Genomic DNA, 115343 nt, shown 5'->3' with positions numbered 1-115343 from the left:
AGAGTCCACTGTTGACTACGCCCTGGGTCTGCAGAAGAACGATCCAGGCGGTAGTGCGCACCAGCACCGATGTCCAGAATGGCAGCAGCACCAGCATCAGCAAAACATTCGACAGCCTTTGCTGCACGGACGCTATGACCAGCGCCACAGGAAACCCAAGGACCAGCGTGCACAGGCAGACAAGCGCCGCCACGCCTAACGTCCTGGCGAGAATGGGAAGGTGGATATCGCGACCGGGCAGCGCTCGCGTCACCTCCCCGGCGACCGTCATTCGCAGATCGACGGCAGCCAGAACATTGCGCAACGTATAAGGACGAGCGGCGCGCTTAAGCGCCGACCATGTGTCTGTGTCCAGCCACTTTCGGTCTATCCCGCCAAGCCGTTCACGCGCCGATGCACCGGCGGCGGACGAAAGCCGGTTGCCGGTGGTCACGATCAGCTTGCGAAAGCCCGGCACCTCGTAATCGAGAAACTTGCCCAGCAGCGCGGTCTTGCGTTGTACGCCCGACGCAACCAGATCCGATTCCATGGCTGCGAATGCATCGTCGCCAGGCAGTTGCCGGCCGTTCCAGGACGCCAGTGCAGTTCTGGTCTCAGGCAGTTGCTGGTAGATCGTCGAGTTGTCGACCGATCGGAGCAGCATTGCTCCGATCGGCAAAGCAAAGCCAATACTGATAAACAGAACCAGCGGCAGCGATAGGAGAAAGAGCCTCGATTGTCGCTTGCGCCTTGCCCTGTTCAGCAATTTGCCCAGACCAAGGTCAGCGACGGGCATGGTTGGTGCCAGTTGCATCGTCGTCATGTGTCACCTGCCCTGACATTGATTGGCAGTCGATGGCGTCACCCGGCGTTCAGCCAGGAGATGAACCGCTGCTCGAGTTCCTCGCCGTTATCGGCCCAGAACTGAGCGTCGTTCGGGATTGCGGTTTTCAGGTTCTCCGGCGAGGTCGGCAAGTCCTTCAGCTTGTCCGCCGACAGCAGTCCGGTGGTGGCCAGCAAGGTCGGGCCGTAGGATATGTACTTCTGCTGCTCGGCCTGAAGCTGCGGCTGCATGGCCGTTTCGATAAACTTGTAGGCAAGGTCCTTGTGCGGAGCACCCTTGACGATCGCAAAGAAGTCGCCGTCATAGTTCTGACCATCCCAAATGATCACGAAGTTCTTGCCGTCCTGCTGCCTTGCGTTGGTTATCCGCCCGTTCCAGCCCGTCGACATGGTAACCTCGCCCGAGCCCAGCAACTGCGGCGCGGAAGAGGACGACTCCCACCAGACTATGTCCTTCTTGATCTGATCGAGTTTGGCAAAGGCGCGCGCAACCCCCTCCTCGGTGCGCAGCACCTTGTAGATTTCGCCCGGCGCGACGCCATCGGCATATAGCGCGAATTCGAGCGTCGTAATCGCCTTCCGGCGCATCCCGCGCTTGCCGGGGAAAGTCTTCACATCCCAGAAATCGGCGACCGTGGCCGGCCTCTTGCCGGGGAAACGATCGGCATCATAGGCGATGATCGACGCTGAAATGATGGTGCCGACGCCACACTCCTGGACGGCCAGCGGAATGAACTTCGACTTGTCGAGCTTGTTCCAATCGAAAGGCTCCAGATTGCCGTTGTTGCAATTGTCGATGATGACCGACGTTTCGCCCTGAATGATATCCCAGGTGACGGCATTGGCCTCGACCATCGCCTTCAGTTTTGGAGCGGCATCGTCGGCGGATTCGACCACCGGCGTCACGCCCGTCGCCTTGGCGAAAGCGTTGAAATAGACATCCTGGCTTTTCTGATAGGCGCCGCCATATGCCATGACATTGAGCGCGTCGGTGGCCCGTGCTGGCGATCCAAAGCATAGGATCGCTACAGCCGAAGCCATCGCAGTCGACATTGCAGTTGTTATTTTCACATCTCTCCCCTTTGCTACCTAAGCGTTCATCTCGTGTAGTCAATGTATTGCTTTAAATGCACCAAACATAACTTATATACTACTTCTTCGAGCGGCAACGGCAAATTCACGCAGGGCGTAATACATAGATCAGCTTTCGCATCGCCTACATCCGATACCGTTAGATCTGTCGAGTCTTGGCGTGGAATATGCGCCCGATGAAGTTCATTAGGATCTGTGCTGCCAGGATGGCTGTTGTGCCGGTGTGGTCGTAATCCGGGGCGACCTCGACGAGGTCGATGCCAACCACCTCGCCACGCTTGGCCAGACCGGCAAGCAATTCGAGCACCTCGTAGTAGATGAAGCCGCCATGCGAGGGCGTGCCGGTGCCCGGCGCGATCGACGGATCGAACCCGTCAATGTCGATGGTGACATAGTAGCGCTTGCTGGCCGGGATGCGATCGAGAACGCCTTCGACGCCGAGTTTGCGAAACTGGCGCACCGACAGGATGTCGGACCCCATGCCGCGCGCCGCCTCATAGCCTTCCCTGGCCGTCGACGAAACATTGCGAATGCCGATCTGCGACAGGCCGGTGACATAGGACTTTTCAGCCGCCCGGCGCATCGGGTTGCCGTGGCCGTAGCGCACGCCGTGGCGCTCGTCGACGAAATCGAGATGCGCGTCGATCTGCACCAGGTGGATGTCGCTATGGCCGTCGAAGGCGTTGATGCAGGGAATATTGATCGAGTGGTCGCCGCCCAGCACCACCGGCAGCGCGCCGGCTTCAAGGCATTTGCGCACGCCATATTCGATGTTGGCGTGGCTATTGATGGTGTCGGTGTGGATGATGTCGGCATCGCCGAGATCGACCATGCGCACGCTCGCCGGCAGGTAGGTGACGTCGTCCTCATGATCGTAGGCGCCGCCATGACCGAAGGAGAACAGCGTCGACGCCTCGCGGATGGCGCGCGGCCCGAGTCGCGCGCCGGCACGCCATTGCGTGCCGAAATCGTAAGGCGCGCCGAGAATGGCGACATCGGCGTTTATCGCATCCCAGTCGGCGATGTAGGGTGACTTGGCAAAGGTGCAGATACCGACAAATGGCAAGTTGAGGCGGCCGCTCTCATAGCCGTGACCGGCATTCTTGGCGGTGGTGTCGGTGTCTGTCATGGCATGCTCCAGGTCTGCTCGGTTCGGCAATTCTGTGTGAACGCGCGCGGCGTCGGCGGCGAAGGCTGCTGGTCGGCAGCCCGTTGGACATTCAGATCTTGGTTTCGCGCCGGTACGGCAGGCCGACGGCGGCCGGTGGCTTGACGCGGCCGTATAGACCGACAAGCGCCAGGATCGAGGCGACGTAGGGCAGTGCGATGAAGATCTGATAGGGCACGGTCGGGTTGGCAAATTGCAGCCGCAACTGCAGCGCGTCGCAGAAGCCGAAAAACAGCGAGGCGACGACCGCCCACAGCGGATCCCAGCGGCCGAGGATCACCGCCGCAAGCGCGATGAAACCCTTGCCCGCGCTCATATGCTCGGTAAAGACGAAGACTTGCGACAGCACGATGTAAGCGCCGCCAAGCCCGGCGAGGCCGCCGCTGGCCAACACACAGCAGAAACGCACCCAGTAGACCGGCACGCCGGCCGAATCCGCGGCCGCAGGGTTCTCGCCGGTGGCCCGGATCTCCAGCCCCCAGGCGCTGCGGTACAGCAGCCAGTAGACCAGCGGCACGATCAGATAGAGGGCGTAGACCAGCGGATCCTGGTCGAAGAACACCGGGCCGATCAGCGGGATTGACGACAGGCCGGGAATGGCGATGGGGGAAAACCCGGGCAGCGCCTTGGTGGTACCGTCCATGCCAAAGGCCAGCCGCGCCAGGAACGCCGTCAGGCCGCCGGCGACCAGATTGATGGCGATGCCGCAGACGATCTGGTTGACGTTGAGGCGGATCGACAAGAAGGCCAGCACCGCGCCGCCTGACGCGCCAAAGGCAATGCCCAGCAGCACGCCGGCCATCGGGTTGCCGGTGAGGAAGGAGCCGAGTGCGCCACCGAAGGCGCCGGACAGCATCATGCCTTCGAGCCCGACGTTGTAGATGCCGCCGCGCTCGGCGATGACGCCGCCAAGGGCCGAGAAGGCGATGGGCACCGTTAGACGCGGGCTGGTCTGCAAGAGGTCGGTCGACGAGGCGATATCCAGCCACTCAGGCATTCTGCTTCTCCCCATTCTGCTTGCCGCGCGCCGGGAGAAGGTCTTCCATCGAGCGGCGCTGCGCCAACATCCGTCCCCAGCGCGAGTCGGAGAAACGGATCGACAGGCTGGCGGCGACGAACATCACGATCAGCCCCTGAATCGCGTCGACCACCGTGCTGTCGACGCCGACCGCGCGCTGCATGAACTGGGCGCCGGAGCGAAGACCGGCGAAGAACAGCGCGGCGACGACGACAAGGATGGGGTTGGCGGCCGCCATGAAGGCGACGACGATGCCGTCGAAGCCGTAGCCAGGGCTGAAGCTCTGGAACAGGCGGTATTTGACGCCCACAACTTCCAGCCCGCCGGCCAGGCCGGCCAGCGCCCCGCCCAGCATCATCGATACGACGATCTGTCGTCGCACATTGATGCCGGCATAGCGCGCCGCCTGCGGATTGTGGCCAACCGTGACCAAGGCAAAGCCGAACGTCGTGTATTTCAGGCAGAACGCCAAGATCAGGGCGAGGCCAATGCCGAACAACGCGCCGGCATGGGCATCGGTCGGCGGCATGATCGACGGCATGAACAGGCTGAATGGAATTTCCGGCGAATAGGGGTAAGGCGCGCCCTCCTCCATCATCGGCCCGCTCGCGGCGTAGCTGACGATGTTCATGCCGACATAGTTGAGCAGCAAGGTGACGATGACCTCGTTGATGCCGCGATAGGCCTTGAGCAAGCCGGCGATCGCCGCCCATAGGGCGCCGCCGAGCATGGCCGCAGCGATGCAGACGGCCATGTGCAGTGGCCAATAGAATTCGGGCAGATAAAGCGCCGCCATAGTGCAGAACAGCGCGCCAAGGTAGATCTGACCTTCGGCGCCGACATTGAACAGCCCGGCGCGCAGCGGGATCGCCACGGCCAATCCCGCAAGCACGATGGGAGAGAATTTCACCAGTGTCGCACCGAACCCGAAATAGTCGAGGAACGCCTCGCCGAACAGCGCGCGGTAGGCCAGCAGCGGATTGGCCCCGGCGATAAGAAACAGTACCGATCCGACCAGCAATGCCAGCACCACCGCCCAGAGCGTTCTTGTCGCGAAGACGACACCCATGACATTGTCCACTACGCCGCGCTCCTCACACCCGCCATCAGTTCCCCCAGCCGCTCGGATGTCGCCTCATCGGGGGCCAGCACGCCGGTGATGGCGCCGGCGCACATCACGGCGACGCGGTCGGAGACGTCGAGCACATGTTCGAGCTCCGTCGAAACATAGAGGACGCCGACGCCGGTCTTCCTCAGGTCGAAGATCATGTTCTGCACGAACTCGATAGCGCCGACATCGAGGCCCTTACAGGCCTGCATGATGATGAGTATGCGCGGCCGCGCCTCGATTTCGCGGGCCAGGATGACCTTTTGCTGGTTGCCGCCCGAAAGGAAGCGGGCCGGCTGTTGCGGCGAGCGCAGACGCACGTCGTAGCGCTTGACCAGATCGGCGGCGTTGCGGGCGATATGGCTGAGGTCAAGGATGCCGTTATGCGAGGCCGGCGGTCGGTCGTAGTCGCGCAGGATGAGGTTAGTCGCCACCGGATAGTCGAGAACAAGGCCTGTGTGCTGCCGGTCCTCTGGGATGAAGCCGATGCCGGCTTGGTTCTTGCGCGCGCGGACATCGAGCGTGGCGATATCCTTGCCCTCGACCGTGATGGCACCAGCTTCGAGCGGCCGCATTCCGGCGATCACCTCGCCTAGCTCGCGCTGACCGTTGCCGTCAACGCCGGTCACGCCGAGCACCTCGCCGGACCGCAGCGTCAGGCTGAGGCGGTCCAGCGCCCGCGTTCCCTGGTCATTGCGCGCGACCAGGTCCTTCGCCTCAAGCACGACTTCGCCGGGCGGCGATTTCACCCGCTTGAGGTTGAGCACGACATCGCGACCGACCATCCGACGCGCGAGGTCACGCGGTGTCGTCTCGGCGGAATCGCTTTCATGGGTTACCTTGCCGTGGCGCATGACCGTGACACGGTCGGCGACATGCATGACTTCGTCGAGCTTGTGGGTGATCAGCAGGATAGTGTGGTTGGCGGCGCGCAACGCTCGCAGCGAATCCAGAAACGAGGCGATCTCGGTCGGCGCCAGCACGCTGGTGGGTTCGTCGAGGATCAGCACTTCGGCTTTCCGGTACAGGGCCTTGAGGATTTCGACGCGCTGGCGTGTGCCCATCGGCAGCGACCGGATCGGGGCCTTCGCGTCGATGTCGAAGGCGAGCTTGCGACTGAGCGCACGAATGTTGGCTTCGTGCGCCCGCAAGGGGATGGTGTGCGGGCCGCGTTCAAGGCCCAGCACGATGTTCTCAGCCACCGACAGCGAATCCACCAGCATGAAGTGCTGGTGGATCATGCCGATGCCGTTGGCGATGGCGTCGCGCGGCGAGGCCATGCGCAACGGCTTGCCGTCGAGCACGATCCGCCCCGCATCCGGGCGGTAGAGCCCATAAAGAACGTTCATCAGCGTCGTCTTGCCGGCGCCATTCTCGCCCAGGATGGCATGGATGGCGCCCCTGGCGATGCGGATGCCGACATTGTCGAGAGCCTTGAAGCCGGCGAACGACTTCGAAATCCCGTCTATATGGATATGATCCATCGCGGTGCATCACCATGTTGAAGAGAGGGGATGAAGAGGTTGCGGCGTCTGACGCCGCTCAGACCTTCAGTTCACCGGACTTCATCTTCTCGGACAGCGCCAGGACTTCGCTCTTAATGGCGTCGGGCACGGCGGCATGGAAGGTGCCTATGCGGCAGGCTTCCGGCGCCTTCAGGTCGAAATGGTAGTTCTTGCCCTCGAGCTTGCTGCCCTTGCCGTAGCCGACATAGTCGAGCATCGCGCCCCTGATGTCGAAGATCGCCGATTGCAGCACCGTGTCCGGCCAGTCGGCAATCGCGTCGTAATAGATGCCCATGCCCCAGACGCCCTTTTCCTTGCACGCCTGCAAGCTGCCGATGACGGCGTTGTCCATGGTTGGGAAGACGAAATCGGCGCCTTGCGCAATCTGGTTCAGCGCGGCTTCCTTGCCCTTGGCGATGTCATCCCAGTCGTTGGTGTAGGCGGTGAACACCTGCTTGCCGCCGGCAGCCTTGAAACCGGCTTCAAAGCTCGAATTCAAATCCAGTGAAAGCTTGATCTTCTGGCCGCCGATGAAGCCGGCCTTGCCGGTCTTCGACATCTTGCCGGCGGTGTAGCCAAGCAGATAGCCCGGCTGGGCATAGTAGAAATCGGCGGAGGCTAGATTGCGGCTGCCTTGCTGGCCGTTGTTCACCAGGAAGATGGTGTCGGGATATTTGGAGGCGACGCGTTTGGCAGCATCCTGGAATTCGCCGCCATGGCCGATGACCAGTTGATAGCCGCGCCGCGCATAGTCGGCCATCGCCTCGGCCTGGTCGGCCTGCGCCACCTTCTCGCTGTAGGCGATCTCGACGCCGAGCTTTTCCTTGACCTGCTGGATGCCTTCGTAGCCCGACTGGCTCCACGATTTGTCGGTGATGTTGCCGGGCATGACGATGGCGACCTTGTAGCCTTGCGCCCATGCCGGGCGCAGCGCCGACAAGGCAAGGACAGTGCCGCTCAGCGCAATGAAATTCCTTCTGTGCAATGTCATGCCCGTTCCCCTTTTTCGCGGCCGTTCTTGTGAGCCGTCTCTTCGCTTTTCGCGCCGATCCAGAGCCTTTGGCCGTGTTTGCGCAGGGGGTATCCTCGACCAGGAATTGCTTCAGATCGATCTAAAATAAATGAACTTCATTTTAGATTTTCTTTCGCTAAAGCGGACTGCGCCGACGTAGTTCAGCGCGGATCGGAGCCAGGCGCATTGCGCAGCAATTCGCCGAGGAATGCCTTGGTCAGGCGCTCGTTCATGCGGTCGCGCTTCACCGCCACTTCGAAATGCGAGACATGGCGAATGCGGCTGGGCAGCAGCGGCCGGATCTGGTCGGCAGCGGTCCAGAAACGGGCGAAATGCATGGGCAGGAAACCGACGAAGCGGCCCGACAGGATGAGATGCATCATCGCTTCCATGTCGATGACGGAGGCCGAGTCGACGACGCGTTCCGAAGCCAGTTCGATGTTGGCCGGGACATGGCCGCGAATGACGTATTTGCTGCGCGCCATCGCCTCGATGTCGACGTTGTCGGGTGCCTGCTCGAACAGCGGGTGACCGCGGCCGCAATGCAGCAAGTGCACCTCGTCGACGAAGGGCTCGTAGTGCAATCCAGGGACACGGTGGTAGAACGGCGCGATCGCCACATGCAGGCTGCCTTCCAGCAGGCCTCGTTCGAGTTGCGCCGGTTCCATGATCTGCATGGCCAGATAGACGTCGCTGTACTTGTCGTGAAAGCGCGCCACCGCCGAGGAAAGCGGCATTTTCGGATTGGTCACTGTGGTGTCGACGACACCAATGTCGAGCCGGCCGGTCAGCTTCTTGCGCAGCTCGCCGACATCGCGCACGAAGGCATTGTGTCCCTGGAACATCGCGACGGCAGCTTCATAGACGCTCTGGCCCTCGGCCGTCAGCCTGAAGCCGGCGCGACCGCGCCGGCAGAGCTTTAGCCCCAGCCGCGATTCCAGCGCCGACATCTTGTTGCTGATCGAGGCGGCGCTGATGTTTGTGCGGGCTTGTGCAGCCGAAAAACCGTTGCATTCGACGATGATGCAGAACAGCCGCAGGAGATTGATGTCGAGACCATCAAGCGGGAATTTCGAGTTCTTGCCAACACTGCCCGCCAAGCTGAACCCCCGATCGTCAGTTCGAGAATGCTCGGCCGCGGCGCTCTGTCCAATGTACGGCCCTAATCAGGCCGCGACGAGCGTCACATCGGCCACCTTGAAATCGCACGATATGGCGCGGCCAAGCACAGGATCGCGCAGCGCAATGGCAAAATCGAGCATGCAGGGCTCGATCGGTTGTAGCATCGGCACCGTTCCGGAAAACAGCATGCCTCGCTCGCGGCGAAAGCCGCGCTGCCTTTGCGCCTGTACAATCAGGCTGTCCGGCGCCAGAATGCTGTCGACGGCACCGGCCTGCAGCAGCGTCTGGCCGCTGCGCAATTCCAGGATCAGTCGATCCCAGTGATCGCGCACCTCGCTGAATGGCCAAGCCGTTCGGGCGATGACCTTCTGGCACAGGCTTTTCGATTTCTCGGCCGAATAGTGCTGCTCGGTGGCAAGGTCGAACTGGTCGTTGCCGACAGTGACATAATCTGTGCCTTCGAACGAAAACAGCACGAACTCGACCTCGGGCCGCGTATCCGGGCCGATCGCCTCGACCCGCCCGCCTTGCATCAAAAGGCACGTCATGGCCGGGTGGAAAACCGGGACGTTTGGTGGCACCGAGACGCCCAGAGCGCGCATCTCAGCCAGATGCGCGGCGACATCGATTTCGCTGCGGCCGGAATAGCCGGCAAGCAGCAGCTGCTCGACGACTGGAAAAATTGCCCCGCCGTCGGGGGTCATGAAACGCAACTGTGTCAAACTCGGCCCCTGTGGCTGTTTGTGCGGACGCGGCTCATCCGGAACAGAGCATGATCCCGCAAGATGGCATCCGGATTTTGGAAAAGGTCATGTTCAAAAAACAAGATCGAGTTGCATCCCGATCCCATCGGGATGCAACTGGCTCTAGCGTCGGGGCAGCACCCGACCGACCGGCTTTTCATATTGCGGGATCGGCTCGACCATCGGCTGGTGGCGGCCGGCGGCGATCTCGGCGCGGACATGAGCGGCGATCTCCTCCATCGGAGCAAACCAGACGTCGCCCTGCGCCACCACCTTTTCGAGGAACTCGTTGAAGACGTGCCAACGCGACAGGCGGCCGGTGACGAAGGGATGCAGAACCGGCACCCACAGCGCGCCATAGGCATAGGCCGCCTCGAATTCACGCAGATACAGGTCGAAGCCGTTGCGGGCGCTGCGCACTGGCATCATGTAGTGCAGGTCGAACGACTGGACATATTGCGGCCAGTCGTCGAGGCCCCAATGGCTGGGCAGTTCGATCAGTTCGCCCCCGCTCTTGCGGCTCTTGATGACGTAGGGAATGTCGGCGCCCATCAGCGAGGCGTCATACTGGAAGCCCCGGTCGAGCAGCAGGTCGAGCGACTTGTTGGAGAAATTGTAGAGCGGCGCGCGCCAGCCGCGCGGCGCCTTGCCGGTGACGCGCTTGATCACCTCGATGCCGACATCGAGCCAGTGCGCCTCGTCGGCTTCGGTCTGCTCCAGCGGGTTCTCGTGGATGTAGCTGTGATGGGCGATCTCGTGGCCGCCCTCGAGGATAGCCTCGACCGCCTGCGGGTATTGCTCGATGCACCAGGCCGGAATGAAGAAGGTCTGGGTGATACCGAGTTGGCGATAGGTCTCGACAATGCGCGGTACCGCCACTTGCGGCCCGTAGCGCAACATCGAGATGGCCGAGACGCGGCGGTCGCCATCATTGGGATAGTCGACATGGATCAGGCTGTCGGCGTCCATGTCGAAAGTCAGGCAGGCCGCGCACCTGGTACCGTTCGGCCACTGGATCGGGTTGGCAATCATGGTCGTTCCCATTCTGCTGGTGATGATGAAACGGGCGGCATGCCGCCGAAATCGAGCTGGATGCCACCGGGCAGCGGCACCTCTTCATAGTCCTGGTCAAAAGCGTCAGGGCTCAGGCCCGGGCGGGGGCCGGCGCGGTCGACGACGAGGAAGTCGCCGGCGTCGAGCGCGATCAGCGGATGATGCCAGGTCGCCTTGCGATAGTTGACGCCTTGCCGGCCGTTGCTGGCGAAGGCGCGGAGGTCGCCGGGCGCGGCTATTGTGTCTGCGGCGGCGACGACCACGATCATCCGCAGCGAGCCGAGCGGCACGAAGGCCTGGCTGGACAGCGGATGCCGCTCCATCAGGTGCAGGCCGGTCGGCAGCGATGGTTGCGCCATCCGGAACAGGCTGAGCAGAGTCTTGCCGCCCTCGGCGTTGCAGTCGGCGACGCCCAGCGCATGGATGCGCAAGGCGGCGCCGCCATTGGTGGCGAAGGATACGTCGCCGGTGTCGTCGATGACGTCGCCGAACGGCGCGAACGCCCCGCGCGTCAACGGCTCGATCTTGATCCGCCTGGCCATCGCCGCCTCAATACTCGTTGGTCCGCAGCCACTCGACATAACCCGCCAGCCCCTCCTCCAGCCGGTATTTCGGCGCGTAGCCGAATTCGCGGATCGCCGCCGACTGGTCCCACGGCCCTTGCCGGTCGAGGTGGCAATAGCCGGGACCGATCGAGATCGCCGCCTCGGGCAAAAGCGTGCGCAACAGGGAGGCCGCCTGCGCCAGCGTCCAGGCACGGTCGCCGAAGACGTTGAACACCGAGCCCTCGACGCTCTCGGCCTGGCTGGCCAGGATGGCGGCGCGGGCGACATCCTCCATGTGAATGAAATGGAACAGATGGTCGGAACCGGTGTCCATGCTGAAAGCCGCGCCGCGCAACACCGTCTTGACGATGTCGCGCAGGATCTGCGGCATGCGGTTGCCGGGGCCGTAGACCTCGGAGAAGCGCAGCGACATCGCCTGCAGGCCATAGAGCTCGTCATAGACGCGGCAGAAATGCTCGACCGCCACCTTCGAGACGCCATAGGGCGTCGTCGGCATCGTCGCCGAGGTCTCGTCGATGGGGCCGTGATGATTGCCGTAGACGGTTTCGGACGAGAAGCTGACCAGCCGCTTGATGCCGGCCAGCCGCATCGCCTCCATGACGTTGACGGTGCCGTCGATGTTGGCGACCACCGTGGTCAGCGGCAGCTCGATCGACAGGTCGGGATGCGACATCGCCGCCGTGTGGATGATGCGATCGACCTGGTATTTCTCGATGGTGCGCACCAGCCGCGGGATGTCGTAGAGTTCGCCTTGCACCGAGATGATGAAATCCGTCGCCAGTTCGGCGTAGTCGCGATTGTAGCTGACGATGCGGGTGCCGCTTTCGGCGAGCTGGCGAACGATGGCGCGGCCGGTATAGCCCATGCCGCCGGTGACGAGAGTGGAAGCCATGCTTGGTACGCTCCGTAACGGAAAAGTTTGTTTTGACGTTCAGTCGGCCAGTTGCGGGCCGGGGCTGGCCTTCAGCGCCTGCGATATCTTCCTGGCCTGGGCGACGATGACGGCGCCGAGCCGTTCCGGCGTCGGGTTGAGGATGCGCGTCGTCGGGCCGGGAACGCTGATCGCCGCCACTGCCATGCCGTTGCGGCCGAGAATGGGAGCGGCAATGCAGCTGACTCCATCCTCGACCTCCTCGCGCTCGATGGCGTAGCCGCGCTCGCGCGTGCTCTGCAGGTCGGCGCGGAACAGTTCGGCATCGACGATGGTGCGCCTGGTGTAGCGCTTGGCCTGGCCGAAGATCAGCCGCAAGGCGTCGTCGGGATTCTGGAAGGCGAGGATGGCCTTGGCCGATGCCGAGGTGTTGGCGGGAAAGGTGCTGCCGACGCGGATGGTCATGCGCAGCACGCGGGTGCCCTCGGCCTGGTCGATATAAACGGAACTGCGGCCGTTCAGTGCCACCAGATAGGCGCTTTCGCCGCTTTCCTGCGCCACGGCCTCCAGATAGGGCCGCGCCAGCACCCGCAGATGCGCGGTGCGCTGCTGCACCGAGGCGGCGACCGCGATGATGCGATGGCCCAGCACATAGGTGCTGCGGTCGCGGCCGCGCGTCACATAGTCGGCCTCAACGAAGGTGGCGAGCAGCCGGTGCGCGGTGCTCGGCGACAGGCCGGTGCGTTGCGCGATCTCGTGCAGCGTGGCGCCGCGAACATCGAACGCGGCCAGCGCCTCGAGGATCGACAGGCCGCGCAGCAGCGACTGCACCTCATTGGCGACGCGCGGGCGCTTTTCTTGCTGATCGGCTGACATTTTATATTGCCGTCCCGCCGTTCGGGCTGATGATCTGGCCGACCATGTAGCTGCCGCCGGGGCCGGCCAGGAAATGCACGGCGGCGGCGATCTCGTCGGGCTGGCCGAAACGGCGCAACGGGATCTGCTCGCGCGTCGCGTCGTTGAACTCGATGGTGTCGTATTTCAGCATGTCGGTCTCGATCGGCCCTGGCGCCACCGAGTTGACCAGGATGCCCTTGGGCGCAACTTCCTTGGCCACCGCCTTGGTCAGCGCGATCACCCCGCCCTTGGAGGCGCAGTAGGCGGCGTAGGTCGGGAAGCCTATGAGGCCGAGTTCGGAAGAGACATTGATGATGCGGCCGGCGCCCCGGGCGATCATGCCGGGCAGCACGGCATGAAGACAGTTCCAGGTTCCCGTCAGGTTGATGGCGATGACGCGCGTCCAGTCCTCGAACGTCGTCTCGACCGTTGCCTTGGACAACAGCACCCCGGCATTGTTAACGAGGATATCGACCCGGCCATGGTGCGAGATGGCGGCGGCGATCAGTGCCGCCGCATCTTGCGGCCTCGACACGTCACCCTCGATCAGTGTCAGCGCGCCACCCCCGGCGGTTTCCGCCAGGGACCTTGCCTCGTCGCCGAAGCGCAGATCAAGCGCGACGACCGCATCGCCATCCGCCAGGAAGCGTCTGGTGACGGCAAGGCCGATACCCCGCCCTGCCCCTGTGACAACAACTATCTTCCGCATCGCTTCACCTGTTTTTAGACATGCTGCCTTTGGTACACATGCTGCCCTGGGCAGGCCCGGATTAGCGGGTCCGCGCCGACCAGAGTTTCGAAAGCGCGAACAGGACAATGCCGCCGGCCACCACCACGCCCTCGCCGATCAAGTACTGGGTCTCCTGCTGCCACAGCGCAAAGCCGGTGAACACGGTGACGATGATGGCCGGCAGCGGCCACAGCGGCATGCGGAACGGCCGCGGGCTGGTGCGATCTTTGATGCGGCTCCAGAATGCCGCCAGACCGACGCAGAAGTAGACGGCGGTGATCATCGTTCCCGAGAAGATGATCAGCCAATCGAGCTGGCTGAGGAACAGCAGCGGAATGGCTGGCACGACCAGCACGAGGACGCCCCAGCCGGGCACGCCCTTGCTGTTGAGCGAGCCGAGCCGCTGGTTGACGGCGCGCGGCCACAGACTGTCGCGGCCGGTGGCGAAGACGCCGCGGGCAAAGTACATGAGGAGCGACAGGGCGCCGTTGAACAGGGCGATGATGACGCCGATGTCGACGACGGCCTTGGCGATGGGCCCAAGCGCCTGCTCGACGGAATAGACCACCGGCGTCGGGCTGGACAGGAAGGTTTGCAGATCGGGCGCTGCCACCACGGCCGCCGCGAATGGAATGGTGATGAGCAGGCTGGCGAGGATAGCCGCGATGACCACCGCCTTGCCGATCTGGCGCGCGCCGTCATGCATCTCCTCGGAGAAGCCGAGGGCCGCGTCATAACCATTGATGATGTTGAAGGCAGGCGCCAGCGCGGTGATCGCCACGGCGAAGGTGACGGGGATGAGATTGCCGTCTACAAGGTGAACGGGGTTCAAGGTGACCGCCGTCAGATCCTGACTCCAGTTGAGCACCGCCGCGATGGTGATCAGGCCAAGAACCGAAACCTCGACGATGACCATGATGGCGGTGGTCCAGGCGCCGACCTCGACCTTGGTCAGCGCGATCGCCGCCGCGGCGAACAGGGCGACAAGCGCGATGGCGCCATTGGCGAGGGGGATGCCCGGAAACAGGTCTTTCAGGAAGATGGCGATGCCCAGCGCCAGGCTGCCCGGAATAACCACGCCCTGCAGCAGATAGTTGAGCAGCGTGATCCAGGCGACCGGCGCCGGCAGCACGTCCTTGACGATCGAATACATGCCACCCGCCGATGGATTGCGCGACGACAATTCGCCGAGGCACAGCGCGATCAGCACGACGATCACGCTCAGGATCAGGCAGGCGCCGATGGTGAAGGTGCCGCTGATCGAGACGACGCCGGCGGTGAGTAGCAGCACCGCCATGGTCGGCGAGACGTCGGCCATGGCCAGCCCGACGACGTGCCAGACGCCAAGCGATTTGCGGAAACTGTGGATGTGCGGATCGTCGATCAACCCCTCCACGCGGCTGATGGCATCATCGCTGCTCAGCGACTGGTTTGCGCTTGTCGACATCATATCCTCCCTGAAAACTCGATGCGGGAAGTTTCTGCCTAAAGTTTGCTATTTCAAGATGTAGATTCCGTATCGTGGAAAGTGCCTGCTCTTTTTATCGGCACAAACGGCGGGAGACATCAGAAACGGCCCCCAAGCCTTGGTCGGAAACGGGAGATGGGTTTGTGAGTTTGGAAGTGTCGTGGCCAAAGGCATCGAGATGATTTTCGCGTGCTTTGGTCCTGAGTGAGGTTGAGCGAGATGCCAAGATGACGCTTCATTGCGCAGCTGGGATGTACTCGGCAAGTCTGTTGGGGACAGGTACGGGCTGACCTGCCTATGCTGCCAGGAAAAGCGGCTCCGCTGTGACGCCAGTCATTTCGCGGCGACCAGAGGCCTCGATGGAGGTGGAAGATCGTCTCGTCGCTTTCTTGCAAGAGGCACGCGATAGAAACGCTCTAAGTGACGACGCCACCGATTAGCGCTCCGAAGCGTTGTTGCGCTGCTTTCCATTCACTTCCAGATCGCGTGACGTCAAATGCTCGCCACAGGCGCGGCAATGCACCTGTGCCACGACTTCGTGGTCACACTGTCGGTGGATCAGGCGAACCGAGTCCGGCTGTCCGCTCCGGACATGGTCCTGGCCCCACTGCTTTAACGTGAGCAGTACGGGCAGAAGGGCGCGCCCTGCGGCGGTAAGCCGATATGTGTAGCGCAATGGATGATCGCTATATGGCTCACGGTCCAGGACACCGTGCTCTTCCAACTTGCGAAGCCGGACGGCGAGAATATCCCGCGCCGCTCCGGTGTTGTTGACGATCTCATTGAATTTCTGCTGACCGTAAAGCAGCTCCCGAACAACCAGAAGACTCCAGCGATCGCCCACGACCTCAAGGGCGGCTGCGATATTGCACAGGCGTGGGGTTGCGTCGGTGACCTTCGATTGCATTCCAAACCTCATACCAAGAGAAAGTTGGAAAATCAAACCATAGTGGGTTGTGATATCCAACTGAGTGTGCAAGTTTCAGAGTTGGAATATCCAACTGATCGGTTGCGCGATGGAAAACGCTCTAACGCTCGTCGTTGACGTCGCTTTCACAACACGCGCCCCCGGGCGGAAAATATCAACCGGATGCGATCAACAGCGGGCTGCCGCCCGTGTTGAATCGCCAAGAAGGTAGATGGCAACAATGGACACACAAACGCGCGTTGCATCCTCTAGTGACATCTCAGATCAGAGATCGCTGCTGACAACTTTCGTCTTATGTGGGGCGGCATTCATGGCCATGATTGACGTATTCATCGTCAATGTCGCCTTCCGTCGAATAGGCGCTGAATTTCCCCAAGCCAGCTTTGCCGATCTCAGCTGGATTCTGAACGGCTACACCATAGTTTATGCGGCCTTGTTGATTCCGTTCGGCGGGCTCGCCGACAGGTGGGGACGCAAGCGTGCGTTCCTTGCAGGCCTGACGATATTCACGCTGGCCAGCGTTGGCTGTGCGCTTTCGGGCGCGATGTGGTCGCTCATACTCTCCCGCGTGTTGCAAGCAGCGGGAGCCGCGATGCTCACTCCGAGCAGCCTTGGCCTTATATTGACGGTCCTTCCTGCGCAAAAACGGGCGGGGGCGGTCAAGATCTGGGCGACGACATCCGCGCTTGCAGCGGCCGTTGGTCCGGCCCTTGGCGGGGTCCTTGCAGAATATTCATGGCGATGGGTTTTCATCATAAATCTGCCGGTCGGAATTATTGCCGGCATAGCAGCCGCATTGCTGCTACCAACAATACAGCCAGCCAGTGTCTCGACCAGAAATCTTGATCTGTTTGGCGCCGTGCTTGCCGCAATCGCTGTCGGATCACTGTCCCTGGCGGTCGTTGGGCATGAACAATCGACGACATCGCAGATTATTGCATATTACGTTTTGGCAATTCTGACCGCAGCCTGGCTCGTAAGGCGAATCCTGTTTCACCAGGCGCCGATCGTGGATCCGGACCTCTTCAGGGTTTCGACATTTACCTGGGCGAACATCACCATCATTCTGTTCTGCACGGCCTTTGCCGCTATGTTTCTGAGCGTCGCAATTTGGTTGCAAACAGGTGCCGGCCTTTCCTTGATTGAAACCGGATTTGCGATCGTCCCTGGCCCTGTTTGCGTGCCCATAGCCGCTTATTTCGTTCAGAAGTTTGCGTCTACCGCGTCACCGCGAGTGCTTGTGATTGTCGGGAATGTCATTTTTGCAATTGGAGCGTTGGGCCTCGCCTTCATGGCGTCAATCGCTCCCCGCTACAGCATAGATATCATGCCGGCATGGATGTTGGTCGGCATCGGCATCGGCATTGCCATGCCGACTATGATCGGGAGCGCAACGCGCGATCTTCCAGCAAGCGCGACAGCGACGGGTAGCGCGGTGGTCAATACAAGCCGCCAGTTGGGCTATGTTCTGGGCGTGGCGCTCCTGGTGGCGGTTACGGGCTCTCTTAGTCTCGCCCCGACCCAGGCACTGCACGCTTTTCAAACCAGTTGGCAACTCATCGCCCTCGGTGCGGCGCTCAGTGCTTTAACAGCGCTAGGCATGCGGAGGACAGCTTGACTTGTAGGTTCCCGCGAACGGCGTTTGCGCGTTGTTTTGATCAGGCGAAAAACGACCGCGACGCGGTTCCACACATCGATGAACAGCAGGAGGTCGCCTTGCAACAGAAAGAAATGAACGGTGCCTCAAGCCGGGTTGCAACGTTTGCCGACAAGCTGCTCTGTATAAAGCGACCGCCCATAGATCAGCAGGGATTGTCGAACGCCGAATCCATGACACTGCAGGTCGAGGCACCGGGCGACTGGCCCGATGGTCGCCAGATCGACGTGCGAGTCCATCGCTGGGGAGCCGGGCGCAATGCATTGCTTGTACATGGATGGCAGGGACGGCGGTCCGATCTCGTGGGTATGGGCCGGAAGCTTGTGGAGGCCGGCTACACGGTCTGGTTTCCCGACCTTCCCGGGCATGGAGATTCGGCCGGCGAACGATTGTCCATTCCGTTGGCAGCCGCCGTTCTGCGGGCCGTCGAGCGGCTGGCTGGACCATTCGCTCTGGCAGTGGGGCATTCTATTGGAGGCGCCTGCGTGGTCCAAGCCCTGGAGCAAGGTCTTTCAGCTGAGCGGATCGTCCTCCTCGCCACACCGACGCACTACGGCGACTATGTTCGGTTCATGGCGCGTAAGGCTGGGCTTGAGGGAGACGAAGACGCGATACTACGGCAGCTGGAAAGCTTGATCGGGCTCCATCCTGATCGCATAGACATGCGACGACAGGCGGCGAAGATGTCCCAACCCGCCCTGTTCGTTCATTCGTCCGATGACATGGTTGTGTCCTACAAGGGTGCAGAGGTTGTGGCTTCCATCTGGCCGGGCGCCCAGTGGCTCCTGGTCGATGGCCTGGGCCACCACGGAGAGTTCCTGAACGACAATGTTGTCCTGGAGCGAGTCTCTGCTTTCGTGGATAGCGCCCCCGCGCATGTCAAAGCCGTTCGGGCAACCGCGCGACGCGCGAACCTCTGAGCTCAACTCATCATTCGGTCGAATCGTTCTTAAGAGAGCACTGCCGTGCCGATTCCCGTCCAGAACGATTCCATCCTGGTGGTCGTCTGGGACGGCAAGCCTGATCTACCGTTGAACAGATGGCTGGTTTCCGACTGGCGCCTCGAGCAACGCTCGCAGTTCGTAGATTTCATCGATGCGCCCTAGATCCGGCTTGACCACGGCAGGTCCATGGCCCGGGATCATCTGTGCCAGGCCTTCCGCCTCCAGTTGCCGCAGCTTTGCACGTAAAGGACAGCATGCCGCCGCTGCAATGACCGATTGTCACGGGTGTGGCGTTTATTGAGATCGTTGCTTGCATACTTACTGCCTGGTGCTCATGGTCGACGCGGATCGCCCCGTCCATTTTTACCGGAAAATTCTCGACTAAGCCGCATGCCGCCAAAAGCAGAAGAACGCCTCTTCGTTAGTGGGTTTCGCGATGTACCGGTCTTGCGACTCGCCCCCGGTAGGCGAACGAACGCGACGCCTGGATAGATCTCGCTACGATGAAATGCCGAGGGGGCATTCAGGTCCTGAGCGAGTGCGATAATCAAGCTTGCCCAATCGCATGTCCTGGAGGCCCATCTCCTTCAAAAGCACACGCAACTCGGCCGAAGGCGCACGGCAGAAAGTTCGAAAGGCTTCCAAGAACCCCAGGCAAATTGGACGCCGCATCGGACAACAAGGGTCATGGATATCGCAGCGAACGTCCGCTATCGGGCGGTCAATATCGTCGGCAAAAGAGCGCCCGAATAGGGCTGTCGACGGCTCCGCCGTAGGAACGAAAAAGAAGAGAAGCAGAACTTTCGTGTGCGATTTTTGCACACGCAATCCCGCAACTATCTGATATTAATCATCTATCTGCCCCATCCATCATCGGGGCTATGGCGACTTTTGCTTTCGTCATGTCGTTCGGGTTGCCTTCGCGGGCACTCGTCCAATCGAGGTCGGCCAAATCGGGCCATTGCGGCGCCTATTTAGCCTATTTCCCGCTTCTTTCAACCGCCGGGCCTTTTGAGGCCGCCGGCGGGTGGCAACGCTGATCCAGAAAATTCCTCGACCTGTCACGGACGGGTGGAAGGGTTTGCGATAGGTTTTCGTTTGGAAGCGCAGCGGAGGTCAACATGGGCGACCCAGCAGAGAGAAAACCTGTCTACGATCCCCAGCAACTGGAGCCCCTGCTGGTTTCCCGGCAGCATGCGGGCGATATCGACGGCATGGCCGCCCTGTTCGAACCGGATGCTGTTATCGACTGTGGTGACGGACGCTTGCTGCGCGGCCGGGAGGCCATTCGCGGTTACTATGCCGAAATCGCCGCGTCAGGCCGGAAATTCGCCGTGGGAGAGCAACGGCCGGCGCTCGTCTGCGGCGACCTCGCGCTCACATCGACCCGACTTCCCGACGGCGACGTGACCAGCGAGGTGGCCCGGCGGCAAGCCGATGGCAGTTGGCTTTGGGCGATCGACCGTTATTCCGTCACCTAGAGCAACTCCAGGAAAAGTGTGAAACGGTTTTCCCGGGAAAAGCGCATAGCGCTTTGCCTTGAGAATTGCACCAAAACAAAGAGTTAGAGTGGTTCGCTCCGAAGCGCGTCGCAAAACGAGACCCGCGCCGCCATGGCGCGAGACCTCGCAAGACCGTCAAGACAACAGGCGCCTACCGCCGCAACGCGTACACGCTCGCCATGTTTTCGCCGGCCACCGGCAACGCCATGTCATCATCGAGAAGGCGCGTGATGCGGGCAAAGCCGGTAAACGCCTTCCTTGCTTCCTCGGCCGACATTTGGCCCGACAGAGCGGCCGAGCAGCAATTCAGCGCGCACTGATAGACCGGACCGCGCCGTCCCGTCGGCCATTTCCGCAAGAACACCATGGCCTCGGCAACGCTATCGACTTCTTCAGCAGGATGACCCTGCCCGCGCGAAATCCGCACGGGCGAAAAGAAATGCAAATAGTCCATCGTTTCCTCCCGGTCGACCGCGATGCGCTCGATCGAACCCCACAAAACGCGCCATCCGCCAGTTGGTTCCACGCAGAAAATGGAATCTTTGAAAAATCTGCCGGTCGAATGCGATCATCCAATGCGGTGATGACTGCCGGCTATACCGTCGGGAAGTGGCAGGCCACTTTGCGACCGGGTTGGTATTCCCTCAGTTGCGGCCGCTCCGAGCGGCAGCGCTCCGCTGCGATCGGGCATCGAGGGTGGAAACGGCACCCGGATGGCGGCTTGAGCGGGCTCGGCACGTCGCCGGTCAGGATGATGCGCTTGCGCGTCCCGCTGGGCGTCGTCTCCACGACGGGAACCGCCGAGATCAGCGCCTGGCTGTAAGGATGGGCTGGTGTGGCAAACACCTCCTCCGCTGGCCCTTCCTCGACGATCGAGCCGAGATACATGACCGCGATGCGGGTCGACACTTGACGCACGACGGACAGGTCGTGGGCGATGAAGATGTAGGTGAGGTTCAGCTTCTCCTGCAGGTCGGCAAGCAGGTTGACGATTTGCGCCTGCACCGACACGTCGAGCGCGGAGACGGGTTCATCCAACACGACGAGATCGGGGTTCAACGCAATAGCCCGCGCGATGCCGACACGCTGGCGCTGTCCGCCGGAAAATTCATGCGGATACCGCATGACATGATCCGGCAGCAATCCAACGAGGTCGAACAATTCGGCGACGCGCTTCTTGATCTCGTTCGACGTAAGCTTGCTATGGATACGCAGCGGCTCGGCCACCAGGTCGCCGACGCGCCGGCGCGGATTGAGCGACGCCGACGGGTCCTGGAAAACCATCTGCAGGCGGCGCCGCAGCGGCCGGAGTTCAGACAGAGACTTCGAGGTGATGTCTTCACCTTCGAAAAGAAGCTCGCCGTCCGATATGTCGTGGAGCCTCACCAGGCAGCGCGCCAGCGTGGACTTGCCGCATCCGGATTCGCCAACCAGCCCGACCGTCTCGCCGCGCCACACGGTCAGGGAAACACTGTCGACCGCATGCACGGTTCGCTTGCCTTCGGCGGAAAAACGGGTGCCGATCGAAAAGCGCTTTCCCAGTGAACGCGTCTCGAGGATTGGGCGGTCTTCGACGGTCATCGGTGCGCTCATGCCTGTGCCACCCTGAAGCATGCGGCGGCGTGGGTGCCGCCCCCAAGGTCGGGCTTGCCGGTCGCGCAGGGCTCGTAGTGAACCGGGCATCGCGGGCCGAAAGCACAGCCTTGCGGCAATCGCAGCAACGACGGCGGCGAACCGGGAATGGCCGGCAGGCGCCGTGGTTTCTCGCCGGTCAGCGGCGGGATCGAACCAAGCAGCGCGCGTGTATAGGGGTGTCGCGGGTCGGAAAACAGCTCCGCGCGACTGCCGCGCTCCACAACACGGCCGGCATACATGACCATGACGCGGTCGGCGAGTTCGGAGACCACGCCCATGTCATGCGTGATGAAGACCACGGCCGACTTGTGCGTCGCGCGCAGCTTGCGCACCAGGTCGAGAATGCCTGCTTGAACCGTGACGTCGAGCGCCGTGGTCGGCTCGTCCGCCACCAGCAGTGCCGGATTGCAGGACAAAGCCATTGCGATCACCGCCCGTTGACGCATGCCGCCCGAAAGCTGGTGCGGGTAGCGCGACATCGCCTCGTGCGGGTTCGGAAAATTCACCTCGGCCAGCAGCTCTTCCACGCGATCCATCGCCTTGGATTTGCTGATGTTGCGATGCGCGCGGATCTGTTCCGCGATTTGCCAGCCAATCGTGTAGACAGGCGTCAATGCGGTCATCGGATCCTGGAAGATCATCGCGATCTCGTTACCGCGCAGCCGCCTGAGTTCGCGCGCGGGCAGTCCCACCAACTCGCGACCCTTGTAGCGGATCGAGCCTTCGATGTCGGCGTTGGGATCGGTGATGAGGCCCATGACGGCCAGCAGCGACACCGTCTTGCCGGAACCGGATTCACCGACGACACCGAGGATCTCGCTCTCTTCGAGGTCAAAGGAAACGCCATCGATGGCCCGCACCAGGCCGTCATTGGTGCGGAAAGACACTCTGAGGTCGCGCACCGACAGTATCATGATGTCCTCAGGCGCGGATCGAGAAGGATGTAGACGAAATCAATGACCGCATTGGCGATGACCACGAACATGGACGCGTACATCACCGTTGCCATGATCATCGGCAGATCGAGATTCTGCAGCGCGTCATAGGTGAGTTTGCCGATGCCGTGCAGCCCGAACACCACCTCCGTCAGCAAAGCGGAGCCTCCCACCAGCGCGCCGAAGTCCAGGCCGAACAGGGTGACGAACGCAATGAGCGACGTGCGCAAGGCATGGCGCAGCAGGATGCGGGTCTCCGACAGGCCCTTGGCCCGGGCCGTACGGATATAGTCTTCCTGCAGGGTTTCGATGATCGCCGCGCGCAGCACGCGCCCGTAAATGCCGATGTAGAGGATGGCCAGCGTGATCCACGGAATGACGAGGGTCAGGAACCAGCCTTTCGGATCGTCGGAGAAATTCTTGTAGCCGAGCGGTGGCACCCAGGAGAACGCCCAGCTGTCGTGGTAGCGGCTCTGGGTGATCAGGTTCATCACCTCGCCCAGCCAGTAGACCGGCATGGAAATGCCGAGAAGCCCCAGCGCCATCAGAAGCTTGTCCAGCCAGCTGTCGCGCGTGGCGGCGGCGACGATGCCGATGATGATGGAGACGACAACCCACAGGATCGCCGCTCCGAACACCAGCGAAAGCGTGACCGGAATCGAATCCAGCACCGCCGGCACCACCTTCCAGCCGCGATTGACGAAGGAGGTCAGATCGCCGGTGACGAAGATCTTCTCCATCATCTTCACATATTGCACGTAGAGCGGGCGGTCGAAGCCGAAGCTGTGGCGTACCGCTTCCAGCACTTCGGGCGATGCATTGCGGCCGGCGATGCGCGCCGCCGGGTCGGCGCCCGGCGTTGCGAAGAAAATCAGGAAGACGATGACCGAGATGCCGAACATCACGAACAGCATCTGACCGAAGCGGCGCAGGATTGCGTAGATCATCAGTCGCGCCCCAGCCGAACCTTGGAGCGCGGGTCGAGCGCATCGCGCAGACCGTCGCCGAAGACATTGAGCGCCATGACGGAAACCGCGATCGCCAGGCCCGGCACCAGCGCCACCAGCGGGCGCGTATAAAGCAGCGCCTGTCCGTCCTGGATGATGGTGCCCCAGCTTGCGGCGGGCGGCTGCACACCGATCGAAAGGAAGGAAAGAGCTGATTCCGTAAGCATGTTCAGCGCCATCATCAGCGGCACGAAGACGATGAGCGTGGTGGTGACGTTGGGCAGGATATCGCGCCACAGGATCCGCGGCCCCGGCACGCCCAGATTGATCGCGGCCAACACGAATTCACTGTTGCGCAGTGACAGAACCTGACCGCGTATCGGGCGCGCCACATAGGGCACGTAGACGATGCCGATGATGATGACCGGCAGCCACAGACTGCCGGACTCGATCTCGATCGGCCCGATCGTGATGCCATGCGCGATGGTGACGATGGAAAGTGAAATCGCCAGCAGGTAGATCGGAAACGCCCACAGGACGTCCAGGAAGCGCGACAGCACCGTGTCGGTGATGCCGCCGAAATAGCCGGCGATCAATCCCGCCGCCGTGCCCAGGATCAGCGTGAAGATGGTGGCCGCTCCGGAGATCAGCAGCGAGCTGAGGCCGCCATAGAGCATCCTAGCCATGACATCGCGCCCCTGGCTGTCGGCGCCGAGGAAGTAATTGCCGAGCCGCCAGGTCGGGCCGAGCGGCGTGTAGCCAAGCCCGAGCCCCTCTGTCGACTGCTCCATCACCGGAACGTCGGCGCCGTCGATCTGGATCACGGCGTCGAGCGTCGAGGCGAATGGGTCCACGCCTGCCCATTTCGCATAGAGAGGCGCACTGAGGCAGGCAAGAACGATGAGGAGGAACACGGCCAGGGATGCCATGGCAGCCCTGTCCCTTGCCAGCTTCGCAAACGCGACGGCCCAAGGCCCTCGCGTCTTGCGCGGCGCGGCGACAGCTACGTTCGACACGGACGTGCCCCTCCGCAATTCGTTACTGCACCCAGGACTGGGTGATCATCCAGTTGAACTGCCGGTTGAACTTGAAGTTGCCAAGACGTTTGCTGACAAAGTCAAGCCGTTTCGGCGTGAAGAGGCCGACGGCAGGTGCCTTGTCCGTGACTTGCCTGTCGACTTCAGCCCACAATTTGTCGGCGGCTGCCTGATCGGTGACGCCGAGGTCCAATGCTTTTTGCATCTTGGCATCGATCTCCTTGTCGCAGAAGCCGGCGATGTTGATCGAAGCGTCCGAACCTTCACGGAAGGAGGCGCAACTGAACAGGATGTTCAGGAAGTCCGAAGCCGCGGGATAGTCCTTGTACCATTGGGTGACGGACATCTGCACCTTGTTGTTGGTGTTCTGGATGTAGGTGAACTGGATGTTGGACGAGATCGGCTTGACGTCGGCGACATAACCGATGCTGGTCAGCACGGTCTGCAGATAGACGCCGATGGAGCGCGAAATGGCGGTGTCCTCGACGATGATGGTCACCTTCTGGCCCTTGGTGCCGGAGTCCTCGACGAGCTGCTTTGCCTTGTCGAGATCCGGCGCCGACCATTTGGCGCCCGGATTCTTCGTGAAGGGGCAATAGTCTTCATGGCCGGGGAAGTCCGGTGGCAGAACCTGGCAAACCGGGGAAGCAAGCACCTTGCCGCCGAACAGCTTGACCAGCGTGTTGCGGTCGATCGCATAGGCAACGGCCTGGCGCGCCTTTTCATTGTCGAAGGGAGCAAGACGGTTGTTCAGCGGCGCATACCACCACGCCGAAAGCGGCGAGATGTGCAGCTGGTCCATGGACTTGCTGCCAAGTTCGCCCAGGCGATCGCTCGGCAGCGCGTCGAACATCCAGTCCGCTTCGCCGTTCTGGATCGCCGTGACGGCTGCTTCCTCGGACAGGCCGAAATCATATTGGACGACATCCGGATAGCCGTCCGGCTGCGCGTCCTCGCTCCACTGTTTGAAATTGGGGTTGCGGGACACCGTCATGCCTTTGTTGGGGTCGAAGGCTGAGATCATATACGCACCGGTGCTGGGAATGGGCTTGGAACCCATGTCTTCCGCGGGCGTATCCGCCGGCAGGACCACGGCATGCGGCAAGGCAAGCTTGTAGAGCAGCTCGGCATCCGGCTTGGTGATGTTGATGGTGATGGTCCCGGCCGCTTCGTCGCCGACAACGCCGCCGTCCAGCGTGCAGCTCTTGGTGTCGGCCAGGCATTTGTCGGCGCCGACAATGCCGGCATAGAAGGTGCCGGAGGTCGGCCCGGAAACCTTGAAGATGCGCTGGAAGGAAGCGACAACGTCCTTCACGCCAAGATCCTGGCCGCTGGAGAACTTGATGCCCTTGCGCAGCTTGAAGGTGAAGGTCTTGCCGTCATTGCTGACCTGCGGCAGGGCTTCGGCCAGATCGGGAACGATGGTGAAGCCGTCCATGCCCTCGGCCTTGCGGAAGGCCACCAGGCCGTCATAGATCGGCTGGTACATTTGCCAGCCCTGGTCGGTGTAATTGATGTGCGGATCGAGCGTTCCGGCTGCCGAGCGGGCCAGCAGGCGAATGGTGCCGCCGCGGTGCTCCTTGAGGTATTCGGCCTGTGCCGGGGCCAGCCATGCGCCGGCCAGCAATGCTGCGGCTGACGCCGCCAGAAGCAGTTTCTTCATGTCTTGATTCCCCTTTTTTCAGTTGTCGTTGTCGTCCAGGAAGTCTCCCACCACCCGCATGCACGCATCTTGCTCTTCGACATGCGGCATGTGGCTGGAATGCTCGAATATCTCCCAGCGCGACCCTCTGATGCCGTCCTTGTAGGGCTGCACGGTCGCGGGCGTGGCCTCGTCGTGACGTCCGGAGATGATCAATGTGGGAACATCGATGGCCGGCAGGCGGTCGACGATGCTCCAATTCTTCAGCGTTCCGATGACATGGAACTCGTTCGGTCCATTCATCACATGATAGACCGTCGGATTGCGCACAACCTGGGCGAAGGTCTCCGTCACCTCGGGTGGAAAAGGCACGACCCGACAAACATGCCGCTCGTAGAACGCCATCGTCGCCGCCTGGTAGGCCGGCTCGTCCGTCGTGCCGGCCAGCTCGTGCCGGGTCAGCGTTTCCTGGACATCCGCAGGCAGGTCGGCACGCAGCCGGTTGGCCTCTTCGACCCACAGCTTCATGGAAGCCGGTGAGTTGGCGATGGTCAGCGACTTCAGACCCTGCGGCCGCGTGACCGCATATTCGGCGCCCAGCATGCCGCCCCAGCTCTGGCCGAGCACGTGGAAGCCGGTCCGAATGCCAAGGTGGTCGACCAGGTTTTCAAGTTCGTCGATGAAGAGCCGGGGTGTCCAGAAATCGGCGCCTTTCTCAGGCAGCAAGGTGGAATTGCCGCAGCCCAACTGGTCGTAGTGGATGACGGCGCGATCTCTTCGGGCTAGCAGCTTGTAGGCATCGACATAATTGTGGGCGACGCCCGGCCCGCCATGCAGGATCACGACGGGCGCCTTTTCGCCACCAAGTTCGCCACTGACCCGATACCAGGTCTCGTAAGCGCCGAAGGAGGCTCTTCCTTCCCTGCCAATGATCTCAGACGACATTCCGGTTCCCAGCGTTTGAAGGCATCTTGTTGCTCGTGACGCGACTTAGCTTTTGCTGCGGCTGACCTGCACCCACTCTTCCAGCATCTGCACGCCGAAGGCCGTGGCACCTTGCCTGCCAAGAGGCCGATCGGTGTCGGTCAGTTCCTTGCTGGCGATGTCGAGATGTACCCAGGGGCGATCTTCCGTGAAATGGCGCAAGAAGGCCGCGGCATAGGGAGCGTCGCCATCTTCCATGTCCTTGGCATGATGCCGCAGGTCCGCGAACGGCGATTGCAGACCCTCATCGTAGGCCCGGTCGAGCGGGAGCCGCCAGAACCGCTCGCCGACCGCTTCTCCGGCCGCGATCATCTGTGACGCGATGGCATCGTCGGTGCTGAACAGGCCGGCGAATATCGACCCCAGGCCACGCGTCACCGAATAGGTCAGCGTCGCCAGATCGACGATCACCGAAGGGTTGAAGCGCGTGGCTGTATAGTGGAGGCAGTCGGCCAGAAGCAGGCGTCCTTCCGCATCCGTGTCAAACACTTCCACGGTCTGTCCCGAGGCCGTCGTGATGATGTCGCGCGGTTTGAGCGCGGTGCCGGACGGCATGTTCTCGGCGATGCCAAGAACGCCGACAACGTGTACGGGGCTACCTTGTCGGGCGAGCGCTATCAGCAGGCCGACCACCGCCGCCGCACCACCCATGTCGGCCTTCATGTCGAACATCTGCGCCCCGCCCTTGATGCAGAGGCCACCCGAATCGAAACAAACGCCCTTGCCGACGAAAGCGAGCGGTTGGGCGGGAGCACCCTTGCCGCGGTAGCGCAGGACAGCGACCCGTGGCGGCCGTGCCGAGCCCGACCCAACGGCGAGCAGCGCGTTCATGCCGAGCTCTTTCAGTTGCGCGGCATCGAGCATTTCGATGTCGATGCCGGCTTCACGCAGCGGTTCCAGATGATCGCGGAAATTGTCGGGGTGGAGATGGTTCGGCGGCAGGTTGACCAGGGTCCGTGCATATTCGACACCATCCGCGATGGCATTGATCCGCGCCAGCGCCGAGGTCAGGTCCGGGCCGCCTGCCCCGACCAGTTTCACCCGCAAGGTTCGATCCGCTCCCGCCCCTTGCCGTCGGTTGCGCATATCGAAACGATAGCGCCGCAGCCGCATGCCAAGCGCGACGCGCGCCAGGATTTCGGCACCGGACAGGTCAACGCCGGCGATGGGGTCCAGGACCAGGGTGGCCGCGCATTCCCCCTTGCCTTCCAGATGCGCGGCGAGCAAACCGCCGGCGCGCGCCAAGGACAGGGTCGTTACGGCTTCAGCTTTGCCCAAGGCCAGGACGATCACGCGCTTGGTCGATACTGCTTGCGGGGCGATAAGATCGACGCAGGCGCCGGATTCGGCCAAGGCGGCCGGGTCGGAGCAGGCACGGGATAGTATCCCGCTCATCTCCGCGTCCAGAGCCGCTGCCCGGGGGCCAAAGCCTGTTTGGGCAGTTTGCAAAATCACGACCACGGAGGTTTCCGCTGAAATCTCGTCCGCGGTTTCGAAGACCGGCGCTGGCGATTGAGGCATAGGCTGGTGTTCTCTCCAATTGCGGCGATACCGGGCAAAGCTTCGCTCTCCACCAGTGAGACTGGTCAAGCCGGTCTCTGCCGTTGGTGGTATGGTGCCGGTGTTCCCAAATAGTCGTTTTCTTGAGACGACTTAGTTGCTCTTGCCTTTTGGGTATCCCCTAATGGGGCAGGCGATCAAACGCCAATTCTGTCCATGTCGATTGACAAAAACTCAATCGACAATTCATGATCGGCCAATGGCCCTACCCTCACTCAATGGCATGCGCGCTTTCGAGGCCGCCGCTCGCCTCGGCAGCGTCAAGGACGCAGCGGAAGAATTGCATCTGACGCCCTCGGCTGTCAGCCGCCACATCCGTGCGCTTGAAAGGAATCTCGGCCAGGACCTGTTCGAACGCGGCTTTCGCCAGATAACGCCGACCATCCGCGGCTCCTACTATGCGCGCAGCCTCTCCGAAGCGTTCGAGGCCATCTGGCGCGCCACCGACGATGTCAGCCTCGCCGATGGTCCGACCCACAGCAGGACCCAGCGTGTCCGGGTCCTGTGCGTCCCGGCCGTCCTGAACCTTTGGCTGGCGGACCGGCTGCCGAACTTTCGCAAGCTGCATCCGGCGGTGGAGTTGGAGATCTCGACCTCAGGCAAGCGCGCCAACTTCGATTTGGCGATTGTCGACGAGTTCGTCTACAAGGCCGGCCCGGCGTTGACGCTGATGATCCCGCTGGTTCTGACGCCGGTCTGCGCACCCTCACTGCTCGAAGGGCCGGTGCCACTGCGATCGCCGGCCGATCTGGTCAATCATCATCTGATCCATGAGTGCGAGAGCACGAGATGGAAGCGTTGGCTGGAGCAGGAAGGCGTTTTGGACACGACGCCGAAATCCAGTACGACGCTGGATGACTGCACGCTGATCATGCGCGAGGCGATCAATGGCGCGGGGATAGCGCTTGCCGACACGATGATGGCACAGGATTTTCTGCAGCAAGGCAAACTTGTCGCGCCGTTTCAGGCCCGTCATACTTATCCGGCCGGCATCTACCTGCACCAGCGCCGCAGCATCGGCAACAAGCCGGGCACCGGCCTGTTCCAGGACTGGCTGTTGTCGGAAGTCGAGGACCATAAGCGGGTGATGGCCATCACTTAGGTTGCCGCTATTACCGAAATTCGATCACCCGACCGGCGGCATTCAACAGCGGCCCACCATTGCGGCCCCTCGATAATCGCGGTTCGCATTGAATATCTTTAAGGCCAAAGCCGGCAAATGGATCGATTGCCGGTTCCCCTGCGTCAGGCTTAACCTGCACGGCCATCGCGTGGAGGCGCGCGGCCAATCAAGGGGAGGACATTGCAGTGACCATAGAAGGCGCATCGCCTGACCTTTACAACGAGGATCTCGCTCCGGCCAAGGTTCGAAACTGGGGGCCGTTTTCGATCTTCAACGTCTGGACGTCGGACGTTCACAGCCTGTGGGGCTACTATCTCGCCGCCAGCCTGTTCCTGTTTTGCGGCGGCTTCGTCAACTTCATCATCGCCATCGGCATCGGCTCGCTGATCATCTATGCGCTGATGAACATGGTCGGCTATGCCGGCGTGAAGACCGGCGTGCCCTACCCTGTGCTGGCCCGCGCTTCCTTTGGCATATGGGGCGCCAACATACCGGCACTGGTGCGTGCCATCGTCGCCTGCTTCTGGTATGGCGCACAGACGGCCGCCGCCTCAGGCGCCATCGTGGCGCTGCTGATCCGCTCGCAATGGTTCGCCGATTTCAACGCCAACACGCACTTCCTCGGCCATTCCGGGCTGGAAGTAATCTGCTTCGTCGTCATCTGGGCGCTGCAGCTGCTGATCATCCAGAAGGGCATGGAAACGGTGCGCCGCTTCCAGGACTGGGCCGGCCCGGCGGTGTGGGTAATGATGCTGCTCCTGGCCATCTATCTCTGCGTCAAATCGGGGAGCTTCGCCTTTACCAGCGACATTCCGATGGATGTGCTGCGCGCAAAGACCGCCGATGCCGGCATTCCGGGCGATCCCGGGTCGTGGACGGCGCTGTTTGGAGCCGCGGCGATCTGGGTGACCTATTTCTCGGCGCTCTATCTCAATTTTTGCGACTTCGCCCGCTACGCGCCCGATAAGGCAGCGCTGCGCAAGGGCAACATCTGGGGCCTGCCGGTCAACCTCATCCTGTTCTCGTTGGTTGCCGGCGTCACCACCATTGCCGCTTACGATGTCTACCACGAGGTGCTGCTGCATCCCGACCAGATCTCGGCCAAGTTCGACAGCTGGTTCCTGGCGGCACTCGCCGCGCTGACTTTCGCTGTGGCGACGCTCGGCATCAACGTCGTCGCCAACTTCGTCTCGCCGGCCTTTGACTTCTCCAACGTCTTCCCGCGTCAGATCGACTTCAAGAAGGGCGGCTACATCGCGGCCGTGATCGCGCTGTTGCTTTATCCCTTCGCGCCGTGGGACGGCAGTGCGGCGCATTTCGTCGGCATCATCGGCGCGACGATGGGACCGATCTTCGGCGTCATGATGGTCGACTACTATCTGATCCGCAAAGGCGAGGTCGACGTCGAGGCACTGTACCGCGAGGACGGCGAGTTCCGCTTCCAGGGCGGCTGGCACGTCAATGCCTTCATCGCCGCCGGCATCGGCACGACCTTCTCGTCGATCCTGCCCAACTTCACCAATTGGCTGCCGTCGTGGTGGGGCGTCTATGGCTGGTTCTTCGGCGTGGCGATCGCCGGCATCATCTATTACGTGCTGCGCACCGCCGCCCTCGGCGCTGGAGCGAAAACGGCAAAGGCTTGAAAATGAGGGAGTAGGCAGTGGGTGCTAGGGAGTAGAGAACTGCTTCCCTACTGCCTACTGCCTACTGCCTACTGCCTACTGCCTACTGCCTACCGTCCACCATCTCGGCCAGTCTGCGCACGGTGTTCCAGTTGCGCGAGGTGCCGGTGCCCATGCGCTTATGGTTCATCGCCGCAAGCAGCCGCGAGCTTGGCCTCGCGCGCGAAAAGACGACCCAGATGTCGCCGCCGACCGAAGTCACTTTCTCGTCCTTGTCGGCATAGGCCTGGAGCCTCGTCACGGCCTCCATGGGCGCAGGCGCGCGCATCACTCGTACGGCCACCTGGTCGCCCGCCTCGGCGGATTCAGCCGGGAACGGATTGCCGGCGGCAAGCTTCAGCCAGTCCTCGGCACCACGCACGATGATGTCGACATGGCGGCCGAAGGTCTTTTCGAAGGTTGCTTCCAGCCGCTGTTCCAGATCGGCGATATCAGTCGCCCGCGCCTCGAAGACCAAATTGCCTGTCGCCACCAGCGTGCGCGGGTTCTTCAGCCCGAGCTGTTCCGCCATGGCCTTGAGATCGGCCATGACGAGCCGTCGCCCCTCACCCAGGATGATGGTGTAAAGCAGCGCGACATAGGTCTGCATTACCGCCAGCCTGGTTGCTACACCAGCCGGCTCTGCTCCACCGCCGCCTCGATAAAGCTGGCGAACAGCGGATGCGGGTCGAGCGGCCGGCTTTTCAGTTCCGGGTGATACTGCACGCCGATGAACCAGGGGTGGTCGGGATACTCGACCGTTTCGGGCAGCACGCCGTCGGGCGACATGCCGGCAAACACCAGGCCGCAATCCTCGAGCCGCTCCTTGTAGTCGACATTGACCTCGTAGCGGTGGCGATGGCGCTCGGAAATCTGCGTGTCGCCATAGATCTCGGCGATCTTGGAGCCCTTGGCGAGCTCGGCCTGATAGGCGCCGAGCCGCATCGTGCCGCCGAGGTCGCCGGTTTCGCGGCGCTTCTCCAGCATGTTGCCTTTCAACCATTCGGTCATCAGGCCGACGACCGGTTCCTCCGTCGGACCGAACTCGGTTGAGGATGCATGCTCGACGCCGGCCAGGGACCGCGCCGCCTCGATGCAGGCCATCTGCATACCGAAGCAAATGCCGAAATACGGCACCTTGCGCTCACGCGCGAACTTCGCCGCCAGGATCTTGCCTTCGGAACCGCGCTCGCCAAAGCCGCCGGGAACCAGGATGCCGTGCACCTTTTCCAGCCACGGCGCCGGATCTTCCTTTTCGAAGATCTCCGATCTCGATCCAGTCGAGCTTGACCTTGACGTGGTTGGCCAGGCCGCCATGCGAGAGCGCCTCGATCAGCGATTTGTAGGCATCCTTGAGGCCGGTATATTTGCCGACCACGGCGATGGTGACCTCGCCTTCGGGATTATGGATGCGGTTGGACACCGCCTGCCAGGGCTCCATGCGCGGCTTCGGCGCCGGATCGATACCGAAGGCGGCCAGCACTTCCGAATCGAGCCCTTCCTTGTGATAGGCCATCGGCACATCGTAGATATGCGGCACGTCGAGCGCCTGGATCACGGCACTTTCGCGCACATTGCAGAACAGCGACAGTTTTCTGCGCTCTTCCTTCGGGATGGCACGGTCGGCGCGGACCAGCAGGATGTCGGGCGCGATGCCGATGCCGCGCAGCTCCTTGACTGAATGCTGGGTCGGCTTGGTCTTCAGTTCGCCCGCCGTCGGGATGTAGGGCATCAGCGTCAGATGGACGTAGACGGCGTTGTTGCGTGGCAGGTCGTTGCCGAGCTGACGTATAGCTTCCAGGAATGGCATCGCCTCGATGTCGCCGACCGTGCCGCCGATCTCGCACAGCACGAAATCATAGTCGTCATTGCCGTTGAGAACGAAATTCTTGATCTCGTCGGTGACGTGCGGAATGACCTGCACGGTGGCGCCGAGATAGTCGCCGCGCCGCTCGCGCTCGATGATGTTCTTGTAGATCCGGCCGGTGGTGATGTTGTCCTGCTGGTTGGCGGAGCGCCCTGTGAAACGCTCGTAATGGCCAAGATCAAGATCGGTTTCCGCACCATCGTCGGTGACGAAAACCTCGCCATGCTGGTACGGCGACATCGTCCCCGGATCGACATTGAGATAAGGATCGAGTTTTTTGATGCGTGCGCGATAGCCTCGCGCCTGCAGGAGAGCCCCAAGGGCCGCTGCGGCTATGCCTTTTCCAAGTGAGGAAACCACGCCGCCTGTGATGAATACATATCGCGCCATGGGAGTCATCGCTTAACGCGGCCGGATTGATTCCGCCAGAGAAAAAACCACCGCGAAGGTTTTTTCCCAAGAAGGCGCTTGGGTCGTGAACAGGGCAAAACAAAAGGGCCGGCTGAGCCGGCCCTTTCGGCAGGATGACGAAAACGTCAGATGATGACGACCTTGGTGCCAACCCTGACGCGGCTGTAAAGGTCCATCACATGCTCGTTGATCATGCGGAAGCAGCCATTCGAGGCGCTGGTTCCGATCGACTGCGGCGCGATGGTGCCGTGGATGCGCAGATGCGTGTCCTTCTTGCCGTCATAGAGATAGATGGCGCGCGCGCCGAGCGGATTCTGACCACCGCCGGGCATGCCGTCCTTGTACTGGCCGTAGTGCTTCGGCTCGCGCTTCTGCATGTCCAGCGTCGGGATCCAGCGCGGCCATTCCTGCTTGTCGCCGACCGCAACCGTGCCCTTGAACTGCAGGCCTTCGCGGCCGACCGCAATGGCGTAGCGGCGAGCGGTGGAGGATGATTCGACGAGGTAGAGGCGGCGCGCGCTGGTGTCGATGACGATGGTGCCCGCCGCGTAACCGCTGAATTCAACGTCCTGCGGCACGAACTCCGGCTTCACCTTGAACTGCTTCTTGGCTTCCCTCTTGGCGAGAGCCTGATCGAGAGCCCGTGTCTCTGGGAGATAGCTTATCGACGATCCGGACGAGGTGCCGCCGAAGAGACCGGCGAACAGACCGCCGCTGCTCGGCTGTTTCTGGCCGATGACCTCGCTGCGCAACTCGCCATTGTTGCCGGTCAGGGCGACGTTCATCGCCTCCGCCGGAAGCGGCTCGGCCGACTGGATCGGCGCGATCGGTTCGATTGGCTCGACGATCTTGGCAGCCTGCTTCTTGGCCGGCTTGGCATCGGCCACCTCGGTTGCCGGCGCGCTCTTGCCCTTCTTGGCCAGGAACGCCTGCCGTTCCGCGTCGGCCTTGGCCTTGGCCGCCTCGCGCATCGCCAGCTTCCTGGCTTCGAGCGCCTTGGCTTTGGCGGCTTCCTTGTCGGCAACGATCTTGGCCTCGATCTTCTTGATCTGGGCGAGGTCGTCCGGCGTCGGGCTTTTCTTCTTCTTGAGAAGCTTCAACTGCGTCGCATCACTTTTGACGGCGACGTTGATGGCGGAGGTTGTTTCAACCGAAGGCTGTGCGGCCATATTGGCCGGAACGCCAGCGAAAGCGGGGGAACTCATGCCGAGTGCGGCGCAAAGTCCCAGGAAAATGAAGCTGCGAAGCTGCATGGCGAAGATCCGATCGTTCTATGCTTGTTGCCCACGGCGTCGCCCAGCGCCCCCAAGGCGCCGGAAATGCCGCGCGCAATCTATAGTCGAATAAGCGCGGGTGCCTCAAGCGCGAGGCCGCGCCTCACCCAGTGGAATCTTCGTGATCTTGCTGCATTTGCCGCGACTGTGTTCAAACGACCACAGATCGCGGCGTCAGGCGCCGAAGACTACTGGTTAGGGACCTGCGGGGTCGCCGGCGCGGCAGGAGCGGCGCCGTTGGTTGCCGGTGGCGTCGAACCAGCGGCAGGCGCCGTAGCCGGGGCAGTCGCCGGAGCCGCGGCGTCGTTGCCGGATGGCGGCGTCGGCGTGGCGTTGCCGGCGGGCGCCGGGGTGGTCGTGCCGGGCAATTGGTTGAGCACGCCCTTGCCTGCCGCACCATCGGATGTCGCCGGCACACGGTCGAGGATGTCGATCGGCTTCTCACCGTAGCGGGCAACGATCGACAGTGTCAGCGACGTGGCGAAGAAGGCAGCCGCCAGGATCGCCGTCGCACGCGTCAGCGCATTGGCAGCACCACGCGCGGTCATGAAGCCGGATCCGCCACCGATGCCGAGGCCACCGCCTTCGGAACGCTGCAGCAGCACCACGCCGACAAGGGCGAGCACGACCATGAGATGGATGACGATCAGTACGGTTTCCATAGTTTATCCTGGCAAGGCCTTGCCCGGCCGCGGACACGACCGGTGAATTGGAGGCGGCTCAATACAATGCTTTGACGGCATTTCCAAGCCCGTGGCCGGAATATGGGAAGCAACCCGCCCTTTGCAACGATTTCCGGCACCGGAAGCCCTGTCCAGCGGGGCGAATGTCTTCAACCGATATTGCGATAAGCCTCGGCGATGGCGAGAAAATCAGCCGCTTTCAGGCTGGCGCCGCCGACCAGGGCACCGTCGACATTCCTGACGCCGAGCAGTTCGACCGCGTTGGAGGGCTTGACCGAGCCACCATAGAGAATGCGCACTTTCGCCGCGACGCTGCCGAGCTTTTCCGACAGCCTTTCGCGGATATGTGCGTGTGCTTCGGCCACATCGGCGGCGGTCGGCGTCAGGCCGGTGCCGATCGCCCATACCGGCTCATAGGCAATGATGGTGTTGGACGGGGTGGCGCTTGGCGGCACCGAGCCGTCGACCTGCCGCGACAGCACGTCCAGCGTCGCGCCCGATTCACGCTGCTGCTGCGTCTCGCCAATGCAAATGATGGCCACGAGCCCGGCGCGCCAGGCGGCGGAGGCCTTGGCCTGGACCGTCGCGTCATCCTCGCCCCGTTGCTCGCGGCATTCGGAATGGCCTACGATGACATGGCTGGCGCCGGCATCTTTCAGCATTTCCGCCGAGATGCAGCCGGTGTAGGCGCCGCTCTCCTTGGTGTGGCAATCCTCGCCGCCGGCATGCACCGGCGTGCGCGACAGGATCTCCGCGGCATGGGCAAGCAGGGTCGCGGGAACGCAAACCAGCGCTTCTGTCTCCGCATCAAGTCCGCTCATGAAACCGTTGCCGATCATCCTGAGTTCGTTGAGCGAGGCACTGGTGCCGTTCATTTTCCAGTTGCCGGCGACGAGCGGGCGAATTCCAGGCGTCATGGGTTTGCTTCTCCGGGCGATATCGGGCTCTGGCCCTCACTACCAAAATCAGGCCACAAAGCAATCGACAGTGGACCGGAAGGGCGCTATTGCGCTTGTTTCAGACTCGGCGCACGCGAAAATGCGCATAAATCGGAAGTAAAAATGCTTGGTATATTGAGAAGCGCGGCAGGCACCTGGGTCGCGAAGGGGCTGTTGGTGTTGCTGGTGCTCAGCTTTTTGGTCTGGGGCATTTCCGGACGGCTGATGGGCGGTTTCGCCGGCCATGATTCGGTCATAACCGCTGGCGGCACCAAAGTGTCGATCAACGAATACCGTCTCGCCTATGATCGCCAGCTCGCCGTCATGTCGCAGCAGTTCGGCCAGCGTCTCAGCCACGAACAGGCAAAGGCGCTCGGCGTCGATAACCAGGTGCTGGCTCAGCTCGTCTCGGGTGCCGTTCTTGACGAACAGGCGCGCAAACTGGGCCTCGGACTGTCCAAGGACCGGCTGGCCGAGCTGACGCGCGAAGATCCGGCCTTCAAGGGCCCGGGCGGTCAGTTCGACCGCAGAACATTCGAATACATGCTGCGCCAGATTGGCATGCGGCCCGAGGATTATCTGAAGAACCGTGCCCAGGTGGCGGTGCGCCAGCAGATCGTCGAGGCGGTCTCGGATGGCCTCAAGGCTCCGGACACTTTCTTCAAGGCGGTTGCGCTCTATCGCGGCGAAGACCGCACCATCGACTATGTGACACTGCCCAAGGCATTGGTCGAGCCGATCCAGGCGCCGTCCGACAGCGTGCTTACCGCCTATTTCGAAGCAAACAAGAAGACATACGCGGCGCCCGAATACCGCAAATTCTCCTATGTCCGCCTCGAACCCGTCGACATCATGGATACGACCGCCGTCACCGACAGCCAGGTCAGCGACGACTACAACAAGAACAAGGCGCGCTACACCACGCCGGAACTGCGCACCATCGAGCAGCTTGTGTTCAAGACGCCGGATGCGGCCAAGGCAGCGCTCGATCTCGCTCAAGGCCGGCGCCACTTTCGACAAGCTTGTCACGGCGGAAGGCAAGACCCCGGCCGATACGCTGCTCGGCACGCTGGCCAAGGACAAGATCGCCGACAAGGCGGTCGCCGACGCGGCCTTCGCGCTCAATGCCAATGAAGTCAGTCAGGTCGTGCAGGGTGCCTTCGGCCCGGTGCTGCTGCGCGTCACCGAAATCAAGCCTGAGGTGGTGAAGCCGCTGACCGAGGTGTCCGACCAGATCCGCAAGGACCTGGCGCTGGGCGAGGCGAGCCGCATCCTCCTGGACGTGCGTGACAGCTATGAAGATACCCGCGCCGCCGGCAGTTCGCTGGCCGACGCCGCCACCAAGCTGAAGCTGAAGCTCATCACCATCGACGCCATCGATCGCAGCGGATTGCGGCCTGACGCAAGCATCGTCAAGGACCTGCCGCAATCGCCGGAGCTGATCAAGGCTGTCTTCGACGCCGAACCCGGCACCGAGAACGAAGCTTTGACCACGGCGGACAATGGTTTTGTCTTCTACGAGGTGGCTTCCGTCACGCCGGCGCGCGACCGCACGCTGGACGAGGTTCGTCAGAAAGTCGTCGCCGACTGGACGACGGCCGAGACCACCAAGCGGCTCGCCGCCAAGGCTGACGAGCTCGAAAAGCGGCTCAAGGCCGGTGCCACGCTCGACGTCATTGCCGGTGAACTCAAGCTGGAGAAGCAGACCAAGCGCGGCGTCAAGCGCGAGGCCGACGATGTCGATTTCGGCAAGGAGGGTGCGGCAGCGATGTTCGGCGTCGGCGAAGGCGGCACCGGCTTGATCCCCTCGCCCACCGGCGACGGTCAGATCCTGTACAAGGTCGCCGAAGTGTTCGAGCCCGCTGGGGCCGATGCCAGCTCGGTGCCGGACGATGCGCAGAAATCCTTCACCTCCGGCATGTCGGACGACCTGCTCGACCAGCTGGTGGCGCAGTTGCAGACGCAGTACGACGTTCGCGTCGACCAGGCCGCCGTTGCCCAAGCCTCGACAAGATGAGCGCGCTGAAAACCCATATCGCCAAGGTCGCGACCGGCAGCGCGCTTTCCTTCGAGGAAGCGCGCGAGGCCTTCGACATCATCATGTCGGGTGACGCCACGCCCGGCCAGATCGGCGGCTTCCTGATGGCGCTGCGCGTGCGCGGCGAGACGGTGAGCGAGCTTTCCGCCGCCGTCGCCACCATGCGCGCCAGGATGCTGCATGTCGACGCACCGGACGGCGCCATCGATATCGTCGGCACCGGCGGCGACAATTCCCACAGCGTCAACATTTCGACGGCATCGGCCTTTGTCATCGCAGGCAGCGGTGTGCCGGTTGCCAAGCACGGCAATCGCGGTCTGTCCTCGCTGACAGGGTCCGCCGACGTGCTGATTGCGCTTGGCGTCAAGATCGACATCTCGCCCGAATTCATCGGCCGTTGCATCCATGAAGCGGGCGTCGGCTTCATGTTCGCGCCCGCGCACCACCCGGCGATGAAGTATGTCGGCCCGACCCGCGTCGAGCTCGGCACCCGCACCATCTTCAACCTGCTCGGGCCCCTCATCAATCCGGCTGGCGTCAAGCGGCAGATGGTCGGCGTGTTCCTGCCGGAGTGGATCCTGCCGGTGGCCGAGACGCTGAAGGCGCTGGGCGCCGAGCATGCCTGGGTTGCCCATGGCGACGGCTATGACGAGATCACCACCACCGGCGAGACGCAGGTCGCCGAACTGATCGGCGGCGAGATCCGCAGCTTCACCCTGACCCCTGAAGCGGTTGGGCTGGCGCGCCACACCAAGGATGAATTGCGCGGCGGCGACGCGGCCTACAACGCCACAGCATTGCGCGATATGCTGGGCGGCGCTGCCGGCGCCTATCGGGACACCGTGCTGATGAATGCCGGCGCCGGTCTGGTGATTGCGGGCAAGGTGACGACGCTTGGTGACGGCATCGCGCTCGCCGCGCAAGCCATCGACAGCGGCCGGGCCCTGCAAGTGCTCGACAGGCTGGTCGAGATTTCGAACGGATAAAACGTGTCTGACATTCTTCGCAAGATCGAGGCCTACAAGCGCGACGAGATCGCGGCGGCAAAGGCACGTGTGCCGCTGGCCGAAATCAAGGCGCGAGCGAAGGACGCGGACGCACCGCGCGGCTTTCTTGCCGCGCTCGAAGCGAAGCGCAAATCCGGTGCCTTCGCGCTGATCGCCGAGATCAAGAAGGCAAGCCCGTCCAAAGGGCTGATCCGCGCCGATTTCGACCCGCCAGTGCTGGCGCAGGCCTATGCCAAGGGTGGCGCTGCCTGTCTTTCGGTGCTGACCGACGCGCCGTCCTTCCAGGGCGCGCCGGAGTTTCTCACCAGGGCGCGAGCCGCCGTCGCCCTGCCCGCGCTGCGCAAGGATTTCCTGTTCGATCCGTACCAGGTCTACGAAGCCCGTGCCTGGGGCGCGGATGCCATCCTGATCATCATGGCGAGCGTCGACGACGCCCTGGCCAGCGACCTCGAAGCGACAGCGTTCGAACTCGGCATGGATGCGCTGATCGAAGTGCATGACGAGGCCGAGACGCAGCGCGCGCTAAAACTGTCGTCGCGGCTGATCGGCATCAACAACCGCAATCTACGCACATTCGAGACCAGCCTCGACACTTCAGTGCGGCTGGCGACGATGGTGCCGGCCGATCGCTTGCTGGTCAGCGAGAGCGGTATTTTCACGCACGACGACTGCCTCAGGCTGCAAAAGAGCGACATCGGCACCTTCCTTGTCGGCGAGAGCCTGATGCGGCAACAGGACGTCACCACGGCGACCCACCTGCTGCTGACAGGCAAGGCGCCGGCCGAGGCGGTCTGACGATGACATCAGCCCTTACCCATCTCGGCGCGCAGGGCGAGGCCAACATGGTCGATGTCGGCGACAAGGCAGAGACGACGCGCACGGCGATCGCCGAAGGCTTTGTCACGATGCAACCCGAGACGCTGAAGACGATCCTCGCCGGCAACGCCAAGAAGGGCGATGTGCTCGGTACTGCGCGCATCGCCGGCATCATGGCGGCGAAGAAGACCCATGAACTGATCCCGCTCTGCCATCCGCTGCTGCTGACCAAGGTCTCCGTCGACATCGAGCCGGACCATGCTTTGCCTGGCTTGAAGGTCACCGCATTGGCGCGCGTCACCGGCAAGACGGGCGTCGAGATGGAAGCGCTGACCGCCGCCTCCGTCGCTTGCCTGACCATATACGACATGGCCAAGGCGGTGGACCGCGCGATGGTCATCTCCGGCATCCGGCTGGTCGAAAAGACCGGCGGCAAGTCGAGCGACTACAGGGCCGGTGCCTGATGGCGCTGGTTCCGGTCGCCGAGGCGCTCGAACGCCTGCTGGAAGGCGCTGCGCCACTGGCCGGCGAAAGCGTTCCGCTGTTCGAGGCGGTGGACCGCGTGCTGGCGGAACCGGTCGTGGCACTTCGCACCCAGCCGCCCTTCAACGCTTCCGCTATGGACGGTTACGCAGCCCGTGCCGCCGATGTGGCGTCGGTGCCGTCGCGACTTTCGGTGATCGGCATGGCGCCGGCCGGACGTGGCTATGACGGTACGGTCAACCAGGCACAGGCGGTGCGCATCTTCACCGGCGCGCCATTGCCCGAAGGCGCCGACACCATCGTCATCCAGGAGAATGTCAGGGATCTCGGCGGCGGCGACATCGAAGTGATCGAGCCCACCGCCGAGGGACGCAACATCCGCCGCATCGGCCTCGACTTTTCGAAAGGCGACGTGCTGCTCGAAAAAGGCCGCGTGCTCGACCCGGCGGCGCTGTCGCTGGCGGCATCGGCCAACCACCCCCAGGTTAGCGTGGTGAAACGGCCGCTGGTCGCCATCATCGCCACCGGCGACGAATTGTTGCCGCCCGGCAGCGAACTCGGGCCGGACCAGATCATCTCGTCCAATGCCTATGGCGTTGCCGCCGCGGCACAGTCCGTTGGCGCCCGCGCGCTCGATCTCGGCATTGCCGCCGATCGCAAGGAGGCAATCGCCGCGCTGGTCAGACAAGCGGTCGTGGCCGGCGCGGATGTCATCGTGACGCTTGGTGGCGCCTCGGTCGGCGATCACGACCTGATCCACGATGTGCTGACCGGCGAAGGCATGGCGCTCGGCTTCTGGAAGATCGCCATGCGCCCCGGCAAGCCGCTGATGTTCGGCCGCCTCGGCGATATCAGGTGTATCGGCCTGCCCGGCAACCCGGTGGCAAGCCTGGTCTGCTCGCAGCTGTTCCTGAAGCCGCTGCTGGCGCGGCTCGGCGGCCGCAACCATCGCCAGGACATACGCCCGGCGCGATTGGGCGCCGCAATGCCGGCCAATGATTTGCGCCAGGACTATGTGCGGGCCGTGGTCAGGGAAGATGACGGCGCGCTGGTGGCGACGCCGTTCGGCATCCAGGATTCCTCAATGCTGCGAATGCTGGCCGACGCCAACGGGCTGATCGTGCGCGCGCCGTTTGCCTCCGCAGCGGCTGCGGGCGAGGCTTGCAGCGTTCTGATGCTGCGCTGAGGAATCCAAGACAAGCCATTCATAACACACGAGAAAACGATCTCGGCGCTACTCCGAGATCAAGGTCCGGGTCAGCGGATGCGCCGGATCGGCAAGGCCGTCGACAATATCGTAATGATGCCGGTCAGGCTCGACTATCGCGCTGGTGGTGGCGCCAAGGCCGGTCCAGATGTTGGCAAGCAAAGCATTCTGGCGCAGGAATTCGGCGCGCTCGCCACCACCGGCCCAGCAGGTGATGCGGGCACCATCCACGGGCCGCAGCAGCGCCGGGCTTTCAGTCAGCGCCTCGTGCTCGTCGATAGCCAGCGCCGCGTTCATGCCGGTGCGCATGAGCGGACGCAGGTCATGCAGGCCCGAAATCGAGACGACATGGCGTATGCGCCGCGCCACATCGGCGGCCAGGGGCGTTGATATGGTCACCATGCGGCTGGCGAGATGGCCGCCGGCCGAATGTCCGGTCAGCATCAGCGGCCCGTCGACCATTGCCGCTGCCTTGCCAATCGCCGCGCCGATTTCGCTGACGATGCCGGCGATGCGTATGTCCGGGCACAGCGTGTAGGACGGCATCGCCACGGCAAAGCGGCTGCCGACCGCGCCATTGGCGAGGTGCGACCAGGTACTCTTGTCGGACTCCAGCCAGTAACCGCCATGGAGGAACACCACCAGCCCCTTGGGAGCGGCTTTGGGAAAGAAAAGATCGAACCGATTGCGCGGCCCGTCACCATAGGCGATGTCGAGCCGTGCCCGGCCCTCTGACGAAAGCGCATTGCGAAACGCTTGCGCCGGTTCCGCCCAGGCGGCTGGCCAGCGGTCGCTGCCGGCAATGTTCGCACCGTTGGCATAGGCGCTGTCCCAATCGGCAATGTGACGTTCGAGCATCGGCACCCTCCCCCGGAATGGCATCGTTTCTCCGCTAGCAATGGCCACCGCCATGCCGTGCGTCAATGCTCCAGAGCAAAAACATTTTAGGCTTGAAACAAATTTCGACTGGTGCGATCCTGCCCTGACGAACAGCCGACAATGGGAGGTCTGCTGTGCTGCCCAAAACCTGCAAATGTGCACTCTTTCCGGGGGCATCCCCGAGCAGGTGCGACGGCGGCACGAAGCCTCCTCAAAAACAGGACCTTTAGATCCACCACATCCGGCCAGGCGCCTCGCGCACTGGCCATCCAGCAGATGGGATAGCGGCGACATGCTTGGGCCTTCAGCGCATATCGACACGTTCACGCGCGATCACCTGCCGCCGCCGGAGCAATGGCCTGATATCCTGCTCGATGGCTTTGATTATCCCGAACGCCTCAACGCCGGTGTCGAACTGACCGACAGGCTGGTCGAGAAAGGCCTCGGCGACCACACCGCGCTGATCGGCAATGGCCGCCGCCGCACCTACAAGGAACTGTCCGACTGGACAAACAGGCTGGCCCACGCGCTGGTCGAGAATTATGGCGTCCAGCCGGGCAACCGGGTGCTGATCCGTTCGGCCAACAACCCCGCAATGGTCGCCTGCTGGCTGGCTGCCACCAAGGTCGGCGCCGTGGTCGTCAACACCATGCCGATGCTGCGCGCCGGCGAGCTCGCCAAGATCGTCGACAAGGCGGAGATCACCGTCGCGCTCTGCGACACCAGGCTGATGGACGAGATGACCGCCTGCGCCAAGGACAGCGTATTCCTCAAGCAGGTCATCGGTTTCGACGGCACCGCCAACCATGATGCCGAACTCGATCGTGCCGCGCTCGACAAGCCGGTGACATTCACTGCCGTCAACACCGGCCGCGACGACGTCGCGCTGCTCGGCTTCACCTCGGGCACGACAGGCGTGCCGAAGGCGACGATGCATTTCCACCGCGACCTGCTGATCATCGCCGACGCCTACGCCCGCGAAATCCTTCAGGTGACGCCGGACGACATCTTCGTCGGCTCGCCGCCGCTGGCCTTCACCTTCGGCCTTGGCGGGCTCGCCATCTTCCCGCTGCGCTTCGGTGCGGCGGCAACGCTGCTGGAGCAGGCGACGCCACCCAACATGATCCACATCATCGAGACCTACAAAGCGACGATCTCCTTCACCGCGCCGACCGCTTACCGTGCCATGCTGAAGGCCATGGACGAAGGTGCCGACCTGTCATCGCTGCGTGTCGCCGTTTCGGCCGGCGAAACCTTGCCCGCTCCGGTTTTCGAGGAGTGGACGCAAAAGACCGGCAAGCCGATCCTCGACGGCATCGGCGCCACCGAAATGCTGCACATCTTCATCTCCAACCGCTTTGGCGACATGAAGCCCGCGTCGACCGGCAAGCCGGTGGGCGGCTATGAGGCGCGCATCGTCGATGACGAGATGCGCGAGGTGCCGCGCGGCGCGACCGGCAGGCTGGCGGTGCGCGGCCCGACCGGCTGCCGCTACATGGCCGATGACAGGCAGAAGGACTACGTGCGCGACGGCTGGAACCTCACCGGCGACACTTTTACCCAGGACGAAGACGGCTTCTTCCATTTCGCCGCGCGCTCCGACGACATGATCGTCAGCGCCGGCTACAACATCGCCGGCCCCGAGGTCGAGGCGGCACTGCTGGCGCACCCGGACGTCGCCGAATGCGCTGTCATCGGCGCCGAGGATGCCGAACGCGGTCAGATCGTCGAGGCGCATGTCGTGCTGGTGCAAGGCGTGGCGCCTGACGCGTTGACCACCAAGCGCCTGCAGGACCACGTCAAGGCGACGATCGCCCCTTACAAATATCCACGGTCAGTAAAATTCATCGCCACCCTACCCAAGACGCAGACCGGCAAGATCCAGCGCTTCCGGCTGCGCACGGAGAAAATCAATTGAGCGAGCCCTACGATCCAGCGTCCGAAGGCGCACAGATGTCGTTCAAGGAGCGCATGTCTTACAGCGACTATCTGCACCTGGAGAAGGTGCTGGAGGCCCAGACGCCGCTGTCGTCGGCGCATGACGAGATGCTGTTCATCATCCAGCATCAGACCTCCGAACTCTGGATGAAGCTCGCTCTGCACGAGATTGGCGCTGCGATCCGTTCCATCCGCGCCGACCGGCTCGAGCCGAGCTTCAAGATGCTGTCGCGCGTCGCCCGCATCTTCGAGCAGCTGAACAATGCCTGGGACGTGCTGCGGACGATGACGCCCAGCGAATACACCGAGTTCCGCGACGCGCTCGGCCAATCCTCGGGTTTTCAATCCTGGCAGTATCGCGCCATCGAGTTCATGGCCGGCAACCGCAACCTCGCCATGCTCGGCCCCCACAAGCACCGGCCTGACCTCAGCGGAAAGCTGGAGGCGATCCTGGCCGAACCATCGCTCTACGACGAAGCGCTGCTGCTTCTGGCGCGCAACGGATTCGACATCGGCGCTGATGCCAGGCGCACGGACTGGCGTGAGACGCGAACCGAGAATGAAGAGGTCCTGGTCGCCTGGCAGACCATCTACCGCGACCCGCAGCGCTACTGGATGTTCTACGAGCTGGCCGAGAAGCTGGTCGACTTCGAGGACTATTTCCGCCGCTGGCGCTTCAACCACGTCACCACGGTCGAGCGCATCATCGGCCTGAAACGCGGCACCGGCGGCACGTCTGGTGCGTCGTATCTCAAGAAGATGCTTGAGGTCGTGCTGTTTCCGGAACTGTGGACGGTCCGCACCCGGCTCTGACCTCACCGAAATGAGAACAGCCGCACCGAGGGGACGCTCTGTGGCGGAAAACCCTTCGCGAACAACCGAGGACTGACCATGAGTGGAATTCCCGATCTCGCTGCGATCGAAGCGATGGACGCCACGGATCCGCTGCGTGCCATGCGCGATCGTTTCATTCTGCCGGAAGGGGTGATCTATCTCGACGGCAATTCACTGGGGGCAGCGTCTCATGCCGTCTTCGGCGAGCTGCAGCAGGCGGCGACCCAGGAATGGGCCCAGGATCTCATCCGGGCCTGGAATACGGCCGGATGGTTCGAGATGCCGATCGAACTCGGTGACCAGCTCGGGCGCCTGATGGGAGCCGCGGCTGGACAGACCGTCGTCTGCGACACGACGTCGACCAACATCTACAAAGTGCTGCATGCAGCACTGGAGATGCGGCCCGGCCGGTTGGCCATCGTCGCCGAAGGTGACAGTTTTCCCACCGACCTGTACATCGCCGAAGGCGTGGCCTCGACCCGGGACGGCGTCCTGCTGCGCCTTGCGGGCGTCGACGCGCCAACTGTCGAAGAGCTGATCGACGAAAGCGTCGCGGTGGTCCTGGTCAACCACGTCAACTACAAATCGGGTGAACTGCGCGACATGGCGGCGCTGACGCGCAAGGCTCATGCGGTCGGAGCGCTGATCGTCTGGGATCTGTGCCACACCGCGGGCGCCCTGCCGGTCGAGCTCGACCATGCAAATGCCGATTTCGCCATCGGCTGCACCTACAAGTATCTCAACGGCGGTCCGGGCGCGCCGGCCTTCATCTATGCCGCACAGCGCCACCACGGCGAAATCAGCCAGCCACTCAGCGGCTGGTGGGGGCATGCGCGGCCCTTTGCCTTCGAACGGGGCTATGTTGCCGGCACCGGTATCCGCCGCTTTCTGTGCGGCACGCAGCCGGTGCTGTCGATGCGGGCGCTCAAAGGTGCGCTTGCCATCTGGAACGACGTCGACATGGCGGCTTTGCGAAAGAAAAGCGTCGCGCTGACCGAACTGTTCATCCAGCTCGTCGAAGCGAAGTGCGGCGCCTATGGTCTCACGCTGGAGACCACCCGCGACGCGGCCAGACGCGGCAGCCAGGTGTCGTTCCTTCACGACCACGGTTATCAAATCATGCGGGCGCTGATCGAGCGTGGCGTGATCGGTGACTTCCGCGCCCCATCAACCATCCGTTTCGGCTTCACGCCGCTCTATGTCGGCTACAAGGATGTGTGGCTGGCGGTTGAGGTGCTGGAAGACATTCTGCGCACGGGTGCATGGAAGGACCAGCGTTTCGCCGTCAAGGAAGCCGTTACCTGAAGCAGCCGTCTCGACGGTCTGTTGTCGCCGGCTCTCCCCTGGTCATATGACCGAGGGACGAATTTCCAGCTCGCGAATGCGTTCGCTGCTGGGTGGTCAGCGCAGGCTGTAATAGGTTAACCAAGGTTGGCATTTTGGCTTCGTTTCGTTCACGGCAAACGAATGCCCGGTAAGCTGGAATGCCCGTCGTCGAGAGGCCTGGCGGCAGCTCATGCCAGGCCTGAGCTCGGGATGGGCCACAGGCTATTAACCATAACAATTTCAATGCCCGAAAGCGCACCGTGACGGGATGCTGTCGTCGACGAGGCCCGCTTGCAACCGCGGAATAATTTCCGCCGCCTTAACAAATTCATTAAACTTTAAACGGTTGCAGAACACAACTGGAACAGATAGTGTTTGTTCTGGGTTTGTTTTTCTGATTCTGGTTTCAGGTATCCAGGGGGTCGCCATGCTGACGCGCAAGCAACACGAACTGCTGATGTTCATCCATGAACGCCTGAAGGAAAGCGGCATTCCGCCATCCTTCGACGAGATGAAGGAGGCGCTCGACCTTGCCTCCAAATCCGGGATTCATCGGCTGATCACTGCACTCGAGGAGCGCGGCTTCATTCGCCGCCTGCCCAACCGGGCACGCGCGTTGGAAGTGCTGCGGCTGCCGGACTCGATCGCGCCCGGCCTCAACGCGGCAAAGAAGTTCTCGCCAAGCGTCATCCAGGGCAGTCTCGGTCAGGGTGGTGCTCTTGGCCGGCAGATCAAGCCGGCGCCTTCGCGGATGCCCTCGCCCGGCAATGACGACGACGCGGTCTCCGCCGTGTCGATCCCTGTGATGGGCCGCATCGCCGCCGGTGTGCCGATCGACGCCATCCAGCATCAGACGCACTCGATCTCGGTGCCGCCGGACATGATCATGGGCGGCGAGCACTACGCCCTGGAGGTCAAGGGTGATTCGATGATCGAGGCCGGTATCTTCGACGGCGACACCGTCATCATCCGCAACGCCGACACCGCCCAGCCTGGCGAGATCATCGTGGCGCTGGTGGATGAAGAGGAAGCGACGCTGAAGCGGTTCCGCCGCAAGGGCGCCTCGATTGCTCTCGAAGCCGCCAATCCAGCCTATGAAACCCGCATTTTCGGCCCGGACAGGGTCAAGGTGCAAGGCAAGCTCGTTGGCCTGATCCGCCGCTACTGAGGCGGCTGCAGTTTAACCACCGGCTTCTCGGGTCTCTTGAAGGGCGGCAGTCCCCTCGCCTCGCGTGAGAATTTACGTTGCGTGTGCCAGGGCCGGTAAGGCCTGTCCACCGCGAAGCTGACGGTAGCCGGCGCAGTCGCCGACTGGCGATCGAAGAAGACGGCAGCGCTGCCTTTGCGAGCCAGTTGCCGCTTGGTGACGACGAGAACCAGCGGATTGTGGCAAGCGTCATAGGCCGTCGCGTCATTGATGACGATCAGCTCGGCGAAACCGCAGGCTTTCCATGTGTCCTTGCGATCCTCGACATAAGCAATGATCGCGCCGGACGTGTGCCTGGCGAGACAGACGCCTGAACTGCAATAGAATGGCGATCCCGGCGGCAGTTCAACGGCATCCGCGATCTCGAATTGTCCGTCGCCCTTGTCGAACACCTCAGGCACGACGATGGTTTCGGATGTCAGAGCGCGTTTCCAGTTGTCGACCGTGAATTCGTTCGGCCGCGCGCGGCTGACGGCGAGCTCGCCACCCCCGATCGGCAAGGCAACCAGTCGGGCGTCCTCCGAGATCAGCACGTCCGGTGTGCGCGTATCCGAGACGGTCAGCAGGCCGGCAATCGCGAAGGGAAGAGCCGCAAGCCGCAGCCATGTCGTCGCCATCGTCGCAATGACCAGGGCTATCGCCACCAGCAGGACAGACTGCTGCGAAATCAATCCGACCCCATCGACCGGCGAACGCTCGGAAATCCATCCGGACATGGCGATCATCGCCGTCAGGCCCTTGCCCATCACATAAAGGAAGGGACCGTCGGCGCCGAAGGGCATCGCCAGCGCGCTGAGGACGGCAAAAGGCATGACAACCAGTGACACGATCGGCATGATGGCCAGGTTGGCGAACAGGCTGAGCGGCGACACACGCTGAAAATGCCAGATGGCAAACAGCGCCGTGGCGCCGCCGGCGATGATGGAGGTCATGGCCAAGCCGCCCGCCGCCAGCAGGAATTTTCGCGTCAGGAAACCGGGTAAGGATCGCTTTGGCGGCGGCGGTCTCGCTTTTCCCGCACGATGATCCGACCAGCCGGCATAGGCGCCGACCAGCGCCGCGGTCGCGGCGAAGGACATCTGGAAGCTCGGGCCAACCACCTCGTGCGGCGACACCACAATGACGGCGATCGCCGAGATCGCCAGATTGCGCATGGTGAGTGCCGCTCGGTCGAACAGTACCGCAATCAGCATCACCGCCAGCATGATGAAGCTACGCTCGGCGGCAACGACGACGCCCGAGATGATGAGATAGGCAGCGATCGAAAACAATGCCGCGGCGGCGGCATACTTTTTGACCGGGCGACGCGCGGAAAAGTCCGGGAACAAGGCGAAGGCGCCGCGCAGCAAACCCATGATGGTGCCGGCGACCAGCGCCATGTGCAGTCCCGAAATCGAGATGATGTGGTAGATGCCGGTACGCCGCATCGCCTCATTGATTTCATCGGGAATGCCGGCGCGCACGCCGACGATCAGCGCCGCGGCGATCTCGCCTTCGGCGCCACCGACGCTGCCCCTGATGTGGTCGGCAATCGCTTCACGGGCATTTTCCACGCTAGAGGAAAGACGGGCCAATAGCGGCATGTCGCCATCATCGGCGACGACAGGTTTTGGATTGCCGAGAAAGAACCCGCTGCCGCCGATGCCGGCGAAGTAACTGTCGAAGGAGAAGTCGTAGCTGTCCGGCCGCACCGGGCCGGTCGGCGGCAAAAGCTTGGCGTATCCAGTGATCAGGGACCCGGCTGTCATGTCTGCCGGTATCTTTCGTGCCGAAAGCCGCAGCCGCTCCGGCGCATAGCGCAATTTCGGCCTTGCGGTCGACGTCACATCGATGGTCAGCCGGATGCGGCCGCTCTCCATGCGCTCGAGCGAGACGACCCGGCCGGTCACCTGCGTCGAGATTTCCGAACCCAGCATCTGCGTGCCCGCGCGCCACGTCTCGACCTTTGCGGCGAGCAAACCCAGCGCGCACAAAAGCACCGCCACGAAGCACAGATGGGTTTTGGGCCATGAGCGCGAGACGAGCGCACAGAGCGCGGCTAGGGCGACGACCGCGACGGGCTTGGCAAAATCGGGCTCCGCCGTCAGCGAAAAATAGCCGATTGCTCCGCTCGCCAGGCAGACCGGCACCAGCAGGAAAGCCACGCCTCGGTCGAGCTCCAGGCCCGCCGCCATGGCCACGCTGTGGCGCAGACGACGCAGCGACACCAGGCCGATTTTCCGACGCACGCGCATGATCCTGCCGGCTTCGGCAACTGGAACAGAGGCGGCGACATCCGCTTGGAGCGGCGCTTTGCCGGGAGCCGGCACAAGGGGCGACGGCGGCGGCAGCGGGGCTGGCAGAGGCGCAAAGAGAGACCGTTCGCTGACGCCAATGGCGGCGTCCTCGCCCTGATCCGAGCCCCTGCCTCGTCCAGCCATCGGGTCTGCCCCTTGCGCCCTCGACACCCTATGCTACATGAACGCCAACCGCGCGAAAGTCCGCGCGACAGCACCCCGCTTCAGATGGTTTCCGAGAGTTCCATGTCCGACAAGGTCGTCACCCGTTTTGCCCCCTCGCCCACCGGCTACCTGCACATAGGCGGCGCGCGCACGGCGCTGTTCAACTGGCTGTATGCAAAGCACACCGATGGCACGATGCTGCTGCGCATCGAGGACACCGATCGCGAACGCTCCAACCCAGCCGCGACGGCTGCCATCCTCGACGGACTTACCTGGCTCGGCCTGAATTGGGACGGCGAGCCGGTGTCGCAGTTCGAGCGTGCGCCGCGCCACCGCGAGGTGGCGGAGGAGCTCGTGCGCATGGGCAAGGCCTATTATTGCTATGCCACGCCAGCCGAACTGGAGGCGATGCGCGAGGCCGCTAGGGCCAAAGGCCTGCCGCCCCGCTATGACGGCCGCTGGCGCGACCGCGACCCCTCAGAGGCCCCTGCAGGTGCCAAGGGCGCCATCCGTATCAAAGCTCCGACTGAAGGCGAGACCATCGTTCATGACCGTGTCCAGGGCGAGGTGCGCTTTCCCAACAAGGACCTCGACGATTTCATCATCCTGCGTTCGGACGGCAACCCGACCTATATGCATGCCGTCGTCGTCGACGATCATGACATGGGCGTCACCCACATCATCCGCGGTGACGATCATCTGACCAACGCCGCCCGGCAGACCGTGATTTACGACGCCATGGGCTGGGCCGTGCCGTCCATGTCGCATATCCCGCTGATCCATGGCGCCGACGGCGCCAAGCTGTCGAAGCGGCACGGCGCGCTTGGCGTCGAGGCCTATCGCGCCATGGGCTACTTGCCGGAGGCGCTGCTCAACTACCTGGCGCGCCTCGGCTGGAGCCATGGCGACGACGAGATCATGTCGATCAAGGACATGATCTCCTGGTTCGACATCGGCGACGTCAACAAGGGTGCGGCCCGCTTCGACTTCGCCAAGCTCGAGGCGATCAACGGCGCGCATATGCGCCGCATGAGCGATACCGAGCTGTTCGATATCTTCATCGCCACGCTGCCCTATCTCGAGGGTGGCCCGGCAATGGCCGCGCGCCTGAACGACGCCAACAAGGCGCAGCTGCTGGCAGCACTCCCGGGCCTGAAGGAGCGCGCCAAGACGCTGGTCGAACTCGTTGATGGCGCGGCCTTCCTGTTTGCCACGCGACCGCTGCCGATCGACGACAAGGCGGCCCTCCTGCTCAATGACGATGCCCGCAAGATCCTGCGCGGTGCTCACGAAGCTTTGAACGGGCTTGCAAGCGACTGGACGGCCGCTGCAGCGGAGGCCGCGATCCGCGAGGTTGCAATCGCTGGTGGCCACAAGCTCGGCGCCGTGGCCCAGCCTTTGCGCGCCGCTTTGACCGGCAAGAGCACCTCGCCGGGCGTGTTCGATGTGCTCGCCGTGCTCGGCCGCGAGGAAAGCCTGGCGCGCATATCAGATCAAATCGTTAGGAGCAAACTGGCCCAAGAAGATTGGCATTGAAAGGCGGGTTTCGCAGTGCAACATTAGGCCTTGGCCCAATCTGGCACGCACCTCCTGAAATGCGGTGGCGAATACGCGCATTGCGGTGATTTCGAAGTGTCGCTTTGCAAGATTTTGCCTTTGCCGGCATGAGGAAACAAGAAGGAGTTTGCAATGACCGAAGCTGCGAAAAAACTGGATTTGGGCGGCAAGACCCAGGAGGCCACGGCAACGCTTGAATTCGCCGGCAAGACTCACGAATTCAAGGTGCGAAGCGGTTCGGTCGGGCCTGATGTCATCGACATCGCCTCGCTCTACTCCACAACCGGCGCCTTCACCTACGATCCCGGCTTCACCTCGACGGCAAGCTGCGAATCCGAAATCACCTTCATCGACGGCGACGCCGGCATCCTCTTGCACCGCGGCTATCCGATCGACCAGTTGGCCGAACACGGCGACTTCCTCGAGGTCTGCTATCTCCTGCTCTACGGTGAATTGCCGACCAAGGCGCAGAAGGACGATTTCGATTACCGCGTGACGCGCCACACCATGGTGCACGAGCAGATGTCGCGCTTCTTCACCGGCTTCCGCCGCGACGCGCACCCGATGGCGGTGATGTGCGGCGTGGTCGGCGCGCTGTCGGCCTTCTACCACGACTCCACCGACATCTCCGACCCCTACCAGCGCATGGTTGCCTCGATGCGGCTGATCGCCAAGATGCCGACGATCGCGGCGATGGCCTACAAATACCACATCGGCCAGCCCTTCATTTACCCGAAAAACGAGCTGAACTTCGCCGCCAACTTCCTGCACATGTGCTTTGCCGTGCCGTGCGAGGAATACAAGATCAACCCGGTGCTGGCGCGCGCCATGGAACGCATCTTCATCCTGCACGCCGATCACGAGCAGAACGCCTCGACCTCGACCGTTCGTCTCGCCGGCTCGTCAGGCGCCAACCCGTTCGCGTGTATCGCCGCCGGCATCGCTTGCCTGTGGGGGCCGGCACATGGCGGCGCCAATGAGGCAGCGCTCAACATGCTGGGCGAGATCGGCCATGTCGATCACATCCCGGAGTTCATCGCCCGCGCCAAGGACAAGAACGACCCGTTCCGGCTGATGGGCTTTGGCCACCGGGTCTACAAGAACTACGATCCGCGCGCCAAGATCATGCAGAAGACGGCGCACGAGGTTCTGGGCGAGCTCGGCATCAAGGATGATCCGCTGCTCGACATCGCCATGGAGCTGGAAAAGATCGCGCTGACCGATCCCTATTTCATCGAGAAGAAGCTCTACCCGAATGTCGACTTCTATTCCGGCATCACGCTGAAGGCGCTGGGCTTCCCCACCACCATGTTCACCGTGCTGTTCGCGGTCGCCCGCACCGTCGGCTGGATCGCGCAGTGGAAAGAGATGATCGAGGACCCACGCCAGAAGATCGGCCGTCCGCGCCAGCTCTACACCGGCGCGCCGGAGCGCGACTACGTGCCGATCGCCAAGCGGTGATCGAGGCTATCTGGATTAAGAAAGGCGCCCGTCAGGGCGCTTTTTTTATGTGACGCAGCACGACGCCTGCCGCGATCTCGCCGGAAGGCTTGCTGGTCGCCATGCGCCGCGTGATCTCGGCGAAGCCCTGCTTCTGCCAGGCGCGCATGCCGCCGTCGGCGAACAACGCTTCCAGTTGCCGGGCCAGATTGTTCGGCTTGACATACTCATTGTAGAATTCTGGAACTAAGGCTCGATCCGAGATCAGATTGGGCAGCAGCGCCGACCAGACGGACAGCAGGTAAGGCGCCACGACACGGGCGACGGGATCGAGCCTGTAGCAGGAGACCATCGGCACACCAGCCAGCGCCAGCTCCAGCGACACGGTCCCGGACGCGATCAGCGCGGCATCGGCCTTGCCGAAGGCCTGCCATTTGCGCTGGGGATCGACGATGATCTCGGGCTTTTCATCCCAGCGGTTGACCGAGGATTTGACCAGGTCGGCGACATGCGGAACCGTCGGCAGCAGCAGCCGCAGGCGATGCCCGCGCGCGCGCAGCATCGACACCGTCTCGCCAAACGGGTCGAGCAGGCGCCGCACCTCCCCGCGCCGCGATCCGGGCAGGACAAGCAGTGTCTTCACGCGGTCCGCAGCAAGGTCGCGCGGCAGGTCCTGCGCCTTGGCCGCGGCGAGCACGCCCGCATCATGGGTCAGGCGATGCCCGACATAGGTGCCCGGCGGGCCGCCCAGCCGCTCGAGCTCCTTCACCTCGAACGGCAGGATGCAGAGGATATGGTCGACATAGGGCTTCATCGCCACCGCCCGACCCGGCCGCCACGCCCAGACGCTCGGGCAGACATAATGGATGATCGGGATCGACGGATTGGCCGCCCGCACCTTTTTGGCGACGCGCAACGAAAAGTCCGGGCTGTCGATGGTGACGAGGCAGTCCGGCTTTTCGTCCGCAACGGTCCTGGCCAGCTGGCTGATCCGCCGCATCAGGCGCAGCAGGTCGCGCAGGATGGCGCTGAAACCCATGAGGGCGATCTCGCCGGCATCGAACGGCGATGCCAGTCCCAGCGCCTGCAAATGGCGGCCGCCGAGGCCGACGAGTTGCACCTCGCGCCCGGTAGCCTGCTTGAGCGAACGCACGATGTCGGCGCCGAGCAGATCGCCGGACTCTTCGCCGGCAACGATCGCGATCTTCAAGGCCCTGTCAGCCATTGCGCGGCTCCGTCGCCGCAGGCAGGCCAATGACGAACAGGCCGAATGCGTTGGCGCGTGCGATGGTTTCGGGGCCTTCGAGAACCAGCGAGCGCCCCGCCTCGACGGCAATGCCGGCAAGCCCGGCCGCATGCACAGCTTCGACCGTTTGCGGGCCGATGGACGGAAGATCCGCGCGCAGTTCCTGACCGGGCTTGGCGCACTTGACCAGCACACCGCGGGTCTTCCCCGCAATGCGGCCGTGGCCGCGCAGCAGCTTGGCACGGTCGAGTAACCCGGCCGTCCCCTCGATGCCTTCCAGCGCGATCGTTCGGCCGCCGACCGCGATCGCCGCCTGGCCGATATCCAGCGCCCCGATGGCCTTTGCCGCGGCAAGGCCTGCCTTGATGTCGAGCCAGTCCGATTTCCGTGGCGCGGCCTTCGTCAGGACGCCTTCGGCGGCAACAAGGTTCGGCACGATTTCGTGCGCCCCGACGACCTTTATTCCACGTGCTTCGAGGCCGCGTGCCAAAACCTTCAGCAGGCCATCGTCGCCACGCGCCAGCGCCGCGACAACAACCGGTATCACGGCGAGCAGGCTAAGGCTTGGACGCAGATGGGTCAGTCTTGGCCGGCGCTTGATCTCGCCGGCAAGCACCAGATGGGTGACCCGGTGCCGCCTCAGCAACGGTATCAGCGAGCCGATACCCTCCAGGGCGAGGCTTTCATGCTCATACCGGGAGAGGTCTGCCATGCGGTCGGCCTCGCCTTCCATCAGGATGACGAAGGGCGGATAACCTTGTTCGGCCGAACCGGCCGCGACTTCGACCGGCAGACTGCCGCCGCCGGCAATGATGCCGACCCTGGAGCCCGGCGAGAGATCAAGACGCGCCGCCGCTGCCTCAGTCTTCGTCATCGACATCGTCGCCATCGCCGCCCTTGAGCGACGGCACAGCATAGTGCCGCTTGCCGCGACTGGTGATGAAATCGATGATCTTCATGGCGGTCGGCGACGACGCGAACTCCGCCTTGGCGAATTCGATATTCTCGCCAACGGTGCGGGAACGATCGAAGATCATCCTGTAAGCCTTGCGCAGCACAAGGATTTCGGACCTCGGCAGGCCGGAGCGCTTCAGGCCGATGATGTTGAGGCCGCGCAGGCTGGCGCGGTTGCCGACCGCGATGGCATAGGGAATGACGTCGCCGACGATCGCCGAGCAGCCGCCCAGAAAGGCGTTGTCGCCGATGCGGACAAACTGATGCACAGCGGTCAGGCCGCCGATATAGACGTTGTTGCCGACCTCGCAGTGGCCGCCCAGTGTCGCGCCATTGGCGAAGGTCGCGTTGTTGCCGACGACGCAATCATGGGCAATGTGGGCGTAGGCGAGGAAATTGCCATTGTCGCCGACCGTCGTCTCGCCGCGGCTGGAATCGGTGCCGAGATGCATGGTCACGCCTTCGCGGATCGTGCAGTTCTTGCCGATGACCAGGGTGGTGCGGCCGCCCTTGTGCTTGGTGTTCTGCGGCGGTGCGCCCAATGTCGCCATCGGATAGACTTTGGTCGAGGCACCGATAGTGGTCGCGCCCATCACCGAGACATGACTGACCAGTTCGACACCGTCGCCGATCACCACATCGGCGCCGACATGGCAGAATGGCCCGATGCGCACACCTTGGCCGATTTGGGCGCCTTCCTCCACAACGGAGGAAGCATGGATGGATGTCTTGATTTTCATAAGCATTCGATCGTCAGTCGCTGGTGACCATCATGGCTGAAATCTCGGCCTCGGCCGCCTTGGCGCCGTCGACCATGGCTTCACAAGCGAATTTGAGCAGGTTGCCGCGTTTCTTGATTTTCTTGACATGGATCTTCAACTGGTCGCCGGGAACGACCGGTTTGCGGAATTTGGCGTTGTCGATGGTCAGGAAATAGACCAGCGACGGTTTTTCGGTGCCCAGGCTGCGGATGCAGATGGCGCCGGCGGTCTGCGCCATCGCCTCGACGATGAGCACACCCGGCATGACCGGCTGTTCGGGGAAGTGGCCCTGAAAATGCGGCTCGTTTATGGTCACGTTCTTGATGCCGATGGCGGACTCATCGCCATCGATGTCGATGATGCGATCGATCATCAGGAACGGATAGCGGTGCGGCAGAAGCTTCATCAGCCCCATAATGTCGACCGCTTCCAGCGTCGTCGACGCGATCATGTCAGCCATTGCCTCCCTCGCCCTGTTTGCGGGTCCTGGCGAGCTTGCGCAGCATGGCTATCTCCCGCATGGCTTCCGCCATCGGCTGTGCCGGATAACCGCCCCAGATCTCGCCTGCAGGGACATTGCTCATAAATCCACTTCTGGCGGCAAGCTTGGCCCCTGCCCCGATGGTCAGGTGATCCGCAAGCCCGACGCCGCCGCCCATGGTGACATTGTCACCCACGACCACGGAACCCGAAATACCCGAAAGCCCGGCTATTATGCAATTGCGGCCGATGCGGACGTTATGGGCGATCTGCACGAGATTGTCGATCTTGGTGCCCTGGCCGATGATCGTATCGGACATGGCGCCGCGATCGACGGTGGTGTTGGAGCCGATCTCGACGTCGTCCTGAATGACGACACGGCCGATCTGCGGCACGCGTTCGGGCCCCTTGGCGCCGCCGACGAAGCCAAAACCATCCTGGCCGATCCTGGCGCCGCCATGGATGATGACGCGGTTGCCGATCAAGGCATACTGGATGCTGGAGCCCGGGCCGACATAGCCGTCGCGGCCGATCTGGCAGGATTGTCCGATGACCGCATTGGGCGCGATGACGGTACCGCTGCCGATCGAAGCACCCGGCCCGATGACCGCGCCGGCCTCGATGACGGCACCGGCTTCGACATGCGCCGTCGCATCGACATGAGCATGCGGCGAGACGCCGGTTTCACTGGTCATCGGCCCTGGCGTCGCCGCCCTGGGAAACAGCAGGCGTCCGACAAATGCGAAGGCCTGTTGTGGACGCGGATGAACCAGAACGGCAACGCCGGCCGGCGCCTTGCCGGCAAATTCCGCCGGGCACAGGACCGCGGCCGCCCGCAGCGACGGCATCAGCGCGGAATTGCGTCTGCCGTCGACAAAGACAAGCGCGTTCTCGCCGCCCTCGCTGGCCGGCGCGAGCGCTTCTATCGAAATGTCGGAGTGGCCGGAATCGACAAGCACCGAGCCGGTCAGATTCGCGACTTCGCCCGCCGTATACCGGCGTGATGGCGCGAAGAACACCGGATCGGTCATTCCAGAAGCTATATCCAGCTAGGTCGGAACATTTCTCCCGGGCCTGAAAGACCCAGGAGCATCGTTAACCGCCGATCAGAAGCGGGTCGATATGCCGAAGTTGAATTCCTGCACGTCGTCGGACGCTTCCTTTTTGACCGGGATCGCATAGTCGATACGGATCGGACCGAACGGCGAGGCCCACATCAGCCCGAGGCCGACCGAGGCACGCAGCTTCATGCTGGTCGAGTCCGGATTGACCCCGGTGGCAACCTTGCTACCGTAAAGCGTTGCCGCATCTGCAAACACCGCGCCACGCAGGCCGAAGCTCTCCGGAACGACCGGCAGCGGGAACTGCGCTTCCGCGGAGGCGTTGAAATAGGTGGTGCCACCCAGATGGTCGCCGCTGGTGCCAGAAGCAACCGGGCCGATACCACCATAAGCAAAGCCGCGGATCATACGATCGGTGCTCTGGAAGTGATCGAACACGCGCAGATCGCCGTCGCTGCCATAGCCCTCGACATGACCCGCGCCGGCCGAAAGCAGTCCGACCAGATCGTACTGCTCCGACAGCGTCTGATAGATGCTGCCACGTCCCGTAACCTTGACGAACTTGGCGTCGCCGCCGAGGCCTGCCACTTCCACGGTCGTGTTGGCGTAAATACCCTCATGCGGGTTCTTCATGTCGTCGATGGTGTTGTAGACCAGCCCCAAGCTGACCGACGACTTGATCCACGGGCTTTGCTCAATGCCGTCCAAGATAGCTGCGGAAACATCGCACTTCGCCGGATCATAGATGCCACTGGTCACGCAATCGTCATCCAGCTTATATTTCTCTTGCGAGATGTTGTAAGCCAGCTGTGTCGTAATGCTGTTGGTGATCGGCAGGCCGAAGCGCACCGTCGCACCCAAAGTATCACTGTCGTAGTTATCGTAAGTTCTCGTCTGCTTATAGATATCGAAACCGGCGGCGATGCGCCGTCCGAGGAAATAGGGCTCGGTGAAGGACAGGCTGTAGTCGCGCGAATTCTTGCCGCCGCCCGCAGACACCTTGATGAACTGGCCACGACCGAGGAAGTTGCGCTCGGTGATCGAGCCTTCGACGGACGGACCAGATGTGTCGCCACCGGTCGAATAGCCCGCGCCGACGGAGAATTCACCGGTCGACTTCTCGACCACGTCGACCACCAGCACGACCTGGTCGGGCTGCGAGCCCGGCACGGTCGAGATATCGACTTTGTCAAAGTAATTGAGGTCTTCCAGGCGCTTCTTCGCGCGCTGGATGAGCACCTGGTTGAAGGCGTCGCCTTCGCTGACGTCGAACTCGCGGCGAATGACATAGTCACGCGTGCGGTCGTTGCCACGGATCTCGATGCGCTCGATATAGGCCTTGGTGCCCTGGTCGACCGTGTAGACCACCGAAATGGTGTGGTTCTCGAAATTGCGGTCACCGCGCGGCGTCACCTGCGCGAAGGCGTAGCCGGAACCGGCCACCTTCTCGGTCAGCGCGATGATGGAATCCTCGACGTCCTTGGCGTTGTAGACGTCGCCCTTGCGGGTCTCGATCACCGATTCCAGCGACTTGCCGTCGACTTCCGGGATCGTGCTTTCGACGCTGACGTCACCGAATGTGTAGCGGTCGCCTTCCTGGACGGTGATGGTCACCGTGTACTTGTTCGTCGCGCTGTCGAGTTCGCCGACAGCGGATACGACCTGGAAATCGGCATAGCCGTGATTGTAGTAGAAGCGGCGCAGCAGTTCCTGGTCCGCGCGCAGCTTGTCGTCGTCATAGACGTCGTCGCGCAGGATGAACGAAACCCAGGACGAACGCTTGGTATTGATGATATCCGACAGGCGGCGGCTCGAATAGGCGCTGTTGCCGACGAAATTGATCGCCGCGATCTGTGTGCGGTCGCCTTCTGTAATGTTGAAGACCACGTTCACGCGGTTGTCGCCAAGCTGCATGACCTGCGTGGTGACCGTCACATCGTCACGGCCAATCCGCTTGTAGGCAGCCTTGACCGATTCGACGTCGGCATCGAGCGTCGCCTGCGAGAACGTCCCGCGCGGCTTCAGCTGCACCGCGGCCGCCAGCGCATTGTCCTTGAGCTTCTTGTTGTTCTGGAACAGCACCTGGTTGACGACCTGATACTCGGCAACCTTGACCACCAGCGTCGAGCCGACCTGGTTGATCTGCACATCCGAGAACAGGCCGGTGCCGAACAGCGCCTTGACCGCACTGTCGATATCGGAGCTGGAGAACGCCTTGCCCGGCTTGATGGTGATGTAATTGCGGATGGTGTCAGCGTCGATACGCTGGTTGCCGCTCACTTCGACTCTGCTGACGACAGCGGCTTCGGCCGCCGATGTGGCAACGAACTGCACTGCGAGCGCGCCTGGCACGACCAGAGCCGCGGACAGGGTCACCGCGGACGCGGCGCTCAGAAACTTGGATGCTGCCTTCATCGGGCTTAATAACCTTTTCTCGTAGTCCCCACGGCGAGAAAACCGGACGTGCGGTAATTTCCCCTACCGTATTAACCGGATTTTCCCTACACGCAAGGCTTCTGGTTAATTTGTATTTACTTAACCCTGCGGCGTGGCTTTCGCGTCACTCATATCCCCATGCATGGTAAACGGCGTCTCAACATCGTCCATGCGGAAGCCGAATTTCTTCATGATTTCAGCACCCAAACAGATCGTTCCAGAAAACGAACCCCATGAAGCACAGCACCAGAAGCAACCCGGCCCGATAGGCCATTTCCATCATCCGTTCCGACACCGGACGGCGAATGACGGCCTCCACCCCGTAGAACAAGAGATGTCCGCCGTCGAGGGGGGGAATCGGCAAAAGGTTCAGAAAACCGATGCCAACGGACAGCAGTGCGACCAGTTGCACGAGCCATTCGAACCCCAGTTTCGCCGCCTTGCCGGCCATGTCGGCGATCTTCACCGGGCCGCCCAGCTGACATTTGTCTTCACGTCCGACGACAAAGCGCTGCAGGAACTGGCCGGTGCGCTGGATGACGTGTCCAGTTTCCTCGACTGCCGCTGCAACCGCGCCGACCGGCGTGTAGGTTATGAGTCGCGGCTGGCCGAGTTCCTTGTTGTTGACGACACCGATCACGGCGACCTTGACCTTGTTGCCGAGCGCGTCTTCCTGTTCCATCAGCCGCGGCGCCGCGGTCACCGTGACCTCCTTGCCGTCGCGCAGCATGACGAAGGTGATGGTGTCGTCGGCGCGACCCGAGACCAGGCGCTGGACGTCACCAAAGGTTTCGACCTTGTTGCCGTCGACGCTGACGAATCGGTCACCGGGCAGGATGCCGGCCTTCGCCGCCGGGCTGTCGGCGGTCACCTCGGCCACCATCGGCTCCGCGACATAACGGCCATAGGTGGTGAACAGCACGGCAAAGACGACGATCGTGAGCAGGAAATTGAACAGCGGCCCGGCCACTACCGTCGCCGCGCGCTTCCAGATCGGCTGCGTGTGAAAGGCGACCTTGCGCTCCGCCTCGGTCAGCGTTTCCATCTCTGCCGACGTGGGCTGGCTCGATGTGGCGCTCATGTCGCCGACGAATTTGACATAGCCGCCAAGCGGTATCGCGCACAGTTTCCAACGCGTGCCGTGGCTGTCGTTGAAGCCGAAGAGCTCCGGGCCGAAGCCGATCGAGAAGGCCTTGACGCCGATGCCGCACCAGCGCCCGACAAGGTAATGGCCCATTTCATGGACGAACACGACCACGGTCAGCACAAACAGGAACGGCACGAGCGTGCCGAGGACAAAGCCTTCTGTGCTGAAAAGCGCGTGAAGAATCTCGTTCAAGACAAACCCTCAAATTCTTCCACGGCGCAGAATGTGCCGTGACTGTGACACCAATCCGGGCGAATCCAAGGCGCGCCGCGCATAGGACCCTAAAATGGCAACACTCAAACGGGAAACAGACCCTGCGCCGGATGATCGGCGGTCGCCGAAATCCAACCGATGACGTATAGGGCGAAAGCCGCCGCGACAAGCCCGTCGACACGATCCATGACGCCGCCATGGCCCGGGATGAGCGCACCCGAATCCTTGCGGCCGTGACGGCGCTTGACCCAGGATTCAAACAGGTCGCCGGCTTGGGAGACAATCGAAAGCACGAGCGCCACAAGGCCGAGCAATGCCAGATTGCCGACACCGGCAGCGGCGGCGAGGATCAGCCCCGCAACGACGCCGCCGACAGCACCGCCGAGCGCGCCGCTGCGCGTCTTGCCGGGCGAGATGGCCGGCGCCAGCTTCGGGCCCCCAACCGCACGGCCGACGAAATAGGCAAAGATATCGGTGGCCCAGACGACCGCGAACAGGAACAGGATGGCAATCAGGCCTGAACGGTCGCCATCGCGCAGCAAGGCGAGCGACAGGCCCGAGACCGCGGTATAGGCAAGGCCGCTTGCATCCCATTGTCCGGTCTTGCGGACCGAGGCGGCAATCCCCGTTGCGGCAACCATGACCACGACAAGCGGCAGCAGCCAGGAGGCGGCAAGGCCGGCAATCAAGGCGCCAATGAAGACAACCAGCAGCGCTTCCGGCAGGAAACCCAGGCTCACCGCCCCCGTCGGGCGCGACATGCGGGTCCATTCGTAGAAGATCACCGCCACCATCACCGCGCACAGCAGCCGGAACGGCAGGCCACCAAGCCAGGTCAAGCCAAGGGTGATGATCGCAAGCACGACAGCTGAAATGACACGAAGCTGGAGATTGCTCATCCTGCGGCCGGTCGCGAAGCAACGTCCTGGGCCCCAACTCCGCCGAAACGGCGTTCGCGGCTGGCAAATTCGCGCAAGGCCTCGGCAAGGTGCTCGCGGCTGAAGTCGGGCCAGTAGCAAGGCAGGAAGACGAGCTCGCTATAGGCGGCCTGCCACAGAAGGAAGTTCGATAGCCGCAGTTCGCCACTGGTGCGGATGACCAGCTCCGGGTCGGGAATGCCTTGCGTGTCGAGAGCGCCGGCAAAGCTCTCGGCGGTGATCGCCTCGGCGTCGAGTTCGCCACGCGCCACGGCCGACGCGAGCTTTTGCGCCGTGCGAACGATCTCGTCGCGGCCGCCATAGTTGAAGGCGATCACCAGCGTCAGAGATTCATTTGCGGCGGTCAGCGATTCGGCCTCATCGAGCAGGCCCCTGATGTCGGACTGCAGCCCTGCCCTGTCGCCGATGATTCTGACCCGCACGCCGCTCTGGTGCAACTCGGCGAGATCGCGGCGGATGAACATTTTCAGGAGGCCCATCAGGTCGCTGACCTCGGACTTCGGCCGCGACCAGTTCTCCGAGGAGAAGGCGTAGACGGTCAGGTAGGAGATGCCGAGCCCGGGTGCTGCGCGCACCGTCTTGCGCAGCGCCTCGACGCCGGCACGATGGCCCGCAAGACGAGGCATGCCGCGCGCCTTGGCCCAGCGTCCGTTTCCATCCATGATGATCGCGACATGCGCGGGCGTTGCCATGTTCTCGCTTTCGGGTCAGCCGGAGGCCAAGACCCTAAACCTGCATGATTTCAGCTTCCTTATCGGAAAGCAGGTGGTCGATGGTGCTGATCGTCTCGTCGGTAAGTTTCTGGACCTGATCCGAGCGCTTGCGCTGATCGTCCTCGCTGATGTCGCCGTCCTTCTCCGCCTTCTTCAGGAAGTCCATGCCGTCGCGGCGCACATGGCGCGCGGCGACCCGGGCGTTCTCGGCGTAGGTGTGCGAGATCTTGACCAGTTCCTTGCGGCGCTGTTCGTTGAGTTCCGGCAGCGGAATCCTGAGATTGGTGCCGTCGACGATCGGGTTGAAACCCAGATTGGATTCGCGGATCGCGCGGTCGACCGCGCCGACCATCGACTTGTCCCAGACCGATACCGAAATCATGCGCGGCTCCGGCACCGAGACGTTGGCGACCTGGTTGATCGGCATTGTGGTGCCATAGGCCTGCACCTGGATCGCATCGAGCAGATTGCTGGAGGCGCGACCGGTCCGCAGCGAAGCCAGATCATGCTTGAACGCGGCAATCGCCCCATCCATGCGCCGCTTGAGATCGTCGTACTCACCACTCATCTTTATCTCCTCGACCCGTCTAACGCGGGTTCACTGCTTCGGGGCCGTGTTCGAATCTGATTGTCGAAAACCGGCTTCCCCTTCGGGGTTCAGGCCCCCGATCAATCGTCCGCGACGACCGTGCAGCGGCCGCCGCCCCCTTAGAATATCGCCGAAACCACCTTTTTCGTGGATCGAATAGACGATTATCGGAATGTTGTTTTCGCGCGCAAGTGCAATTGCTGCCGTATCCATGATGGAAAGGCCGCGTTTTATGACTTCACCATGGCTGATGCGCTCGAAACGTGTCGCATTCGGGTCCTTCTTCGGATCCGCCGAGTAGACGCCGTCGACCTGAGTGCCCTTGAACAGCGCATCGGCGCCGATTTCAGCCGCGCGAAGCGCGGCGGCCGAATCAGTGGTGAAGAACGGATTGCCGGTGCCGCCGGCAAAGATCACCACCTTGCCCTGGTTCATGTAGGCGGTCGCCTGGCGCTGCGAAAAGCTCTCGCAAAGTTCGGGCATGGCGATCGCCGAAAGCACCACCGCGTCGACACCGATCTTGTTCAATGACGTGCGCAGCGCCAGCGAATTGATGACCGTGGCAAGCATGCCCATGTGGTCGCCGGTGACACGGTCGCCGCCTTTGGAGGCAACGGCCACGCCGCGAAAGATGTTGCCGCCGCCGATGACGACGCCAACCTCGATGCCCAGTGCGCGCGCCTCGGCAATATCGCTGGCGATGCGATCGACCACCGAAACGTCGATGCCGAAATGCTGTTCGCCCATCAACGCTTCGCCCGACGCTTTCAACAAGACACGTCGGTAGAGGGGCTTCACCGTCATCTGGGCCTCTTCATTTTGCATGTGGCGCGTTCCGGGTGGCTACCACCCTCGCGCAGGCGCCGCTCCGAAACAATGGCGCGATGCCGTGTTCCGATACACGAAGGGCGCCGCGATGTCACGCGGCGGCCGACCCGGAATTCTCTCGCCTTTTGTCAACTCACGCCGGCGAATGCACCTTCCATGAGCAGGTCCGGGAAGTAGCCCGCCGGCTTGTCGCCGACCGCCTGGCCGCCGGTGAGGCCGCCCTGGATTTCCGGGCCGAAGAACGAGTATGGGAACGGCGTGACCGGTTGGCTGACAGCGTCGAGCCTTGCCAGAAGTTCCCTGGGAATCTCGAAATCGAGCGCGTCGAGATTGTCCTTGAGCTGGTCGAGCTTCGTTGCTCCGATGATCACCGAAGCGACACCGGGCCGTGTCGCGGCCCAGTTCAAGGCGATCTGGGCCATGCCGCGGCCAAGCTCGTCGGCAATCTTTTCCAGTTCGGCAACGATTGCCCAGTTGCGGTCGGTGAACTTCTGGAAACCGGGATTGGTCGAACCGCGCATCGTCTCCAGTCGCCCGCCCGCCTTGTCGATTGTATCTGAACGATATTTGCCGCTCAGCAGACCGCTTGCCAGCGGGCTCCAGACCATGATGCCGGCGCCATAGCGCGTGCCGAACGGCACGAATTCATGCTCGATGTTGCGCTCGGCCAGCGAATATTCGAGCTGCAGCGCCGAAACCGGCTCATAGCCGCGGTGTTCGGCGACGGACTGAGCCCGGCTTGCGTACCAGGCGGGGACGTCGGAGAGGCCGACATGGCGGATCTTTCCGGCGCGCACCAGATCATCCAGCGTCCGCATCACCTCTTCCGGTGATGTCAGCCTGTCCCAGGCATGCAGGATATAGAGGTCGATATAATCGGTGCCGAGCCGTTTCAGCGAGCTTTCGACGGCGCGGATGATGTTCTTGCGGCCGTTGCCGCCGGCATTCGGATTGCCCTGCTCCAGATTCATGCTGAACTTGGTGCTGATCACCGCTCTGTCGCGCAGGCCGCGTTCGGCGATGAACTCGCCAAGCCAGGTCTCGGAGGTGCCGCCGGTATAGGCGTCGGCCGTGTCGAAGAAATTGCCGCCAGCCTCGACATAGGCATCGACCAGCGCGCGCGCCGTCTCCTTGTCGGCGCCCCAGCCCCATTCGGTGCCGAAGGTCATGGTGCCAAGTGCAAGCCGGGTGACACGCAGCCCGCTGCTTCCAAGGGTGTAATAGGACATGGTCATGGAACGTCTCCTTGCTGCTTCGCCAAACGGCGTCGATGCAGCGATAGATGCTCCAGCTCACTTCGTTTGATAATGTTGCATTATCCGCACAGACTATGCGATATCATGCATGAATGGATCGCGATCTGCTCAGCCACCTTCCCGTCATTGTCGCCGTGGCCCGGCGCGGCGGCTTTGCGCTTGCCGCCGCCGAACTCGGCATGAGCCCTTCGGCGGTCAGCCATGCAGTCAGGCTGGTGGAAGAGCGCATCGGCCATCCGCTTTTTGCGCGCACGACACGCAGCGTATCGCTGACCGAGGCCGGCCAGGCGCTTGTCGCAACGGTGGAGCCCGCGCTGCAGGATATCGCGGAGCGGATGGAGCGCATCCGCGGCATCAAGGGTCGCCCGGCTGGACTGCTCAGAATCAACGTTTCGCATATCGCCGTGCCGATGGCGGTGACGCCGGTGGTGACAGCCATGGCGGAGCGCTATCCGGATGTGACGGTGGAAATCTTTGCCAATGAAGGGTTGGTCGATATCGTCGGCGAAGGCTTTGACGCCGGCATCAGGCTCGGCGAAATGATCGCGCAGGATATGATCGCGATCCGGATGACGCCGCCCTTCCAGGTGGTCATCGTCGCTTCGCCAGCCTATGTCGGCCGGCGCGGTCGCCCGCACAGCCTGGCCGATCTCGCTGCCCACAATTGCATCGGCTACCGGCTGGTCCGATCCGGCGCGATCTATCGTTGGGATTTGACGGAGAACGGCAAGGACGTGGCCGTGGAAACGCGCGGCACCGCCGTCGTTACCGATTCCCTTGCAGCGATCGACCTGGCGCTGTCTGGGATGGGACTGGCCTATGTGTTCGAGCCACTGGTGCGCGCCGACCTGGCCGCCGGCCGGCTTGTCCAGGTGCTGCCGCAGTCTGCAATCGAGGAACCAGGCCTGTTTCTCTACTTTCCGCGCCGGGCGGCGATGGCGCCGAAGCTGCGCGCCTTTGTCGACACCGCACAAGAAATCGGCCGGACGCTCTTGCGAGCGCCCGGCCGAGTTGCCTGAGCCGAAAAGCTGCTTGGCAGCTTACTTCTTGACCGCGGCCGCGACTTCCGCGGCGAAATCGGTCTCTTCCTTCTCGATGCCCTCGCCCAGCGCAAAGCGCAGGTAGGCGGTGATCTTGGCGGGCGCGCCGATGTCCTTCTCGGCATCCTTCAGCGCCTTCTCGACGGTGATGTCGGGATTGAGCACGAAGGCCTGCTTCAGGAGCACGACTTCCTCGTAGAACTTGCGCAGACGGCCTTCGACCATCTTCTCGATGATGGCTTCCGGCTTGCCGGACTGGCGCGCCTGATCGGAGAAGATCGCCTTCTCGCGCTCGACCGCTGCCGGATCGATCTGCTCTGCGGTCAGCGCCATCGGATTGGTGGCCGCGACATGCATGGCGACCTGACGAGCAAAGGCATTGGCCGCATGCTCGTTGCCCGTGGTCTCGATCGCCACCAGCACGCCGAGCTTGCCGAGACCATCGGCAACCGCATTGTGGACGTAGGTAGCGACCGCACCGTGCGGAACGGTCAGCTTGGCCGAACGGCGGAAGCCCAGGTTCTCACCGATGGTGCCAACGGCGTCCTTGATGGTGTCGGTGACCGACTTGTCCGAACCCGGATACTTTGCGGCGGCCACAGCCTCGGTCGTGCCATAGGCCAGAGCGACCTTGGCAACATTGGCGACGATTTCCTGAAACGCGGCATTGCGGGCAACGAAGTCGGTCTCGGAGTTGACCTCGACGACGGCAGCCTCGCGCACGCCATTGTCGACGCCAATCAGACCTTCAGCCGCGGTACGTCCAGCCTTCTTGTCGGCCTTGGAAATACCCTTCTTGCGCAGCCAGTCGACAGCCTCTTCCATGTTGCCGTTGGTCTCGGTCAACGCGGCTTTGCAATCCATCATGCCCGCGCCGGTCAAGTCGCGGAGTTCTTTGACCTGTGCAGCCGAAATGCTCATTGTCGCCTCTTTGGTTTAAATGCACCGACGCACCATCGATGTTCGATGGTGCGTCTGTTTAGCGTGCCAAAATATGAGAAAGATGAAGGCCGCAACCGGCCTTCGATTATCAAGCTTCGGGGGCTTCCGACGCCGGGGCCGGAGCCGGTTCGAGCGCCGGCTCGATCGGAGCTTCGACCGAAGCGCCGATGTCGACGCCGAGCGCGCCCTGCTGGCGAGCGATGCCGTCGATCGCAGCCTTGGCGATCAGGTCGCAATAGAGCTGGATGGCGCGGGCCGCGTCGTCATTGCCGGGGATCGGGAAGTCGATCTTGTCCGGATCGCAGTTCGGATCGATGATGGCGACGACCGGGATGCCGAGACGCTTGGCCTCGAGGATGGCGATCGCTTCCTTGTTGGTGTCGATGACGAACATCAGGTCGGGCGTCGAGCCCATGTCTTTGATGCCGCCCAGCGCCTTGTCAAGCTTCTCGCGCTCGCGGTCGAGGTTGAGACGCTCCTTCTTGGTCAGGCCCTGGGCCTCGCCGGCCAGCATCTCGTCGAGCTTGCGCAGGCGCTGGATCGAGTTGGAGATCGTCTTCCAGTTGGTCAGCATGCCGCCGAGCCAACGCGAGTTGACATAGTACTGGGCCGAACGCTGTGCCGCATCGGCGACGATGTCGGACGCCTGGCGCTTGGTGCCGACGAACAGCACGCGGCCGCCCTTGGCGACGGTGTCGGAAACCTGCTTCAGCGCCTGGTGCAGCAAAGGCACCGTCTGCGACAGGTCGATGATGTGGATGTTGTTGCGGGCGCCATAAATGTAAGGCGCCATCTTCGGGTTCCAGCGATGGGTCTGGTGGCCGAAGTGAATGCCAGCTTCCAAAAGCTGGCGCATGCTGAAATCAGGCAGTGCCATTCAAAGTTCCTTTCCGGTTAGCCTCCACGGACACAGGCATTTTTGGACTTTGTCCTCGAACGCCACCGGAGGTTTCAGCCGGATTTCTCCCGGGCAGACACCAAAGTCCGTGTGTGGAATGAGCGCGCATATAGAGGGGATGCGCGACAAACGCAAGCCGTGTGGCGCTTCACCGCTCAGCGTGCGGCAATCAGCGCTCCGGTGCCGATCATGGCGCTGCCGGCGAATCGGTTCATCAGCCGCATGCGCCTCGGTGTCCGGAACCAGCCCGAAGCCCGGCCCGCGAGAGCGGCATAGAGACCCATGGTGAGGATGTTGACGCTGATCACGACAGCAACCACCAGCAGGCCATCGGCGAGGGTCATGGTGTCGAGGTTCAGGATCAGCGGCATGATCGATGCATGGAAAAGGATCGCCTTCGGATTGCCAAGCGCGATGGACGCGCCGAGGAAGAACGACCGCGACAATCTTGCCTGCGCCGCCTGCGGCTCATTCGATTGCGTAGCGGCAGCGCGCCACATCCTGATGCCGAGGAAGACCAGATAGGCAGCGCCCGCGTATTTCAGCAGCAGAAAAATCCATTCGAAGGTCTGGGCCAGCGCCACCAGTCCGAGCAATGCCAGTGTGACCAGCACGGCATCGCCGGCGGCAACACCGACTCCGGCCATGAACGCGCGAAGGAACCCGCGCGACACGCCGTTGGTGATGACGGCGAACATTGCTGGTCCAGGCGTCGCAGCGGCAAGTGTAATCGCCGCGCAATAAGCCAGAAATGCCGTCAGCGTCATGAACGGACCTTTCCCTTGGGCACCCTCACCCGCCGGAAGATCGCAACGATCTCCTCGCGGCTGCATTCGATGGCGCCGAGCCGCACCGCGCGGTCGCGCTCGAAGCCGGTTATGTCATAATGCGGCGCCGATGTCTTGGGCGGCCCCTGATAGGATGAGCGCTTGACGCCAAGCTGAGCGGCAAAGCGATGCAACTCGTCGGTGTCGTCAGCCATCAAATGGCACCAGCGATGACCAACCCATTTCCAGATTGCCGCGTCGACATAGACCGCCATGAGGCTTGCCGCATTCCTTCATCTTGTGCCGATCGGCACTCGTCTAGCGATGATAGAAGGGATTCGGATAGAAAATGAAGCCGCGGCCGGCCTCGATCTCAGCCACCGTGCTGGTGATGGCTTCCTGCATGCGACGGTGCAGCTCGGCAACCGCGTCCTCGATCGAGCCGGCATATTCATGCAGGCCCAGCGCCTCCGGCACCCGGATATAGGCGCAACGCGGCCCGGCCGGCTGCGGAATGAACCGGTTCATCGTGTCGCGCAGTCCGCCCCGGCAATAGTCGTTGCGGATACGCTTCAGATGTTCGGCGATCTCCTCCTGGGTGATGCGCGGGTTGACCGAGGCCCAGGGCCCAACGCGTTGCAGCCTCTGGACCGCATCAGTGAGCGTGCGGACCTGCTTTTGCCCTTCCGCATCGCCGGTGTTTTCGCGCTGCCAGCGACGCGCCCGCCGCAGAAGCTCGGCGGTGTCGGCGCCTGCAGCGTCGGCTGAAATGCTCTCGCCGAGCCGGCGGGCAAGTTCGCTGACCAACGCCCTCTGGCGCTCGGCATAGGTCAAGCCTGCGTCAGACGGCATGCCCCATGCGGCTTCGTCGCGGCTCAGCAGCGCCGAATAGATATGGTGGATGCGCTGCGGCAGCGTGTCGGTCGCCTGGCGTTCTATTTTGAGGTTTTTCTCGACATAGGCGCATTCCTTCGCCAGCGCCGCTTCGACATTCCTGGTGAAGGCAAGCTTCCAGACGACCGGCGCGATCCAGACCTTGAAATCGGGATCCGTGGCCCGACCGCGCTTGAGGGCCTCGAGCCCCATCTCGACGGCACCCGGCAGCAACGGCGCAACGATGTTGGCATGCCAGCCGACGCCGCCTTCGGGATGCAGCAGCACGCCATGGCCTTTCAACGCCCAGGCGACGGAGTGTTCCTTGGCTGCCCCGCTGTTGCCGGGGATCTGGGCGATCAGATTGTTGGCCAGCCAGAATTTCTGCATCAGCCGGCCGAGACCGTTGACGACACCGTTCGTCGCCCAGGAGGCCGTGAGCGGGCTGACCTGCGACACGATCTCCTTGTCGATCATCCAGTCGGTGAAGAACTCGGGATGGTTGGGCGTGATGAAGGTCGCCTTCCCTGCCCCGCAACTGGCCTTCAGCCGCTCGAGGTCGGCGTCGGGAAAGTCGATGTGACGGACATTGGCGACGCCGCGCAGACCGGCCAGGCGGTTGAACGGCAACAGGTCGCGAAATCCGGGGATGCCGTGCAGCATGACGATCCGGTTGACGGATGTCATCGCCCTGATCAGTGCCGGGTTGGGCCGCGGCGCCACGAAGACATCGATCTTGCTCAAGCTGCTCCCCCTTGCGCCTGGACGCTGGGAGAGAGGTTGAGAGACGATTGCGGCGCGTTCAAGTCGTTCCCCACGACCACGCCGTGCGTGGTTAATCGACCGGCCGGATGAAGCCCTATTTGGTCGGGCAGGCTTTCGTCTGGTCGAACAGCGTCAGGTTGACCAGCTTGCCGGTCATCGAGAAATCGCCATAGTCCATGACGAGGTCGCGGGTGATGCCGTTCTCATGCAGCTTGAAGCTGATCCGGTATTCCGGCACCTCTTCGCCAGTCTTGTCGGTGTCGTCGAAATAGGCGATATCGACCGGCCAGTATTTGTCGGCGGCGAGCTTCGCCAGTGCCGGAGCCTCCGGGTCGGCCTTGTCGGCATCGGTTTTCTTGCCGACGACGACGGTGGTGGTCATCACCTTGTTGGCGTCTTCGGAACCGTCGAACAGGCTGGTTTCGTAGAAATTCTCGCCCTTTTCGGCCTTGCCGATCAGTTCAACCAGATGCTGGGTCGGGAACTGGGTCGCGGCCAGCTCCAGGCTGTTCTTTTCGGGCTTGTCGATATCGACCTTCAGGCCCTTGGTCTCTTTCGTGGCGATGCCCTTGACCTCCTTGTCGAGGTTCTGGTCGGAGAAGGACTTCGTCACGAACGAGAAGGTCTTACCTTCGGCGTCCTCGAAGGTGGTTGTCTGCTGGTCGGTCAGCTTGGTGTTGTCGGCAGTGGCTATCTGGGTGACGAAGCGGAATTTCACCGTATAGCCTTCGCAGGCCGAGCCGTTGAACTCATAGACCATGCGGCCGGATATGCCTGTGATGCCGGACTGATCGGAAGCCTTTTTGAGGGTAAGGTCGTAGACGGCGCGGTGGGCTTGCAGCGCCGGCACCGCAAAGGCTGGGCCTATCGAGAAGACCCCCGACAACAGAACGGCATGGAATGCAAGGCGCGTAGCGCGCATGAGGTACTCCGATCGTCGCGGCTGATGGCAAGCCGCAGGGAAAGATGGTCCAGCTTAAAAAAGTCATGGCGGAAGCGAGGCAAAAATAGCAATTTCGGCCCGGCCCGCGCGGCGTCACCAAGCAATAGGGAAATACCATGAGTGAAACAATCGAAAAGCGGCTAAGCGATCTGGGCGTGGCGCTTCCTGTCGCCGCCGCGCCCGCCGCCAACTACGTTCCCTATTGCCGGACCGGCAATTTGCTGTTCACCGCCGGCCAGCTGCCGCTCAAGGACGGCAAGCTGCAGGCGAGCGGGCTGCTAGGCCGCGATGTCGATACGGCAGGCGGCAAGGACGCGGCAAAGTACTGCGCGATCAACATCCTGGCGCAGGCCAAGGCAGCGCTCGGCGACCTCGAAAAAATCCGCCGCCTGGTGAAGATCACCGTTTTCGTCGCCTCGACACCTGAGTTTGTCGAGCAGCATCTGGTTGCCAACGGCGCCTCCGATTTCCTGGTCGCGGCACTTGGCGAGCGCGGCAAACATGCCCGTTCCGCCGTCGGCACCGCCTGCCTGCCGCTTAATGCCGCAGTCGAAATCGAAGCCATCTTCGAAGTCGAATGAGCCAGGGGACAGATATGACCGACCTATCCTGGCTGACCGCCCGGCCCGTCGCCCATCGCGGCTTCCACGACATGAACAAGACGCGCTGGGAAAACACGCTTTCAGCCTTCGCAGCGGCGGCCGAGCGCGGCTATGCCATCGAATGCGACGTGCACCTGTCGTCGGACGGCGTTCCCATGATCATTCATGATGACGATTTGCAAAGGCTGACCGGCCAGGACGGTTTCGTCTGGCAACGCACCGCGGCGGAACTTACGACGCTCAAGGTCGGCGGCACATCGGACCACCTCCCGACGCTGCAGGAAACGCTCGACCTGGTCAACGGCCGCGTACCGATGGTCGTCGAGCTGAAAGGGATTCCCGGTCGTGACGAAGGCCTGGTGGCCAGCGTCGGCAAGATGCTCAAGCGCTACAAGGGCAAAGCCGCGATCATGTCGTTCGACCATTGGCTGATCCGCGATTTCCCGAAACATGCACCAGGCATTCCGGGCGGACTGACCGCCTACGGCAAGGACGTCAAGCTGATCGAGGCGCATTTCGCCATGCTGGCGCACGAGATCGCCTTCACCTCCTATGCCGCCGGCGACCTGCCGAACCGGTTCGTCAGCTTCGTGCGCGAAAAGCTGAAGATGCCTGTCATTACCTGGACCGTGCATGACCAGCCCGCGGTCGACCTAACCTTTAGATATGCCGACCAGATGACGTTCGAGGGCTTTGAACCCGATCTGGTCAAAGTCGCCTGAAGTCGAGTGTCTGAAACGTGACTTGTACCAAGCCGGACGGAGCTTAAATAAGCCTCATGGATCAAGGCGACGAGGGCGATGGCCAGACAGCAAATGCGGACTATTCGATCCGCATCGCCGCCGGCATCGGCGCTTTCACCTGCGATGAATGGAACAGCTTTGCCGGAACCACGCGCGGCGATGCAGAAACCAATTACAATCCTTTGGTTTCCTTCGCTTTTCTGAGCGCGCTTGAGGATTCCGGATGCGCCGTGCGGCGCACCGGTTGGCAGGGCCATCACCTCAGGCTGGAGGATGGGCAAGGCAGATTGCTGGGCGCGGTGCCCTGTTATCTCAAATCGCACAGCCAGGGCGAATATGTGTTCGACCATGGCTGGTCGGATGCGTTCGAGCGCGCCGGTGGCCGCTACTATCCAAAACTGCAAAGTGCTGTGCCGTTCTCTCCGGTCACCGGCCCTCGCCTGCTGGTTAGCAAGGGCGAGGACAGCGCCACGGTGAAGGCCGGTCTGGCGGCAGGTCTGAAAGCGGTGACGCAAAAACTCGGTGTCTCCTCCGCGCATGTCACCTTCGCGCAGGAGGGCGACGTGGAGGTGCTGGAGGCGGCAGGTTTCCTGCACCGCACCGACCAGCAATTCCATTTCTTCAACGAAGGCTTTTCAACCTATGAGGACTTCCTCGCCACCCTTGCCTCGCGCAAGCGCAAGGCGATGAAGAAGGAGAGGCGCGAAGCGCTTGCCGATGGCATTTCGATCGACCGGCTGACCGGCAAGGACCTTACCGAGAAGGCCTGGGACGATTTCTTCGCCTTCTACATGGACACCGGCAGCCGCAAATGGGGCCGTCCCTATCTCAACCGCCAATTCTTCTCGTTGATCGGCGAACGCATGGCAGACGACATCCTGCTGGTGATGGCCAAACGCAATGGGCGCTATATTGCCGGCGCCATCAATTTCATCGGCTCCGATGCACTCTATGGCCGCAACTGGGGCTGCATCGAGGACCACCCCTTCCTGCATTTCGAGGTCTGCTACCACCAGGCGATCGACTTCGCCATCGAGCGCAAGCTGAAGGTGGTCGAGGCAGGCGCCCAGGGCGAGCATAAGCTGGCGCGCGGCTACCGGCCGGTGACCATGCATTCCGCGCACTACATTGCGCACCCCGGCCTGCGCAACGCCGTCGCCGACTATCTCAGGCGCGAGCGGCAAGAGGTGGAGCGGATGAGCGAATATCTGGAAGAGCACACCCCGTTCCGCAAGGATCTGGAGGAGTAGCAACAGGGCTGCCCTGATGAGCGGGGCGACTTCGCCCCATCATCTTGCCGACTTTCCATGCCTTCGCTACACGAAAGGCACAATCCGGAGCGTTCGCCATGGCCGAGGCCGCCTATGACACCGACAACATCTTCGCAAAGATCCTGCGCGGCGAAATTCCCTCGCACCGCGTTTACGAGGACGAAGCGGTCATAGCCTTCATGGATGTGATGCCGCAAGGCCCCGGGCATACGCTCGTGGTCCCGAGAGCGCCATCGCGCAACCTGCTTGACGCCGATCCGTCGATTTTCGGCCCGCTCTTCACCGTCGTTCAGAAAGTGGCACAGGCGGTGAAGAAGGCCTTCGCTGCCGACGGCGTCACAATCATGCAGTTCAATGAGCCGGCCTCGGGGCAGACCGTCTATCATCTGCATGTGCATGTCATTCCGCGCTTCGATGGCATTCCCCTGAAACCGCACATGGGCGGAATGGAGAAGCCCGAAGTCTTGGCGGAAAATGCCGGCAAGATACGGTCGGCGCTCTTGATGGATTGACGTCAGGTCTCGATCGCCGGCACGGCGTATCCAGGACGAGTCAGGCGGCGATCTTGTGCTTCGAACACCAGCAGTCCGAGCCACCAGGATATCGCCGTGATTACAGTTCCGCCGAGCACATCCATGAGATTGTGCCCCCCATGGATGAGGATTGCCGGTAGCAAGGCGGTGTTGACGATGATCAGCGCGAGACGCGCAAGCCGGTACGGCCAGATCGCGATCAAAGACATCAGCGCCATTACCGTGTGAAATGAAGGGAACCCCACAAGCCCTGTCACCCGCAACTCTGAAATGTCTGAGACCCCCTCAACCAGCAGCCGGTTCAATTCCGAACCGTAAGCTGAATTCACCACCGGTCGGACGATGCGATCGATTTCAGGCGCTAGGGTCCAATAGGCGGAAGCCCCGCTGGATGGAAACAGCGCCCAGCAAAAGATGGTCGCCAGAGATCCGAATACTGTCGCCAGGGCCGCCGCGTGCAGCCGCCGCCGGTCGTTGGCCATGCCTAAAAAGAGAAAGGCAAACAGGATCTGGGCCAGCGTCAAGGCATAGACCTGTCTGAGGATGTCCGAGAGGCGTGGATAGTGGGAAATCCATGCACAAGCATCAGGCCAGGAATAGCCGAACCAGGCATCCATTCGCACGAGCGTAGCGTCGATCGGCGCAAAAGGCCGCGGCAAGAGCAGAAGGTTGAAAAGCGCGGCCGGCACTGAATAGAAGACAAACAAGGCCAGAACGTGCGTGGAGAGGGCGATCCGCTCAGCCTTGCGGACACGGCGATAGAATTGGCCAATACCAATCATCACAACCGCAAAGCCGACGGAAAAGCCGTAACCATCAAGCGCGACGGTAACGTTCTTGTCCCAGGCAAGGAACACGCAAACGGCAACCAGCGCCAACGCGATAGTCAGGATCGTCCGTTCAGCGGGAAGTAAGACCATTGTCGAAAAATGGCCGGACGGCGTTAATTTGGAGTGAAAAAGCGCGAGCTGGCTGACTGAGTCAGGAGGACCGGTGCTACAACAAGGGCGGGTTCGAAAGCCTTTGAAGCGCTGTCAGCTCCTCTGTCCCGGAAGAAAGCCGCCGCCGGATCGCATCCGCGCATTGCTCTGGGCTCAGAAGCGAGGTGTCGACTTCCAAATCATACACGCCTGGCCGGTGCACCTCTTCCTGCCACAGACGCACGGGCAATGGCACAGGATCGTCGGGCGAGCCGGTCACATATCCCTTGTCCGCCGCGCTGGCCGCACGCCTCTCCATGATGATTTCGATCGGGCAGCGAACGCCGACCAGCAGCACCGGTAGGCCGGCGAGACGGCGGGCGCAATCGACGAGGCCGTCGAGGGGTTTCGAATAGGCGTCGTGATGGCCGACATCCGCGACGGCATTCAACCCCAGTCGGCTATGAGCTGCTATCGATTCGTAGAGCGCGGCGTATAATCCGGGCACGACGCTTTCAAGGTCCGGGCGCTCGCCGCCTGGCCGCAATCCTATCCCAGGCCGATAACGTGCCGGCGTAGCATGCTCGTAAACGTCGACGCCGAGATTGATCCAGACGCCATCGAAGCTCTCCTGAATGGCCTTGGCGATGCTTGATTTTCCCGATCGCGGCGCACCGTTCAGGACGATGATCTGGCCGGCCATGCGTCACCTCGTGTTCCAATGAAAAAAGCCCCGTTTCCGGGGCTTTTTCGATTTTCGTATGGCTCAGTTCTTTCGGGGCAGTTGCGGCACGAGGCTGCGCTTGCCGCCGTCCTTGCCCTTGGCTTCGGGCTTCGGCGCCACCAGCTTCTTGGCCGCCGGCTTCTTCGCCACGGCCTTTATGGGCTTCGGCGCTTCTTCCGGCTCTTCCTTCTTCGGCTTCACCGGCGCCTCGTCGGCGAGCGATTCGAGCTTCAGGCCGGTCTCGCCGGTTTCCTTCTTCTCGACGGTGACACGCACCGTGCCGCCCTTCTTGAGCTTGCCGAACAGCACCTCGTCAGCCAACGGCTTCTTGATGTGCTCCTGGATGACCCGGCCGAGCGGCCGCGCCCCCATGCGCTCGTCATAGCCCTTGTCGGCGAGCCAGGCGATCGCATCCGCCGACAGGTCGAAGGTGACGCCACGCTCGGAAAGCTGGGCCTCGAGCTGCATGACGAACTTCTGCACCACCTGGTGGATGACCGGCACCGGCAATGAGCCGAACGGGATGATCGCATCGAGACGGTTGCGGAACTCCGGCGTGAACAGCCGGTTGATCGCCTCGACATCGTCGCCTTCGCGCTTGGTCGAACCGAAGCCGATCGCCGCGCGTTGCGCATCCGACGCGCCCGCATTGGTGGTCATGATCAGGATCACATTGCGGAAATCGATCTGCTTGCCGTTGTGGTCGGTCAGCTTGCCGTGGTCCATCACCTGCAACAGGATGTTGAACAGGTCCGGATGCGCCTTCTCGACTTCGTCCAGCAACAGCACGCAATGCGGATGCTGGTCGACGCCGTCGGTCAAAAGACCGCCCTGGTCGAAGCCTACATAACCGGGAGGAGCACCGATCAGCCGCGACACGGTGTGGCGTTCCATATATTCCGACATGTCGAAGCGGATCAGCTCGACGCCGAGCGAGGCGGCCAACTGCTTGGCCACTTCGGTCTTGCCGACGCCGGTCGGGCCGGAGAACAGGTAGGAGCCAATCGGCTTCTCCGGTTCGCGCAGTCCGGCACGTGCCAGCTTGATCGCCGAGGTCAGCGCACTGATTGCCGTGTCCTGGCCATATACGACGCGCTTCAGCTCGATATCGAGGCCCTGCAGCACCTTCTCGTCGTCGGCCGAAACCGTCTTCGGCGGGATGCGGGCCATGGTGGCGATCGTCGCTTCGATCTCCTTGATGCCGATGGTCTTCTTGCGCTTGGCTTCCGGCACCAGCATCTGCGAGGCGCCGGTCTCGTCGATCACGTCGATCGCCTTGTCCGGCAGCTTGCGGTCGTTGATGTAGCGTGCCGACAGCTCCACCGAGGCCTTGATCGCCTCGTTGGTGAACTTCACCTTGTGGAACTCCTCATAATAGGGCTTCAGGCCCTTCATGATCTCGATGGCGTCCTCGATGGTCGGCTCGTTGACGTCGATCTTCTGGAAACGCCGCACCAAGGCACGGTCCTTCTCGAAGAACTGGCGGAATTCCTTGTAGGTGGTCGAGCCGATGCAGCGGATCGCACCCGACGACAAGGCCGGCTTCAACAGGTTCGACGCGTCCATGGCGCCGCCCGATGTGGCCCCTGCCCCGATCACCGTGTGGATCTCGTCGATGAACAGCACGGCACCAGGATAGTCCTCGAGTTCCTTGACGACCTGCTTCAGCCGCTCCTCGAAATCGCCGCGATAGCGCGTGCCGGCAAGCAGCGTGCCCATGTCGAGCGCGAAGATGGTGGCATTGTGCAGCACTTCGGGAACGTCGCCCTCGACGATGCGCTTGGCCAGGCCCTCGGCGATCGCCGTCTTGCCGACGCCCGGGTCGCCGACATAGAGCGGGTTGTTCTTGGAGCGGCGGCACAGCACCTGGATGGTGCGGTTGATCTCGGACTCGCGGCCGATCAGCGGATCGATCTTGCCGGCCTTGGCCTTGTTGTTGAGGTTGACGCAATAAGCCGTCAGCGCATCCTGCTGCTGCTTCTTCTTGCCGCCTTCCTCTTGCGGCTCGGCGCCGTTCTGGCCGCCCTGCTCGTCATCGGCGCCGCGCGGCGAGCGCGTCTCCGACGCGCCTGGACGCTTGGCAATGCCGTGCGAGATGTAGTTGACCGCGTCGTAGCGGGTCATCTGCTGTTCCTGCAGGAAATAGGCGGCATGGCTCTCGCGCTCGGCGAAGATGGCGACGAGCACGTTGGCACCCGACACCTCCTCTCGGCCAGACGACTGCACATGGATCACCGCGCGCTGGATGACACGCTGGAACCCGGCCGTCGGCTTGGAGTCCTCGTCATAACCGGTGACCAGATTGTCGAGCTCGGTGTCGATATAGGTGAGCACCGTGTGCTTGAGCTCATCGAGATCGACATTGCAGGCGCGCATGACGGCGGCCGCCTCGGTGTCGTCGATGAGCGCGAGCAGCAGATGTTCAAGGGTTGCGTATTCATGGTGCCGCTCATTGGCGAGCGTCAGCGCCTGGTGAAGCGCCTTTTCCAGGCCTTGGGAGAAAGCCGGCATGTTACCTCACTTCTTCTCCATCACGCATTGCAGCGGATGCTGATTCTGTCGGGCGAAATCCATGACCTGGGACACTTTGGTCTCGGCCACCTCGAATGTATAGACCCCGCACTCGCCCACTCCATGATTGTGAACATGAAGCATGATGCGTGTGGCGGCTTCGCGGTCCTTCTGGAAAAAACGCTCCAGCACGTGAACCACGAACTCCATGGGCGTGTAGTCGTCGTTGAGGATGAGGACCCGATAAAGGCTGGGCTTCTTGGTTTTGGTTTTGGTGCGCGTGATGACGGCCGTCCCACGGCCGGCTTCATTGCCGTTGCCGTCGCCGTTTTGCATCCGCACCACGTGTCTCGTGGCAGTCAAACCGATCGTCACGTATTCCTGCCTCTTTCGAATCCCCATGCGAGTTCGACATGTAGGTGTTCGATGGACGATTTTAAGCCCTTCTGTTTAGCTGACAATATGGCTAGGTGACCAAACTTGGACGATTTTCGCAATCGTGAAGGGGCGCGGGGCCCTGGAGCGGAAATCGACATGAAAAAACCCGGCCGCGTTTCCGCAGCCGGGCTTGTTCCGGACACAAAGGGCCGGATCTCAGTGTCGTCAGGCGAAAATTACTTCGCCTTGGCAACGATCGATTCGAACGGCTTGTAGGCTTCCTTGGCGAGTTCGGCGTAGAGGTCGCCAATCTTGGTGGCCTCGGCGACGAACGCCTCGTAGGACTGCTTGGCGTAATCCGACTGGATCTCGATCGCCTTTTCCAGCGACTTGGCCGAAAACAGCTTCTCCACGGTGGCGCTGCCGGCTTCAAAACTCTTCTTGGTGTATTCGCCAGCCTCGGTCGCGATCGCCTGCGCGCCCTTGGAGAGCGACGCAAAGCTCTTCAATCCGGTGTCGGCGAACTCTTTGCCGTATTTGCTGAAGTCCTCATAGGTCTGGGTCATTTCGCGATTCCCTTGACGGTTGAGGCGTCCTTCTTCGGGGCGCCCTTGTGCAATGCAAGATAATATATTGTGCGCCGCACAAAAGTCAATATTTCACTGGCGTGCGAAGCCGCCTGCGCAGCCAATGGCTAAAAATCGAATAAAGAGAGCTTCAAGCCCGAAGAAAATGGTGAACGCGGCGGTTACCATAAACGGATTGGTAACGCTGCCCCGGTAGCTTGGCCGGAAGCGAGGCAGGACCCTTTGCCGCCTCCAGCGCAACGAAGAAATTCAAGGGAAGTATCAGTGCGTAAGGCGTTGTTGGGCATCGTTTCCAAATCCACCTCCCCTCTCAAAACGATCATGATCTTCGCCATGGCGATGACGTTCGTTTGTGGCGACGTTGCCTCGTCGCTGGCGGCGAGGCAGGCAGCCATTGTCGTCGACGCCAAGACTGGCAAGGTGCTCTACTCCGCGGATGCCAACGGCCGGCGCTATCCGGCTTCGCTGACCAAGATGATGACGCTTTATTTGACCTTCGAAGCGCTGGCGAAGGGCAAGATCAGCAGGAACTCGCCAGTCGTGTTTTCGGCCCATGCATCCGCCGAGGCGCCGACGAAACTCGGGGTGAAGCCGGGCGGTTCGGTCACGGTCGAGACCGCGATCCTGTCGATCGTTACCAAGTCGGCGAACGACTCGGCCACCGCGCTCGGCGAAATGCTCGGCGGCAATGAACCTACTTTTGCCCGCATGATGACCGCCAAGGCGCGGGCGCTGGGCATGAACGGCACCGTCTTCCGCAATGCCAACGGCCTGCCCGACCCTGGCCAGTTCACCACCGCACGTGACATGGCGACGCTCGGCATCGCTCTGCGCGAGCATTTTCCGCAATATTACGGCTATTTCTCGCAGCGCTCCTTTCTCTATGGCCGTCAGCGCATCAACGGACATAATCGCCTGCTCGGACGCATCAAGGGTGTCGACGGCATCAAGACGGGCTACACCCGCGCCTCCGGCTTCAACCTCGTCTCGTCGGTTTCCGACGGCAATCGCCGCATCGTCGGCGTGGTCATGGGCGGCACCTCCGGCGGCAGCCGCGACAACCAGATGGCCAACTTGATCAACACCTATATGCCGAGGGCATCGACCCGCGGCGGCGGCGATCTGGTCGCCAAGGCCAGTGGCAACAATCCAATCACCGCCCTTGCCAAGGTGCTCCTGCCCAAGCACGACGCACCGACGCCGGACGACAAGCCGATGGTCGAAGACGATGCCGTGGCCTCCAACGACGATCCGACGTCCGCGGACGCCGCGACCGACGAGCAGACAACGGCCGCGGTCGAGGAGACAGCGCCCGTCGTCAAGACCAGGAAAGTCAAGACCGTCATCGTGTCGGCGCCCCAGGTTGCAACGGCGCAGGTTGTGGCGGCTTACGCCGAACCCGCTCCGGCCGTCGACCCGGTGAATACCGCGTCGGTGCCGTCGGGCTGGGCGGTACAGGTCGCTTCTTCGCCCAAGCAGTCCGAGGCGCAAGCCTTCCTCGACAAGGCGGCCAAGCAGGCGCCGAAGATCCTGGCGGATGCTTCGGGTTTCACCGTCGCTTTCGACAAGGATGGTGAGACCTACTACCGCGCCCGCTTCGGCTTTGGCTCGAAGACCGCCGCCTGGAATGCCTGCAATGCTTTGAAGAAGAAGAAAATCGCCTGCTACGCCGTCCAGCAGTAGGGCAGCGTCGAAAGTATCTCCCGGAAAAATTCTGCGTCGAAGGAGACTAGTTGTGATTGGAGAGCAAGACGTCCTTGGCTTCATTAATCCGCGCCGCCAGGAAAGACGTGCCGCCGATATCGGGGTGCAGGCGTTGCATCAGGCGGCGGTGCGCCTTGCGGACATCCGCCGCGGCGGCCCCCGCTTCAAGACCAAGGACCTTGTAGGCCTCCTCCTTAGTCATGGCGCCCGGACCTGGCGCAACACCCAGCCTTTCGCCACCGTTCGTCTCAGTGTTTTTGCGCCAGACGGGAAATCTGCCGTCAAGATACGTCTCTAGCAACTGCCGGCTCTCCGGATCGGCGGAGAGTTCCCGATGGAGATGCTGCAACTCCGCCAGCCCCATCGCGCCAAGCATCTTGCCTTCGTGGCGGCCAGCCAGGACCAGTCCTTCGAGGCCGCCCGTATCGTGATCGAGTTCCATTTCCAATGCCGCGGTGCGCACCGTCGAGCGCTTGCCCGGCGCCAGCCCGGCCGGCTGGCGTGTCATGCGCATGGAACCATACCAGGCAAGTGCCGCGGTGAGGATCATGCCGCCGATGCCTTCACGGCCGACCACAAGCACGGCAACGCCGACAAGTGCCAGAAGAGCCGGCCCAAGCGTTCGCATCGTGCTCGCCAGTTTCGCTGGGTCGGCGCGCAGAAAGATCGTCACCACGCCGAGAAGCACCAGAAGCAACGCTACAAAAGCGATGATTGCGCCCATTATTTTCCGCCGCCCCGCAGATGCTCGATCATCAACCGGTCTTCCGGCCTGCCCCTGGCTTCGAGCGCCTTCAACCCGCCGGTCGCAAACACGGCAACGGCCGAAAGCAGTCCTGCCAGGGTCGCGGCAGCCCGTCGATCAAATCGGAACCAAGCCCCATTGGACAGCCGCGCAACCTCCTTGAACGCTTTTTCTGCGCTGGAATCATGGCCTTCCTGAAAGACGAAGACAGGAACGCCATGCAGGCCGAGGCTGCCGGCCTTTTCGGCCAGATCGTCGATATCCTCTTCCATCGCATCGCCGATATAGACCAGCGCATTGACCTTGGCGGCCGCCGTCTGTTTCAGCGCATGCGCCAGCACCTTGCCGATCTGGGTGTGACCGCTGCGGCATTCGATCCGCGTCATCAGCTGCTTCAAGGCATTGGTGTCGCTCACGAAAGCGGAGGAACGGCACTCGCCGAGACCGCGAAAATAAACCAGTTGCACGCTGAGGGTTCCGGCCTTGCCGACGGCGTCGAACATCTGGCCCTGCAGCGTGCAGGCCAGATCCCAGGTCGGCTGGCGGCTCATCGTCGCGTCGAGGGCAAGGATCAGCCTGCCCGAACCGGTCGCCGACGCGGCAAGCGTCCTCGCCTGACGAATGAAGGCGTCGATCTCGCCGGCGTTGGATTGAGGCTTGATCGGTGCAGGATTGACCCTCGCGGGCACGGGCTGCTTCTTGTCACTCATAAAAACAAGATGTGGCGTTGTTACATCGCTTGCAAGTCCCACATCGGGTGGCACAAAGGGCCAGACGGTGATGCCACCTGGGGTCAGAGCAGGCCGAGATCGGCCAGCTCGCGCCTGAGTTTCGGCGGCATCTCGATCAGCCCGGCCTTGCCCTTGCCGAGATCGAGGGGCGCGTCCGCCGGCTTCAGATAGCGCCAGCCCTGAAAAGCCCGGCGCGGCTGCCAGTCGGTTCGAACAACCTCGGGGTCGAGAATCAGGTGGCAGCGGCCGATGCCTTCACCGTCGGTGAACGGCCGGATCTCGGTGATCAGCTGGCGGCACTGCACATTGCCCTTGATCACCCAATAGAGCGAACCGCCATCGGTAACCTCGGCGCCGCGCGTCGGCATCATGCGGGTGGTGTGATATTGCTCGACCGGCTCACCGGCACGCCGCCGCTCATCGAGGCGGAAGGCGATCCATTCCTCGAGATCCTCGACGCTGTCGCAGCCGACACAGAGTTTTATGAGATTGAGAGACATTCGCTAAGGTTAGTCCGGCGCGCCGGGACGTCAACGGCCTGACAGACTTCTCCACAATGCCAGCGAGGCGGCTCATGGAGGTGCAGGAATAGGGTGGCCATGACCGCCACCATCACTATGCTGGCGAATTACGGAGCGATCATCGTCATGGCACACAGTAGACAACAAAACAGGCCGAACCGGCGCAACGTGCTTTTGGCGGCAACGCTTGTCATGTCAGCCATCACCGCCAAGGCGCATGGCGGGTCTTCCGCGGCCAGTGGAAAATCTCCGATGCCGGCAACCGACGCTGATATCGAGGCACGCATTCAGCGGGTTCTTACCGGGCTTCGGCCTCCCATTGGATTTGCTGGCCAACCGCACGGCAAGTTGCCGGATCGGATGGCGGCGCTGTGCGTTCCAGGCGTCAGCATCGCGGTCATCCGCAACGGAACAATAGAATGGGCGCGCGGCTTCGGCGTTACAAAGAACGGGGGTCCCGCGGTTGGACAGGACACGCTGTTTCAGGCGGCATCGATCAGCAAGCCGGTTACCGCAATGGCTGTGTTGGCGCTGGTTCAGGCGGGAAGACTTGACCTCGACGCGGACGTGAACTCGTACTTGAAAAGCTGGAAGGTTCCGACGAATTCGTACACCAATGAAACGAAAGTCACCCTTCGGCAATTGCTCAGCCATTCCGCCGGGACGACCGTGCATGGCTTTGCCGGGTATGAGACAGGGACCGCGATCCCTTCTCTCCTCGAGATCTTGAATGGCGCTCCGCCGGCCAACAATCCTCCCATCGTCGTCACTCGGCAGCCGGGCAAAAGTTTTCGCTATTCCGGCGGCGGCTATACGATCGTGCAGCAACTGCTCATCGACGTCACCGGCAAGCCATTTGCTGAATTGCTGGACAGGACCGTGCTTCATCCGCTTGGAATGACCCGCAGCTTCTATCACCAACCCTTGCCTGCTCGTGACCTCCGCAATGCCGCGATACCGCACACGGCAAGCGGTGATCCGGTTGCCGGCGGGCCACACATCTATCCCGAATTGGCCGCGGCAGGATTGTGGACGACGCCAACCGACCTGGCCCGCTTCGACCTGGCCCTGCTTGACGCCTGGGTCGGCCGGACAACGACAGTGCTGTCCCATCCGACTGTGGTTCATATGCTGACGCCTGGGCTAGGTCACTACGGGTTAGGTCTGGTCGTCAAAGGCTCGCCACCACACCGTGGTTTTGGCCATGACGGAGTGAATGCTGGCTTCATAAGTTCGATGGTCACCTACGAGACAGGCGATGGCGCCGTCGTGATGACCAATGGCGACCAAGGCGGCGTCTTGGCTGACGAGATAATAGAGAGCATCGCCGCCGAATACCAATGGCCGGACTGATCCCACGAAGAGAGAAGCGGATCGCTTTCCAGGATCGGGATACCAATGTCCCCTCAGCCGGCCCTCAGCACTCCACGACATTGACGGCAAGCCCGCCAAGGCTGGTTTCCTTGTACTTCTCGTTCATGTCGAGGCCGGTCTGGCGCATGGTCTCGATCGCCGCGTCGAGGGGTACGAAATGGATGCCGTCGCCCTTGATGGCCAGTGACGCGGCCGTCACCGCCTTGACCGCTCCCAGCGCATTGCGCTCGATGCACGGCACTTGCACCAGCCCGCCGACCGGATCGCAGGTCATGCCGAGATGATGTTCGAGCGCGATCTCGGCGGCATTCTCGACCTGTTCGGGCGTGCCGCCCATGACGGCGCACAGGCCTGCCGCCGCCATCGCCGACGCCGACCCGACCTCACCCTGGCAGCCGACCTCGGCGCCCGAGATCGAGGCATTGGTTTTGATGATGCCGCCGACGGCAGCAGCCGTCAGCAGGAAGTCGCGGATGCTCGGCTGGTCGGCCTCGGGATGGAAATGCAGCCAGTAGCGCAGCACCGCCGGCAGCGTGCCGGCAGCGCCATTGGTCGGCGCGGTGACGACGCGCCCGCCGGCCGCATTCTCCTCGTTCACCGCCATGGCGTAGATCGACAGCCAGTCATTGGCGAGCAAGGGATTGGGCTTGTTCTGCTGCCACTGCTCCTGCAGCTTGTCGTGCAGCATGCGCGCCCGCCGGCGCACCTTCAGCCCGCCCGGCATTATGCCATCCTGCGACAGGCCGCGGTCGATGCAGCCCTTCATGGCGCTCCAGATGCCGTCGAGACCGGCGTCGAGCGCTTCGCGTGACATCTGCGTCTCCTCGTTGACGCGTTTCATGTCGGCAATGGAAAGGCCGCTTTTGCCGGCCATGGCCAGCATCTCGACTGCATTCTTGAACGGGTAAGGCACTTTCTTGCCCTCAGTCGTCACCGACCCTTTGGCCTTCATCCGCTGCAGCTCTTCTTCCGAAACGACGAAGCCGCCGCCGATCGAATAATAGATGCGCTTGAGCAGCAGGCGGCCGCCGGAATCATAGGCGTAGAACGCCATGCCGTTGGCATGGCCGGTGAGCGGCGTCTTGCGGTCCAGCACCAGATCGGTGGCCGGATCGAAGCGATAGGAGGGGTGGCCGGGCGGCGAAATGCGCTTTTCGGCGGTGATGCGGCTGGCAATGCCATCGGCCTGATCGGGATCGACCGTCTGCGGCGTCAGGCCGGCAAGGCCGAGTATGACGGCGCGATCGCTGCCGTGGCCGATGCCGGTGTAGGCGAGTGACCCGTGCAGGCTGGCGCCAAGCCGGTCGACCTTCACACCCGCCGGACGCGGCCAGTCATTTCCCGCGACCTCGTCGAGAAACCGAGCCGCGGCGGTCATCGGCCCCATCGTGTGCGAACTCGAGGGTCCTATGCCGATCTTGAACAGGTCGAAAACCGAAAGGAACACGCGGCGTTGTCTCCTGGAGTCAGGTCGAGGACTACATATAGGAATTCCCAGGATGTTTCCGCTCTTTTGGAGATCGCGGCGCTGCACCCGCCGACCTTGTTTGCTCCTGCAGCGACATTGGTGCCGATCGCTGCATGCGGACATCGAAGCGATCGCGCTGAATGTGATAAATTCAGGCCATGGGCGATTCCCTCGATCTTTCGACAGCCGATCTCGCGGCGCTGGCCTTCTTCCTCGTCGCGTGGTTGCTGCACACGTTCGCCTCCGACGGCAAGCTGGTCAGCCGCGTGTCGCTGACGACGGCGATGAATGCACAGCGGCAAGCCTGGATGCGGACCATGGCCGAACGCGAGATCCGCATCGTCGACACCGCCATCATGAGCGGTCTGCAGCAAGGCACCGCCTTCTTCGCGTCCAGCTCATTGATCGCGATCGGCGGTTGCTTTGCCTTGCTCGGCGCATCCGACCGGGTTCTTGAAGTGCTCAGCGACCTGCCCCTAGGTGGCGCGCCGTCGCGCGCGGCCTTCCAGATAAAGGTGTTCGGACTGGTGCTGATCCTGGCGTTTTCGTTCTTCAAATTCGGCTGGGCGTACCGACTGTTCAACTATTGCACGATCCTGATCGGCGCCGTGCCGATCCCGCATGGCGAAGCCTCGCGCAATCCGGTCACCGAAACGGCGGTGTGGCGTGCGGCACAGATGAACATGCTCGCCGGAAAGCACTTCAACTCCGGCCTGCGCGGCGTGTTCTTCTCGATCGGTTATCTCGGCTGGTTCGTCGACCCCATGGTGTTCGTGTTGTCGACGCTGTTGCTGCTGGCCGTGCTGGTGCGGCGCCAGTTCTTCTCGGCCGCCAGACAAGCGGTGATCGGTCAGCCGCCAGGAAAAGGCTGATCGATCCGCCCTGACAGCCAGTAGGCGATCAGCCCGATCCATTCGCGGATGGCGATGGTGGTGGCCTGCAACGAATCGGCTGCATTGTCGCGGAACAGGCCGATGCCTTCCCGCCCCGAAGTGCGATAGTCGACCGGCCAGGGAACGGTCGCAAAGCCGGCCTTGTCGAACAGCGCCTTGGCGCGCGGCATATGGAAGGCCGAGGTCACCAGCAGCCAGGTCTCGCCGGGCTTCGGCGTTACCAGCTCCTTGGTGAAGACCGCATTTTCATAGGTGTTGCGGGATTTGTTTTCGAGGATCAGGCGATCGGCCGTCACACCAAGCGCGGTGAGCAGGCGGGGGGCAGTGGCGGCGTCGCCCTCGCCTTCGAGGAACAACTCACCGGTGCCGCCGGAGACGATCACCTTGGCAGTGGGAAAACGCCGGGCCAGAATCGCGGTCTCGACCATCCGATCGCCGCTGCTGTTCAGCTCATAGCCGCCGCGCACCAGGTTGATGGCGCCTTCGAAGCCGCCACCGAGCACGACGATGCCGTCGACCTTTTCCGGCAGCGGCGGGCGTGCAAAGCGCTCTTCGAGCGGATTGAGCATCATGGCGCCGAGCGACGTCCATGCCGACAGCGCAAGGATCAGAAATGCCAGCACGCTGCCGGTGGCCGCCAACCGCCTTCGGCCGATCATGGCCGCGAGCAGTCCCGCCAGCAGCAGGAAGATCGCCAGATTGAGCGGCTGGATGAAGAACCAGAAAATCTTGGAAAGGTAGAAGAACATTGGCTGCCTATCGTCGACTCGAATTCTGGCGACCAATGAAGTGCTCGACGGCACTCGTCACAGCCTCGGCCTCGGGCCGGCTCAACTCCCTGCCGAAAACAAGGACGCCGTTGGTGTTGGTCAACTTGATGACTTCCGACAGACCCGCTTCATCCGTTGGATAGGTATGGTCGAGGATTTCGGTCTCAAGGTGCCCTTTCAAAGGCAATGACGAACGATTTCGCAAAAAACCCCTGACGTCGCGCACGGCCACGGCGTTGGTTAGCCGCAGGGTTTCCTTGCCGAATACCAGCCAGATGAAATCCTTGCCGAGGAAATAGGTGAAAAGGGCAATGATCGCCGCAAACGACAGCAGGCCGAGAGTGCCGCTGGCGACGGTTGCGGGCGACGTGTCGGTCAATCCCATGTAGCCGGTGTAGGCAACGATCCCGGCCCCAATCAGGACGAAGCCTGTCCTGAAATCCGAGATGCGTGGTGGGTTGGTTATCAGCAGTTCGTCTCCCGTCTCGACGATGGAAATGCGAGACGGGGGCGGCATGCTACCACCATTTCTCCGGCTGAAATGTGCCCGCCGCCTGCTCGATGACGGCAGCGGTCTGGAACAGGGTTTCCTCATCGAACGGCCGGCCGATGAGTTGCAGCCCGAGCGGCAGGCCCTTGGCGTCGAGCCCGGCGGGCACGGCAATGCCCGGCAGGCCGGCCATGTTCACGGTGACCGTGAAGATGTCGTTCAGGTACATCTTGACCGGATCGGCAGCCATGTCCTCGTCGGCGACGCCGAAGGCAGCGGACGGCGTTGCCGGGGTCAGGATGACATCGACGCCGGCGGCGAAGACAGTCTCAAAATCGCGCTTGATCAGATTGCGCACCTTCTGCGCCTGCAGATAGTAGGCGTCGTAATAGCCGGCCGACAGCACATAGGTGCCGATCATGATGCGGCGCTTGACCTCGCGGCCGAAACCGGCGGCGCGGGTCTTCTCATACATGTCGACGATATCCTTGCCCGGCACGCGCAAGCCGTAGCGGACGCCATCATAGCGGGCGAGGTTGGACGAAGCCTCGGCGGGCGCCACGATATAGTAGGCGGGCAGCGCATATTTCGTATGCGGCAGGGAAATGTCGACGATCTCGGCGCCGGCGTCCTTCAGCCAGGCAATGCCCTTCTGCCACAGCGCCTCGATCTCTTCGGGCATGCCGTCGACACGGTATTCCCTGGGAATGCCGACCTTCATTCCCTTGATCGGCTTGCCGATCACCGCCTCATAATCCGGCACGGGCCGGTCGACCGACGTCGTGTCCTTCGGATCGACGGACGCCATCGACTTCAACAGGATCGCGGCATCGCGCACGTCGCGGGCGATCGGCCCGGCCTGGTCGAGCGACGAGGCGAACGCGACGATGCCCCAGCGCGAGCAGCGGCCATAGGTCGGCTTGATGCCGACCGTGCCGGTGAAGGCCGCCGGCTGGCGGATCGAACCGCCAGTGTCCGTCGCGGTCGCGCCGGCACACAGGAAGGCGGAGACTGCCGTGGCCGAACCGCCGGAAGACCCACCCGGCACCAGCTGTGCATTGTCGAGGCTGCGCGCGGTCTTGGTGCCGCCAGCCGAGACGAAGCCGCCGTCGCCCTGATGCGTCGTCGGCATCACCACCGTGTCGAGGCGTGAGCGCCGCCACGGGTTGATGACGGGACCATAGTAAGAGGTCTCGTTGGACGAGCCCATGGCGAACTCGTCCATGTTGAGCTTGCCCAACATGACGGCGCCGTCGGCCCACAGATTTGATGTAACGGTCGATTCGTAGCGCGGCTTGAACCCGTCGAGCACATGGCTGCAGGCCTGCGTATGGACGCCTTCGGTGCCGAACAGGTCCTTGATCCCCAACGGGATGCCTTCCAGCGCACCGCCCTCGCCCTTGACCAGCCTTGCGTCGGACGCCTTGGCCATGTCGCGCGCCTTGTCGCCGGTCACCGCGACATAGGCATTGAGCGCAGGATTGGCGCGATCGATGGCCGAGAGATAGGCTTCGGTGATTTCGGTCGCGGTGATTTCCTTGCCACGCAGCTTGGCGCGGGCCTGTGAAATCGTCAGCTGGGTCAGGTCGCTCATCAAAGGCTCTTTTCGTAAAACACCGACCACTCGGAATCGGGATAATCCAGCACCGGGCCGCAGCGCGAGAACCCGGCACGTTCGTAGACGGTCCACGCCGCGGGATGACGATCACCCGTCTCCAGCACCAGGCGCTTCAGCCCCTCATTGCGCGCAAGCGCTTCGACCCGCTCGACGATCCCGGCGCCGATCTTGCGGCCGCGATGCGAAGGCCGCGTGTACATGCGCTTGACCTCGCCGATGGCGCCGGCATGGCGCTTCAGCGCGCCGCAGCCGATGGCCATGCCATTGTCGCGGGCGATGAAAACGGTCGTGTCCTCACCGGCCATCTGCTCGACCGTCAAATGGTAGCAGTGCTCCGGCGGCGTCAATTCGAGCAAGGTTTCGTTGAGTTCCTCGACCAGACCGCGCACGTCGTCCTGCAGCGGCGTTTCAATGGCGATCTCGATTGCCATCGGCCGGCTACTCCACAACCTTCGGCACGAGGAAGAAATTCTCTTCGGTCGCCGGCGCGTTGGCGACGATGTCGGCGGCCTTGCCGCCGTCAGTGACGATGTCCTGACGCTTCTTCATCTCCATCGGCGTCACCGAGGTCATCGGCTCGACGCCGGAAACATCGACCTCGTTCAGCTGTTCTACGAAGCCCAGAATGGCGTTCAGCTCGCCGGTCATGCGTTCGGCATCTTCTTCGCTCACCGCGATACGGGCAAGACGCGCGACGCGCTTCACTGTCTGAAGATCTACGGACATGTTTCTGCCTCGGGGAAAACCAGTTCGGGCTATAGCGGCGCCGCGCGCGCTGCGCAACATGCATCGTGCGGCAGATCAGGCCATGGTGGCCGGCCCGGCTCTTCGGTCATCGGTCAACAGAATGCTGTCTATGGCAGGGCAACACCCTCGCACAGATAGTAGCTGCCGCTGTTGCCGCTTGCCTCGCTTTCGTCGTCGACCGGCCGGACCGACACGAGATCGACCTGCTTGGCGTTCATTTGCGTCACCGAGAGGACATCCGGGAAGACATAGCCCGGTTCCTGGCAGATGGCCGTCACCGCCCAGCTCGGCGAAGCCGTCGCCTTGCTGATCTGCAGGAACTCGCAATTGTATTCGACGCCTTGCAGCCCGTGTGCCGAAAGCACGATGTTGCCGGCGTCGATCAGCGTTTGCAGCGTGTCCTTTTTTGCCTGTGCGCAAAGCTCCTCGGACTGAAGGTAGACGCCTTCGATGAAATCATCCGCGGCGAGCGCGGGCGACGCCGCGACAAACATCGAAACGCAAAGAGATCGCCCCAACACCATGGATTTATTCCGATTTAGCTGTTTCTAGATCGTAATCGTCTCACCGATTTTCGGCAACGCCACCTTTACACCGGATCCTTCCAGGCCGGCCTCGAACTTGTCGGCGGTCGGATCGATCATCGGAAACGTGCCGAAGTGACAGGGAACCACGGTGTCGAACTTGAAGAAGCGGCGGCAGGCAAGTGCGGCCACCGCACCGCCCATGGTGAAACGGTCGCCGATCGGCACGATGCCGATCTTCGGTTCGTGCAATTCGTTGATCAGCGCCATATCGGAGAAGATGTCGGTGTCGCCCATGTGATAGAGCGTTTTGTCTTCCGGGAAATGCAGGACGAGGCCGCCCGGATTACCGAGATAGGTGTTCTGGCCGCCCTCGCCCGGGAACGAGGATGAGTGCAGGGCCTGGACGAACGTGGTGGTGAAGGTGCCGCAATCGACAGTGCCGCCGATGTTGCCGGGATTGATCTTCTTGTCGCTGGCGCCCTTGCCGACCAGATACATGCAGATCTCGAAATTGGCGACCAGCTGGGCGCCGCTTTTGCCAAGCACTTCCAGCGCGCCGCTGATGTGGTCGCTGTGGCCATGCGTCAGCAACACATGCGTGATCCCCTCCGCCGGGCCCTCCCAGCCACCCGTCCAGGACGGATTGCCGATCAGATAGGGATCGATGAGGATCTTGGCGTCAGCCGTTTCGATACGAAAGGCCGAGTGGCCGTACCAGGTCAGTTTCATAAATGCGTTCCTCGATTTTTGGCTTGCCGAAGGATAGAACGCCGATGGCCCCGAGATCAAAGGGTTACTGTGTCCGCCACGCGTTTGACAAAACACGTGGTGGTGAAAGGCGAAGGACGGCCGTTGGGCATTATCACGATAGAGGAATTGCCGGCGCGGCTGACCGGCGGCAAGACGCTGGCGGGGCTTGATCTCGGCGACAAGACGATCGGCGTCGCGGTCTCGGACCAGAGGTTTTCCTTCGCCCATCCGCGCCCGGTCATCATGAGAAGGAAATTCTCGCTCGATGCGGCGGTGCTCGTCGCCTTGCTGCGGAAGGAGAATGCCGGCGCGGTGGTGATTGGGCTGCCGATCAACATGGACGGTTCGGAAGGACCGCGTGCGCAGAAATCGCGCGCCTTCGTCCGCAACATGGCACAGATGAGCGACCTGCCCTTCGTGCTCTGGGATGAAAGATTATCGACGGTCGCGGCCGAGAGAACGCTGATCGAGATGGATTTCTCGCGCCGCAAGCGCGCCGGCAAGATCGATTCGGCTGCAGCCGCGTTTATTCTGCAGGGAGTTTTGGACCGGCTTCAGTCGCTCCACGCATCCGCTCGAACGGAACAGGACCCGCCCAGCGCTGTTTGATCCAGCCGGCGATTTCGCGGCGACGGCGGAATGCCCAAAGCGCCATCAGCAGCAACCCGTCGAAGACGCACGTCTTCGCCACCATGCCGGGAATGATCGCCGGGTCGATGCCGAGCATCTGACCATAGAGCTGGAAGAAGAAGTCGTGCATCTGTCGGCTGAGCATCGTGTAGCCGAAATTGATGTCGTTGGCCGACAGATAGAACCAGCCCCAGAAAATAGCCATCGGGGCCGCCCAGAATCCGAAGATGTAACGCATCAGCGACCTCCCCGGGGATTGGAGCCTGTCTTGGAGACAGTTCGGCCTGATATCAGTGAAAGCAGCGAATTGTGGGCCGCGGCCTTTGCCATGCCGTGCGCGACGGCGCGGATCTCGCCCTCGCTCGAAGCCGCTGCCGCAACCACGGACCGCCGCTCGGCAAGCATGGCGACATAGGACGCCAGAAGTGCCGCCAACTGCACGGCGACAGCCATAAACAGCCCGTTGATGCCTTGCGCGGCACCGCCGATGACGATCAGCGACAACACGCCAGACGCGCAGATGAAGGCGATGCGGGCAACGCTATCAGCGCCCGGGCTGGCAGCGTCGTTGATCAGGCCTTCGACAAAGGCCCAGGAGAACAGCACGGAGACGACAAGCAATGCGGTGGCGAGCGGCGCCACGACAACGACGTTGTCGAAGTCGACGAAGCGGGAGCCCTCGATCGTGGCGCCCAACATGCCGAGCGCCGCCGCCACACCGCGGTTTCCGTCGATGCAGATGAGCGCAAGCAGGGCGAAGACGATCGCCCAGTGCAAGGCCAGAAAAGAGGTCAGTACCTGTCGCATCGGTGTTCCTGCTTCGCCAAGCAAGGGACGGCCAATTTGAACCATTCCCTGCTTTCGCTGGGACAGTGGGCTTTGCCGCTCGTCACCGCAACGGAAACCATTTGTTAAGGTTAACGGCGATTAGCCATACGCGTGAGGATACAGACCAACGCCTAAAAACCGTGGATGGCGCCGGTTCTAGCGATGCTCGCGGCTCAATTCACCGGTGGATAGAGCGTGTCGATGATCATGCGCGCATCGTGGCGCGAATCGAGCATGCCGTAGGTGTTGCGCCATTGGCCGGCCAGGCGCGTCTCGACGAAAGCGTCGGCGATCCGCCCTGCCCCCAGCCGGCGCAATTCGGCCGCCGCCGCCGACAGCGCCAGTTGCTCGGTGAGCAGTCGCGCGGAGCCTTCGTCGGTCGACGCCACCTGCATCGCCGCCTTCAGCACGCCGATCGTGCCGCGCCCGCCGGCGCCGAGATCGCGGTCGATGCCGGCCAGCACATCCTCGAACAGGCCCGGCGCACGGCCGAGCACGCGCAGCACGTCGAGCGCCATGACATTGCCGGAGCCTTCCCAGATCGCATTGACCGGGGCCTCTCGATAGTAGCGGGCGAGTGGCGCCTCCTCGACATAGCCATTGCCGCCGAGGCACTCCATCGCCTCGTAGAGCAGCGGCGGCGCGATCTTGCAGACCCAGTATTTGACGACCGGCGTCATGGCGCGGGCAAAGGCCGCTTCGCCGCGATCGCTCGCCGCCTCGTCGAAGGACCGCGCCAGCCGGAACGACAGTGCGGTGGCTGCGGCGACATCGAGCGCCATGTCGGCCAGCACGCGCTGCATCAGCGGTTGCTCGATCAAGGTCGAGCCGAACACCTGGCGGTGGCGGGCATGATGAACGGCCTCGGCGAGGCCGGCGCGCATGATCGCCGACGAGGCGATAGCACAGTCGAGCCGGGTGAGCGTCACCATGTCCATGATCGTCTTCACGCCGGCGCCCGGTTCGCCGACCATCTCGCCGATGGCGTTGACGAACTCCACTTCCGAGGATGCGTTGGAACGGTTGCCGAGCTTGTCCTTCAGCCGCTGGAAGCGGAAGCCGTTGCCCGTGCCGTCGCCGAGAACGCGCGGCACGAGGAAGCACGACAGTCCCTCCGGCGCCTGCGCCAGCACCAGGAAGGCATCCGACATCGGCGCCGACATGAACCATTTGTGTCCGGTCAGGCGATAAAACCCGCTGCCGGCGCGTTCGGCCCTCGTCACATTGGCACGCACATCCGTGCCGCCCTGTTTCTCGGTCATGCCCATGCCGAGCGTCAGCCCTGTCTTCTCGACCGGCGGCTTCTGACTCTGGTCATATTTGCGCGTCGTCACGCGCGGCGCCCATTCGCGAAACAATTTTGGGCTGGCCATCAAGGCGGCAAGCGAAGCGTTGGTCATGGTGATGGGACAGAGATGCCCGGTCTCCAGTTCCGCCGTCAGATAGAACCGGGCGGCGCGGACCTGATGGCGGCGGCCGATCTCGGCGTCGCCGTTTTCCCACACAGACGAATGCAGCCCGTTGGCCACCGAGCGGCGCATCAAGGCGTGATAGGCGGGATGGAACTCGACCACGTCGATGCGTCGGCCCTGGCGATCATGCGTCCTGAGCTTCGGTGTCTCGACATTGGCGAGGCGGGCCAGTTCCTGCGCCTCCTGCGTCAGCACGAAACGGCCGAGCCCGTCGAGTTCCCGGCGCACCGGATCGGAAAAGCGCTCCGCGAGCTGGATCAGCAACGGATCGCCCCGCCAGGCGTTGCCGCCCGTCAGCGGCGGCGGCTGGTTGGTCACGTCGTCGGTCACGCCCAATCCTTCTATCGGTAGAAAGCCACGAATCCGAGGCTGTCGGCTAGATATAGCCAAGCCATGCAGCGCGCGCGATGAAAATACCGGCCGATACAATCGGCCATCTACACGAAAAAATTGAGGAGAACGGCTCCAATCCAAAGCTGGCGCTTGCAGCCGCAAAATCTCCACCCTATAGCAGCGCCTTGAGATGACCGACGCTTCGTCCCTGCCACTCTACCCTCACCGCCATCTTCTGGGCATCCGCGACCTTTCCCCCGCCGACATCGAGCTATTGCTCGACAGGGCGGACCGCGCAGTCGCGATCTCGCGGCAGTCCGAGAAAAAAACCTCGACGCTGCGCGGCCGCACCCAGATCAACCTCTTCTATGAAGCCTCGACGCGCACGCAATCATCGTTCGAGCTTGCCGGAAAGCGGCTTGGCGCCGACGTCATGAACATGTCGGTGGCGAGCTCTTCGGTGAAGAAGGGTGAAACGCTCATCGATACGGCGATGACGCTGAACGCGATGCGCCCCGACATATTGATCATCCGCCACCAATCGGCTGGTGCGGCGGCGCTGCTGGCGCAGAAGGTCGGCTGTTCGGTGGTCAATGCCGGCGACGGCGCGCATGAGCACCCGACACAGGCGCTGCTCGACGCGCTGACCATCCGCCGAGCCAAGGGTCCGCTGTCGAAGCTGATCGTGGCGATCTGCGGCGACATCCTGCATTCGCGCGTGGCGCGCTCGAACATCATGCTGCTCAACGCACTCGGCGCGCAGGTGCGCGTCGTCGCGCCGTCGACGCTGCTGCCCAGCGGCATCGAGAACATGGGCGTCATCGTCACCCGTTCGATGGCCGAAGGCCTCAAGGGCGCCGACGTGGTGATGATGCTGCGTCTGCAGCGCGAGCGCATGGAAGGCGCCTTCGTGCCTTCGGTGCGCGAATATTTCCGCTATTTCGGCCTCGATGCAGAGAAACTAAAGGCGGCCAAGGACGATGCGCTGGTGATGCACCCCGGGCCGATGAACCGTGGCGTCGAGATCGCCTCGGAAATAGCCGATGGTCCGCAAAGCGTCATCCAGGAACAGGTCGAGATGGGCGTTGCCGTGCGTATGGCCGTCATGGAAGCCCTGCTTGACCCCCGTCGCAATCAAGAGGGTCGCAACCACGAGGGCCGCGCATGAGCACGACGGTCTTCGAGCGAGCCCGCATCGTCGACCCCTCGCGGGGCGTTGATGAGATCGGCACCATCATCGTCGAGGGCCGCAAGATCGTTGCCGCCGGCAAGGCAGCGCTCAACCAGGGCGCGCCCGAGGGCGCAACCGTCATCGACTGCGCCGGGAAGGCCGTCATTCCAGGCCTGATCGACGGCCGCGTCTTCATCGGCGAACCGGGCGGCGAACATCGCGAAACCATAGCGTCGGCGAGTGTCGCGGCGGCAGCCGGCGGCGTCACCTCGATCGTCATGATGCCCGATACCGATCCGGTGATCGACAATGTCGCGCTGGTCGAGTTCGTGCTGCGCACCGCCAAGGACACGGCAAGCGTCAACGTCTTTCCGGCTGCGGCAATCACCAAGGGCCTCGACGGGCGCGAGATGACCGAGTTCGGCCTGCTGCGCGAAGCCGGCGCCGTTGCCTTCACCGATGGTCGCCACACCATATCGAGCGCGCTGGTGATGCGCCGTGCGCTGACCTATGCGCGCGACTTCGGCGCCACCATCGTGCATGAAACGCAGGATGCCGACCTCGGCTCATCCGGTGTGATGAACGAAGGCCTCTACGCCAGCTGGCTTGGCCTTTCCGGCATTCCGCGCGAAGCCGAATCGATCCCTCTGGAACGCGACTTTGCGCTGGCGCGGCTGACGCGCGGTTCGTACCATGCGGCAAAGATCTCGACGGCGATGGCCGCAAACGCCGTGACGCGTGCGAAAGCCGATGGCGCGGCCGTCACATCGGGCGTCGCGATCCACAATCTGTCGCTGAATGAGAACGATGTCGGCGAATACCGCACCTTCTTTCGCCTGACGCCGCCATTGCGCGCCGAGGAAGACCGGCTGGCGATGATCGAGGCGGTCAGGGATGGCACGATCGACATCATCGTGTCCTCGCACGATCCGCAGGATGTCGACACCAAGCGCCTGCCCTTCGCCGATGCGGCGGCCGGCGCCATCGGGTTGGAGACGCTTCTGGGCGCGGCCTTGCGGCTCTACCACAATGGCGACGTGCCGTTGCTGAGGCTGATCGAGACCTTGTCCACCGCTCCCGCAAAGCTGTTCGGACTGCCCGGCGGCACGCTGAAGCCGGGTGCTGTCGCCGATCTTGCGCTTGTCGACCTCGACGAACCCTGGATCGTCAGCGAAAGCGGCATTCGTTCGCGCTCGAAAAACACCTGTTTCGAAGGCGCGCGGCTGCAAGGCAAGGTCTTGCAAACGCTGGTTGCGGGCCGCACAGTGTTCTCCGTCTGAGCTGGTCGCTGTGCATCGCGTCTGACCAAGCAAGACTGGGGGAAATGCGGGGGAAACAATGACTTACAGCCTCATCCCAGCGCTCGTGTTCGGCTATTTGCTTGGCTCGATTCCGTTCGGGCTTCTGCTCACCCGCGCCGCCGGCCTTGGCGATGTGCGCAAGATCGGCTCCGGCAATATCGGCGCCACCAATGTTCTGCGCACCGGCAACAAGGGCCTCGCCGCCGCAACGCTGCTGCTCGATGCGCTGAAAGGCACGGCCGCCGTGCTTGTTGCAGGCCATTTTGCGCCTGAACTGGCGATCTGGGCCGGTCTCGGCGCCTTTCTCGGCCATCTCTTCCCGGTATGGCTCGGGTTCAAGGGCGGCAAGGGCGTCGCCACCTATCTCGGCGTGCTGATCGGCCTTGCCTGGCAGGTGGCGCTGATCTTCGCCGTCGTCTGGCTGGTGATGGCTTTCCTGTTCCGTTACTCCTCGCTGGCCGCGCTGACGGCAGCCGTTATCGTGCCGATCGCGCTCTATGTCCTGAGCACGCCGCAGATTGCCGCCCTGTTCGTTGTGATGAGCATCATCGTTTTCATCAAACACCGGGAAAACATTTCCCGCCTGCTTGCCGGCACCGAGGGCAAGATCGGAGCCAAGGGGTGAGCGAGCCGGCCGCCGGGCCGCGCCTCAGCGACCGGCAGCGGCTCAGCTGGCTGCGGCTGATCCGCACCCAGAATGTCGGCCCCGCCTCTTTTCGCGACCTGATCAACCGCTTCGGTTCGGCCGAGGTAGCGCTGGAAATGCTGCCGGAACTGATGATTTCGGGCGGCGCCAACCGTATTGCCCGCATCCCGGCGATTGCCGAAGCCGAGGCCGAACTGGAGGCAGCCCGAAAGGCTGGCGCACGCTTTGTCGGCATCGGTGAAACGGACTATCCGCCGCTCTTGCGCAACATGGACCATCCGCCGCCGCTGTTGGCGGTCAAAGGCAATGCCGCCGTCTTCCGACTGCCGGGGGTCGCCATCGTCGGCGCGCGCAATGCATCGCTGGCCGGCATCAAGATGGCGCGCATGCTGGCGGCGGACCTTGGCCGCGACGGCTACGCAATCGTCTCCGGTCTGGCGCGCGGCATCGACACCGCGGCGCATCAGGGAAGCCTCTCGACCGGCACCATCGGCGTGCTGGCCGGAGGACTCGACCTGCCCTACCCGCCTGAAAATGCCGGTCTGTGCGAGGAAATTGCCGAGCGCGGCACAATCATCTCGGAAATGCCATTCGGCTGGCAGCCGCGCGCCCAGGATTTCCCGCGCCGCAACCGCCTTGTCGCGGGTGCGGCCCTCGGGCTGGTGGTGGTCGAGGCAGCGCAACGCTCGGGGTCCCTGATCAGCGCCAGGCTTGCCGGCGAAATGGGCCGGCTGGTCTTCGCCGTGCCCGGCTCACCGCTCGATCCACGGGCCGCTGGCACCAACGGCCTGCTCAAGGATGGCGCCACCCTGGTCACCGAGGCATCGGACATTTCGCGGGCAATCGCCCCGCTGACCGGTATGCGGGCGCCCGACGTGCCGCCGTTCGAAGAGCCGCCCGACTTCTCGGCCACACCACCGCCCGGCGAAAGCGACCGCGCCCGCGTCGTCGAGGCGCTCGGCCCGACGCCAGTGGCGGTCGACGAGATCATCCGCCATACCCGCCTGCACCCGGCCCAGGTTTTCATGGTGCTGCTGGAACTCGACCTCGCCGGCCGCCTCGAGCGCCACGCAGGAGGCAATGTTTCGCTGCTGTTCGAAGGTTCCTGAGGGGTAGCGTCGATCCCTGATCCATTCGACGCTCATCACCGTCGCAGCAGGCAACTCTATGCAAGATCCAGCGTATTTGGATTGTACAAATTGAGCAGCCGCGCAGGCCACCGCAGCTTTAACCTCGCCGGCGAGCCCGAAGAAACATTTTTCTCATAAACAACGGGATCATACCGTTGTAGAGCCGTTTGCTCTCATTGACGAAATTTGAAAGGCTCAAAAGCTCTGCATCAATTTTTGCAAATTCAGGTCCAATGGATTTGACCTGCTCGCCAAGCACCATCAACGACGCGGCATTGCTCTCTAGCGTTTTTGTGTTTGATCGCAGCAATTCCACAAGCGCGGCCTGATCTGGCGAAATTTCCCATCCATGCATCTCCTTCACGATGGAGGCCCATCTGCGCGGCGAAAGCGACACGCCGATTTCCTCGATCCAGCACGCGGTTGCTAGTGACCGCTCGTCAGCGGTCGTGTTCGTACCGGCCTGGATGGCCTGGCTGTAGACCCTGATATGCTCTTCGACGAAGTGCGAGACATCAGCCACTTCGCGAAAATAGGCGGAAACCTTCGCGGCATCGCCGGCATCGAACCGCGAGATCGCATCCGTCAGATTTTCGACGGTGGTCGGCCTTGTCAGAAGACCAACCCCAAGGTTCATTTGCCGCCATGCTTCCATGTTTGCCGTATCCAGAAGGCCGGCGAAGCCACGCGCGTCGCAGACGACGACCGAGCATCCCACCGCGGCGGCTTCAATGGCCATACGGGCGGTTGCAAACACGATGTCGTATTCGAGCAAATCCTTTTCGAGTTGATCGGAAAGGCGCCCCGTAGCCGGACCCAACTCATCCAGGTGAACGTTGGTTTTCGAGCAGGCTTCGCGCACTGCCTGCTGGTGTTCGAAATTCTTGGTCAGCAGCAGCCCCCTGGCGGGTCTGAGAGGCAGCGGCAGGCGGGGCTTGAAACGTTGAAGATCGACCGCGTTGTAGATGAGGTCCAACTTGTCCGCGGGTACACCGCGCGACAGGCATTTGGCCTTGCACGCTTCGTCGACTGCGATCCAGCGGCGTATCTGTGGATGAAGCATAGGAGCTTCGACCTCGAAGAATGCGCTGTGGCAGGAAAATATGGCTGGCACATCGGGAAACCGCGCCAGCGCGGTCAGGCAAGGCGTCAAATGCTGGCCATGGATGATGTCGGGCTTTTCGACGATCTCCGCAATCCGGTCGACCACATGGTGTCCACGGCGGCGCATTCTATCGGCCATATCGCCAAGAGTTGGAGCCAGCACCATGGTCTGATGACCGGCGCCGCGAAGCCCGTCGGCCAGCAATTCGACAACGGCTTCGGTACCGCTGTTATTCGACACGAACAGATTGGTAATGAGAACCCGCAAAACACCGCCTCCTGCCTGTTTCGCAATCTCCGCATTGGCGGCGAGGACAACAGGGTGCTAGGCAGCGTTCTTAGTTTGAAGACATCGACCAGACAAGTTTGTGCAAAAATGATCGACGCCTGTCCCAATGTTGGGAAGCCTTTGACGCCTGGTCGCCTTAGATACAATCTAAACGCGAATGTATGCCGAAAACCTGGATTGGAGCCGTTGCTTGTCTGAGACGTTGCAAAATGTGCTGATCCTTGCACATCCAGGGCATGAGCTTAGGGTTCATCACTGGCTTGAACTCAAGAAACCGCGAATCTACCTTTTGACGGATGGTTCAGGCGGCCGCCACTCTGCCCGAACCCGATATTCACGCGACGTGGTGGAAGCTGCTGGTGCAGCCGCCGGCGCGGTGTTTGGCGATATTCCGGACGCCACCTGGTATAAGGCGCTGTTAGCCAGGGACAATGGCGTCTTTGCCGATGTGCTGGCGAGAATCAGTGTCGATGTGTCTGATATGCAGGACGTGCAAGTCGTGTCGGACGCGGTCGATGGCTACAACCCGATGCACGATCTGGCATATGCATTCGGCAATGCCCTCAATAGGCTGCTGCAAAGCACACGGCTAGGGCGCAAGCAGCTTTGCACTGCCGCTGTCCCCAACGTGCCGGGAGTTGTCGAGGTGGAGATTCAACTGGATCCGGCTGCTCGCGCCAGGAAGATGGCTGCGGTCAAAGCCTATACGCCATTGGCAGATGAGGCTCGTCAGATTTTGGAGCGGGATCCGCAGTGCTTTGACAGGGAACTTCTCATCTCGCAGCACTTTGATTGGGATACGCCCTGGACGCCGGAATGGGAACGAATTGGCAAAGAGCGCGTGGCGAACAAGGTCTACGATAGGTGCATTACCTACAAGGAAAATGTGCAGCCGGTTGCGCAGCAACTCGTGTCGGGAAACGACCGAACCCACACGTAGCGGAGAGCCAAGCCCTCCGTCTTCCAGGCGATCTGTGATTGGGAGTCCGATCAACACCATCCGCAGACTTTGAAAAACGCATCAGTGGTGCGCATCGAAATCGACCGCGCCTGCGCTCATCTGTTCGACGCCAAGACCGGCCGGCGATTGTAGGGATTGCAGCCACGGGCCTGGAAACAATGGTGAGCGCGATGGGATTCGAACCCATGACCTACTGATTAAAAGTCAGTTGCTCTACCGGCTGAGCTACGCGCTCCCGCGGGCGCGAACGGCGACCCTCGAAATTGCGCGGAACATAGGGAGAGTGCCTCCACCGGTCAACCGGAAAAACAGCATTCGCAGGCCGGGCTTTTCCAGCACGGCCACCGGGTCTGAGTGGCCGCTTCGATCATGAGAGGCACCGCCCCGGCAGCGCAATTGCACGACCGGTCTGCCGCGTCGCCAGCAGGCCGGAGAAACATTACAAATCAGCAACTTGGCATTTCGAGGGGAACTATGGGCCACCTCGCCCGTTTCCTCGCCACAAGGGACGTCAATCACCCTTTCGAAGGAGAAAAACAGTGAACAAGATCGTATCGGGTATACTGGCGACCACCCTGTCAGTTTCGTTCGCGGCGACCGCTATGCCGGCCAATGCAGCGCAGATGTTCGTGCCGCAGGCCCCGGGGGCCTCATCAAATATCCTGAATGTCGAATCTCGCAACGGTGATTTCCAATGGAAGAAGCATCATGGTGATCGCCGCAACTTCAGCCGCAATTTCAACGGCAATCGGAACTTTGCCCGCAACAATGATCGTGGCGTGTATTGGAACGGCCATCGCGGCTATCGCGAGTACCATCGCGGCTATCGTCGCCATGGCGACAACTGGTTCCCGCTGGCTGCCTTCGCCACTGGCGCCCTGATCACCGGCGCGATCATCAACAGTGAAAACAACCGTGTCTACGAAGGCAACTCGCATGTGCAGTGGTGCTACGACCACTATCGCAGCTACCGCTCTTCGGACAACACGTTCCAGCCGAATTACGGCCCCCGTCAGGAGTGCCGCTCGCCGTATTGATCAAGGCGCGTTTAAGTAGCTGAGGTGCGTTGAGCCCGCGCCGGCAACGACGCGGGCTTTTGATCGATTGGCCGGAAGACGAGCAGTTGCCGTCAGCTTGCCCAGTTCATGCTCTTGAGCATCAGATAAAGGCCACCGCCGTCCTCTCTGCTGGGACAACGATAGATACTCAACCCGTTGCAGATTCGAGACATCACCGCACTGAGTTCCCAACCAACCACTTCCAGCGCATTGTCCGTGTCCGTCGCATAAGCTTGGGCAAGTTCGTCAATGCCATTCTGCTCTCCGAAGGATCGAACCAGCTTTGCATCGCTGAGGAGTTCGCTGGGCAGACTTGAATTTGCCCAAGCCCACAGCCAGTTGCCGGCCTCGGTGCTCGTTGAGCCGACAATCTGGATCTCGGTGACGACTTTGACGACCCCATCTTGCGAGAACAGAAGCGTTCCGGCCGTCAGGTCGTAGTCATAGCGCGACCATCCGCCGAGGCGAAACTGTTCTTTCAAGCGTGCATTCTTGATCTTCAGCTGTTTGATAGCCTCGTCGCGCCAAGCAGGATACCAGTCCGGCTGCATTCCCCTCGCCCCATCGCCCACCACTGATGGCTGTTTATGACACGCTCAGCGTCCTGCGCACAGCATCGCGCCAACCAGCAAGCTTGGCTACGCGCACGGAGCCATCCATGTCCGGCTTGAAGCGCCGTTCGAGTGCCCAGCTCTTCGCAAACTTCTTGGCATCCGGCCACACGCCTGCCTTCGAGCCGGCGAGCCATGCGGCGCCCAGCGCGGTCGTCTCGAGAATGGTCGGGCGATCGACCGGTGCATCGAGGATGTCGGCCAGTCGCTGCATGGTCCAATCCGACGCCACCATGCCGCCATCGACCCGCAGCACGGTCTTGGCCGAAGCCCCTTTCCAGTCCTTGCGCATGGCGTCGAGCAGGTCGCGCGTCTGGTAGGCAACGGCTTCCAGGGCGGCGCGGGCGAACTCCGCTGGTCCTGAATTGCGGGTCAGCCCGAAAATGGCGCCGCGCGCTTCAGCGTCCCAATGCGGTGCGCCGAGCCCAACGAAGGCGGGCACCAGATAGACGTTCTGGGTCGGATCGGCTTCATCAGCCAGCTTGCCGCTCTGCTCGGCCTTGCCGATCACCTTGATGCCATCGCGCAACCATTGCACCGCGGCACCAGCAATGAAGATCGAGCCTTCCAGTGCGTAGGTCGTCTTGCCGTTCAGCCGGTAGGCGATGGTGGTCAAGAGCCGGTTCTTCGAACGCACCAGATCGCTACCGGTGTTGAGCAGCGCGAAACAGCCGGTGCCATAAGTCGACTTCATCATGCCCGGCTCGAAACAGGCCTGGCCGATGGTCGCCGCATGCTGGTCACCGGCAACGCCGAGGATTCTTATCTCGGCGCCAAAGAGATTTTTCTCCGTGATTCCATAGTCATCGGCGCAGTCTTTTACATCAGGAAGCATTTTTGCCGGGATGTTGAGGATCGCCAGCAGCTCATCGTCCCAGGCATTGTCAGCGATGTTGTAGACCAGCGTGCGCGAGGCGTTGGTGGCGTCCGTGGCGTGGACCTTGCCACCGGTCAGCCGCCAGATCAAAAAGCTGTCGATGGTGCCGGCGAGCAATTCGCCTCTCTCGGCGCGTTTTCTGGCCCCCTTCACCTTGTCGAGAACCCAGGCGATCTTGGTGCCGGAGAAATAAGGATCGAGCAGCAGCCCGGTTTTTTTCGTGAATTTCTTCTCCAGCCCCTGCTTCTTCAGCTTCTGGCACAGCGGCGCGGTGCGCCGGTCCTGCCAAACGATGGCATTGTGGATCGGTTTGCCGGTCGCCCTGTCCCAGATGACGACGGTTTCGCGCTGGTTGGTGATGCCGATCGCGGCCACCTCGGAAGCAGTCCGGCCGGCATTCTTCAGCGCCGCCTTCACGGTCGATACGACGCTCGCCCAGATATCCTCGGGATCGTGCTCGACCCAGCCGGAGGCCGGATAGTGCTGGGTGAACTCCTGTTGCCCGCTGCCGGCGACCTTCATATCGCCGTCGAACAGGATCGCCCGGGTCGATGTCGTGCCCTGGTCAATGGCAAGGATGTATCCGGTCATTCTGCCTCCCCGCTTAGTCTTTTACACAAACAGGGGAGACGGCAAGATGCCGCCTCCCCTATTCTCTTGATGCGGGCGCGAACGCCAACACCAAGGTTACTTCTGCCAGCTCTTCACCAGTTCGTCGTAGTTGATGGTGATCGGCTTTTCCTTCTCGTTCTCGATCTTCAGCTGAGGAGCAAGATTGCCTTTCTTGACCGCGTCGGCGTTCCAGTAGGCGAGGTCATGCTCTTCGGCCATCTTCGGGCCGATGTCGCCCTGGACGCCCGACTTCTCGATGCGGCTCATCACCTTTTCCTGCTCGCCGCAGAGCGAGTCCATCGCTTCCTGCGCCGTCTTGGCGCCCGACGACGCATCGCCGATCGCCTGCCACCAAAGCTGTGCCAGCTTCGGATAGTCAGGCACGTTGGTGCCGGTTGGCGACCACTGCACGCGCGCCGGCGAGCGGTAGAACTCGATCAGGCCGCCGAGCTTCGGAGCACGCTCGGTGAAGCTCTTGTCGTCGATCGTGCTCTGCCGGATGAAGGTCAAGCCGACATGGCTCTTCTTCACGTCGACGGTCTTTGAGGTGACGAACTGCGCGTAGAGCCAGGCGGCCTTGGCGCGGTCGGTCGGGGTCGACTTCATCAGTGTCCAGGAGCCCACGTCCTGGTAGCCGAGCTTCATGCCGTCCTTCCAGTAGACGCCATGCGGCGACGGCGCCATGCGCCACTTGGGCGTGCCGTCATCGTTCAGCACGGCCTTGGCGCCCGCATCGACCATCGAGGCGGTGAAGGCGGTGTACCAGAAGATCTGCTGGGCAACCGCGCCCTGAGCCGGAACCGGGCCGGATTCAGAGAAGGTCATGCCCTGGGCTTCCGCCGGAGCGTAGGCCTTCAGCCAGTCGAGATACTTCTGGATCGAGTAGACGGCGGCCGGGCCATTGGTGTCGCCACCGCGCGCGGTGCAGGAGCCGACTGGCCGAGAATTCTCGTCGACCTTGATACCCCATTCGTCGACCGGCAGACCGTTCGGCAGGCCCTTGTCGCCGTTGCCGGCCATCGAAAGCCAGGCGTCGGTGAACCGCCAGCCGAGCGACGGGTCCTTCTTGCCGTAGTCCATGTGGCCGTAGACCTTCTTGCCGTCGATCTCGCGGCCGGTGAAGAATTCGGCGATGTCCTCATAGGCCGACCAGTTGACCGGCACGCCGAGGTCGTAGCCGTACTTGGCCTTGAAGTCCGCCTTGTTCTTTTCGTCGTTGAACCAGTCGTAACGGAACCAGTAGAGGTTCGCGAACTGCTGGTCGGGAAGCTGGTAGAGCTTCTTGTCCGGAGCCGTCGTGAACGAGGTGCCGATAAAGTCCTTCAGGTCGAGGTTCGGGTTGGTGACGTCCTTGCCCTCGCCCGCCATCCAGTCGGTCAGGTTGCGCACCTGCTGGTAGCGCCAGTGGGTGCCGATCAGATCGGAATCGTTGACCCAGCCGTCATAAAGGTTCTGGCCGGTCTGCATCTGGGTCTGGATCTTCTCGACGACGTCGCCTTCCTGGATGACGTCATGCGTGATCTTGATGCCGGTGATGGCGGTAAAGGCCGGCGCCAGCACCTGCGATTCATACTGGTGCGTGGCGATGGTTTCCGAAACCACTTTGATGTCCATGCCGGCGAAAGGCTTCGCGGCATCGATGAACCATTGCATTTCGGCTTCCTGGCCGGCGCGGTCGAGCGTCGAAAGCGGACCGATTTCCTTGTCCAGGAAGGCTTTTGCCTCGTCCATCCCGGCATAGGCATTGCCAACCCCGAGCAACAGGACAAGCGCAGTCGTTGATGTTAAAAATTGCCGTCGCATGTGTTTCCTCCACGTTTCAGGTTTCAAGTGCGATCTGGAGCGGCCGCCGGCACGCGGTCGCTCCAACAGTTTCCCCCTCTATACGTAGCGGAACACGCCAACGGCGTAGACCACGGAGAGAGCGAGAGCCCACCACAGGTTGGATCCGACAAGACCCAACCAAGCGAGATGGATAAAGGCGCTGCCAAGCAGCGACAGGAAAAGACGATCGCCGCGCGTCGTCTCGAAGCGCAGCACGCCGACGCGCGGATTGCCGCCAGGCGAGGCGTATTCCCAAGCCGCCATGCCGCACAGCAACAGAAGAATGGTCCCGAAAAAGGCCGCAGTCGGCCAGGTCCACGCCATCCAGGTGAGGTCGAAATTCATGATCATACCCTCCCCAGGGCGAAGCCCTTGGCGATGGTGTTGCGGATGAACTCGTGCGTTTGTTTCATCATACCCTCCCCAGGGCGAAGCCCTTGGCGATGTAGTTGCGCACGAACCAGATGACGAGTGCACCGGGGATCAGCGTCAGCACGCCGGCGGCGGCGAGCAGGCCCCAGTCCATGCCTGCGGCCGAAACGGTGCGGGTCATTGTGGCGGCGATCGGCTTGGCATCGGTGGTGGTCAGCGTGCGGGCGATCAGCAGTTCCACCCACGAGAACATGAAACAGAAGAAGCAGGCGACACCGATGCCGCTCGCGATCAGCGGCATGAAGATCCTGACGAAGAAGCGCGGGAACGAATAGCCGTCGATATAGGCGGTCTCGTCGATTTCCTTCGGCACGCCCGACATGAAGCCTTCGAGGATCCAAACCGCCAGCGGCACGTTGAACAGGCAGTGTGCCAGCGCCACCGCGATGTGGGTGTCGATCAGGCCGAAGGCCGAATAGAGCTGGAAGAACGGCAGCGCAAACACCGCCGGCGGCGCCATGCGGTTGGTCAGCAGCCAGAAGAACAAATGCTTATCGCCGAGGAAGCGGTAGCGTGAGAAGGCGTAGGCCGCCGGCAGCGCCGCTGCCACCGAGATCACCATGTTCATCACCACATAGGTGATCGAGTTGATGTAGCCCGAATACCAGGATGCATCGGTGAAGATGGTGACGTAATTGGCGATCGTAGGCGCATGCGGATAGAGCGTCAGCGAGGAGACGATCTCGGCATTGGTCTTGAAGCTCATGTTGATGAGCCAGTAGATCGGCAGCAAAAGCACGATGATGTAGACCGTCGGCACGATCCACCACCAGCGCGATTCCTCGCCGCGACGGCGCATCAGCCGCGCGATCTGGTCCTGCGACATTGCGCTGGCAAGTCCTTCCGAAGCCGTCGTTTCGCTCACTCTGTCCTGCCTCGTCGTTCTTTCATTGGCGCCGCTCATCTCAGCGCTCCGCGTCGTAGTTGGTCATCACGGTGTAGAAGACCCATGACAGCAGAAGGACGATGAGGAAGTAGACCAGCGACATGGCCGCGGCCGGACCGAGGTCGAACTGGCCGAGCGCCGTCTTGACGAGGTCGATCGACAGGAACGTCGTCGAGTTGCCGGGACCGCCGCCCGTCACCACGAAGGGCTCGGTGTAGATCATGAAGCTGTCCATGAAGCGCAGCAGCACGGCGATCAGCAGCACGCGGTTCATCTTCGGCAGCTGGATGTAGCGGAACACCGCCCAGCGTGAGGCGCCGTCGATCTTGGCCGCCTGATAAAAGGCATCCGGAATGGAGACCAGGCCGGCGTAGCAGAGCAGCACGACAAGGCTGGTCCAGTGCCAGACATCCATGATGATGACGGTGACCCAGGCGTCGAACGGATCCTGCACGTAGTTGTAGTCGATGCCGAGCGCGTTGACGTAGTAGCCGAGCAGGCCGATGTCGTTGCGCCCGAAGACCTGCCAGATGGTGCCGACGACGTTCCACGGGATCAGCAACGGCAGCGCCATCAGAACCAGACAGACCGGCACGCCCCAGCCCTTTTTCGGCATGTTGAGGGCGATGAAGATGCCGAGCGGCACTTCGATGGCGAGGATGATGAAGGAGAAGATCAGGTTGCGGACCATCGCCTCCCAGAAGCGGCTGGAAGAGAGCAGTTCCTCGAACCACTCGGTGCCGGCCCAGAAGAAGACGTTGTTGCCGAAAGTGTCCTGCACGGAATAGTTGACGACGGTCATCAGCGGGATGACCGCCGAGAACGCCACCAACACCAGCACTGGCAGCACCAGGAACCAGGCCTTGTTGTTCCAGGTCTTTTCCATCTATGCCCTCATCTCGACGCGCCAGGAATCGGCATAGATGTTGATGCCGGCCGGATCGAACCGCACCTTTGGATCGGTCGGCACCGTCTCGTCCTCGCCGATGACGGCCGCGATGTCGCGGCCTTCGAGTTTGGCGCGCACCACCTTGTGACGGCCGAGATCCTCGACCTTGCTGACCTGCACGGCCATGCCGTCGCGGCCAAGCCGGACATATTCGGGACGGATACCGAGCTCGATGGCGCCGCTGCCTGCCTTGGGTGCGCCCGGCAGTTCGATCCGCTGCGACCCGAGCGTCGCCGTCTTGCCGTCGATCGCCACCGGCATGACGTTCATGCCGGGTGAGCCGATGAAATAACCGACAAAAGTATGGCGCGGCCGTTCGAACAGTTCGGCCGGCGTGCCGATCTGCACAATGCCGCCATCATACATCACCACGACCTGGTCGGCGAAGGTCAACGCCTCGGTCTGGTCATGCGTGACATAGACCATGGTGTAGCCGAAGCGGCGGTGCAGCTGCTTCAGCTGCGAGCGCAGCACCCATTTCATATGCGGGTCGATGACGGTCAGCGGCTCGTCGAACAGGATGGCGTTGACGTCGGAGCGCACCAGTCCACGGCCGAGCGATATCTTCTGCTTCTGGTCGGCGGTCAGGCCCCTCGCCTTCTTCTTCGCCCAAGACGCCAGGTCGATCATCTCCAGCGTCTCGCGCACCTTGCGGTCGACATCGGCTTCCGGCACGCCGCGGTTGCGCAGCGGGAAGGCCAGATTATCGTAGACGGTCATGGTGTCGTAGATGACCGGGAACTGGAACACCTGCGCGATGTTGCGTTCCTGCGTCGACAGATTGGTCACGTCCTTGCCATTGAACAGCAGTTGGCCATGCGAGGGATGCAGCAATCCCGAAATGATGTTGAGCAGTGTGGTCTTGCCGCAGCCCGAGGGCCCGAGCAGCGCATAGGCGCCGCCGTCCTCGAAGATGTGATGCACCTCCCGCAGCGCGAAATCGGAATCCTTCTGCGGGTTGGGCAGATAGGAATGCCTGACATGGTTGACGTCAATGCGCGCCATCTTTTTCCCTCAAGCCGCCAGCTTCGGCGCGCTCACGGCGCGGCCGTGCTCGTCGAAAACCATGATGTGGCGCGGATCGATGAACACCTCGACCACTTCGTCAGGTTCGAAATGCCTGATACCATGGGTCAGCATGACCCAGCGCGCATCGGCGAAATCGAGATGGATGAAACTCTCCGACCCGGTGATCTCGGTGATCGTCACCTTGGCCCGCACCGGCACCGCCGCCGCGTTGGGCCGATCGAGCGACAAGTGATGCGGCTGAAAGCCGACCGTGTAGATGGCGTCGGCAATGCCGGAGAGCTCGGCCGGCACCGGCAGGTTCACGCCACCCTCGAGCAGGAAATCCCGGCCCTTCTTGGCGAGCACGATGGTGTTGAGCGGCGGATCGGAAAACGTCCGGGCTGTCACCAGGTCGGCCGGCTTGCGGAAGACCTCGATGGTCGGTCCGAACTGGGTGATACGCCCCTCAGAAAGCGTCGCCGTGTTGCCGCCGAGCAGCAGCGCCTCGTGCGGCTCGGTCGTGGCATAAACGAAGATGGTGCCGGCAGCGGCAAAAATCCTGGGCAATTCGGCGCGCAGCTCCTCGCGCAACTTGTAGTCGAGATTGGCGAGCGGCTCGTCGAGCAGGACCAGGCTGGCGTTCTTGACAATGGCGCGCGCCAGCGCGGTGCGCTGCTGCTGGCCGCCGGACAGGCTGAGCGGCGTGCGGTCGAGATAGGGTGTCAGCTTGAGAAGTGCGGCGGCATTGCGCACTTCCTTGTCGATCGTCGCCTGATCGGTGCCGGCCACCCTGAGCGGCGAAGCGATGTTCTCATAGACGGTCATCGCCGGATAGTTGATGAACTGCTGGTAGACCATGGCGATCTTGCGCTTCTGTACCGGCACGCCGGTGACATTCTGGCCGTCGAACCAGATCGAACCGGATGTCGGCACATCAAGGCCGGCCATCAGCCGCATCAGGCTGGTCTTGCCGGACAGCGTCGGTCCGAGCAGAACGTTGAGCGAGCCGTGCTGGAGCGTCAGCGACACGTCGCGGATATGCTCGACCGCACCGACCGTCTTGGTGACGTTTCTCAGTTCCAGCATGACGCCTCCTCCCAGGCTTTCTGCATCAGCTCAAACCCCTCTTCATTCGGCAGCCGCGACATGTCGCCGGCTTATGCCGCGCATGAATTCATCGAGAGCCGCCACCTGCTCGCGGCTGAGATGCAGACCGCGCTTGGTCCGGCGCCACAATACATCTTCTGATGTGACAGCCCATTCGTTTTGAACGAGGTAGCGCACCTCGGCCTCATAGAGATCGGCGCCGAAGTTACGGCCCAGATCAGCATTCGATTTGGCCAGCCCCAGCAGCATCCTTGCGCGGGTGCCGTAGAGCCGGGTCAGCCGGCGGGCCAGGCGCGCGTCGAGGAACGGATAGGCGGTCTTTAGTTTCGCCACCTCGGCATCGAAACCGGTGGCCGGGAAATCGCCGCCCGGCAGCGGCGCGCTTGCCGTCCACGGCTTGCCGCGCTTGCCGAGAAAACCCTCGATCTTTTCCAGCATCGATTCCGCCAGCCGGCGATAGGTGGTGATCTTGCCGCCAAAGGCGTTGACGATCGGGGCAGCGCCCTCGCCGCCATCGGCCTTGATCACATAGTCGCGCGTCGCTTCCTGCGCCTTGGAGGCGCCGTCATCATAGAGCGGGCGGACGGCCGAATAGGTCCACACGATGTCCGAGCGTTTGACCGGTTGCGCGAAATATTCGCTTGCCGCGGCGCAGAGGTAATCGATCTCGGTGTCGCTGATCTTCACATCATGCGGATCGCCGGGGTAATCCTGGTCGGTGGTGCCGATCAGGGTGAACTCTTCCTCATAGGGAATGGCGAAGATGATGCGGCCATCCCTGTTCTGGAAGAAATAGGCGCGCGGATCGTCGAATTTCTTGGCGATGACGATGTGGCTGCCCTGCACGAGGCGGACATTGTGCACATCGTTGAGGCCAACGACGCCGGAAAGCACATGATCGACCCAGGGTCCAGCGGCATTGACCAGCAGGCGCGCCTTGATCTCCTCGGTCTCGCCGGTTTGCAGGTCCTCGATCTGGATCGTCCACAGACCGTTTTCGCGGCGCGCGCCGACCACTTTCGTGCGGGTGCGGATCGTCGCGCCGCGATCGGCGGCATCACGCGCGTTCAGCGCCACCAGCCGTGCATCGTTGACCCAGCCATCCGAATACTCGAAGGCCTTTTTGAACAACGGCTTCAAAGGCTTGCCGGCCGGGTCCCTGGCCATGTCCAGCGTCCGGGTCGCCGGCAGCAATTTGCGTCCGCCAATGTGGTCGTAGAGGAAGAGACCGAGCCTGATCAGCCAGGCCGGGCGCAGGCCCTTGGCATAGGGCAGCACGAAGCGCATCGGCCAGATGATGTGCGGCGCGTTCTTCCACAGAACCTCGCGCTCCATCAGCGCCTCGCGCACCAGGCGGAATTCGTAGAATTCGAGATAGCGAAGGCCGCCATGGATCAACTTGGTCGAGCCCGAGGAGGTCCCGCTGGCGAGGTCGTTCATTTCGGCGAGAAAGACGGAAAAGCCACGCCCGACGGCATCGCGGGCAATGCCGCAGCCATTGATGCCGCCACCTATGACGAAAATGTCACGGATCGGAGATGCGTCCACAAATTCCTCCAGCGATTTCGCATTGCACCATTTTTGGGCTTTTACGAAACCGTGTCGGAATTATTTCGAAATGATAACGAATGTCAAACGAAATATCACGAGCGCGTGATATCAGGTGGAAACCGCCTAGGCGAGCGACGTTTCGATCAGTTGAACCTCGGCTTCCTGGCAGATCTTACGCACCGACGGGATGTCGCAACGGTCGGTGATGAAGGTGTTGACCTGCGACAGGTGGCCGATGCGCACCGGTGCGGTTCGCTCGAATTTGGTCTGGTCGGAAACCAGGATGACATGCCTTGCATTGGCGATGATCGCCTGCGCCACCTTGACCTCGCGAAAATCGAAGTCGAGCAGCGCGCCGTCATGGTCGATCGCCGACGCTCCGATCACCGCATAATCGACCTTGAACTGCCTGATGAAGTCGACCGCCGCTTCGCCGACCACACCGCCATCGGAACCGCGCACAACCCCGCCGGCGATCACCACCTCGATCGACGGGTATATCCGCATCCTATTGGCAACATTGATGTTATTGGTGATGACCATGAGGCCGTTGTGATCGAGCAGCGCCTTGCTGACCGACTCAGTCGTGGTGCCGATGTTGATGAACAGCGAGGCATTGTCGGGGATCAGCCTGGCTGCCGCACGGCCGATCGCCTCCTTCTCGTCAGCGGCGATCTTGCGCCTTGCCTCATACTCCATGTTCTCAATGCCGGACGGGAACAACGCGCCGCCATGGATGCGCGAAAGCAGCCGCTGGTCGCACAGATCGTTGAGATCCTTGCGTATGGTCTGCGGCGTCACATTGAAGTGGCTGGCCAGGTCGTCGACCAGCACGCGACCATGGTCCTTGGCCATCTGGATGATTTCGGCATGGCGTGGCGACAGATACATAGGCAACCTCCCGTTTTCGTTTTTCTTGTCTATAGTCGAAAACGAAACCGATGAAAAGGCATAAGCCGGCTAATGAAATACATATGATTGCCAAGGCAAACACCAACGCAAACCAGATTGTGCCTGATCAGGCTATTGC

110 protein-coding genes, 1 tRNA gene and 2 pseudogenes (2 of these 113 running past the window's edge) are annotated in these 115343 nt (G+C 62.3%); 32 read left to right on the top strand and 81 right to left on the bottom strand.

What is annotated here, in order from left to right:
• From HB777_11850 to HB777_11775, 16 genes are all read right to left on the bottom strand, one after another.
• Positions 1-643, bottom strand: partial view of an ABC transporter permease gene (locus tag HB777_11850; protein ID QND64543.1) — the 5' portion only. 458 nt of this gene lie to the left of the window's left edge; 643 of the gene's 1101 nt are visible here — the first part of the coding sequence; the start codon lies at positions 641-643; the stop codon falls past the left edge of the window.
• A 197-nt stretch (positions 644-840) separates the two neighbouring features.
• Complete coding sequence (locus HB777_11845; GenBank protein QND68740.1) at positions 841-1863, bottom strand: ABC transporter substrate-binding protein; 1023 nt, start codon at positions 1861-1863, stop codon at positions 841-843.
• A 190-nt stretch (positions 1864-2053) separates the two neighbouring features.
• The gene (gene speB / locus HB777_11840) at positions 2054-3043 is read right to left on the bottom strand and encodes an agmatinase (protein ID QND64542.1); all 990 of its coding nucleotides are present in this window, start codon (positions 3041-3043) and stop codon (positions 2054-2056) included.
• 91 nt (positions 3044-3134) lie between these two features.
• Positions 3135-4079, bottom strand: coding sequence for an ABC transporter permease (locus tag HB777_11835; GenBank protein ID QND64541.1), 945 nt, complete (start codon positions 4077-4079; stop codon positions 3135-3137).
• Positions 4072-5169: an ABC transporter permease gene (locus HB777_11830; GenBank protein ID QND64540.1), complete on the bottom strand. Its 1098-nt coding sequence runs from the start codon at positions 5167-5169 to the stop codon at positions 4072-4074. The genes HB777_11835 and HB777_11830 overlap by 8 nt, the downstream gene beginning before the upstream one ends.
• 11 nt (positions 5170-5180) lie before the next feature.
• Positions 5181-6692: an ABC transporter ATP-binding protein gene (locus HB777_11825; GenBank protein ID QND64539.1), complete on the bottom strand. Its 1512-nt coding sequence runs from the start codon at positions 6690-6692 to the stop codon at positions 5181-5183.
• 58 nt (positions 6693-6750) lie between these two features.
• Positions 6751-7704: a BMP family ABC transporter substrate-binding protein gene (locus tag HB777_11820; protein ID QND64538.1), complete on the bottom strand. Its 954-nt coding sequence runs from the start codon at positions 7702-7704 to the stop codon at positions 6751-6753.
• A 182-nt stretch (positions 7705-7886) separates the two neighbouring features.
• The gene (locus tag HB777_11815) at positions 7887-8825 is read right to left on the bottom strand and encodes a LysR family transcriptional regulator (protein QND64537.1); all 939 of its coding nucleotides are present in this window, start codon (positions 8823-8825) and stop codon (positions 7887-7889) included.
• A gap of 66 nt (positions 8826-8891) precedes the next feature.
• The gene (locus tag HB777_11810) at positions 8892-9569 is read right to left on the bottom strand and encodes a DUF2848 family protein (GenBank protein QND64536.1); all 678 of its coding nucleotides are present in this window, start codon (positions 9567-9569) and stop codon (positions 8892-8894) included.
• A 144-nt stretch (positions 9570-9713) separates the two neighbouring features.
• A complete protein-coding gene (locus HB777_11805) occupies positions 9714-10622 on the bottom strand; it encodes a polysaccharide deacetylase (GenBank protein QND64535.1) in 909 nt (302 codons plus the stop codon).
• The gene (locus tag HB777_11800; protein QND64534.1) at positions 10619-11185 is read right to left on the bottom strand and encodes an ureidoglycolate lyase; all 567 of its coding nucleotides are present in this window, start codon (positions 11183-11185) and stop codon (positions 10619-10621) included. The genes HB777_11805 and HB777_11800 overlap by 4 nt, the downstream gene beginning before the upstream one ends.
• A 7-nt stretch (positions 11186-11192) precedes the next feature.
• Entirely contained in the window at positions 11193-12101 is a 909-nt protein-coding gene (locus tag HB777_11795; GenBank protein ID QND64533.1) for an NAD-dependent epimerase/dehydratase family protein, read from the bottom strand.
• 39 nt (positions 12102-12140) lie between these two features.
• Positions 12141-12956 carry an IclR family transcriptional regulator gene (locus HB777_11790; protein QND64532.1) on the bottom strand — a complete coding sequence of 272 codons (816 nt, stop codon included), beginning with the start codon at positions 12954-12956 and terminating at the stop codon, positions 12141-12143.
• A 1-nt stretch (position 12957) separates the two neighbouring features.
• Entirely contained in the window at positions 12958-13686 is a 729-nt protein-coding gene (locus HB777_11785; protein ID QND64531.1) for a 3-oxoacyl-ACP reductase FabG, read from the bottom strand.
• Positions 13687-13747: 61 nt separating this feature from the next.
• Positions 13748-15154 carry an APC family permease gene (locus HB777_11780; GenBank protein QND64530.1) on the bottom strand — a complete coding sequence of 469 codons (1407 nt, stop codon included), beginning with the start codon at positions 15152-15154 and terminating at the stop codon, positions 13748-13750.
• 457 nt (positions 15155-15611) lie between these two features.
• Positions 15612-16082, bottom strand: coding sequence for a helix-turn-helix transcriptional regulator (locus HB777_11775; GenBank protein QND64529.1), 471 nt, complete (start codon positions 16080-16082; stop codon positions 15612-15614).
• A gap of 241 nt (positions 16083-16323) precedes the next feature.
• On the opposite strand from HB777_11775, the gene HB777_11770 reads away from it, so the two are divergent.
• The 4 genes from HB777_11770 (at position 16324) to HB777_11755 (ending at position 20185) form a co-directional block, all read left to right on the top strand.
• Entirely contained in the window at positions 16324-17721 is a 1398-nt protein-coding gene (locus tag HB777_11770; GenBank protein ID QND64528.1) for an MFS transporter, read from the top strand.
• A 98-nt stretch (positions 17722-17819) separates the two neighbouring features.
• Positions 17820-18680, top strand: coding sequence for an alpha/beta hydrolase (locus HB777_11765; GenBank protein ID QND64527.1), 861 nt, complete (start codon positions 17820-17822; stop codon positions 18678-18680).
• A gap of 45 nt (positions 18681-18725) precedes the next feature.
• A complete protein-coding gene (locus HB777_11760; GenBank protein ID QND64526.1) occupies positions 18726-18866 on the top strand; it encodes a hypothetical protein in 141 nt (46 codons plus the stop codon).
• Between the two features lie 959 nt (positions 18867-19825).
• Entirely contained in the window at positions 19826-20185 is a 360-nt protein-coding gene (locus HB777_11755) for a SnoaL-like domain-containing protein (protein QND64525.1), read from the top strand.
• 172 nt (positions 20186-20357) lie between these two features.
• Here the strand turns inward: HB777_11755 and HB777_11750 are convergent, their stop codons facing one another.
• The 8 genes from HB777_11750 to HB777_11715 all read right to left on the bottom strand — a co-directional run bounded on the left by HB777_11750 (position 20358) and on the right by HB777_11715 (position 28907).
• Positions 20358-20660 carry a DUF982 domain-containing protein gene (locus tag HB777_11750; protein ID QND64524.1) on the bottom strand — a complete coding sequence of 101 codons (303 nt, stop codon included), beginning with the start codon at positions 20658-20660 and terminating at the stop codon, positions 20358-20360.
• A gap of 140 nt (positions 20661-20800) precedes the next feature.
• Positions 20801-21787 carry a dipeptide ABC transporter ATP-binding protein gene (locus HB777_11745; GenBank protein ID QND68739.1) on the bottom strand — a complete coding sequence of 329 codons (987 nt, stop codon included), beginning with the start codon at positions 21785-21787 and terminating at the stop codon, positions 20801-20803.
• Between the two features lie 8 nt (positions 21788-21795).
• Positions 21796-22755, bottom strand: a complete 960-nt coding sequence (locus HB777_11740) for an ABC transporter ATP-binding protein (GenBank protein ID QND64523.1) — start codon at positions 22753-22755, stop codon at positions 21796-21798.
• Positions 22752-23723, bottom strand: a complete 972-nt coding sequence (locus HB777_11735; GenBank protein QND64522.1) for an ABC transporter permease — start codon at positions 23721-23723, stop codon at positions 22752-22754. Before HB777_11735 ends, HB777_11740 begins: the two co-directional genes overlap by 4 nt.
• Positions 23723-24739 (bottom strand): ABC transporter permease, encoded by a 1017-nt coding sequence (locus tag HB777_11730; protein QND64521.1) that lies wholly within the window; start codon positions 24737-24739, stop codon positions 23723-23725. The genes HB777_11735 and HB777_11730 overlap by 1 nt, the downstream gene beginning before the upstream one ends.
• 22 nt (positions 24740-24761) lie before the next feature.
• Entirely contained in the window at positions 24762-26423 is a 1662-nt protein-coding gene (locus HB777_11725; protein QND64520.1) for an ABC transporter substrate-binding protein, read from the bottom strand.
• Between the two features lie 18 nt (positions 26424-26441).
• A complete protein-coding gene (locus tag HB777_11720) occupies positions 26442-27347 on the bottom strand; it encodes a proline iminopeptidase-family hydrolase (protein ID QND64519.1) in 906 nt (301 codons plus the stop codon).
• 45 nt (positions 27348-27392) lie between these two features.
• Positions 27393-28907 (bottom strand): leucyl aminopeptidase, encoded by a 1515-nt coding sequence (locus HB777_11715; protein QND64518.1) that lies wholly within the window; start codon positions 28905-28907, stop codon positions 27393-27395.
• A 238-nt stretch (positions 28908-29145) separates the two neighbouring features.
• Here HB777_11715 and HB777_11710 point away from each other — a divergent pair, with 238 nt between their 5' ends.
• Positions 29146-30048 carry a LysR family transcriptional regulator gene (locus HB777_11710; protein ID QND64517.1) on the top strand — a complete coding sequence of 301 codons (903 nt, stop codon included), beginning with the start codon at positions 29146-29148 and terminating at the stop codon, positions 30046-30048.
• 206 nt (positions 30049-30254) lie between these two features.
• Entirely contained in the window at positions 30255-31712 is a 1458-nt protein-coding gene (locus HB777_11705; GenBank protein QND64516.1) for an NCS1 family nucleobase:cation symporter-1, read from the top strand.
• 82 nt (positions 31713-31794) lie between these two features.
• Here HB777_11705 and HB777_11700 read toward each other — a convergent pair whose 3' ends face one another.
• The 5 genes and pseudogenes from HB777_11700 to HB777_11680 form a co-directional block, all read right to left on the bottom strand.
• Positions 31795-32340: a DUF1697 domain-containing protein gene (locus tag HB777_11700; GenBank protein ID QND64515.1), complete on the bottom strand. Its 546-nt coding sequence runs from the start codon at positions 32338-32340 to the stop codon at positions 31795-31797.
• 17 nt (positions 32341-32357) lie between these two features.
• Positions 32358-33987, bottom strand: a pseudogene (locus HB777_11695) (CTP synthase).
• A gap of 146 nt (positions 33988-34133) precedes the next feature.
• Positions 34134-35261, bottom strand: a complete 1128-nt coding sequence (locus tag HB777_11690; protein QND64514.1) for a L,D-transpeptidase — start codon at positions 35259-35261, stop codon at positions 34134-34136.
• Between the two features lie 209 nt (positions 35262-35470).
• On the bottom strand, positions 35471-35944 hold the full coding sequence (gene secG / locus HB777_11685) for a preprotein translocase subunit SecG (protein QND64513.1): 474 nt from the start codon (positions 35942-35944) through the stop codon (positions 35471-35473).
• Between the two features lie 170 nt (positions 35945-36114).
• Positions 36115-36882, bottom strand: a complete 768-nt coding sequence (locus HB777_11680) for a triose-phosphate isomerase (GenBank protein ID QND64512.1) — start codon at positions 36880-36882, stop codon at positions 36115-36117.
• Between the two features lie 144 nt (positions 36883-37026).
• Here HB777_11680 and HB777_11675 point away from each other — a divergent pair.
• From HB777_11675 to HB777_11655, 5 genes and pseudogenes are all read left to right on the top strand, one after another.
• Positions 37027-38920: pseudogene (locus HB777_11675) on the top strand (peptidylprolyl isomerase).
• Entirely contained in the window at positions 38917-39927 is a 1011-nt protein-coding gene (gene trpD, locus HB777_11670) for an anthranilate phosphoribosyltransferase (GenBank protein QND64511.1), read from the top strand. The pseudogene HB777_11675 and the gene trpD overlap by 4 nt, the downstream one beginning before the upstream one ends.
• Before the next feature lie 3 nt (positions 39928-39930).
• Positions 39931-40743 carry an indole-3-glycerol phosphate synthase TrpC gene (gene trpC / locus HB777_11665; GenBank protein QND64510.1) on the top strand — a complete coding sequence of 271 codons (813 nt, stop codon included), beginning with the start codon at positions 39931-39933 and terminating at the stop codon, positions 40741-40743.
• Between the two features lie 2 nt (positions 40744-40745).
• On the top strand, positions 40746-41228 hold the full coding sequence (gene moaC, locus HB777_11660) for a cyclic pyranopterin monophosphate synthase MoaC (GenBank protein QND64509.1): 483 nt from the start codon (positions 40746-40748) through the stop codon (positions 41226-41228).
• A complete protein-coding gene (locus HB777_11655; protein ID QND64508.1) occupies positions 41228-42433 on the top strand; it encodes a molybdopterin molybdotransferase MoeA in 1206 nt (401 codons plus the stop codon). Before moaC ends, HB777_11655 begins: the two co-directional genes overlap by 1 nt.
• A gap of 48 nt (positions 42434-42481) precedes the next feature.
• Here HB777_11655 and HB777_11650 read toward each other — a convergent pair whose 3' ends face one another.
• Positions 42482-43312, bottom strand: a complete 831-nt coding sequence (locus HB777_11650; GenBank protein ID QND64507.1) for an alpha/beta hydrolase — start codon at positions 43310-43312, stop codon at positions 42482-42484.
• Between the two features lie 313 nt (positions 43313-43625).
• Here HB777_11650 and HB777_11645 point away from each other — a divergent pair, with 313 nt between their 5' ends.
• From HB777_11645 to lexA, 4 genes are all read left to right on the top strand, one after another.
• Positions 43626-45251 (top strand): AMP-binding protein, encoded by a 1626-nt coding sequence (locus HB777_11645; GenBank protein ID QND64506.1) that lies wholly within the window; start codon positions 43626-43628, stop codon positions 45249-45251.
• Positions 45248-46084 carry a tryptophan 2,3-dioxygenase gene (kynA, locus tag HB777_11640; protein ID QND64505.1) on the top strand — a complete coding sequence of 279 codons (837 nt, stop codon included), beginning with the start codon at positions 45248-45250 and terminating at the stop codon, positions 46082-46084. The genes HB777_11645 and kynA overlap by 4 nt, the downstream gene beginning before the upstream one ends.
• Positions 46085-46162: 78 nt before the next feature.
• Positions 46163-47410, top strand: a complete 1248-nt coding sequence (gene kynU / locus HB777_11635) for a kynureninase (GenBank protein QND64504.1) — start codon at positions 46163-46165, stop codon at positions 47408-47410.
• Positions 47411-47858: 448 nt separating this feature from the next.
• A complete protein-coding gene (gene lexA, locus HB777_11630) occupies positions 47859-48599 on the top strand; it encodes a transcriptional repressor LexA (protein QND64503.1) in 741 nt (246 codons plus the stop codon).
• Here the strand turns inward: lexA and HB777_11625 are convergent.
• Complete coding sequence (locus HB777_11625) at positions 48593-51058, bottom strand: ComEC family competence protein (GenBank protein QND64502.1); 2466 nt, start codon at positions 51056-51058, stop codon at positions 48593-48595. The two genes, lexA and HB777_11625, sit on opposite strands and share 7 nt — an antisense overlap.
• 102 nt (positions 51059-51160) lie before the next feature.
• Here HB777_11625 and HB777_11620 point away from each other — a divergent pair, with 102 nt between their 5' ends.
• Positions 51161-52615, top strand: coding sequence for a glutamate--tRNA ligase (locus HB777_11620; GenBank protein ID QND64501.1), 1455 nt, complete (start codon positions 51161-51163; stop codon positions 52613-52615).
• 153 nt (positions 52616-52768) lie between these two features.
• The gene (gltA, locus tag HB777_11615; GenBank protein QND64500.1) at positions 52769-54097 is read left to right on the top strand and encodes a citrate (Si)-synthase; all 1329 of its coding nucleotides are present in this window, start codon (positions 52769-52771) and stop codon (positions 54095-54097) included.
• A gap of 31 nt (positions 54098-54128) precedes the next feature.
• Here gltA and lpxB read toward each other — a convergent pair whose 3' ends face one another.
• The 12 genes from lpxB to HB777_11555 form a co-directional block, all read right to left on the bottom strand.
• Positions 54129-55301 (bottom strand): lipid-A-disaccharide synthase, encoded by a 1173-nt coding sequence (lpxB, locus tag HB777_11610; protein QND64499.1) that lies wholly within the window; start codon positions 55299-55301, stop codon positions 54129-54131.
• Entirely contained in the window at positions 55294-56211 is a 918-nt protein-coding gene (locus HB777_11605) for an LpxI family protein (GenBank protein ID QND64498.1), read from the bottom strand. Before HB777_11605 ends, lpxB begins: the two co-directional genes overlap by 8 nt.
• Positions 56183-57016: an acyl-ACP--UDP-N-acetylglucosamine O-acyltransferase gene (gene lpxA, locus HB777_11600; GenBank protein QND64497.1), complete on the bottom strand. Its 834-nt coding sequence runs from the start codon at positions 57014-57016 to the stop codon at positions 56183-56185. Before lpxA ends, HB777_11605 begins: the two co-directional genes overlap by 29 nt.
• A gap of 13 nt (positions 57017-57029) precedes the next feature.
• Positions 57030-57497: a 3-hydroxyacyl-ACP dehydratase FabZ gene (gene fabZ / locus HB777_11595; GenBank protein QND64496.1), complete on the bottom strand. Its 468-nt coding sequence runs from the start codon at positions 57495-57497 to the stop codon at positions 57030-57032.
• Positions 57490-58548, bottom strand: a complete 1059-nt coding sequence (gene lpxD, locus HB777_11590) for a UDP-3-O-(3-hydroxymyristoyl)glucosamine N-acyltransferase (GenBank protein ID QND64495.1) — start codon at positions 58546-58548, stop codon at positions 57490-57492. The genes fabZ and lpxD overlap by 8 nt, the downstream gene beginning before the upstream one ends.
• A gap of 75 nt (positions 58549-58623) precedes the next feature.
• Positions 58624-60993: an outer membrane protein assembly factor BamA gene (bamA, locus tag HB777_11585; protein ID QND64494.1), complete on the bottom strand. Its 2370-nt coding sequence runs from the start codon at positions 60991-60993 to the stop codon at positions 58624-58626.
• Between the two features lie 217 nt (positions 60994-61210).
• Entirely contained in the window at positions 61211-62353 is a 1143-nt protein-coding gene (gene rseP, locus HB777_11580; protein QND64493.1) for an RIP metalloprotease RseP, read from the bottom strand.
• A gap of 104 nt (positions 62354-62457) precedes the next feature.
• Positions 62458-63273 (bottom strand): phosphatidate cytidylyltransferase, encoded by an 816-nt coding sequence (locus HB777_11575; protein ID QND64492.1) that lies wholly within the window; start codon positions 63271-63273, stop codon positions 62458-62460.
• Positions 63270-64004 (bottom strand): isoprenyl transferase, encoded by a 735-nt coding sequence (locus HB777_11570; GenBank protein ID QND64491.1) that lies wholly within the window; start codon positions 64002-64004, stop codon positions 63270-63272. Before HB777_11570 ends, HB777_11575 begins: the two co-directional genes overlap by 4 nt.
• Positions 64005-64038: 34 nt before the next feature.
• Positions 64039-64593 (bottom strand): ribosome recycling factor, encoded by a 555-nt coding sequence (gene frr / locus HB777_11565; GenBank protein ID QND64490.1) that lies wholly within the window; start codon positions 64591-64593, stop codon positions 64039-64041.
• A 30-nt stretch (positions 64594-64623) separates the two neighbouring features.
• Complete coding sequence (locus HB777_11560) at positions 64624-65418, bottom strand: UMP kinase (GenBank protein ID QND64489.1); 795 nt, start codon at positions 65416-65418, stop codon at positions 64624-64626.
• Between the two features lie 152 nt (positions 65419-65570).
• A complete protein-coding gene (locus HB777_11555; protein QND64488.1) occupies positions 65571-66677 on the bottom strand; it encodes an aldo/keto reductase in 1107 nt (368 codons plus the stop codon).
• 113 nt (positions 66678-66790) lie between these two features.
• Between HB777_11555 and HB777_11550 the strand changes: the two genes are divergently transcribed.
• Positions 66791-67717, top strand: coding sequence for a LysR family transcriptional regulator (locus tag HB777_11550; protein QND64487.1), 927 nt, complete (start codon positions 66791-66793; stop codon positions 67715-67717).
• Between the two features lie 21 nt (positions 67718-67738).
• Here HB777_11550 and HB777_11545 read toward each other — a convergent pair whose 3' ends face one another.
• The 6 genes from HB777_11545 to HB777_11520 form a co-directional block, all read right to left on the bottom strand.
• Complete coding sequence (locus HB777_11545; protein QND64486.1) at positions 67739-68659, bottom strand: elongation factor Ts; 921 nt, start codon at positions 68657-68659, stop codon at positions 67739-67741.
• A gap of 109 nt (positions 68660-68768) precedes the next feature.
• Positions 68769-69557: a 30S ribosomal protein S2 gene (gene rpsB, locus HB777_11540; protein QND64485.1), complete on the bottom strand. Its 789-nt coding sequence runs from the start codon at positions 69555-69557 to the stop codon at positions 68769-68771.
• Positions 69558-69733: 176 nt separating this feature from the next.
• On the bottom strand, positions 69734-70345 hold the full coding sequence (locus HB777_11535) for a LysE family translocator (protein QND64484.1): 612 nt from the start codon (positions 70343-70345) through the stop codon (positions 69734-69736).
• Positions 70342-70620 (bottom strand): DUF4031 domain-containing protein, encoded by a 279-nt coding sequence (locus HB777_11530; GenBank protein ID QND64483.1) that lies wholly within the window; start codon positions 70618-70620, stop codon positions 70342-70344. Before HB777_11530 ends, HB777_11535 begins: the two co-directional genes overlap by 4 nt.
• A 43-nt stretch (positions 70621-70663) precedes the next feature.
• A complete protein-coding gene (locus HB777_11525) occupies positions 70664-71962 on the bottom strand; it encodes a hypothetical protein (GenBank protein ID QND64482.1) in 1299 nt (432 codons plus the stop codon).
• A gap of 115 nt (positions 71963-72077) precedes the next feature.
• A complete protein-coding gene (locus HB777_11520) occupies positions 72078-72905 on the bottom strand; it encodes a cell envelope integrity EipB family protein (protein ID QND64481.1) in 828 nt (275 codons plus the stop codon).
• Positions 72906-73042: 137 nt separating this feature from the next.
• On the opposite strand from HB777_11520, the gene HB777_11515 reads away from it, so the two are divergent.
• From HB777_11515 to HB777_11500, 4 genes are all read left to right on the top strand, one after another.
• The gene (locus tag HB777_11515; protein ID QND64480.1) at positions 73043-73507 is read left to right on the top strand and encodes a RidA family protein; all 465 of its coding nucleotides are present in this window, start codon (positions 73043-73045) and stop codon (positions 73505-73507) included.
• Between the two features lie 14 nt (positions 73508-73521).
• Positions 73522-74250: a glycerophosphodiester phosphodiesterase gene (locus HB777_11510; protein QND64479.1), complete on the top strand. Its 729-nt coding sequence runs from the start codon at positions 73522-73524 to the stop codon at positions 74248-74250.
• Positions 74251-74306: 56 nt separating this feature from the next.
• A complete protein-coding gene (locus HB777_11505) occupies positions 74307-75521 on the top strand; it encodes a GNAT family N-acetyltransferase (protein QND64478.1) in 1215 nt (404 codons plus the stop codon).
• A gap of 98 nt (positions 75522-75619) precedes the next feature.
• Positions 75620-76054 carry an HIT family protein gene (locus tag HB777_11500; GenBank protein QND64477.1) on the top strand — a complete coding sequence of 145 codons (435 nt, stop codon included), beginning with the start codon at positions 75620-75622 and terminating at the stop codon, positions 76052-76054.
• Between the two features lie 2 nt (positions 76055-76056).
• Here HB777_11500 and HB777_11495 read toward each other — a convergent pair whose 3' ends face one another.
• From HB777_11495 to HB777_11475, 5 genes are all read right to left on the bottom strand, one after another.
• On the bottom strand, positions 76057-76995 hold the full coding sequence (locus tag HB777_11495) for a hypothetical protein (protein QND64476.1): 939 nt from the start codon (positions 76993-76995) through the stop codon (positions 76057-76059).
• A gap of 76 nt (positions 76996-77071) precedes the next feature.
• Entirely contained in the window at positions 77072-77698 is a 627-nt protein-coding gene (locus tag HB777_11490) for a chloramphenicol phosphotransferase (protein ID QND64475.1), read from the bottom strand.
• A gap of 63 nt (positions 77699-77761) precedes the next feature.
• A complete protein-coding gene (clpA, locus tag HB777_11485) occupies positions 77762-80230 on the bottom strand; it encodes an ATP-dependent Clp protease ATP-binding subunit ClpA (GenBank protein QND64474.1) in 2469 nt (822 codons plus the stop codon).
• A 6-nt stretch (positions 80231-80236) separates the two neighbouring features.
• Entirely contained in the window at positions 80237-80566 is a 330-nt protein-coding gene (clpS, locus tag HB777_11480; protein ID QND68738.1) for an ATP-dependent Clp protease adapter ClpS, read from the bottom strand.
• 278 nt (positions 80567-80844) lie between these two features.
• Complete coding sequence (locus HB777_11475) at positions 80845-81174, bottom strand: phasin family protein (protein QND64473.1); 330 nt, start codon at positions 81172-81174, stop codon at positions 80845-80847.
• Between the two features lie 285 nt (positions 81175-81459).
• On the opposite strand from HB777_11475, the gene HB777_11470 reads away from it, so the two are divergent.
• Positions 81460-82878 carry a D-alanyl-D-alanine carboxypeptidase gene (locus HB777_11470; GenBank protein QND64472.1) on the top strand — a complete coding sequence of 473 codons (1419 nt, stop codon included), beginning with the start codon at positions 81460-81462 and terminating at the stop codon, positions 82876-82878.
• Positions 82879-82924: 46 nt separating this feature from the next.
• Here HB777_11470 and HB777_11465 read toward each other — a convergent pair whose 3' ends face one another.
• From HB777_11465 to HB777_11455, 3 genes are all read right to left on the bottom strand, one after another.
• Positions 82925-83623, bottom strand: a complete 699-nt coding sequence (locus tag HB777_11465; protein ID QND64471.1) for a DnaJ domain-containing protein — start codon at positions 83621-83623, stop codon at positions 82925-82927.
• Positions 83623-84354, bottom strand: coding sequence for a VWA domain-containing protein (locus tag HB777_11460; protein QND64470.1), 732 nt, complete (start codon positions 84352-84354; stop codon positions 83623-83625). Before HB777_11460 ends, HB777_11465 begins: the two co-directional genes overlap by 1 nt.
• Positions 84355-84437: 83 nt before the next feature.
• A complete protein-coding gene (locus HB777_11455) occupies positions 84438-84875 on the bottom strand; it encodes a DUF1489 family protein (GenBank protein ID QND64469.1) in 438 nt (145 codons plus the stop codon).
• A 99-nt stretch (positions 84876-84974) separates the two neighbouring features.
• Between HB777_11455 and HB777_11450 the strand changes: the two genes are divergently transcribed.
• Positions 84975-86249 (top strand): beta-lactamase family protein, encoded by a 1275-nt coding sequence (locus HB777_11450; GenBank protein QND64468.1) that lies wholly within the window; start codon positions 84975-84977, stop codon positions 86247-86249.
• 64 nt (positions 86250-86313) lie between these two features.
• Here HB777_11450 and HB777_11445 read toward each other — a convergent pair whose 3' ends face one another.
• Positions 86314-87717, bottom strand: coding sequence for an L-serine ammonia-lyase (locus tag HB777_11445; GenBank protein QND64467.1), 1404 nt, complete (start codon positions 87715-87717; stop codon positions 86314-86316).
• Positions 87718-87896: 179 nt separating this feature from the next.
• Here HB777_11445 and HB777_11440 point away from each other — a divergent pair, with 179 nt between their 5' ends.
• Positions 87897-88610 (top strand): DUF599 domain-containing protein, encoded by a 714-nt coding sequence (locus tag HB777_11440; GenBank protein QND64466.1) that lies wholly within the window; start codon positions 87897-87899, stop codon positions 88608-88610.
• Here the strand turns inward: HB777_11440 and HB777_11435 are convergent.
• The 7 genes from HB777_11435 to HB777_11405 all read right to left on the bottom strand — a co-directional run bounded on the left by HB777_11435 (position 88589) and on the right by HB777_11405 (position 93512).
• A complete protein-coding gene (locus HB777_11435) occupies positions 88589-89380 on the bottom strand; it encodes a YdcF family protein (GenBank protein QND64465.1) in 792 nt (263 codons plus the stop codon). The genes HB777_11440 and HB777_11435 overlap by 22 nt on opposite strands.
• A 7-nt stretch (positions 89381-89387) precedes the next feature.
• Positions 89388-89918, bottom strand: coding sequence for a hypothetical protein (locus HB777_11430; GenBank protein QND64464.1), 531 nt, complete (start codon positions 89916-89918; stop codon positions 89388-89390).
• A 1-nt stretch (position 89919) separates the two neighbouring features.
• The gene (gene gatA, locus HB777_11425) at positions 89920-91485 is read right to left on the bottom strand and encodes an Asp-tRNA(Asn)/Glu-tRNA(Gln) amidotransferase subunit GatA (protein QND64463.1); all 1566 of its coding nucleotides are present in this window, start codon (positions 91483-91485) and stop codon (positions 89920-89922) included.
• The gene (locus HB777_11420) at positions 91485-91940 is read right to left on the bottom strand and encodes a GNAT family N-acetyltransferase (protein ID QND64462.1); all 456 of its coding nucleotides are present in this window, start codon (positions 91938-91940) and stop codon (positions 91485-91487) included. Before HB777_11420 ends, gatA begins: the two co-directional genes overlap by 1 nt.
• Positions 91941-91947: 7 nt before the next feature.
• The gene (gene gatC, locus HB777_11415; GenBank protein ID QND64461.1) at positions 91948-92235 is read right to left on the bottom strand and encodes an Asp-tRNA(Asn)/Glu-tRNA(Gln) amidotransferase subunit GatC; all 288 of its coding nucleotides are present in this window, start codon (positions 92233-92235) and stop codon (positions 91948-91950) included.
• 128 nt (positions 92236-92363) lie between these two features.
• Positions 92364-92750: a hypothetical protein gene (locus HB777_11410; protein QND64460.1), complete on the bottom strand. Its 387-nt coding sequence runs from the start codon at positions 92748-92750 to the stop codon at positions 92364-92366.
• A gap of 54 nt (positions 92751-92804) precedes the next feature.
• Complete coding sequence (locus HB777_11405) at positions 92805-93512, bottom strand: metal-dependent hydrolase (GenBank protein QND64459.1); 708 nt, start codon at positions 93510-93512, stop codon at positions 92805-92807.
• Positions 93513-93635: 123 nt separating this feature from the next.
• Between HB777_11405 and ruvX the strand changes: the two genes are divergently transcribed.
• Positions 93636-94142, top strand: coding sequence for a Holliday junction resolvase RuvX (gene ruvX, locus HB777_11400; protein QND68737.1), 507 nt, complete (start codon positions 93636-93638; stop codon positions 94140-94142).
• Here the strand turns inward: ruvX and HB777_11395 are convergent.
• From HB777_11395 to HB777_11385, 3 genes are all read right to left on the bottom strand, one after another.
• Entirely contained in the window at positions 94060-94401 is a 342-nt protein-coding gene (locus HB777_11395; GenBank protein QND64458.1) for a hypothetical protein, read from the bottom strand. The genes ruvX and HB777_11395 overlap by 83 nt on opposite strands.
• Positions 94401-94970: a hypothetical protein gene (locus tag HB777_11390; GenBank protein QND64457.1), complete on the bottom strand. Its 570-nt coding sequence runs from the start codon at positions 94968-94970 to the stop codon at positions 94401-94403. The genes HB777_11395 and HB777_11390 overlap by 1 nt, the downstream gene beginning before the upstream one ends.
• Positions 94971-95164: 194 nt before the next feature.
• Positions 95165-96793: a DNA alkylation response protein gene (locus tag HB777_11385; protein ID QND64456.1), complete on the bottom strand. Its 1629-nt coding sequence runs from the start codon at positions 96791-96793 to the stop codon at positions 95165-95167.
• 193 nt (positions 96794-96986) lie between these two features.
• On the opposite strand from HB777_11385, the gene HB777_11380 reads away from it, so the two are divergent.
• The 4 genes from HB777_11380 to dprA are packed head-to-tail and all read left to right on the top strand — an operon-like array spanning position 96987 to position 101023.
• Positions 96987-97964, top strand: coding sequence for an aspartate carbamoyltransferase catalytic subunit (locus tag HB777_11380; protein QND64455.1), 978 nt, complete (start codon positions 96987-96989; stop codon positions 97962-97964).
• A complete protein-coding gene (locus tag HB777_11375) occupies positions 97961-99247 on the top strand; it encodes a dihydroorotase (GenBank protein ID QND64454.1) in 1287 nt (428 codons plus the stop codon). Before HB777_11380 ends, HB777_11375 begins: the two co-directional genes overlap by 4 nt.
• A 58-nt stretch (positions 99248-99305) precedes the next feature.
• Positions 99306-99893 (top strand): glycerol-3-phosphate 1-O-acyltransferase PlsY, encoded by a 588-nt coding sequence (gene plsY / locus HB777_11370; GenBank protein ID QND64453.1) that lies wholly within the window; start codon positions 99306-99308, stop codon positions 99891-99893.
• Positions 99890-101023, top strand: a complete 1134-nt coding sequence (gene dprA, locus HB777_11365; protein ID QND64452.1) for a DNA-protecting protein DprA — start codon at positions 99890-99892, stop codon at positions 101021-101023. Before plsY ends, dprA begins: the two co-directional genes overlap by 4 nt.
• 118 nt (positions 101024-101141) lie before the next feature.
• Here dprA and HB777_11360 read toward each other — a convergent pair whose 3' ends face one another.
• The gene (locus tag HB777_11360) at positions 101142-102416 is read right to left on the bottom strand and encodes a glycosyltransferase family 4 protein (GenBank protein QND64451.1); all 1275 of its coding nucleotides are present in this window, start codon (positions 102414-102416) and stop codon (positions 101142-101144) included.
• Between the two features lie 178 nt (positions 102417-102594).
• On the opposite strand from HB777_11360, the gene HB777_11355 reads away from it, so the two are divergent.
• Positions 102595-103377, top strand: coding sequence for a hypothetical protein (locus tag HB777_11355; GenBank protein ID QND64450.1), 783 nt, complete (start codon positions 102595-102597; stop codon positions 103375-103377).
• 180 nt (positions 103378-103557) lie between these two features.
• Here the strand turns inward: HB777_11355 and HB777_11350 are convergent.
• A tRNA-Lys gene (locus HB777_11350) sits at positions 103558-103633 on the bottom strand.
• Between the two features lie 304 nt (positions 103634-103937).
• On the opposite strand from HB777_11350, the gene HB777_11345 reads away from it, so the two are divergent.
• Positions 103938-104435 carry a BA14K family protein gene (locus HB777_11345; protein ID QND64449.1) on the top strand — a complete coding sequence of 166 codons (498 nt, stop codon included), beginning with the start codon at positions 103938-103940 and terminating at the stop codon, positions 104433-104435.
• Between the two features lie 92 nt (positions 104436-104527).
• Here HB777_11345 and HB777_11340 read toward each other — a convergent pair whose 3' ends face one another.
• From HB777_11340 to HB777_11290, 11 genes are all read right to left on the bottom strand, one after another.
• A complete protein-coding gene (locus HB777_11340; GenBank protein ID QND64448.1) occupies positions 104528-105007 on the bottom strand; it encodes a hypothetical protein in 480 nt (159 codons plus the stop codon).
• Positions 105008-105041: 34 nt separating this feature from the next.
• Complete coding sequence (gene glpK / locus HB777_11335) at positions 105042-106535, bottom strand: glycerol kinase GlpK (protein ID QND64447.1); 1494 nt, start codon at positions 106533-106535, stop codon at positions 105042-105044.
• Between the two features lie 96 nt (positions 106536-106631).
• On the bottom strand, positions 106632-108359 hold the full coding sequence (locus tag HB777_11330; GenBank protein ID QND64446.1) for a carbohydrate ABC transporter substrate-binding protein: 1728 nt from the start codon (positions 108357-108359) through the stop codon (positions 106632-106634).
• A 78-nt stretch (positions 108360-108437) separates the two neighbouring features.
• Complete coding sequence (locus HB777_11325) at positions 108438-108731, bottom strand: DUF2160 domain-containing protein (GenBank protein ID QND64445.1); 294 nt, start codon at positions 108729-108731, stop codon at positions 108438-108440.
• Positions 108732-108792: 61 nt separating this feature from the next.
• The gene (locus tag HB777_11320) at positions 108793-109716 is read right to left on the bottom strand and encodes a carbohydrate ABC transporter permease (GenBank protein ID QND64444.1); all 924 of its coding nucleotides are present in this window, start codon (positions 109714-109716) and stop codon (positions 108793-108795) included.
• Position 109717: 1 nt separating this feature from the next.
• Complete coding sequence (locus HB777_11315) at positions 109718-110584, bottom strand: sugar ABC transporter permease (GenBank protein ID QND64443.1); 867 nt, start codon at positions 110582-110584, stop codon at positions 109718-109720.
• The gene (locus tag HB777_11310) at positions 110585-111652 is read right to left on the bottom strand and encodes an ABC transporter ATP-binding protein (protein QND64442.1); all 1068 of its coding nucleotides are present in this window, start codon (positions 111650-111652) and stop codon (positions 110585-110587) included.
• Between the two features lie 9 nt (positions 111653-111661).
• Positions 111662-112741, bottom strand: coding sequence for an ABC transporter ATP-binding protein (locus tag HB777_11305; protein QND64441.1), 1080 nt, complete (start codon positions 112739-112741; stop codon positions 111662-111664).
• Positions 112742-112783: 42 nt separating this feature from the next.
• Positions 112784-114310, bottom strand: a complete 1527-nt coding sequence (glpD, locus tag HB777_11300) for a glycerol-3-phosphate dehydrogenase (GenBank protein QND64440.1) — start codon at positions 114308-114310, stop codon at positions 112784-112786.
• A 126-nt stretch (positions 114311-114436) separates the two neighbouring features.
• A complete protein-coding gene (locus tag HB777_11295) occupies positions 114437-115204 on the bottom strand; it encodes a DeoR/GlpR transcriptional regulator (GenBank protein QND64439.1) in 768 nt (255 codons plus the stop codon).
• Positions 115205-115331: 127 nt separating this feature from the next.
• Positions 115332-115343, bottom strand: partial view of an aspartate aminotransferase family protein gene (locus HB777_11290; GenBank protein QND64438.1) — the 3' portion only. It continues 1401 nt past the right edge of the window; only the last 12 of its 1413 coding nucleotides appear in the window; its start codon lies beyond the right edge, outside the window — the gene reads right to left on this strand; the stop codon is at positions 115332-115334.

This window comes from Mesorhizobium loti (assembly GCA_014189435.1).
Taxonomy (GTDB): domain Bacteria; phylum Pseudomonadota; class Alphaproteobacteria; order Rhizobiales; family Rhizobiaceae; genus Mesorhizobium; species Mesorhizobium loti_G.
The sequence above is the reverse complement of the archived record's forward strand: the minus strand, read 5'-3'. Positions and strand labels throughout refer to the sequence as shown.

Coding starts and splice junctions, on each gene's coding strand:
- HB777_11430 (QND64464.1), bottom strand. CDS start 89,918: ATGCCGCCCCCGTCTCGCATTTCCATCGTCGAGACGGGAGACGAACTG.
- HB777_11785 (QND64531.1), bottom strand. CDS start 13,686: ATGCGGAAGATAGTTGTTGTCACAGGGGCAGGGCGGGGTATCGGCCTT.
- plsY (QND64453.1), top strand. CDS start 99,306: ATGACTTACAGCCTCATCCCAGCGCTCGTGTTCGGCTATTTGCTTGGC.
- HB777_11560 (QND64489.1), bottom strand. CDS start 65,418: ATGACGGTGAAGCCCCTCTACCGACGTGTCTTGTTGAAAGCGTCGGGC.
- HB777_11505 (QND64478.1), top strand. CDS start 74,307: ATGGATCAAGGCGACGAGGGCGATGGCCAGACAGCAAATGCGGACTAT.
- kynU (QND64504.1), top strand. CDS start 46,163: ATGAGTGGAATTCCCGATCTCGCTGCGATCGAAGCGATGGACGCCACG.
- HB777_11725 (QND64520.1), bottom strand. CDS start 26,423: ATGAAGAAACTGCTTCTGGCGGCGTCAGCCGCAGCATTGCTGGCCGGC.
- HB777_11680 (QND64512.1), bottom strand. CDS start 36,882: ATGACGCCTGGAATTCGCCCGCTCGTCGCCGGCAACTGGAAAATGAAC.
- HB777_11570 (QND64491.1), bottom strand. CDS start 64,004: ATGGCAACGCCCGCGCATGTCGCGATCATCATGGATGGAAACGGACGC.
- HB777_11305 (QND64441.1), bottom strand. CDS start 112,741: ATGCTGGAACTGAGAAACGTCACCAAGACGGTCGGTGCGGTCGAGCAT.
- HB777_11440 (QND64466.1), top strand. CDS start 87,897: ATGGGCGATTCCCTCGATCTTTCGACAGCCGATCTCGCGGCGCTGGCC.
- HB777_11410 (QND64460.1), bottom strand. CDS start 92,750: ATGTTTGTCGCGGCGTCGCCCGCGCTCGCCGCGGATGATTTCATCGAA.
- HB777_11395 (QND64458.1), bottom strand. CDS start 94,401: ATGCGTTACATCTTCGGATTCTGGGCGGCCCCGATGGCTATTTTCTGG.
- HB777_11715 (QND64518.1), bottom strand. CDS start 28,907: ATGCCTCAATCGCCAGCGCCGGTCTTCGAAACCGCGGACGAGATTTCA.
- HB777_11315 (QND64443.1), bottom strand. CDS start 110,584: ATGGAAAAGACCTGGAACAACAAGGCCTGGTTCCTGGTGCTGCCAGTG.
- HB777_11605 (QND64498.1), bottom strand. CDS start 56,211: ATGGCGACGATGTCGATGACGAAGACTGAGGCAGCGGCGGCGCGTCTT.
- HB777_11520 (QND64481.1), bottom strand. CDS start 72,905: ATGCGCGCTACGCGCCTTGCATTCCATGCCGTTCTGTTGTCGGGGGTC.
- HB777_11460 (QND64470.1), bottom strand. CDS start 84,354: ATGAGTGACAAGAAGCAGCCCGTGCCCGCGAGGGTCAATCCTGCACCG.
- HB777_11420 (QND64462.1), bottom strand. CDS start 91,940: ATGGCAATCGAGATCGCCATTGAAACGCCGCTGCAGGACGACGTGCGC.
- HB777_11390 (QND64457.1), bottom strand. CDS start 94,970: ATGCGACAGGTACTGACCTCTTTTCTGGCCTTGCACTGGGCGATCGTC.
- HB777_11845 (QND68740.1), bottom strand. CDS start 1,863: ATGGCTTCGGCTGTAGCGATCCTATGCTTTGGATCGCCAGCACGGGCC.
- HB777_11710 (QND64517.1), top strand. CDS start 29,146: ATGGCCCTACCCTCACTCAATGGCATGCGCGCTTTCGAGGCCGCCGCT.
- HB777_11555 (QND64488.1), bottom strand. CDS start 66,677: ATGACCATGTCCTATTACACCCTTGGAAGCAGCGGGCTGCGTGTCACC.
- HB777_11780 (QND64530.1), bottom strand. CDS start 15,154: ATGTCGACAAGCGCAAACCAGTCGCTGAGCAGCGATGATGCCATCAGC.
- HB777_11435 (QND64465.1), bottom strand. CDS start 89,380: ATGTTCTTCTACCTTTCCAAGATTTTCTGGTTCTTCATCCAGCCGCTC.
- HB777_11835 (QND64541.1), bottom strand. CDS start 4,079: ATGCCTGAGTGGCTGGATATCGCCTCGTCGACCGACCTCTTGCAGACC.
- fabZ (QND64496.1), bottom strand. CDS start 57,497: ATGGCTGACATGATCGCGTCGACGACGCTGGAAGCGGTCGACATTATG.
- HB777_11375 (QND64454.1), top strand. CDS start 97,961: ATGAGCACGACGGTCTTCGAGCGAGCCCGCATCGTCGACCCCTCGCGG.
- HB777_11745 (QND68739.1), bottom strand. CDS start 21,787: ATGACCGTCGAAGACCGCCCAATCCTCGAGACGCGTTCACTGGGAAAG.
- HB777_11340 (QND64448.1), bottom strand. CDS start 105,007: ATGCAGCCGGACTGGTATCCTGCTTGGCGCGACGAGGCTATCAAACAG.
- secG (QND64513.1), bottom strand. CDS start 35,944: ATGGAAACCGTACTGATCGTCATCCATCTCATGGTCGTGCTCGCCCTT.
- HB777_11645 (QND64506.1), top strand. CDS start 43,626: ATGCTTGGGCCTTCAGCGCATATCGACACGTTCACGCGCGATCACCTG.
- HB777_11500 (QND64477.1), top strand. CDS start 75,620: ATGGCCGAGGCCGCCTATGACACCGACAACATCTTCGCAAAGATCCTG.
- HB777_11455 (QND64469.1), bottom strand. CDS start 84,875: ATGTCTCTCAATCTCATAAAACTCTGTGTCGGCTGCGACAGCGTCGAG.
- HB777_11625 (QND64502.1), bottom strand. CDS start 51,058: ATGGCTGGACGAGGCAGGGGCTCGGATCAGGGCGAGGACGCCGCCATT.
- HB777_11735 (QND64522.1), bottom strand. CDS start 23,723: ATGATCTACGCAATCCTGCGCCGCTTCGGTCAGATGCTGTTCGTGATG.
- HB777_11325 (QND64445.1), bottom strand. CDS start 108,731: ATGATCATGAATTTCGACCTCACCTGGATGGCGTGGACCTGGCCGACT.
- HB777_11805 (QND64535.1), bottom strand. CDS start 10,622: ATGATTGCCAACCCGATCCAGTGGCCGAACGGTACCAGGTGCGCGGCC.
- gltA (QND64500.1), top strand. CDS start 52,769: ATGACCGAAGCTGCGAAAAAACTGGATTTGGGCGGCAAGACCCAGGAG.
- clpA (QND64474.1), bottom strand. CDS start 80,230: ATGCCGGCTTTCTCCCAAGGCCTGGAAAAGGCGCTTCACCAGGCGCTG.
- frr (QND64490.1), bottom strand. CDS start 64,593: ATGAGTGGTGAGTACGACGATCTCAAGCGGCGCATGGATGGGGCGATT.
- lpxA (QND64497.1), bottom strand. CDS start 57,016: ATGAAAATCAAGACATCCATCCATGCTTCCTCCGTTGTGGAGGAAGGC.
- HB777_11475 (QND64473.1), bottom strand. CDS start 81,174: ATGACCCAGACCTATGAGGACTTCAGCAAATACGGCAAAGAGTTCGCC.
- lpxD (QND64495.1), bottom strand. CDS start 58,548: ATGACCGATCCGGTGTTCTTCGCGCCATCACGCCGGTATACGGCGGGC.
- HB777_11820 (QND64538.1), bottom strand. CDS start 7,704: ATGACATTGCACAGAAGGAATTTCATTGCGCTGAGCGGCACTGTCCTT.
- HB777_11700 (QND64515.1), bottom strand. CDS start 32,340: ATGCAGACCTATGTCGCGCTGCTTTACACCATCATCCTGGGTGAGGGG.
- HB777_11830 (QND64540.1), bottom strand. CDS start 5,169: ATGGGTGTCGTCTTCGCGACAAGAACGCTCTGGGCGGTGGTGCTGGCA.
- HB777_11380 (QND64455.1), top strand. CDS start 96,987: ATGACCGACGCTTCGTCCCTGCCACTCTACCCTCACCGCCATCTTCTG.
- HB777_11690 (QND64514.1), bottom strand. CDS start 35,261: ATGCAGCTTCGCAGCTTCATTTTCCTGGGACTTTGCGCCGCACTCGGC.
- HB777_11795 (QND64533.1), bottom strand. CDS start 12,101: ATGGCTTCCACTCTCGTCACCGGCGGCATGGGCTATACCGGCCGCGCC.
- HB777_11775 (QND64529.1), bottom strand. CDS start 16,082: ATGCAATCGAAGGTCACCGACGCAACCCCACGCCTGTGCAATATCGCA.
- HB777_11800 (QND64534.1), bottom strand. CDS start 11,185: ATGGCCAGGCGGATCAAGATCGAGCCGTTGACGCGCGGGGCGTTCGCG.
- HB777_11355 (QND64450.1), top strand. CDS start 102,595: ATGTATGCCGAAAACCTGGATTGGAGCCGTTGCTTGTCTGAGACGTTG.
- clpS (QND68738.1), bottom strand. CDS start 80,566: ATGCAAAACGGCGACGGCAACGGCAATGAAGCCGGCCGTGGGACGGCC.
- lexA (QND64503.1), top strand. CDS start 47,859: ATGCTGACGCGCAAGCAACACGAACTGCTGATGTTCATCCATGAACGC.
- HB777_11510 (QND64479.1), top strand. CDS start 73,522: ATGACCGACCTATCCTGGCTGACCGCCCGGCCCGTCGCCCATCGCGGC.
- glpK (QND64447.1), bottom strand. CDS start 106,535: ATGACCGGATACATCCTTGCCATTGACCAGGGCACGACATCGACCCGG.
- HB777_11550 (QND64487.1), top strand. CDS start 66,791: ATGGATCGCGATCTGCTCAGCCACCTTCCCGTCATTGTCGCCGTGGCC.
- HB777_11310 (QND64442.1), bottom strand. CDS start 111,652: ATGGCGCGCATTGACGTCAACCATGTCAGGCATTCCTATCTGCCCAAC.
- HB777_11545 (QND64486.1), bottom strand. CDS start 68,659: ATGAGCATTTCGGCTGCACAGGTCAAAGAACTCCGCGACTTGACCGGC.
- HB777_11790 (QND64532.1), bottom strand. CDS start 12,956: ATGTCAGCCGATCAGCAAGAAAAGCGCCCGCGCGTCGCCAATGAGGTG.
- lpxB (QND64499.1), bottom strand. CDS start 55,301: ATGGCTGACAGGGCCTTGAAGATCGCGATCGTTGCCGGCGAAGAGTCC.
- HB777_11750 (QND64524.1), bottom strand. CDS start 20,660: ATGGACTATTTGCATTTCTTTTCGCCCGTGCGGATTTCGCGCGGGCAG.
- HB777_11575 (QND64492.1), bottom strand. CDS start 63,273: ATGAGCAATCTCCAGCTTCGTGTCATTTCAGCTGTCGTGCTTGCGATC.
- rpsB (QND64485.1), bottom strand. CDS start 69,557: ATGGCACTGCCTGATTTCAGCATGCGCCAGCTTTTGGAAGCTGGCATT.
- HB777_11450 (QND64468.1), top strand. CDS start 84,975: ATGACCGCCACCATCACTATGCTGGCGAATTACGGAGCGATCATCGTC.
- HB777_11535 (QND64484.1), bottom strand. CDS start 70,345: ATGACGCTGACGGCATTTCTGGCTTATTGCGCGGCGATTACACTTGCC.
- HB777_11620 (QND64501.1), top strand. CDS start 51,161: ATGTCCGACAAGGTCGTCACCCGTTTTGCCCCCTCGCCCACCGGCTAC.
- gatC (QND64461.1), bottom strand. CDS start 92,235: ATGTCCGTAGATCTTCAGACAGTGAAGCGCGTCGCGCGTCTTGCCCGT.
- speB (QND64542.1), bottom strand. CDS start 3,043: ATGACAGACACCGACACCACCGCCAAGAATGCCGGTCACGGCTATGAG.
- HB777_11740 (QND64523.1), bottom strand. CDS start 22,755: ATGATACTGTCGGTGCGCGACCTCAGAGTGTCTTTCCGCACCAATGAC.
- HB777_11530 (QND64483.1), bottom strand. CDS start 70,620: ATGGCGGTCTATGTCGACGCGGCAATCTGGAAATGGGTTGGTCATCGC.
- moaC (QND64509.1), top strand. CDS start 40,746: ATGACATCAGCCCTTACCCATCTCGGCGCGCAGGGCGAGGCCAACATG.
- HB777_11515 (QND64480.1), top strand. CDS start 73,043: ATGAGTGAAACAATCGAAAAGCGGCTAAGCGATCTGGGCGTGGCGCTT.
- HB777_11295 (QND64439.1), bottom strand. CDS start 115,204: ATGTATCTGTCGCCACGCCATGCCGAAATCATCCAGATGGCCAAGGAC.
- HB777_11650 (QND64507.1), bottom strand. CDS start 43,312: ATGCTCGAACGTCACATTGCCGATTGGGACAGCGCCTATGCCAACGGT.
- HB777_11330 (QND64446.1), bottom strand. CDS start 108,359: ATGCGACGGCAATTTTTAACATCAACGACTGCGCTTGTCCTGTTGCTC.
- HB777_11770 (QND64528.1), top strand. CDS start 16,324: ATGGACACACAAACGCGCGTTGCATCCTCTAGTGACATCTCAGATCAG.
- HB777_11490 (QND64475.1), bottom strand. CDS start 77,698: ATGGCCGGCCAGATCATCGTCCTGAACGGTGCGCCGCGATCGGGAAAA.
- HB777_11720 (QND64519.1), bottom strand. CDS start 27,347: ATGTCGTCTGAGATCATTGGCAGGGAAGGAAGAGCCTCCTTCGGCGCT.
- bamA (QND64494.1), bottom strand. CDS start 60,993: ATGAAGGCAGCATCCAAGTTTCTGAGCGCCGCGTCCGCGGTGACCCTG.
- HB777_11405 (QND64459.1), bottom strand. CDS start 93,512: ATGAAACTGACCTGGTACGGCCACTCGGCCTTTCGTATCGAAACGGCT.
- gatA (QND64463.1), bottom strand. CDS start 91,485: ATGAGCGACCTGACCCAGCTGACGATTTCACAGGCCCGCGCCAAGCTG.
- trpD (QND64511.1), top strand. CDS start 38,917: ATGAGCGCGCTGAAAACCCATATCGCCAAGGTCGCGACCGGCAGCGCG.
- HB777_11755 (QND64525.1), top strand. CDS start 19,826: ATGGGCGACCCAGCAGAGAGAAAACCTGTCTACGATCCCCAGCAACTG.
- HB777_11320 (QND64444.1), bottom strand. CDS start 109,716: ATGAGCGGCGCCAATGAAAGAACGACGAGGCAGGACAGAGTGAGCGAA.
- HB777_11655 (QND64508.1), top strand. CDS start 41,228: ATGGCGCTGGTTCCGGTCGCCGAGGCGCTCGAACGCCTGCTGGAAGGC.
- HB777_11465 (QND64471.1), bottom strand. CDS start 83,623: ATGGGCGCAATCATCGCTTTTGTAGCGTTGCTTCTGGTGCTTCTCGGC.
- HB777_11825 (QND64539.1), bottom strand. CDS start 6,692: ATGGATCATATCCATATAGACGGGATTTCGAAGTCGTTCGCCGGCTTC.
- HB777_11495 (QND64476.1), bottom strand. CDS start 76,995: ATGGTCTTACTTCCCGCTGAACGGACGATCCTGACTATCGCGTTGGCG.